At 64.5% G+C, this 115,343-nt stretch carries 96 protein-coding genes and 2 pseudogenes (2 of these 98 only partly in view); 56 read left to right on the top strand and 42 right to left on the bottom strand.

Annotated features, from left to right (window positions below; translation table 11 throughout):
* From FAZ21_RS01835 to FAZ21_RS01825, 3 genes are all read left to right on the top strand, one after another.
* Positions 1-443 carry the 3' portion of a lysophospholipid acyltransferase family protein gene (locus tag FAZ21_RS01835; RefSeq protein ID WP_136771563.1) on the top strand. Its footprint begins 292 nt before the window's first position, so 443 of the gene's 735 nt are visible here — the last part of the coding sequence; its start codon lies off the left edge, out of view; its stop codon occupies positions 441-443.
* Between the two features lie 4 nt (positions 444-447).
* Positions 448-1,137, top strand: a complete 690-nt coding sequence (locus FAZ21_RS01830) for a M48 family metallopeptidase (RefSeq protein WP_136771562.1) — start codon at positions 448-450, stop codon at positions 1,135-1,137.
* 88 nt (positions 1,138-1,225) lie between these two features.
* On the top strand, positions 1,226-1,954 hold the full coding sequence (locus FAZ21_RS01825; RefSeq protein WP_136771561.1) for a pseudouridine synthase: 729 nt from the start codon (positions 1,226-1,228) through the stop codon (positions 1,952-1,954).
* A 300-nt stretch (positions 1,955-2,254) separates the two neighbouring features.
* Here the strand turns inward: FAZ21_RS01825 and FAZ21_RS01820 are convergent, their stop codons facing one another.
* Positions 2,255-2,590: a hypothetical protein gene (locus FAZ21_RS01820; RefSeq protein ID WP_136771560.1), complete on the bottom strand. Its 336-nt coding sequence runs from the start codon at positions 2,588-2,590 to the stop codon at positions 2,255-2,257.
* A gap of 41 nt (positions 2,591-2,631) precedes the next feature.
* Positions 2,632-3,954: a deoxyguanosinetriphosphate triphosphohydrolase gene (locus tag FAZ21_RS01815; protein ID WP_136771559.1), complete on the bottom strand. Its 1,323-nt coding sequence runs from the start codon at positions 3,952-3,954 to the stop codon at positions 2,632-2,634.
* Positions 3,955-4,076: 122 nt separating this feature from the next.
* On the opposite strand from FAZ21_RS01815, the gene FAZ21_RS01810 reads away from it, so the two are divergent.
* The 7 genes from FAZ21_RS01810 to FAZ21_RS01780 all read left to right on the top strand — a co-directional run bounded on the left by FAZ21_RS01810 (position 4,077) and on the right by FAZ21_RS01780 (position 12,197).
* On the top strand, positions 4,077-5,483 hold the full coding sequence (locus FAZ21_RS01810) for a hypothetical protein (protein ID WP_136771558.1): 1,407 nt from the start codon (positions 4,077-4,079) through the stop codon (positions 5,481-5,483).
* A gap of 225 nt (positions 5,484-5,708) precedes the next feature.
* Positions 5,709-6,797, top strand: a complete 1,089-nt coding sequence (locus tag FAZ21_RS01805) for an ABC transporter ATP-binding protein (protein WP_136771557.1) — start codon at positions 5,709-5,711, stop codon at positions 6,795-6,797.
* 13 nt (positions 6,798-6,810) lie between these two features.
* Positions 6,811-7,734, top strand: coding sequence for an ABC transporter permease (locus FAZ21_RS01800; protein WP_136771556.1), 924 nt, complete (start codon positions 6,811-6,813; stop codon positions 7,732-7,734).
* Positions 7,731-8,510 carry an ABC transporter permease gene (locus tag FAZ21_RS01795; RefSeq protein WP_136771555.1) on the top strand — a complete coding sequence of 260 codons (780 nt, stop codon included), beginning with the start codon at positions 7,731-7,733 and terminating at the stop codon, positions 8,508-8,510. Before FAZ21_RS01800 ends, FAZ21_RS01795 begins: the two co-directional genes overlap by 4 nt.
* A 187-nt stretch (positions 8,511-8,697) precedes the next feature.
* The gene (locus FAZ21_RS01790; protein ID WP_136771554.1) at positions 8,698-9,756 is read left to right on the top strand and encodes a polyamine ABC transporter substrate-binding protein; all 1,059 of its coding nucleotides are present in this window, start codon (positions 8,698-8,700) and stop codon (positions 9,754-9,756) included.
* Positions 9,757-9,927: 171 nt separating this feature from the next.
* A complete protein-coding gene (locus FAZ21_RS01785) occupies positions 9,928-10,986 on the top strand; it encodes an ABC transporter substrate-binding protein (protein WP_136771553.1) in 1,059 nt (352 codons plus the stop codon).
* A gap of 113 nt (positions 10,987-11,099) precedes the next feature.
* The gene (locus FAZ21_RS01780; protein ID WP_136771552.1) at positions 11,100-12,197 is read left to right on the top strand and encodes a VanZ family protein; all 1,098 of its coding nucleotides are present in this window, start codon (positions 11,100-11,102) and stop codon (positions 12,195-12,197) included.
* Positions 12,198-12,228: 31 nt separating this feature from the next.
* Here FAZ21_RS01780 and FAZ21_RS01775 read toward each other — a convergent pair whose 3' ends face one another.
* Positions 12,229-12,846 (bottom strand): 6-pyruvoyl trahydropterin synthase family protein, encoded by a 618-nt coding sequence (locus FAZ21_RS01775; RefSeq protein ID WP_136771551.1) that lies wholly within the window; start codon positions 12,844-12,846, stop codon positions 12,229-12,231.
* A 655-nt stretch (positions 12,847-13,501) separates the two neighbouring features.
* Here FAZ21_RS01775 and FAZ21_RS01760 point away from each other — a divergent pair.
* From FAZ21_RS01760 to FAZ21_RS01755, 3 genes and pseudogenes are all read left to right on the top strand, one after another.
* Positions 13,502-15,670: pseudogene (locus FAZ21_RS01760) on the top strand (glycosyl hydrolase family 18 protein); the annotation flags it as partial.
* Positions 15,659-16,246, top strand: coding sequence for a chitinase C-terminal domain-containing protein (locus tag FAZ21_RS21195; protein ID WP_373279515.1), 588 nt, complete (start codon positions 15,659-15,661; stop codon positions 16,244-16,246). The pseudogene FAZ21_RS01760 and the gene FAZ21_RS21195, both read left to right, overlap by 12 nt.
* Positions 16,247-16,550: 304 nt before the next feature.
* Entirely contained in the window at positions 16,551-17,057 is a 507-nt protein-coding gene (locus FAZ21_RS01755) for a carbohydrate-binding protein (RefSeq protein WP_136771550.1), read from the top strand.
* A gap of 87 nt (positions 17,058-17,144) precedes the next feature.
* Here the strand turns inward: FAZ21_RS01755 and FAZ21_RS01750 are convergent, their stop codons facing one another.
* Complete coding sequence (locus tag FAZ21_RS01750; protein ID WP_136771549.1) at positions 17,145-19,922, bottom strand: valine--tRNA ligase; 2,778 nt, start codon at positions 19,920-19,922, stop codon at positions 17,145-17,147.
* A gap of 226 nt (positions 19,923-20,148) precedes the next feature.
* Between FAZ21_RS01750 and FAZ21_RS01745 the strand changes: the two genes are divergently transcribed.
* The 3 genes from FAZ21_RS01745 (at position 20,149) to FAZ21_RS01735 (ending at position 21,350) form a co-directional block, all read left to right on the top strand.
* On the top strand, positions 20,149-20,460 hold the full coding sequence (locus tag FAZ21_RS01745) for an ElaB/YgaM/YqjD family protein (RefSeq protein ID WP_136771548.1): 312 nt from the start codon (positions 20,149-20,151) through the stop codon (positions 20,458-20,460).
* Positions 20,461-20,670: 210 nt separating this feature from the next.
* The gene (locus FAZ21_RS01740) at positions 20,671-21,042 is read left to right on the top strand and encodes a phage holin family protein (RefSeq protein WP_136771547.1); all 372 of its coding nucleotides are present in this window, start codon (positions 20,671-20,673) and stop codon (positions 21,040-21,042) included.
* The gene (locus tag FAZ21_RS01735) at positions 21,039-21,350 is read left to right on the top strand and encodes a hypothetical protein (RefSeq protein WP_136771546.1); all 312 of its coding nucleotides are present in this window, start codon (positions 21,039-21,041) and stop codon (positions 21,348-21,350) included. Before FAZ21_RS01740 ends, FAZ21_RS01735 begins: the two co-directional genes overlap by 4 nt.
* A 53-nt stretch (positions 21,351-21,403) precedes the next feature.
* Here FAZ21_RS01735 and FAZ21_RS01730 read toward each other — a convergent pair whose 3' ends face one another.
* The 3 genes from FAZ21_RS01730 to FAZ21_RS01720 are packed head-to-tail and all read right to left on the bottom strand — an operon-like array spanning position 21,404 to position 24,596.
* The gene (locus FAZ21_RS01730; protein ID WP_136771545.1) at positions 21,404-22,657 is read right to left on the bottom strand and encodes a hypothetical protein; all 1,254 of its coding nucleotides are present in this window, start codon (positions 22,655-22,657) and stop codon (positions 21,404-21,406) included.
* Positions 22,654-23,097, bottom strand: a complete 444-nt coding sequence (locus FAZ21_RS01725; protein WP_136771544.1) for a DNA polymerase III subunit chi — start codon at positions 23,095-23,097, stop codon at positions 22,654-22,656. The genes FAZ21_RS01730 and FAZ21_RS01725 overlap by 4 nt, the downstream gene beginning before the upstream one ends.
* 5 nt (positions 23,098-23,102) lie before the next feature.
* The gene (locus tag FAZ21_RS01720) at positions 23,103-24,596 is read right to left on the bottom strand and encodes a leucyl aminopeptidase (RefSeq protein WP_136771543.1); all 1,494 of its coding nucleotides are present in this window, start codon (positions 24,594-24,596) and stop codon (positions 23,103-23,105) included.
* Between the two features lie 57 nt (positions 24,597-24,653).
* Here FAZ21_RS01720 and FAZ21_RS01715 point away from each other — a divergent pair, with 57 nt between their 5' ends.
* From FAZ21_RS01715 to FAZ21_RS01670, 10 genes and pseudogenes are all read left to right on the top strand, one after another.
* Positions 24,654-24,839, top strand: a complete 186-nt coding sequence (locus FAZ21_RS01715) for a hypothetical protein (protein WP_136771542.1) — start codon at positions 24,654-24,656, stop codon at positions 24,837-24,839.
* Positions 24,840-24,898: 59 nt separating this feature from the next.
* Positions 24,899-25,963, top strand: coding sequence for an LPS export ABC transporter permease LptF (gene lptF / locus FAZ21_RS01710; protein ID WP_136771541.1), 1,065 nt, complete (start codon positions 24,899-24,901; stop codon positions 25,961-25,963).
* Positions 25,960-27,039, top strand: a complete 1,080-nt coding sequence (gene lptG / locus FAZ21_RS01705; protein ID WP_136771540.1) for an LPS export ABC transporter permease LptG — start codon at positions 25,960-25,962, stop codon at positions 27,037-27,039. Before lptF ends, lptG begins: the two co-directional genes overlap by 4 nt.
* Before the next feature lie 45 nt (positions 27,040-27,084).
* A complete protein-coding gene (gene galE / locus FAZ21_RS01700) occupies positions 27,085-28,104 on the top strand; it encodes a UDP-glucose 4-epimerase GalE (RefSeq protein ID WP_136771539.1) in 1,020 nt (339 codons plus the stop codon).
* A gap of 94 nt (positions 28,105-28,198) precedes the next feature.
* On the top strand, positions 28,199-29,515 hold the full coding sequence (gene argA, locus FAZ21_RS01695; RefSeq protein WP_136771538.1) for an amino-acid N-acetyltransferase: 1,317 nt from the start codon (positions 28,199-28,201) through the stop codon (positions 29,513-29,515).
* A gap of 124 nt (positions 29,516-29,639) precedes the next feature.
* Positions 29,640-32,459, top strand: a complete 2,820-nt coding sequence (locus tag FAZ21_RS01690) for an EAL domain-containing protein (protein ID WP_136771537.1) — start codon at positions 29,640-29,642, stop codon at positions 32,457-32,459.
* 1 nt (position 32,460) lies between these two features.
* A complete protein-coding gene (locus tag FAZ21_RS01685; protein ID WP_136771536.1) occupies positions 32,461-32,874 on the top strand; it encodes a CoA-binding protein in 414 nt (137 codons plus the stop codon).
* 235 nt (positions 32,875-33,109) lie between these two features.
* Positions 33,110-33,940 carry a diaminopimelate epimerase gene (gene dapF, locus FAZ21_RS01680; RefSeq protein ID WP_136771535.1) on the top strand — a complete coding sequence of 277 codons (831 nt, stop codon included), beginning with the start codon at positions 33,110-33,112 and terminating at the stop codon, positions 33,938-33,940.
* Between the two features lie 43 nt (positions 33,941-33,983).
* Positions 33,984-34,559 (top strand): annotated as a pseudogene (locus FAZ21_RS01675) (DUF484 family protein); the annotation flags it as partial.
* A 149-nt stretch (positions 34,560-34,708) separates the two neighbouring features.
* Positions 34,709-35,593, top strand: coding sequence for a tyrosine recombinase XerC (locus FAZ21_RS01670; protein WP_211243334.1), 885 nt, complete (start codon positions 34,709-34,711; stop codon positions 35,591-35,593).
* Between the two features lie 418 nt (positions 35,594-36,011).
* Here FAZ21_RS01670 and FAZ21_RS01665 read toward each other — a convergent pair whose 3' ends face one another.
* From FAZ21_RS01665 to FAZ21_RS01630, 8 genes are all read right to left on the bottom strand, one after another.
* A complete protein-coding gene (locus tag FAZ21_RS01665; RefSeq protein ID WP_169307205.1) occupies positions 36,012-36,569 on the bottom strand; it encodes a PAAR domain-containing protein in 558 nt (185 codons plus the stop codon).
* Positions 36,570-36,681: 112 nt separating this feature from the next.
* Positions 36,682-37,893: an MFS transporter gene (locus tag FAZ21_RS01660; RefSeq protein ID WP_136771532.1), complete on the bottom strand. Its 1,212-nt coding sequence runs from the start codon at positions 37,891-37,893 to the stop codon at positions 36,682-36,684.
* Between the two features lie 60 nt (positions 37,894-37,953).
* Positions 37,954-39,030: a bifunctional DNA-binding transcriptional regulator/O6-methylguanine-DNA methyltransferase Ada gene (gene ada, locus FAZ21_RS01655; protein WP_136771531.1), complete on the bottom strand. Its 1,077-nt coding sequence runs from the start codon at positions 39,028-39,030 to the stop codon at positions 37,954-37,956.
* 129 nt (positions 39,031-39,159) lie between these two features.
* Positions 39,160-39,939, bottom strand: coding sequence for a transporter substrate-binding domain-containing protein (locus tag FAZ21_RS01650; protein WP_136771530.1), 780 nt, complete (start codon positions 39,937-39,939; stop codon positions 39,160-39,162).
* Between the two features lie 409 nt (positions 39,940-40,348).
* Positions 40,349-41,470 carry an ABC transporter ATP-binding protein gene (locus FAZ21_RS01645; protein ID WP_136771529.1) on the bottom strand — a complete coding sequence of 374 codons (1,122 nt, stop codon included), beginning with the start codon at positions 41,468-41,470 and terminating at the stop codon, positions 40,349-40,351.
* A 153-nt stretch (positions 41,471-41,623) separates the two neighbouring features.
* A complete protein-coding gene (locus FAZ21_RS01640; protein WP_136771528.1) occupies positions 41,624-42,463 on the bottom strand; it encodes a carbohydrate ABC transporter permease in 840 nt (279 codons plus the stop codon).
* A 466-nt stretch (positions 42,464-42,929) separates the two neighbouring features.
* Positions 42,930-43,844, bottom strand: coding sequence for a carbohydrate ABC transporter permease (locus FAZ21_RS01635; protein ID WP_136771527.1), 915 nt, complete (start codon positions 43,842-43,844; stop codon positions 42,930-42,932).
* 411 nt (positions 43,845-44,255) lie between these two features.
* Positions 44,256-45,500, bottom strand: a complete 1,245-nt coding sequence (locus FAZ21_RS01630; RefSeq protein WP_136771526.1) for an ABC transporter substrate-binding protein — start codon at positions 45,498-45,500, stop codon at positions 44,256-44,258.
* Positions 45,501-45,927: 427 nt separating this feature from the next.
* Here FAZ21_RS01630 and FAZ21_RS01625 point away from each other — a divergent pair, with 427 nt between their 5' ends.
* The 15 genes from FAZ21_RS01625 to FAZ21_RS01555 all read left to right on the top strand — a co-directional run bounded on the left by FAZ21_RS01625 (position 45,928) and on the right by FAZ21_RS01555 (position 63,017).
* Entirely contained in the window at positions 45,928-47,151 is a 1,224-nt protein-coding gene (locus FAZ21_RS01625) for an ABC transporter substrate-binding protein (RefSeq protein ID WP_136771525.1), read from the top strand.
* 130 nt (positions 47,152-47,281) lie between these two features.
* Entirely contained in the window at positions 47,282-47,998 is a 717-nt protein-coding gene (locus FAZ21_RS01620; protein ID WP_136771524.1) for a response regulator, read from the top strand.
* A 39-nt stretch (positions 47,999-48,037) separates the two neighbouring features.
* On the top strand, positions 48,038-49,486 hold the full coding sequence (locus tag FAZ21_RS01615) for an ATP-binding protein (protein WP_136771523.1): 1,449 nt from the start codon (positions 48,038-48,040) through the stop codon (positions 49,484-49,486).
* A 339-nt stretch (positions 49,487-49,825) separates the two neighbouring features.
* On the top strand, positions 49,826-50,926 hold the full coding sequence (locus FAZ21_RS20995; protein WP_136771522.1) for a methyl-accepting chemotaxis protein: 1,101 nt from the start codon (positions 49,826-49,828) through the stop codon (positions 50,924-50,926).
* Between the two features lie 167 nt (positions 50,927-51,093).
* Positions 51,094-51,462 carry a response regulator gene (locus FAZ21_RS01605; protein ID WP_018748185.1) on the top strand — a complete coding sequence of 123 codons (369 nt, stop codon included), beginning with the start codon at positions 51,094-51,096 and terminating at the stop codon, positions 51,460-51,462.
* Positions 51,463-51,800: 338 nt separating this feature from the next.
* Positions 51,801-52,118, top strand: coding sequence for an STAS domain-containing protein (locus FAZ21_RS01600; protein WP_136771521.1), 318 nt, complete (start codon positions 51,801-51,803; stop codon positions 52,116-52,118).
* Positions 52,119-52,350: 232 nt separating this feature from the next.
* Positions 52,351-54,540, top strand: a complete 2,190-nt coding sequence (locus FAZ21_RS01595) for a chemotaxis protein CheA (RefSeq protein ID WP_136771722.1) — start codon at positions 52,351-52,353, stop codon at positions 54,538-54,540.
* Between the two features lie 2 nt (positions 54,541-54,542).
* A complete protein-coding gene (locus FAZ21_RS01590) occupies positions 54,543-56,177 on the top strand; it encodes a methyl-accepting chemotaxis protein (RefSeq protein ID WP_136771520.1) in 1,635 nt (544 codons plus the stop codon).
* Positions 56,178-56,187: 10 nt separating this feature from the next.
* Positions 56,188-56,727: a chemotaxis protein CheW gene (locus tag FAZ21_RS01585; RefSeq protein WP_136771519.1), complete on the top strand. Its 540-nt coding sequence runs from the start codon at positions 56,188-56,190 to the stop codon at positions 56,725-56,727.
* A gap of 197 nt (positions 56,728-56,924) precedes the next feature.
* Positions 56,925-58,676, top strand: a complete 1,752-nt coding sequence (locus FAZ21_RS01580) for a methyl-accepting chemotaxis protein (RefSeq protein WP_136771518.1) — start codon at positions 56,925-56,927, stop codon at positions 58,674-58,676.
* Between the two features lie 112 nt (positions 58,677-58,788).
* A complete protein-coding gene (locus tag FAZ21_RS01575) occupies positions 58,789-59,304 on the top strand; it encodes a chemotaxis protein CheW (protein ID WP_136771517.1) in 516 nt (171 codons plus the stop codon).
* The gene (locus FAZ21_RS01570; RefSeq protein ID WP_136771516.1) at positions 59,301-60,122 is read left to right on the top strand and encodes a CheR family methyltransferase; all 822 of its coding nucleotides are present in this window, start codon (positions 59,301-59,303) and stop codon (positions 60,120-60,122) included. The genes FAZ21_RS01575 and FAZ21_RS01570 overlap by 4 nt, the downstream gene beginning before the upstream one ends.
* Positions 60,122-60,637: a chemotaxis protein CheD gene (locus FAZ21_RS01565; protein WP_136771515.1), complete on the top strand. Its 516-nt coding sequence runs from the start codon at positions 60,122-60,124 to the stop codon at positions 60,635-60,637. Before FAZ21_RS01570 ends, FAZ21_RS01565 begins: the two co-directional genes overlap by 1 nt.
* A gap of 5 nt (positions 60,638-60,642) precedes the next feature.
* Positions 60,643-61,770, top strand: coding sequence for a protein-glutamate methylesterase/protein-glutamine glutaminase (locus tag FAZ21_RS01560; protein ID WP_444542042.1), 1,128 nt, complete (start codon positions 60,643-60,645; stop codon positions 61,768-61,770).
* Positions 61,767-63,017, top strand: a complete 1,251-nt coding sequence (locus tag FAZ21_RS01555; protein ID WP_136771513.1) for an EAL domain-containing response regulator — start codon at positions 61,767-61,769, stop codon at positions 63,015-63,017. Before FAZ21_RS01560 ends, FAZ21_RS01555 begins: the two co-directional genes overlap by 4 nt.
* A 53-nt stretch (positions 63,018-63,070) precedes the next feature.
* Here the strand turns inward: FAZ21_RS01555 and FAZ21_RS01550 are convergent, their stop codons facing one another.
* From FAZ21_RS01550 to FAZ21_RS01520, 7 genes are all read right to left on the bottom strand, one after another.
* Positions 63,071-63,967, bottom strand: a complete 897-nt coding sequence (locus tag FAZ21_RS01550; RefSeq protein ID WP_136771512.1) for a carbohydrate kinase family protein — start codon at positions 63,965-63,967, stop codon at positions 63,071-63,073.
* 158 nt (positions 63,968-64,125) lie between these two features.
* Positions 64,126-65,991, bottom strand: a complete 1,866-nt coding sequence (locus FAZ21_RS01545; protein ID WP_169307204.1) for a M60 family metallopeptidase — start codon at positions 65,989-65,991, stop codon at positions 64,126-64,128.
* 232 nt (positions 65,992-66,223) lie between these two features.
* On the bottom strand, positions 66,224-66,607 hold the full coding sequence (gene panD, locus FAZ21_RS01540; RefSeq protein WP_136771510.1) for an aspartate 1-decarboxylase: 384 nt from the start codon (positions 66,605-66,607) through the stop codon (positions 66,224-66,226).
* Between the two features lie 129 nt (positions 66,608-66,736).
* Complete coding sequence (locus FAZ21_RS01535; protein ID WP_136771509.1) at positions 66,737-67,318, bottom strand: hypothetical protein; 582 nt, start codon at positions 67,316-67,318, stop codon at positions 66,737-66,739.
* Positions 67,319-67,322: 4 nt separating this feature from the next.
* Positions 67,323-69,176, bottom strand: a complete 1,854-nt coding sequence (locus tag FAZ21_RS01530) for a ribonuclease catalytic domain-containing protein (RefSeq protein WP_136771508.1) — start codon at positions 69,174-69,176, stop codon at positions 67,323-67,325.
* 218 nt (positions 69,177-69,394) lie between these two features.
* Positions 69,395-70,408 carry a zinc-binding alcohol dehydrogenase family protein gene (locus FAZ21_RS01525; RefSeq protein ID WP_136771507.1) on the bottom strand — a complete coding sequence of 338 codons (1,014 nt, stop codon included), beginning with the start codon at positions 70,406-70,408 and terminating at the stop codon, positions 69,395-69,397.
* Positions 70,405-71,508, bottom strand: coding sequence for an alkene reductase (locus FAZ21_RS01520; RefSeq protein ID WP_136771506.1), 1,104 nt, complete (start codon positions 71,506-71,508; stop codon positions 70,405-70,407). The genes FAZ21_RS01525 and FAZ21_RS01520 overlap by 4 nt, the downstream gene beginning before the upstream one ends.
* Before the next feature lie 93 nt (positions 71,509-71,601).
* On the opposite strand from FAZ21_RS01520, the gene FAZ21_RS01515 reads away from it, so the two are divergent.
* Complete coding sequence (locus FAZ21_RS01515) at positions 71,602-72,504, top strand: LysR family transcriptional regulator (RefSeq protein WP_136771505.1); 903 nt, start codon at positions 71,602-71,604, stop codon at positions 72,502-72,504.
* Between the two features lie 48 nt (positions 72,505-72,552).
* Here FAZ21_RS01515 and FAZ21_RS01510 read toward each other — a convergent pair whose 3' ends face one another.
* The 16 genes from FAZ21_RS01510 to gatC all read right to left on the bottom strand — a co-directional run bounded on the left by FAZ21_RS01510 (position 72,553) and on the right by gatC (position 89,580).
* Positions 72,553-72,897 (bottom strand): YgiW/YdeI family stress tolerance OB fold protein, encoded by a 345-nt coding sequence (locus FAZ21_RS01510; RefSeq protein WP_136771504.1) that lies wholly within the window; start codon positions 72,895-72,897, stop codon positions 72,553-72,555.
* A 117-nt stretch (positions 72,898-73,014) separates the two neighbouring features.
* Positions 73,015-74,082 (bottom strand): type II asparaginase, encoded by a 1,068-nt coding sequence (locus FAZ21_RS01505; RefSeq protein WP_136771503.1) that lies wholly within the window; start codon positions 74,080-74,082, stop codon positions 73,015-73,017.
* Between the two features lie 321 nt (positions 74,083-74,403).
* Entirely contained in the window at positions 74,404-76,158 is a 1,755-nt protein-coding gene (locus tag FAZ21_RS01500; RefSeq protein WP_136771502.1) for a GGDEF domain-containing protein, read from the bottom strand.
* 260 nt (positions 76,159-76,418) lie between these two features.
* On the bottom strand, positions 76,419-77,495 hold the full coding sequence (gene prfA / locus FAZ21_RS01495; RefSeq protein ID WP_136771501.1) for a peptide chain release factor 1: 1,077 nt from the start codon (positions 77,493-77,495) through the stop codon (positions 76,419-76,421).
* Between the two features lie 70 nt (positions 77,496-77,565).
* Positions 77,566-78,813, bottom strand: a complete 1,248-nt coding sequence (gene hemA, locus FAZ21_RS01490; protein ID WP_136771500.1) for a glutamyl-tRNA reductase — start codon at positions 78,811-78,813, stop codon at positions 77,566-77,568.
* A gap of 163 nt (positions 78,814-78,976) precedes the next feature.
* Positions 78,977-80,251 carry a phosphoribosylamine--glycine ligase gene (gene purD / locus FAZ21_RS01485; protein ID WP_136771499.1) on the bottom strand — a complete coding sequence of 425 codons (1,275 nt, stop codon included), beginning with the start codon at positions 80,249-80,251 and terminating at the stop codon, positions 78,977-78,979.
* Positions 80,252-80,271: 20 nt separating this feature from the next.
* Positions 80,272-80,847 (bottom strand): peptide ABC transporter permease, encoded by a 576-nt coding sequence (locus FAZ21_RS01480; protein WP_169307203.1) that lies wholly within the window; start codon positions 80,845-80,847, stop codon positions 80,272-80,274.
* Between the two features lie 13 nt (positions 80,848-80,860).
* A complete protein-coding gene (gene purH, locus FAZ21_RS01475) occupies positions 80,861-82,423 on the bottom strand; it encodes a bifunctional phosphoribosylaminoimidazolecarboxamide formyltransferase/IMP cyclohydrolase (protein WP_136771497.1) in 1,563 nt (520 codons plus the stop codon).
* 305 nt (positions 82,424-82,728) lie between these two features.
* Complete coding sequence (locus FAZ21_RS01470) at positions 82,729-82,992, bottom strand: helix-turn-helix domain-containing protein (RefSeq protein WP_211243333.1); 264 nt, start codon at positions 82,990-82,992, stop codon at positions 82,729-82,731.
* Positions 82,989-84,026 carry a tRNA dihydrouridine synthase DusB gene (gene dusB / locus FAZ21_RS01465; RefSeq protein ID WP_136771720.1) on the bottom strand — a complete coding sequence of 346 codons (1,038 nt, stop codon included), beginning with the start codon at positions 84,024-84,026 and terminating at the stop codon, positions 82,989-82,991. The genes FAZ21_RS01470 and dusB overlap by 4 nt, the downstream gene beginning before the upstream one ends.
* A gap of 138 nt (positions 84,027-84,164) precedes the next feature.
* Positions 84,165-84,794, bottom strand: coding sequence for a glutathione S-transferase family protein (locus FAZ21_RS01460; RefSeq protein WP_136771496.1), 630 nt, complete (start codon positions 84,792-84,794; stop codon positions 84,165-84,167).
* A 256-nt stretch (positions 84,795-85,050) separates the two neighbouring features.
* Positions 85,051-86,478: an Asp-tRNA(Asn)/Glu-tRNA(Gln) amidotransferase subunit GatB gene (gene gatB / locus FAZ21_RS01455; protein WP_136771495.1), complete on the bottom strand. Its 1,428-nt coding sequence runs from the start codon at positions 86,476-86,478 to the stop codon at positions 85,051-85,053.
* Between the two features lie 24 nt (positions 86,479-86,502).
* Complete coding sequence (locus tag FAZ21_RS01450; protein ID WP_136771494.1) at positions 86,503-87,240, bottom strand: GNAT family N-acetyltransferase; 738 nt, start codon at positions 87,238-87,240, stop codon at positions 86,503-86,505.
* Positions 87,241-88,692: an Asp-tRNA(Asn)/Glu-tRNA(Gln) amidotransferase subunit GatA gene (gene gatA, locus FAZ21_RS01445; RefSeq protein ID WP_136771493.1), complete on the bottom strand. Its 1,452-nt coding sequence runs from the start codon at positions 88,690-88,692 to the stop codon at positions 87,241-87,243. It lies immediately after the preceding gene.
* Positions 88,693-88,705: 13 nt separating this feature from the next.
* Positions 88,706-89,296 (bottom strand): D-sedoheptulose 7-phosphate isomerase, encoded by a 591-nt coding sequence (lpcA, locus tag FAZ21_RS01440; protein ID WP_136771492.1) that lies wholly within the window; start codon positions 89,294-89,296, stop codon positions 88,706-88,708.
* Entirely contained in the window at positions 89,293-89,580 is a 288-nt protein-coding gene (gene gatC, locus FAZ21_RS01435; RefSeq protein ID WP_136771491.1) for an Asp-tRNA(Asn)/Glu-tRNA(Gln) amidotransferase subunit GatC, read from the bottom strand. Before gatC ends, lpcA begins: the two co-directional genes overlap by 4 nt.
* A 252-nt stretch (positions 89,581-89,832) precedes the next feature.
* Here gatC and FAZ21_RS01430 point away from each other — a divergent pair, with 252 nt between their 5' ends.
* From FAZ21_RS01430 to FAZ21_RS01400, 7 genes are all read left to right on the top strand, one after another.
* Positions 89,833-90,879: a rod shape-determining protein gene (locus tag FAZ21_RS01430; RefSeq protein ID WP_136771490.1), complete on the top strand. Its 1,047-nt coding sequence runs from the start codon at positions 89,833-89,835 to the stop codon at positions 90,877-90,879.
* A gap of 79 nt (positions 90,880-90,958) precedes the next feature.
* The gene (gene mreC, locus FAZ21_RS01425; RefSeq protein ID WP_136771489.1) at positions 90,959-91,843 is read left to right on the top strand and encodes a rod shape-determining protein MreC; all 885 of its coding nucleotides are present in this window, start codon (positions 90,959-90,961) and stop codon (positions 91,841-91,843) included.
* Positions 91,843-92,349, top strand: coding sequence for a rod shape-determining protein MreD (gene mreD, locus FAZ21_RS01420; protein WP_136771488.1), 507 nt, complete (start codon positions 91,843-91,845; stop codon positions 92,347-92,349). The genes mreC and mreD overlap by 1 nt, the downstream gene beginning before the upstream one ends.
* Positions 92,346-94,313: a penicillin-binding protein 2 gene (gene mrdA / locus FAZ21_RS01415; protein ID WP_136771487.1), complete on the top strand. Its 1,968-nt coding sequence runs from the start codon at positions 92,346-92,348 to the stop codon at positions 94,311-94,313. The genes mreD and mrdA overlap by 4 nt, the downstream gene beginning before the upstream one ends.
* Positions 94,306-95,418 (top strand): rod shape-determining protein RodA, encoded by a 1,113-nt coding sequence (gene rodA, locus FAZ21_RS01410; RefSeq protein WP_136771486.1) that lies wholly within the window; start codon positions 94,306-94,308, stop codon positions 95,416-95,418. The genes mrdA and rodA overlap by 8 nt, the downstream gene beginning before the upstream one ends.
* 114 nt (positions 95,419-95,532) lie before the next feature.
* Positions 95,533-96,504, top strand: coding sequence for a septal ring lytic transglycosylase RlpA family protein (locus FAZ21_RS20990; protein ID WP_211243332.1), 972 nt, complete (start codon positions 95,533-95,535; stop codon positions 96,502-96,504).
* A gap of 136 nt (positions 96,505-96,640) precedes the next feature.
* Positions 96,641-99,706 (top strand): bifunctional diguanylate cyclase/phosphodiesterase, encoded by a 3,066-nt coding sequence (locus tag FAZ21_RS01400; protein WP_136771485.1) that lies wholly within the window; start codon positions 96,641-96,643, stop codon positions 99,704-99,706.
* A 282-nt stretch (positions 99,707-99,988) separates the two neighbouring features.
* Here FAZ21_RS01400 and FAZ21_RS01395 read toward each other — a convergent pair whose 3' ends face one another.
* Entirely contained in the window at positions 99,989-101,572 is a 1,584-nt protein-coding gene (locus tag FAZ21_RS01395) for a phospholipase D family protein (protein ID WP_169307202.1), read from the bottom strand.
* 103 nt (positions 101,573-101,675) lie between these two features.
* Here FAZ21_RS01395 and FAZ21_RS01390 point away from each other — a divergent pair, with 103 nt between their 5' ends.
* The 3 genes from FAZ21_RS01390 (at position 101,676) to hemF (ending at position 103,514) form a co-directional block, all read left to right on the top strand.
* Positions 101,676-102,029 carry a hypothetical protein gene (locus tag FAZ21_RS01390; RefSeq protein ID WP_136771483.1) on the top strand — a complete coding sequence of 118 codons (354 nt, stop codon included), beginning with the start codon at positions 101,676-101,678 and terminating at the stop codon, positions 102,027-102,029.
* Positions 102,030-102,061: 32 nt separating this feature from the next.
* Entirely contained in the window at positions 102,062-102,526 is a 465-nt protein-coding gene (locus tag FAZ21_RS01385; protein WP_136771482.1) for a copper chaperone PCu(A)C, read from the top strand.
* 82 nt (positions 102,527-102,608) lie between these two features.
* A complete protein-coding gene (hemF, locus tag FAZ21_RS01380) occupies positions 102,609-103,514 on the top strand; it encodes an oxygen-dependent coproporphyrinogen oxidase (RefSeq protein WP_136771481.1) in 906 nt (301 codons plus the stop codon).
* Between the two features lie 61 nt (positions 103,515-103,575).
* On the opposite strand, the gene FAZ21_RS01375 is transcribed toward hemF, so the two are convergent.
* Positions 103,576-104,340, bottom strand: a complete 765-nt coding sequence (locus FAZ21_RS01375) for a C13 family peptidase (protein ID WP_169307201.1) — start codon at positions 104,338-104,340, stop codon at positions 103,576-103,578.
* Positions 104,341-104,580: 240 nt separating this feature from the next.
* Between FAZ21_RS01375 and FAZ21_RS01370 the strand changes: the two genes are divergently transcribed.
* Positions 104,581-105,549, top strand: coding sequence for a hypothetical protein (locus FAZ21_RS01370; RefSeq protein ID WP_136771479.1), 969 nt, complete (start codon positions 104,581-104,583; stop codon positions 105,547-105,549).
* 57 nt (positions 105,550-105,606) lie between these two features.
* Here FAZ21_RS01370 and FAZ21_RS01365 read toward each other — a convergent pair whose 3' ends face one another.
* Entirely contained in the window at positions 105,607-106,293 is a 687-nt protein-coding gene (locus tag FAZ21_RS01365; protein ID WP_136771478.1) for a helix-turn-helix transcriptional regulator, read from the bottom strand.
* Positions 106,294-106,509: 216 nt separating this feature from the next.
* Positions 106,510-106,875: a VOC family protein gene (locus FAZ21_RS01360; RefSeq protein ID WP_136771477.1), complete on the bottom strand. Its 366-nt coding sequence runs from the start codon at positions 106,873-106,875 to the stop codon at positions 106,510-106,512.
* A 330-nt stretch (positions 106,876-107,205) separates the two neighbouring features.
* On the opposite strand from FAZ21_RS01360, the gene FAZ21_RS01355 reads away from it, so the two are divergent.
* The 3 genes from FAZ21_RS01355 to gltB all read left to right on the top strand — a co-directional run.
* Positions 107,206-111,846 (top strand): glutamate synthase-related protein, encoded by a 4,641-nt coding sequence (locus FAZ21_RS01355; protein WP_136771476.1) that lies wholly within the window; start codon positions 107,206-107,208, stop codon positions 111,844-111,846.
* Positions 111,847-113,310, top strand: coding sequence for a glutamate synthase subunit beta (locus tag FAZ21_RS01350; protein ID WP_136771475.1), 1,464 nt, complete (start codon positions 111,847-111,849; stop codon positions 113,308-113,310).
* Positions 113,311-113,785: 475 nt separating this feature from the next.
* Positions 113,786-115,343 carry the start of a glutamate synthase large subunit gene (gene gltB / locus FAZ21_RS01345; protein ID WP_136771474.1) on the top strand. 2,891 nt of this gene lie beyond the right edge of the window, so the window shows 1,558 of its 4,449 coding nt (coding positions 1-1,558); its start codon is at positions 113,786-113,788; the stop codon falls past the right edge of the window.

Below are 115,343 nucleotides of genomic sequence, written 5' to 3'. Positions count from 1 at the left end.
AGCGCGAACTGTTCAAGATTCCGTTCTTCGGCTGGGGATTGAAAGCGTCGTCGCCGATCGGCATCGACCGCAGCAACCGCTCGGAATCGCAACGCCTGGTGATGAGCCAGGGGCGCGACCGGTTGGCCAAGGGCTTCTGGATCTGTATCTTTCCCGAGGGCACCCGCGTGCCGGCCGGGAAACGCATCAAGTACAAGCAGGGCGGCGCGCGGCTGGCGCTGGCGCTGGGTATCCCGGTGGTGCCGGTGGCGCTGAACGCGGGCGAATTCTGGCCGCGTAATTCGTTTCTCAAGCATCCGGGCACCATCACCGTGCGGATCGGGCCGGTGATCCCGGCCGAGGGCACGCCCACCGAACTGGGCGACAAGGTGGAAACCTGGATCGAGAACGAGATGGAACTGATTTCGGGCCAGGGGCCATGCCACCCGGCCAACCAGCGGTAAGGCGATGAGCGCGGCCACGCATCGTCTGGAGCTGGCCGAGCGCACGCTGGAATACACCATCACCCGCTCCAGCCGTCGCTCCATCGGCCTGCGCATCGATGCGCGCGGGTTGGTGGTGCAACTGCCCACCCGGGCGCCGCTGGCGGAAGCCGAGCGCGTACTGCGGCTGAAGCTCGACTGGGTGCTCAAGCACCTGCAAGCTCGTCCTTCCGTAGCGTTGGCCCCGGCGCTGGCCGAGGGGGATTGCGTGTCGTGGCTGGGTGCGCCGCGCATGCTGCAGCTGGGCGCCACGCGCGCCCGCCTGACCGACGACAGCCTCTGGCTGTCCACGCCGGACGCCGCGCGGCTGCCGGTGGCGCTGACGCAGTTCCTGCAACGCAGCGCGCGGGGCTACTTTGCGGAAAGAGTGCAGACCTGGTCCGGGCGGATGGGGCTGACGCCGCGCAGGCTGCTGCTCACTTCCGCGCGCGGGCGCTGGGGCAGTTGCTCGGCAACGGGCGATATCCGCCTGAACTGGCGGCTGATGCAGGCGCCGGCCGAGGTGATCGACTACGTGGTGATCCACGAACTGGCGCACCTGGCGGAACTGAACCATTCGCCGCGCTTCTGGGCGCTGGTCGAGCGCGTCTGCCCCGACTGGCGCCGCCAGCGCGGCTGGCTCAAGGCGCACGGCGGCGAGCTGTTCCGGTTCTAGCCGGGTCCGCTTTCTCTATTTTGCCGCTCACCGCGCTATCGCCGGGGTGGCTACCTTTTTGATTCTGTCTTGATCTGGCGAGGAAACCATGACGCAAGAAACCCTGAGATTGTCCAAGCGTATGGTGGAGCTGGGTCTGTGCTCGCGCCGCGAGGCCGACGAACTGATCGAGCAGGGGCGGGTCCAGGTCGATGGCCGCACTGTCGATCTGCTGGGCAGCCGCGTAACGCCGACCCAGCACATCGCTGTCCTGCCCGCCACGGCCAGTGCCGCACCCGAGCGCGTCACGCTGCTGCTGAACAAGCCGGCGGGGGTTCGCGGCTGGAATGCCGACGACATGCTGGGCTTGTCCGCGCTATTGCGACCGGAGCAATTGCACGCGGGTGGCTCCGATATCCGCTTCCTGAAAAAGCATGTGCAACGGCAGCAGGTGGAGGTGCCGCTGGACCCCAACGCCAGCGGCCTGCTGGTGCTGACACAGGATGGGCGGTTGGCACAGCGCCTGGCCCAGGCGCAGGATTTCGAGCAGGAATTCCTGGTGTGGGTGACCGCAGACCTAGGCGCCGACACAGCCAGCCTGCTGGGGCATACGCGGGAAGTCGGCGAGCAGACGATCCGGCCGCTGAAGGTGACGCGGCAGAGCGATCGGCAACTGCGGGTGCTGCTGCGCGAATATCGGCCGGGATTGATTCCCGCGCTATGCGCCAGCGTGGGCCTGGGCGTGGCGAGCTACAAGCGTATCCGCGTCGGCCGGCTGGCGCTGGGGGATCTGCCGGAGGGGGGCTGGCGCTACCTGGGCCAGTACGAGCGCTTCTAGGGCGAGTCAGCCAATGCATCGCGGCAGCGCTGGGCCGACAAAGCACCAGGCACCAGGCGCCCGACGCAGCCAATACCCGGTTATTGGCAAGGAGTGCAACACAGTGAATGGTGTTTTCTCGGCCTAGCCCTACGGGTTCGGCGCATTTCGGGCGCGGCTCGGTGTCGCCGGCCGCTTACGGTATTCATACCGCGACGCGTCCAGCGCCTTGCGCCGCATCCCGCACTGCGCCGAACGCTGTCGCGATGCATTGGCTGACTCGCCCTAGGTCGATTGCCCTGGGAATCAGGCTGGGGCGTTTTATTCGCCCGAGAACGGTTCCACGATCACTTCGCTTTCCCGCTGCGCCGGGGCGGCCGGTGGCAGCGGTTGGATGGCGGCCTGCGCGGTGGCCGGGCCTGTGGCGGTTGCGGGTGGTGGCGCGGACTTTGCCGCGTCCACTGCCCAGCCTGCGGCGGTGGCCCCGCCTTGTACCGTGGCCTTGCCCACGTCCCAGGCCACGCCGGCGGTGGTGGTCGCGACATTGACCGCCGTGCTGGCCACGCTCACCGTGGCGGCGCCGACGCTGACCACGGTTCCTACCGTACCGCAGCCGGTCAGCGCGATCAGGGCGGAAATCCAGAACAGATGCTTCAAACCGCGAGGCTCCTTCGCGTGGCGAACGGCGACATAACGCATCATCGCCCCATCCCGCCGACCTGCTGCGCCAGATAGGTGGCGTAGTTGTCGGTCATGCCGCCGATGAAATCGAGCACGCGGCGGTAGGTTTCGTAGAGCGGCCAATCGCGGCGCGGCGCGTTGTATTCCATCAGGTCCAGCACCCGCTGCATGCGGAACGGCATCTGCGGGCTGACCTTCAACTGGTAGGTGGCGTTGCAGAACGCGTCGAGCAGGATGTCCAGGCAGGTGAACGAGCCGACCTCGATTTCGATCTTGCGGCGTTCGTTGAAGATGCGGTCGCGTGCCAGTTGCTTGGCGTCGCTGATGCCATGCCGCATGCTTTCCGGGCAGTCATTGAGCAGGTCGCCCTGGTAGCTGCCTTCCATCAGGCGGGGATATTGCTGGATGAAGGTGCTGGCCACATCGCGCACGCAGCGATCGATGGCCTTGCCGCGCAGCACCGAGATCTTGCGTCGCACCGAGGGCGCCGCCGCCACCTCCAGCGCCAGCAGTTCACGCTCGCCGCCACAGATCTTCATCAGCACCGGCTCCACCGCTTCGAACGGCAATGTGCCGATCTCGATACCGTCCTCCAGATCGAGGATGGCGTAGCAGATGTCGTCGGCCGCTTCCATCAGATAGGACAACGGGTGCCGTGCCCAGCGTCCCGGCGCCAGTTGTGGCAGCCCCAGCTCGCGAGCCACTTCCTCCAGCAGTTTTTTTTCCGACTGGTAGCAACTGAACTTGCCTTTGCTGGCCGCGTGCTCGCTGGTCCACGGGTATTTGAGCGTGGCGCCCAGCGTGGCGTAGGTCAGGCGCAGGCCCCCTTCGAAGCGATGGTTCTCCAGTTGCGTGATCACGCGAAAGCCCTGTGCATTGCCTTCGTAGGTGGTCAGATCGCGGCGCTCGTCGGCGGTCAGGTTCTGCATCAGGTAGGCATGCTCGGGGCGGCGGAACCAGTCGCGGATCGCGTATTCGCCGGCATGGCCGAACGGTGGGTTGCCAATATCGTGCGCCAGGCACGCCGCCTGGACGATGGCACCCAGGTCGTAGGGCTCGATATGCGCGGGCAACTGGTCGCGCAGGCGCTCGCCGATCAGCACCCCCAGGCTGCGGCCGACGCAGGCCACTTCGATCGAATGTGTCAACCGCGTGTGGACATGATCGTTTTCCGTCATCGGGTGGACTTGTGTCTTGCGGCCCATGCGTCGAAACGGTGAGCAGAACACGATACGGTCGTGATCCTTGTGAAAGTGGCTGCGACCCGATTCGGGCGAGGCATCGGGGGCGCGCTGCGCGCCGAGTCGGTCAGCGGCGAGCAGCCGGTTCCAGTCCATCATGCGGAGTATTCCAATGGTTTTTGATCGGGCGGGTGGACGCCCGATGGTGAGGCAAGGATTATACGGCGCGCCTTTCGGCACGGCGCGGCCCCTTTGTCGCGTGTTTTTTCAAGGTGAATCGAATGTTGACCAGATGTTTGCGGTTCCGCGGTTTTGTCCTGGCCCTGTGCGCGCTGTGGCTGCTTGTCGGCTGTGCTGTCCAGCAGGCCACCCTCGCGTACTCCGAAGGACGGTACCTCGACAGCGTGCGCAAGACCGTGAGCTACCTCGACCAACGCGGCACGCTGCCGGATGCCTCGGATAGCGAAAAGCTGTTCGGGATCGTGCGCAACGTGGTGGCCCACTACGAAGCGGAGCTGGCGCAGACGGTATCGACCGATCGGGCCGGCCGGATCGCCGCGCTGGATGCGCTATGGCAGTTGCGCGTGTTGCTCGATGGCAAGTTCTACGACGAACAGGTGGCGTTCTTTACCGGCAAGTACACCGTCGAAGGGCTGGCGCTGCAAGTGGCGGAGCAGTTCTACCTGAGCGCGCAGGAAATCCCCATCCACAGCAAGGAGGATTTCCTTGCCCGGGCGCAGGCCTATGGCAACGCGCTCAAATACCACGCCTACAAGGATGCGGCCGAACAGCGCGATACCAATACGCGACTGTACTGGCAGGGGGTTGCCGAGGAACACTACCTGCGTGGCAAGGACGCCATCGCCGCCAAGAACTACCGCCTGGCGAGCGAGGAGCTGGGAGAGGCCCTCTCTGCCTATGCCGCCTACGGCAGCTACAAGGACAGTCAGGTGCTGTACGACAAGTACGACCGCATCTATCGCAGCGATGAATCGCGTCGGCTGTACCAGCAGGCGAAAGAGGTACTGAAAACCGCGCGGCTCAAGAGCGACTATCGTATGGTGGCGGCCGATTTCCAGCGTGCGTACGACATCCATGCCAAGTACGGTGAACTGAACGATGCGCGGGCGCAGGCCGAAACCTGGCGCGCCCGGGGCGTGGTGACGGTGGCGCTGCGCAGCGACGATGTGGGGCTGGAGTACGACGTGAAGAACTGGCTGGGCCAGTCCTATGTGCGCTGGGTGAACGATGGCGCCGCCGATGTGAAGCTGAACCTGCGCTGGCAGGATCGCTACGATGAACGTCGTAACGACCGTTCCGTGACGGCGATGAGCGAAAACGTGAAATCGCGGGCGCAGCGTACCAAGCCGGATGGAACCGTCGAGTGGTATGACGCGTATACGCTGTATCGCTTCAACAAGGTGCGCGAGATTTCGGAAAACTGGCTGGAGCTGCGGCTGGACATCGATGCCACCGGGCAATATCGCTACCGCAATACGCTGACGGAAACGGAAGGCTCGCGTCGGGTGGAGGAGTACTACACCGGTGAAGTACCGTCCAACTATCGCCGCCGCAGCGAGGGCAACTGGGATCGCCGCGAGGAATTGATCGACCGCGCGCGAGCCCACATCTGGGAGCGGCTACATGGGGACATCGACGAGATCGGCGCGGGGCTGGCACGGCTTTGAGCCGATCCGGCGGGGGCAGGCCGCGTGGCGCGAGGGCTGCACAGGGCAGGTACGATGCCGGTGCCGTGGCGCGGGCGCCGCATGGGCCGTCGCGCTGGTGCGCAACCCCTTGGCGACATTGAAGGAAACGCCCGCCCCCCGGGTCGCTTTTTGGGGCTAGAATAGCGCCCATTTTTTGGACCATTTCCAGGTGCGCGGCATGGCCTGCCACCCCGGGGGAAAACTATGGCGCTGCTCGAGATCCGCGACGTCGTCAAAACCTTTGGCGACTTCACCGCAGTGAACCACGTGAGTCTGGCGGTGGAGGCGGGCGAATTCTTCACTCTGCTCGGGCCGTCGGGCTGCGGTAAGACCACGTTGCTGCGGATGCTGGCCGGCTTCGAGCAGCCCGATTCGGGCGAGATCCTGCTCGACGGCAAGAATATGGCCGGGGTGCCGCCGGAAAAGCGCCCGGTGCATACCGTTTTCCAGAGCTATGCGCTGTTTCCGCACATGACGGTGGCGCAGAACATTGCCTTTCCACTGAAGATGGCCGGTGTCGCCGCCGCCGAGGTGCCCAAGCGCGTCGATGAAGTGCTGGAGGATGTGCGCCTGCAACAGTTCGCGCGTCGCTATCCGCACGAGTTGTCCGGCGGCCAACGTCAGCGCGTGGCCATCGCCCGCGCGCTGGTGAACCGCCCGCGCCTGCTGCTGCTGGACGAACCGCTGTCGGCACTGGACGCCAAGCTGCGCGAGCAGATGCAGATCGAACTGATCAATCTGCAAAAGGAAGTGGGCATCACCTTTGTCTATGTCACCCACGATCAGGGCGAGGCGCTGGCGCTGTCGCACCGCATCGCGGTGATGAGCCAGGGGCAGGTGGAGCAACTGGATGCGCCGGAAACCATCTACAGCTATCCCAAGAGCCGCTTCGTCGCGGACTTCATCGGCCAGTGCAACCTGCTGGACGCCACCATTACCGACGTGCAGCCCGGCCGGATGAAGGTGGAGATCGAGGGGGTCGGTACCGCCGAGGCGCTGCCGGTGCCCGGCGCGCAGGTGGGTGGCAAGGGCACGCTGACGCTGCGCCCGGAGAAGATCAAGCTCGGCGCCAGCCTGCCGCAGGGCGGCGTGGACGAAGTGCACTTCAAGGGCCGGGTGCACGACTGCCTGTACCTGGGCGATGTGACGATCTACATCGTCGAACTGGACAACGGCACGCTGGTCGAGACCATGTTGCCCAACTCCGGTTCGGGCAAGGCCAAGTTCTTCGACGACAACGATCTGGTGGAACTGGCCTGGCGCTTCGACGCCGGCCATTTCGTCCTCGCTTGAGAGGTCTTTGCGCATGAAATCGAAAAGCCTGGCCAAGTGGCTGATCTCCGGGCCGCCGCTGCTTTACCTGGTGCTGTTTTTCGCCATTCCGTCGCTGATCATGGCGTTCGCGGCGTTTCGTTTTCCCGGCGATTATGGTGGCCTGCTGCCGCTGACGGCCGCCAATCCGGATACCGGCGCCACCGAGTTGCTGATCAACTTCGGCAACTGGCGCGATTTCCTCACGCTGGAGAACTTCCAGCGCTTTTTCGAAGAGCCGATCTACTTCGAGCTGTTCGTGAAGTCGTTCTGGTACGCCGGCCTGACCACGGTGATCTGCATCGTGCTGGCGTACCCGCTGGCGTGGCTGATCGCGCGCAGCCCGAAGAAAACGCGCGATCTGCTGGTGTTGCTGGTGATCCTGCCGTTCTGGAGCAACTTCCTGATCCGTGTCTATGCCTGGATGATCATCCTCGGGCCGCAAAGCTATTTCAGCCGTTCACTGAACTACCTGCTGGGGCTGGTCGGCATCGAGCCGGTGTCGTTGTTGTTCTCGCAATTTGCCGTGATCGTCGGGCTGGTCTACGTGCACCTGCCATTCATGGTGCTGCCGCTGTACGCCAACCTGGAAAAGCACGATATGGCGCTGCTGGATGCTGCGCAGGATCTGGGTGCCAATGCGTGGCAGCGTTTCTGGAAGGTGACATGGCCGCTGTCGCTACCGGGCGTCTGGGCCGGCACCGCGCTGGTGTTCATTCCCGCGCTCGGCATGTTTGCCATCCCGGATTTGCTGGGGGGCACCAACAGCATGATGATCGGCAACCTGATCAAGCAGCAGTACCTGGATAGCCGCGACTGGCCGTTCGGCTCGGTGCTGTCGATCATGCTGACGTTGACGGTGTTGCTGCTGGCCGCGCTGGCGGGCTGGGCGGGCAGTCGGGGCAAGGACAAGCGATGAAAAAAGTGTCTTCCTGGGTATGGGGTGCGGCCAGCCTAGTCTATGCCTTCCTTTACCTGCCGCTGGCGATCGTGGTGGTGTTCTCGTTCAACGATTCGGCGCTGAACGCCGAGTGGGTGGGCTTCACCTTCAAGTGGTACCAGATGCTGCTGCACGACGACGTAATGCTCGAAGCCGCGCTGCACACGCTGCTGATCGGGCTGGTCACCTGTGTCGTGTCCACCGTGCTGGGCACGCTGGCCGGCTTCGCCATGTACAAGTGGCGGTTGCGGCTATTGCCGGCGCTGGTGCTCACGCCGATCGCCATTCCCGAAATCCTGATGGGCGTGTCGCTGCTGATCTTCTTCGTGATGCTGAACATGACGCTGGGGCTGGTATCGATCACGCTGTCGCATATCGCGTTCTGCATCGGCTTTGTGGCCATCGTGGTGCGCTCGCGCCTGCAAGGCATGGACGAATCGCTGGTCGAGGCCGCGCGCGATCTGGGGGCGGGGCCGGTCACCGCCTTCCGCGCGATCACGCTGCCGCTGATCATGCCCGGCATCATCGCCGGTGCATTGATGGCGTTCACGCTGTCGATCGACGACTTCGTGATTTCGTTCTTCACTGCCGGCGTCGGCTCCAACACCCTGCCGCTGGAGATCTACTCCCGCGTGAAGGTGCCGATGAAGCTCAATCCCGAGGTCAACGCGATCTCCAGCCTGCTGATGTTGCTGACATTGAGCTTGATCCTGATTGTGAGCAAGGTAGCCCCCTCCGCCCTACGCTCAGAATGAGCGCTCGTCCGGGGCTCCCTGATGTTGTTCCGCGATCAAGTACTGTCTGCGGTCGCGGGCCTGGCCAGGAGGCCCCGGACGAGCGCTCGCTTATTGAGTAGGACGAAAGCAATTCGTTGCGAGTGAATTTCGATCCAACCGGCCGGCGCCTTTCCGCTGGCCGTTGTTTTTGATGGAGCCCCCCGCCATGAAGAAACTGTTGCTGCTGCTCGCGTTGGTCGCGAGCCCCGCCTTTGCCGACGATGTGTTGCATCTGTTCAACTGGAACAACGCTGTCTCGCCGGAAACCATCAAGCGCTTCGAAGCACGCTGCAAGTGCACGGTGAAGGAGAGCTACTTCGGTTCGATGGAGGAGGCGCTGGCCAAGCTGACCGGCGGTGCGCAGGGCTTTGACGTGATCGGGCCGTCCAACTACGGCATCCCGCCGCTGGCCAAGCAGGGGCTGCTGCAACCGCTGGACAAGAAAAAGCTGCCCAACTTCAAGCACCTGGACCCCGCCTTTACCGATACCGCGCTCGATCGCGGCAATACCTATTCGGTGCCGTACGACTTTACCGTCACGCTGGTGGGCTACAACGCCAACCGGCTGAAGGCGCTGGGCATCAACGCCGCCAGTTGGGCGGTGGTGTTCGATCCCAAGGTGCTGGCCAAGATCAAGGGCAAGGTCACGGTGCTGGACGATCCCCGCGAGGTGATCGCGGCGGCGTTACGTTACAACGGGCACTCGGCCAACTCCACCGATCCGGCGCACCTGAGCCAGGCGGTAGCCACCATCCGCGCCGCGCGCCCGTACTGGGCCGCGTTCAACAGCCAGAGCTATATCAAGGAACTCACACTGGGCAATATATGGGTGGCGCTCGGGTATTCCAACGATCTGTACCAGGCCAAGCTGGACGCCGAGGCCGCCAAGCGGCCATTCACCATCGGCTATTCATTGCAGCGCGAGGGTAACGGCATGACGGCCGACAGCTTCGTCATCCACAAGCGCGCCCCGCGTCCCGATCTGGCGCATCGCTTCATCGACTTCATGCTGGAGGGCAAGAATGCGGCCGAGATCACCAATAATATCGGCGCCGGTAACCCCAACGTCGCGGCGCGCCCATTCATCGCCAAATCGCTGCTGGCGATTCCCGTCATCAACCCCGATCATGTCACTGCGTCGCGGCTGGAGCAGTTGTCCGATCTGGACGCGGCCACTCGCCGGGCCTGGAATCGCGCCTGGACCGAGATCAAGATGGGGCGCTAGCCACGAACATGCCCCGCCGCGGTGCGCGTGGCGGGGCATTGCGAAAGGCTATGACGCGGGTGCGACAGCGCATGCAGACCGTGGACTGACACCCGGAAAAACCGTGGCATAATCGCGCGGATTCGCGGCACGAGCCGTGCCTTTCATTCGCTTTCCGGGGATACCACAGAGATGAAGAAGCTGCTTCTGGCGCTGTCGTTGTTCGCCGGCCTGGCCCAGGCCGAGGATGTGCTGCACGTTTACAACTGGAACAACTATATCGCGCCGGAAACGGTGAAGCGCTTCGAGAAGGAGTGCAAGTGCCGCGTGGTGCAGGACTACTACGGCGCGATGGAAGAAATGCTGGCCAAGCTGTCGGCCGGCGCCAAGGGTTACGACATCGTGGTGCCCACCGGTTTTGCGATTCCGCCGCTGGTGAAGCAGGGCATGGTGGCGCCGCTGGATAAATCCAAGCTGCCCAATTTCAAGAACGTCAACACGGCATTCCTGAATACCCAGTTCGACAAGGGCAACCAGTATTCGGTCCCTTATGCCTTCACCACCACCCTGGTGGGATACAACGACAAGAAGATCAAGGAACTGGGCCTGGACCCGACGTCCTGGGCGATCCTGTTCGATCCCAAGGTGCTGGCCAAGGTGAAGGGCAAGGTCACCGTACTGGACGATAGCCGCGAGCTGTTCGCCGCCGCGCTGATGTACAACGGCTTCTCCGCCAATTCGACCAACCCGGCCGAGTGGAAGAAGGCTGCCGAGACCATCAAGCAGGCCAAGCCGTACTGGGCTGCTTTCAATACCCAGAGCTATATCAAGGAACTCACCGTCGGCAACATCTGGGTGGCACATGGCTACTCCAACGACATGTTCCAGGCCAACCAGGACGCCAAGGCAGCCAAGCGCCCGTTCGGCATCGCCTACGGTTTGCAGAAGGAAGGCAATACGCTGTCGCTGGACAACATGATGGTGCTGAAGGGCGCGCCGCGTGCCGATCTGGCCCACCGCTTCATCAACTTCATGCTCGACGGCAAGAATTCGTCCGAGCTGACCAACATGATCGGCTCGGGTAACCCGAACGCGGCTGCCGCGCAGTTCGTGCAACCGGACATCAAGAAGATCAGCGCCGTGTTCCCGGATGCCCAGGCCATGAAGAAGCTGCCGCAGCTCAACGCACTGGAAGGCAAGCAACTGCGTGACCTGAACCGCCTCTGGACCGAGGTGAAGACTGCCAAGTAAGCGCCGCATCGCGCGACGGCCACGCTGGCGGTCGCGCGATTGCCGCACCGCCGGGGTGGCGCCCGGTATCGCAGACAGGCCGGGCCAGCCCGGCCGGTTTCATTGTTTGGGCCATGCGCTCCTTTCCTCCAGTCAGCTATCTTGCCGGCCATACTCCCCAGTCGCGGGTTTCCCGCTACTTCCTGGTCTGCTACCTGCTGATCATCCTGTTGCTCAGTTTTTATCCGTTCTCCGGCTGGCGTTACAACGGCGAACCCATCTTCGCTTTTTACAGCTACCCGCGGCCGTACTACTTCACCTTCTTCGATAACTTCGCCAACGTGATGGCCTACGTGCCGCTCGGCCTGGTGCTGGTGCAATGGATGCGTCGGCGCTGGTTCGCCTGGCCGCTGTCGGTGGCCGGAGGCGTGGGGCTTTCGGCGAGCGTGGAGTTCATCCAGCAGTTCCTGCCTGATCGGGTCGCCTCCAACCTCGACATCCTGGCCAATGGCGCGGGCGCGGTCATCGGCGCCACGCTCGCGTTGTTCATCGGCAGCCGGAGCTGGCAGCGGCGCTGGCTGGTGTTCCGCCACAACTATCTGGTACCCAGCGCCATCTCCGAGTGGGGGTTGGTCTGGGTCGGCTTGTGGTACGTCACGCAGTGCGATCCTTCGGTGCCTTTCCTGGGGGTGGTGGTGGAGGCGGTGGCCTTGCCACAGCCCTTCGTGTCGCCAATGGCCAATGCGCGCCTGTTCCTCGACCTGCTGGAAAGTAGCGGCGTGGCGCTGCACCTGCTTGGGCTGGCGATGTTCGTCGCGATCCTGGTGCGGCACCAGCGGCACGTGGTGCCGGCGATGTTCGGCACGCTGGCGGTGGGGCTGCTGCTGAAGCTGCTCTTCGCCGGCATGATGCTCAAGCGCGCGGAGTTCTTTGCCTGGATCAACGAAAACGTGGTGATCGGCGCCCTGGCAGGGCTGTTGCTGGTGGCGGTGTGCGCGCGACTGAACCGGCGCTTGCGCGCGTTGCTGGGTGCGTTGTCGCTGGGTGCGGCACTGGGCGTGAGCTGGGCATGGCCCCTGGCGCCGCAGTTATCCGCCACACTGAGCCTGTTCCGCTGGCAATACGGCCATTTGCAGCATTTCAGCGGCATGGCGGCACTGGTCGGGGATATCTGGCCGTATGGCGCGATCGCGATGATGCTGGCGACGGTTTTCCGGCTGTGGGAAGAGTAGGCGGCGTTAGGAAGGGCGCCGCCGATGCGCGCTAGCGCGACTCGCCGCCGGGCACGGGTACCTGCAACAGCACTTCCGGATTGACGAAACACTCGCCCGCCAGCAGTTTTTCCATCATGCGCGGATCATGCCACTCCGCCTTCACCTGCTCGGAAAACACGATCTCGGCAAGGCGGATCTCGCCCATGCGGGGGTTGTAGGCATCCTCGCGGAATGCCTGCGCATAGCCGGTATCGGTTTCGTGGGCGATCACCGAGTGCAGGCGCACGTCATCGCTCTCGCCATTGCGCATCTGCGTCTGCTTCAACAGCGCGTCGATCGTGACGAAGAACAGCCGGGCGAACTGCTCGGCCGACGGCGATACCGGCAAGGCGATCCAGCGGGCCGAAAACTGCTGGCACAGCCGGATGTACTCGGGGTCATCCTTATCCCAGAAGCAGACCGCGTGATCGAACGCATCGATCACGTCGCGGATGCTGCCTTTCATCAAGCCGAAGTCGTACACCATCTGCCCGTGATCGAGCGCGTGCGCCTCCAGCAGCACCTCCACCTTATAGCTATGGCCATGGATGGAGCGGCGGCAGCGGTCGCTGGAACAGTTGCGCACGATATGCGCGTTTTCGAACTTGAACAGCTTGCGGATCAGCATGGGAATTTCCGAGTAGAACGCTCGGGTTTTATCAGATCGCACCCCGCCCGGCAAGGTGCGAAACCCGCATTGGCCATGTTGCTGTCCAGGCTGGCAGCGGGCCGATCCGTATCTATTAAATTACTAATAAACAATTATTGCGAAAGATATTTGAAAAAATATAAGACGGAATGTTGGTAGTGGCATGGTCAGGGCTACACGGTGATGCATCCCGGTCATCGCAGACGAATGGTGGTGGTGTCACAGGTAACTACTTCCCGCAGCACCATTTCGGTACATCAGCAGGCGCTGATTCTGGCGGATTTGCTGTATTCATCGGAAATTTCCCTTTTGTTTTCAATCTGGTTGCAAGGTGCTGTTGCGGTGCATGAAGCGGGGGGTGGGGGTTTTTCGTAGTGCATCGATGGTATGGCTACTACATGAGGGATCAGACCACCCATCCCGCCGCCAAGGGGGTGTTGACAAGGTTGAACCTGTCGTCGGTAATCGGAGGCATCGCCGAAATCCGGCTTCCGGATTCAACGCGATTCAGGGCGTTTCAGTCTGTTTCTTACTTGAATATAACGCCCTCGCGCGTAGCCCAGCACTTCCAAGAAGAGCGCGCGAATAAAGTTACTTAACGAGGATGGAGAACCCCCTTATGTCGTCGACTCGAATGTCACTCGCGCTGCTTCCGGCTGCGCTGTTTGCGGCGTATGCCGTGGCAGCCTCGCCGGCTTGGCAGGAAGGCACCACCTATAGTGCCGGCACCACGGTCAGCTATAGCGGCCACGAGTATCAAGCGCTGGTCACCCACACCGCCTATGTTGGCGCGAACTGGAACCCGGCTTCCACTCCCACGCTGTGGAAAGACCTGGGCGCATCCGGTGGTACTCCCACCCCGACGCCCACTCCGGTCGTGACCCCGACTCCGACGCCCGTCGTCACGCCCACTCCGACCCCGACTTCGGTGGTCACCCCGACCCCGACGCCCGTGGTCACCCCGACCCCGGCCGGTACCTGCTATCAGGCCTGGAATGCCAGCGGCGTTTACACCGGTGGTTCCCGTGTGACCCTCAATGGCGTGAACTACGAAGCCAAGTGGTGGACGCAAGGCGACAACCCGGCTCAGTCCGGTGACTGGGGCGTGTGGAAGAACCTGGGCAACTGTGGTGGCACCACCCCGACGCCGACCCCGGTTGTGACGCCGACCCCGACGCCTGTCGTGACCCCGACGCCGACCCCGGTCGTGACGCCGACTCCGACGCCTGTCGTGACCCCGACGCCGACTCCGGTTGTGACGCCGACCCCGACTCCGGTCGTGACCCCGACTCCGACGCCGGTCGTCACCCCGACCCCGACGCCGGTTGTCCCGACGCCGACCCCGATCCCGGGCACCGATTGCCGCCCCGATGGTCTGGAGCCCTCCGGTGTTGCCAACGTGCCGTACTGCCAGGCCTACGACCAGGACGGTCGCGAGAAGCTGGCCAACGGCCTGAAGCGCCGCATCATCGGCTACTTCACCAACTGGCGTACCGGCAGGAATGGCCTGCCGTCCTATCTGGCCAATGACATTCCCTGGAATGACATTTCCCACATCAACTACGCGTTCGCCCACGTCGATGGCAACAACAAGATCTCTGTGAACGAAACCGTTCCGGGGAACGAATCCACCGATATGGAATGGCCGGGCGTAGCCGGCGCTGAAATGGACCCGACGCTGCCGTACAAGGGCCACTTCAACCTGCTGAACAAGTACAAGAAGCTGCACCCCGGCGTGAAGACGCTGGTGTCGGTGGGCGGCTGGGCTGAAACCGGTGGCTACTTCGGTGCCGATGGCAATCGCGTGGCTTCGGGTGGCTTCTACAGCATGACCACCAACGCCAACGGCTCGATCAACACCGCCGGCATCAACGCATTTGCCGATTCCTCGGTGGCGTTCCTGCGCAAGTACGGCTTCGATGGCGTGGATATCGATTACGAATATCCGACCACCATGGCCAACGCCGGCAACCCGAAGGATTGGGCTGTTTCCGGTCCGCGCCTGGCTGGCCTGCAAGCGTCCTACCGCGAACTGATGAAGGTGCTGCGTGCCAAGCTGGATGCCGCCTCCGCACAGGACGGCCGCTACTACATGCTGACCATCGCAGCGCCGTCGTCGGGCTACCTGCTGCGCGGCATGGAAACCTACCAGACCGTGAAGTACCTGGATTACGTCAACATGATGACGTATGACCTGCATGGCGCCTGGAACGAGTTCGTCGGCCCGAACGCCGCCCTGTTCGACGACGGCAAGGATGCCGAGCTGGCCAAGTGGTCGGTGTACTCCACCTCGCAATACGGTGGCATCGGCTACCTGAACACCGACTGGGCCTATCGCTACTTCCGTGGCGCTGTGCCGGCCGGCCGTATCAACGCGGGTCTGCCGTTCTACACCCGTGGCTGGAAGAACGTGACCGGTGGCAACAACGGTCTGTGGGGCACCGCGCCGTCGCAAACCTGCGACGTGGGCCTGACCCCGCCTTGCGGCAACGGTGCTTCCGGCATCGACAACATCTGGCATGACCTGAACGACGCCGGCAGTGAACTGGGCGCAGGTTCCAACCCGATGTGGCACGCCAAGAACCTGGAGAAGGGTATCGCCGGTGACTACCTGCCGCTGTTCGGTCTGGCTGCTGCCGACCTGACCGGTACGTACGCCCGCAACTACGACGCGACCCTGGTGGCGCCGTGGCTGTGGAACGCCAGCAAGAAGGTGTTCATCTCGACGGAAGACGAGACCTCCATCCAGCGCAAGGCCGAGTGGATCAACTCCAACGGCATCGGCGGTGCGATGTTCTGGGAAATGGCTGGTGACTACGACTGGGATGCCAACAAGACCAACCTGAACGGTACCAAGGGCCAATACGTGCCTGGCGCCACGATGACCCGTCTGCTGGCACAGAACTTCCGCGCCACCACCCCGTACGGTAACAAGCGTGCCAAGCGCGTGATGCCGGGCGAAGTGGTTCAGCTCCAGTTCGATGTGACCGACTTCAAGCTGGGCGATCAGAACTATCCGATCAACCCCAAGCTGAAGATCACCAACAAGGGCACCGTTGCGATTCCGGGCGGCACCAAGATCGAGTTCAACTACCCGGTCTCCGCACCGAACAACATGAGCGATCAGTCCGGTACCGGCCTGAAGGTCACTGCTTCCGAGCATACCGGCGCGAACGTTGGCGGCTTCAAGGGTGACTTCCATACGGCTGGCTTCACGCTGCCGAGCTGGCAAGCCATTGCCCCGGGTGCAACCATCGACGTAGCCCTGAACTACTACCTGCCGATTACCGGCCCGTCCAACTACGTTGTGACGGTGGGTGGCAAGGAGTACGCGGTACAGCAGGAATATCCGAACCTGCCGGTTGCCAAGCTCCAGTAATTCCGAGCCGACGTAACTGAACGGGCAAGCCTTCGGGCTTGCCCGTTTTTCATTGGGGCCACGGTAGGGGTTGTGACCTATTCACGCCGTGGCTGTGAGCCGGCTCCGCGTGTGCCGGCGCTCACTGCCCAGTAGCTGTGGAAGCGGGGCATCCTTCCCTCGAGGCAATGCGCCACGACGCGCGGAATGGATGTGGTTCCGTTCACATCCGCCGGATATGAATCGCGCAATGGTCAACGCAGCAAGCGTTCCAGCCATTGAAAGCCATGGGCGATGTGTTCGCCGATCGAAAGGAGACCTGACAATGAAAAGACTTCACGCCCTTGCCGCGCTTGGCCTTGCCACGCTGTTGCTGGCTGGCCCATCTTCCGCGGCGCCACAATGGCGCGAAGGCCGCGAGTACCGGACCGGCGAAGTGGTGGTGTTCCATGGCAAGCCGTACCGGGTGCTGCAAAGCCATACCGCGTGGCGTGGTGCGGGCTGGACACCGCAGGCGGCGCCGTCGCTGTGGGAGCCGGTCGGCCGTGGGCGTGGGGATCGGGGCGACTGGAACGATGACCACCGTCGCGATGGCGATCGCAGGGATGACAGGGATCGCTGGGACGACGATCGCGACAACGACCGCCCCTGGATGCGTGATCCCCGCTGGCGCCCCAGCGCCTGGGAGCGTGGCCAGCATTACCGCAAGGGTGAATGGGTGTGGTACGAAGGGCAGGCCTACCAGGCGCGGCGCGACGTGTCGTCGGGTGTTGCGCTGAACTGGAAGCCCCATGCCGCGCCGGATCTGTGGCTGCGCGTTTCGCTGCCTTGAGCCGCGTGATCGTCGCGGACGGCATGGTGCATCGGTAATGAAAAACGGGCTGCGCAGGCAGCCCGTTCTGCTTCAACTACCGCTTGCTCAGCGCAGTTTCTGCAACTGGCCTTGCAGCTTGCCGAGGCGATCCTCCAGTTCCGCCACCTGGGCACGATCCTTTTCCACCAGGTGGGCGGGGGCCTTGTCGATGTAGCCGGGCTTTTCCAGCTTGGCGCGCATCTTGGACAAACCCTCCTCGGTCCTGGCGATGTCCTTGGACAGGCGAGCAGCTTCCGCCGCCTTGTCCACTTCCACCTTCAGCATCAGGCGGATGCTGCCGGCCATGGCGACCGGGGCATCGTCGTCTTCGGGCAGGCGTTCCACCACATGCACCTCGGACAGCTTGGCCAGCGGCAGCAGGTAGGCGCTGAACTGCGCCAGCGATGCCGGCCCTTCCAGGAACAGCGGCACTTTCTGTGCCGGCGACAGGCCCATCTCGCCGCGCAGGTTGCGCGCGGCGAAGGCCAGTGCCTTCAATGCGTCCACCGTCGCGGTCGCAGCCGGATCGATCTTGCTCTCGTCGGCTTGCGGCCAGCGTGCCACCATCAGCGAATCGACCTCCTTCTTGCCTGCCAGCGGGGCGACCACCTGCCACAGCTCCTCGGTGATGAAGGGCATGATCGGATGGGTCAGGCGCAGGATGGTTTCCAGTACGCGGATCAGGGTGCGGCGGGTGGCGCGTTGCTGCGCCTCGCTGCCGTGTTGCGTGGAAACCTTGGCCAGTTCGATGTACCAGTCGCAGTACTCGTTCCAGACAAATTCGTAGATGGCCTGCGCGGCCAGGTCGAAACGGAAGGTGTCGAGCGCCAGCGTGACGGCTTTTTCGGCCTCCTGAAGGCGACCGATGATCCAGCGGTCAGCAAAGCCGTAATCCAGCTCGGCGCCAGCCTCCAGCCCGCAATCGCGGCCTTCCACGTTCATCAGCACGAAGCGCGTGGCGTTCCACAGCTTGTTGCAGAAGTTGCGATAGCCTTCGCAGCGTTTCTGGTCGAAGTTGATCGAGCGGCCCAGCGATGCCAGCGATGCGAAGGTGAAGCGCACCGCATCGACGCCGTAGGCCGGAATACCTTCGGGGAACTCCTTCTGCGTTTTGGCCGCGACCTGAGGCGCCTTTTCCGGGCGGCGCAGGCCGGTCGTGCGTTTTTCCAGCAAGGGTTCCAGCGCGATGCCGTCGATCAGGTCCACCGGATCGAGCACGTTGCCCTCGGACTTGGACATCTTCTTGCCTTCGCCGTCCCGCACCAGCCCATGCACGTAGACATGCTTGAACGGTACCTTGCCGGTGAAGTGCGTGGTCATCATGATCATCCGGGCGACCCAGAAGAAGATGATGTCGTAGCCGGTAACCAGTACCGAGGATGGCAGGAACGCCTTGAGTTCCGGCGTTTCCTGCGGCCAGCCCAGCGAGGAGAACGGCACCAGTGCCGATGAGAACCAGGTATCGAGCACGTCATCGTCGCGCTTGAGGGCGCGGCCGCCGGCCTTGGCACTGGCCTCGGCTTCGTCGCGGGCGACGTAGACGTTGCCTTCGTCGTCGTACCACGCCGGAATCTGGTGGCCCCACCACAATTGACGGCTGATGCACCAGTCCTGGATGTTCTTCAGCCACGCGTAATAGGTGTTCACCCAGTCTCCGGGCACGAACTGCACTTCGCCGTTTTCCACGACTTCCAGCGCTTTCTGCGTGATGCTCTTGCCGGTTTCGTCGGTCTTGCTCATCGCGACGAACCATTGATCGGTGAGCATCGGCTCGATCACCTGGCCGGTGCGTTCGCAGCGCGGCACCATCAGCTTGTGTTTCTTGATCTCGGCGAGGAAACCGCCAGCCTCCAGGTCAGCGACGATCTGCTTGCGGGCGGCGAAGCGGTCCATGCCGCGATAGGCGGCCGGGGCGTTATCGTTGATCTTGGCATCCAGCGTGAGGATGGCGATCTGCGGCAGGTCATGGCGCTGACCGACCGCGTAGTCGTTGAAATCGTGCGCCGGGGTGACCTTCACCACGCCAGTACCGAACTCGCGATCGACGTAATCGTCGGCGATGATCGGAATCTCCCGGTCGCATAGCGGCAGCTTCACCGATTGGCCGATCAGGTGTGCATAGCGTTCGTCTTCCGGATGGACCATCACGGCCACGTCGCCCAGCATGGTTTCCGGACGGGTGGTGGCCACGGTCAGGTGACCCTCGCCTTGCGCCAGCGGGTAGTGGATATGCCAGAGATGGCCGTCTTCCTCTTCGCTGTTCACTTCCAGATCGGAAACAGCGGTACCCAGCAAGGGGTCCCAGTTGACCAGGCGCTTGCCGCGATAGATCAGGCCTTGTTCATACAGGCGGACAAACACCTCGGTCACGGTGCCCGACATCTTGTCGTCCATCGTGAAGTATTCGCGGCCCCAGTCGACCGACGCGCCCATGCGTCGCATCTGGCTGGTGATGGTATCGCCCGATTGCTGCTTCCATTCCCATACTTTCTCGATGAAGGCGGGCCGCCCCATGTCGTGGCGAGAGATGCCCTGGCCGGCCAACTGGCGTTCCACCACGATCTGGGTGGCGATCCCGGCGTGATCGGTACCGGGCAACCACAGCGTGTTGTCGCCGCGCATGCGGTGATAACGCGTCAGACCGTCCATGATGGTCTGATTGAAGGCATGACCCATGTGCAGCGTGCCGGTCACATTGGGCGGCGGTAGCTGGATGGCGAACGACGGTGCGCTCGCGTCCATGCTGGGGCTGAAGTAATGCGCGGATTCCCAGCGCGGATACCAGGCGGCTTCGATCGCGGCGGGTTCGAAACTCTTGGCGAGTTGTTCCAGGGCAGTGGTCATGGGGGAAGGGTTCGGAAATTCGGTGAAAAACAGCAAATTATACCGGCAAGCCAGCCAATCCGGGGTGCTAGCCTCAGACAGCTTCTATCGCACCAGCCGTGTTGTCGGATGCACTATTTACTTTGCCTGGGCTTTGGAGGTTTTTTTTCCGAAGATGTAAGAGGTGCGCCTCACGGCGCGATCGTTCAGATTTGTTTCACGACATCCACAACCAAGGAGAAAGGCCATGAGCGAAAAACTGAAAGCCGACCAGGACGAACTGCTCGACGATCTGCGTACCGTGATTTCCGATACCGAAACCATGCTCAAGGATGTGACCCAGGCGGGCGGTGCAGAGGCCCAGGCGCTGCGCGACAAGATCGTCGCCAACCTGTCCGCTGCCAAGACCAAGCTGATCGAAGCCGAGAAGCTGGTCGCCGACAAGGCACGCGTCGCGGCCAAGGCCACCGACGAATACGTTCATGAAAACCCCTGGACCTCGGTGGGTGTGGCGGCAGGCGTTGGCTTCCTGCTGGGCCTGCTGGTGTCGCGTCGGTGATCCTCCCGCTGGACACCGGTGTGCGCGAGTCGGTAACGGCTTCGCCCGGCGATTGCCGGAGATCATCGAGAGTGAACGCGGTGTTCAGCAGAACGGGCGGCGCAAGCCGCCTGTTTTATCGTTCCGTGCCGGGGCACGCGGCGTTCCGTCCGGAACGGCGCCCCCGATGCGGGGATCGGAGTCGATTCTCAGAGCCGCGAGCGGGTTTTCATGAGTGAATATAAAGATACCTTTCGGCCTTTCCATCGGCTGGCTGCCAGCCTGATCGGGCTGCTGCATGCCCACCTCGGCATCTTTGCCATCGAGCTGGAAGAAGCGCGGGAACGCGTGCTGCGAACGCTCGTGCTGGGTTTTGTCGGCGCGGGACTGCTGGTGATGTGCCTGGTGGCGCTGGCCAGCGCGCTGGTGCTGGCCCTGCCCGCCGAATGGCGCATTGCCGTGCTGGCCGGTGCAGGCGTGGTGTTCCTGGCATTGGGCGCGGGATTGATCTGGATGGCCTGGGCCGGGTTTGCCCGGGGGCCGACGCCATTTGCCGTCACCATGGAAGAGTTGCGTCGAGATCGGGAGCGCCTGCTGTCATGAGCCAAGCCGCGAGAAGTAACCGTGAGGCGCGCAAGCGTCTGCTGCAACTGGAAGCGGAACTGCACCGTGTCGAGCTGTCCGCCAGCCTGTACGACATTCGGGCGCCATTCCGTCGGGGCGGACGCGACGGTTTTCTGGGGCTGTTCCAGCCTGCCAAGTTGCTCACCCTGGTGGCCGGGCTGGTTGCCGGTAACAAGCTGAACCTGCTTTCCCGGCTGATTCCCATCGGCATTGGCGCGTGGAAGGCGGCAACGTTGATCCGGCAGTTCTTCGCCCGCCGCCGCGCGGCACGCGCCGCAGGCGCGTGAGTCACTTCCACCCACCAAAAAAAAGCCGGCGAATGCCGGCTTTTTCAATGCGATCAATCGAGCAACTGGCGCCGCCGCAACTCGTCACGTACCAACTCCGCGACGCGCGGTGCCAGTCGTGCTTCCAGTTCATGACCGATTTGCGTGGCCAGGGTATGGGCGGCTTCGGCGTACAGGGTGCTCATCAATGTCTTGAAATGCTGGCGCGACAGGCGATCCACTTCCATGGCGATATCCACGGCTAGGTGCGCGGCGACGCCGGCAGTCAGTTCCTCGATGGTCGCCACGTCCAGCTTGGGTGGGGGCGGCGGCTCCGTGGGTTGTGGTGGCTCGATCGCCGGCTGGGCTTGCGGGGGGGCCATGACTGGTGCGGGGGCGGCGATGAAAGCATTGAGATCGAACTCGATGGCGGGTTCGGCGGCCAGTTCCACCCGCAGGTCGGCGGCGGACGCCCAGTGATCCTCGGCCGGCGTTTCGGCCGGCGCCGGTACTGTCCAGGTGGTGGGGGCCGTCGCCTGCGGCACCGGTTCGGCTTCGATGGCCCGGCTATCCGGCACAGGAGCGATGTACGGTGCTTCCCGATCCGCCGGGGGAATGGAGGCGGTCTGGAACTCGCGCTGCGATGGCGCGAGGTTCGCGGGCGCGGGAACCTGTTCCGGCTCGGTGTGCTCCGCTTCGGCCTGAGCAGCAACTTCCGGAAAATCAAACGCGTATTCGTCGCCGTGCTCAATGACTTCGAATCCGGCGACGGAAGGCGAGGCGGTGATTTCCTCATCCACTTCGAACGATTCGATCGGGGCGGCAGCGATCGAGGGTTCTGGTGCGGGCGTGGCGTCGTCCTCCCACACCAGGGTCGGGTAATCGACGGTTTCGGCGGTTTCCGCTGGGGCGACGTCCGCCTCCAGTGCGGCCCCTTGCGGCATCGCGGTTTCCTCAGCCGGCCCGAAGGGGGCCGGGTCGGTCAGCAAGGCATCGAGGTCGAGCAAGGGCAGGTCGAGGAACACGGCCGGCGCGGCGGTGGCTGGGGCGGGCGTGACGACCGGTGGTGGAACAGGTGCGCGAGGCGGAGGCAGGAAGTCGTCCGGGTGGAACATCAGCCCGGAATTATCCGCCGCCGGGGCTGGCTGGGGAGCGGGCGCCGCCGCCGCAACCACTTCGGTCAGGACCGGAATATCGTCATCCAGGATATCGGTCAGCACGGGGATGTGTTCGTCCTGCGGCCCGCTGGCGCTCGATCCGCGATGGCGCGCCATGAGGGCATCCATCTTGTTGAATAGCGGGCTGACGCTGTCGTCCAGGTCCGTCATGCCGAGGCCTGCCGTTGTGCTGCGAGTTCGAGCATGTCCACGGCCTTGGGCGTGATGCCGGCCGCGACATAGCCCCGCCAGCGCAGGCGCGCCTGCTCGCGCGCCTCGTCGCTGCGATCGACGATTTCCACGATACGCTCATAGCGGGCGTGGCCTTCTGGCACACCGTCGGTCCAGTTGAACAGGGTGGGGCGTTGCGGCAGCAGGGCCGCGCGATGATCGACGACGATGGGGGTGACCGCGACGAGGGGGTCATCCGCCGCGCAATGGGGCAAGAAGCCGGTTTGCGGTACCTCCCACAACAGCCGGTCCAGCCCGTGCGCGTCCCGCTCGCTGGCGGCGAGCACATTGACACTCAGGCGCTGGGCCAGCGCCTTGCCGACCAGTTGGCAGAGTGCCTGCTCGCGGTGTTTTACGTTGAAGTAGAAGGTAACGTCCATCCTGTTTATTTCGTTTTCTTGGCGCTGCCCTGTCGGGCGCGCCCGGACAGGAACTCGACCAGCAGCGGCACCGGTCGTCCCGTGGCGCCCTTGGCAGCGCCGGATTTCCAGGCGGTGCCCGCGATATCCAGGTGCGCCCAGCGGTAGTCCTTGGTGAAGCGTGCCAGGAAGCAGGCCGCAGTGACCGACCCGGCTGGCCGGCCGCCGATATTGGCCAGATCGGCGAAGTTGGATTTCAACTGCTCCTGGTAATCGTCCCACAACGGCAGACGCCACGCCTTGTCGCCGGTGTGATCGGCGGCCTGCAACAGCTCGTCGGCGAGGGTTTCGTCGTTCGCATAGAGGCCGGTGGCCACATGGCCCAGCGCGATGATGCAGGCGCCGGTCAGCGTGGCGATATCGATCACCGTTTCCGGCTCGAAACGCGCGGCGTAGGTCAGCGCATCGCACAGGATCAGGCGGCCTTCGGCGTCGGTATTCAGGACTTCGATGCTCAATCCGGCCATGCTCTTGATGATGTCGCCCGGTTTGTTGGCATTACCGGCCGGCATGTTCTCGCAGGTGGCGATCACGCCGACCAGGTTGATCGGCAAGGCCAGTTGCGCGGCGGCCTGCATCGTGCCCAGTACGGTGGCGGCACCGCACATGTCGTATTTCATTTCGTCCATGCCTTCGCCCGGCTTGAGCGAGATGCCGCCCGAGTCGAAGGTGATGCCCTTGCCGACCAGTACCACGGGCTTGGCGCCCTTCTTGCCGTTGCGGTATTCCAGCACGATCAGCTTCGGCGGCTCCACCGAGCCCTTGGCGACCGCGAGGAAGGAACCCATGCCCAGCTTTTCCAGCTCCGGCTGATCGAGTACCTGCACTTTCAGGCCTTGTTGCTTGCCCAGGCGCAGCGCCTCCTCGGCGAGGTAGGTCGGCGTGCAGACATTGGCCGGCAGATTGCCGAGCTGGCGCGTCAGATTCATGCCGTGTCCGACCGCTTCGCCGCGCGCCAGGCCCGCCTCGGCCAGGGCGACGTCGGATTTGCGGGCAACCGCAAAATTCACATGGGTGAGCGCGGGGCGGGGATCGGGGTTGGATTTGAAGTCGTCGAAACGGTATTGCTCGACCACGACGGCCTGCGCCAGCGCGGCGATGACTTCGGATGAATCGATGCCCTTGGGCAGGGCCAGCAACACATCGGCATCGGTGGATTTGCCGGCCAGCAGCGCGCGTGCGCCGGCCGCGGCGGCCGTGCGCAGATCCGCGGCTTGCGGTTGTTCGCCCCATTGCAGCAGGGTCACCCGTACCAGCCTGCCGGCCAGGGGCACGTGCGAGGTCAGCACGCTTCCGGCCTTGGCCGCCAGTTCACCCCCGGCCAGCAGTGCGCTCAGCGCGCCCGCGGTGGCCTGATCCAGCTTTTCCAGCCCACTGGACAGCTTGTCCCCGAACACCGGCACCAGCAGGCTGTTGGCGGTGGCTTTGTCGGGGCTGACTGGATTTATGCTAAATTCCACGGCGAATCTCCTGGGGCTTGTTCCGGGTGTCGCAGCAAAGCCCGGGAGTGCCTGGGCATGCTGCGCGCAAAGGGCTACGCCGATGCGGTTTTGGGTGTGCCTGCTTGTCTGGATGCCGGTTCAGGTCTGGGCGAACTGGATGCCCGGCAAGAAAACGGAAGCAAGGCCGTCGTCGCTTGGCGTGAACGAGCGTTTTTTGCATCCGATCCCACTGCGGGACAACCACCGCTCAGCGCGGTTTGAACAGGTTCTTACAGGGTTCGCCCGATTATTTCCCAGCCCCCTGCATAAGTCAAAAACGCATGCTTTTTCGAAAAAGCCTGATCCATGAGATGTCATGGGTGGCGCTCGCCGTGTTCATCGTGGTGCTGCTGCTGGTCATGACGACCCAGATTGTCCGCTTCCTCGGCCAGGCCGCCGTCGGCTCGCTCGCGTCCGGCGCGGTGTGGGCGATGATGGGGTTTACCTCCATCCGCTACCTGCCGACGCTGCTGTCGCTGATGCTGTTCGCCGCTGTGTTGTCGGTGATGATGCGGATGTGGCGCGACAATGAAATGGTCATCTGGTTTGCCAGCGGTCGTTCGGTGCGCAGCTTCATCGCGCCGGTGCTGGAGTTCGCCGTCCCCATCATGATCCTGATCGCGCTGCTGTCGTTGTTCGTCTCGCCATGGGCGATGAAGAAGGGCGATGAGTTCCGCAAGGAATCGCTGTCGCGCCAGGAGGTGACGCAGGTGGCCCCCGGCGTGTTTCGCGAATCCGCCGGTTCGGATCGGGTCTATTTCGTCGAGAACTTCGGCGAGGGCGCCACTGGCAGCAATGTGTTCGTACAGATTCGTCGCGAGGACAAGACCTCGGTGATTCTGGCGCAGCGAGGCGGGCTGACGCTCGGCGCCGATGGCGAACGCTGGCTGTGGCTGGGCGATGGCCGTGCCTATTCGGGGGCACCTGGCAGTGAGGAATACGAAATCCTCAACTTTCAGAAGGCCACGCTGCTGGTCGAGCAGGATACGCGCAGCGCCACCAGCACCTCCACCCGTTCGATGCAGAGTACCGAGCTGTGGGCCAGCCCCACGCTGGAGCATCAGGCCGAGCTGGCCTGGCGGATGGGCCTGCCGATTTCGGCACTGATCCTGTCGCTGGCCGCGGTGCCGATGGCGTTCTTCAATCCGCGCGGTGGGCGGGCCTTCAATCTGTTGTTCGCCGCCTTCCTGTATTTCTTTTATTACAACTGCATCAACCTGGGCCAGGTCTGGATCGCAACCGGCAAGGTGCCGGTGTGGCTGGGCATGTGGCCGTTGCATGGGGTGGCACTCGGCATCACGGTGTGGATGTATCGCTGGCGTAGCCGGCTGAGGTCCGCCAAATGAGCCTGCTGGCACGCTATCTGTTCAAGGAACTGACACTCTTCGTGGCGTTCACGCTGCTGGGGTTGCTCGGGCTGTATACCTTTTTCGACTTCATCGCCGAACTGTCCAACCTGGGTGAAGGCGGTTATCGGCTGGCCGATGCGGTGATCTTCGTGCTGCTGCGCACGCCGGGCAATGCGTATGACCTGATGCCGATCGCGGTGCTGATCGGCGCCATCTTTGCGCTGGCCAATCTGGCCGGGCATTCCGAGCTGACCGTGATGCGCTCCTCCGGCGTGTCGGTGCTGCGCCTGCTGGTCTGGCTGCTGCTGGCCGGCATCGCCTATGCCATGGCCACGGTGGCGCTGGGCGAGTTCATCGTGCCGCAGGCCGAGCGCATGGCCAATCAGCATCGGCTATCGGCCACCAAGAAGATGCTGGTAGGTGAGTTCCGCTCCGGCGTATGGGTGAAGGATGACCGGCAGATCGTCAATATCGGGGAGATGCTGCCCGACCTGACCGTACTGGGCGTGCGCATCTATGAACTGGGCGAGGGGATGACGCTGAACCGCATCATCGAGGGTCTGGAAGGGCATTACGTGGGCAATGGTCGCTGGGAACTGACCGGCCCGCGCGAAACCCGCTTCGCCAAGGACATGCAGGCCGTGCAGGTGGTCGTACCGGCCAAGCTGGAATGGAAGACCTCGATCACGCCGGAAATGCTGGCGGTGCTGCTGGTGGAGCCGGGCCAGATGTCGGCACAGTCGCTGTACCGCTATATCGACCACCTCAAGCGCAACAAGCAGCAGACCAGCCGTTACGAACTCGCGCTGTGGGGCAAGTTGTTCTATCCGCTCGCCTGTCTGTCGATGATGGTGATCGCCCTGCCGTTCGCTCAATCGCAACGTCGCTCCGCCAATGTGGGTGCTCACCTGTTTGTCGGCATCCTGGCCGGCCTGGCATTCCACTTCCTCAACCGGGTGGTGGTCTACCTGGGGCAGCTCAACAACTGGCCGCCACCGCTGGTCGTGTCTATTCCAACGCTGCTGTTCATGGTGGTTGCGTTGCTGCTGTTGTGGCGGCAAGAGAGACGGTAATCCCGGCAAGCGCGCGGGATGGAACCATCGAGGAAGACCCAATTCATGCATATCCTGTTGACTGGCGGTGCGGGCTATATCGGCTCCCATACCTACGTCGAGCTGATCCAGGCCGGCTTCACGCCGGTGATCTTCGATAATTTCTCCAATGCCAAGCCCGAGGTCGTGGCGCGGCTGGAACGCATCACCGGCCGCACCGTGCCGTGCATCCAGGGCGATATCCGCGATCGAGCCGCGCTGGATGCGGTGTTCGCCCGCTGGCCCATCGGTGCCGTGGTGCACTTCGCCGGCCTGAAGGCGGTGGGAGAATCGGTCGAGCAGCCGCTGGCCTACTACGACAACAACTTCGTCGGCACCGTGCGCCTCCTGGAAGCGATGCGTGCCGCCGGCGTGCGCAAACTGGTGTTCTCCTCCTCCGCCACCGTCTACGGCGACCCGCACACCGTGCCGATCCGCGAGGATTTTCCGCTGTCCGCCACCAATCCGTATGGCCGCTCCAAGTTGATGATCGAGGACATGCTGCGCGATCTGTATCGCTCGGATGCCGGCTGGGACCTGGCCATCCTGCGCTACTTCAACCCGGTTGGCGCGCACGAATCCGGCCTGATCGGCGAAGACCCGTGCGGTATTCCCAATAACCTGCTGCCGTATGTGGCGCAGGTGGCGGTGGGCAAGCGCGAGAAGCTGTCGGTATTCGGCGGCGATTACCCGACGCCGGACGGTACCGGGGTGCGCGATTACATCCATGTGGTGGATCTGGCACGCGGCCATGTGAGGGCGTTGGAAGCTCTGCGCCAATCGACCGGTTGCTTCGCTGTCAACCTGGGTACTGGCCAGGGCTATTCGGTGCTGGACATGGTGCGCGCCTTCGAACGCGCCAGCGGCCGGCCCGTGCCATTCCAGATCGTGGCGCGCCGTGCCGGCGACATTGCCAGTTGCTATGCCGACCCCGCCCAGGCGGAGCGTGTGCTGGACTGGCGCGCGGAAAAGACGCTGGACGATATGTGCCGCGACGCCTGGTGCTGGCAATCGGGCAACCCCGACGGCTACCCCGACCAGACCTGAGCCGTGGCGTTGACCCATTCCCACGCTGCGCATCCGTAGTCGTCACGTTTCCAAGCATCCGGTGGCCCGTTATTCTTACGGCCAAGGAGAACACATGCACGCCGCCGATTTCGTCCAATGGTTTCGCCAGGCCGCCCCGTACATCCACGCCTTTCGGGGGCGTACCTTCGTCATTGCGCTGGGAGGCGAAGTGGTGCGCGATGGCCGCTTTGTCACGCTGACCCATGACATCAACCTGCTGACCAGCCTGGGTGTTCGATTGGTGGTGGTGCATGGCGCGCGGCCGCAGATCGAGGCGCGCATGGCCGAGCGCGGGCTGGAAGTGCGTTACCACCACGGCTTGCGTGTCACCGATGGGGAAACACTGGAATGTGTGATCCAGGCATCGGGCCAGGTGCGGGTGGAGATCGAATCGCTGCTGTCGATCGGCCTGGCGAACTCGCCGATGGCCAATGCCGATATTCGCGTTTCCGCCGGCAACTTCATCACCGCGCAGCCCATGGGCGTGCGCGACGGTATCGACCTGCTGTACACCGGCGAAGTGCGCAAGGTGGATACCACTGCGATCAACTACCGGCTGGAGGACGGCGAACTGGTGCTGCTCTCCACCCTGGGCTATTCGCCCACCGGCGAGGTGTTCAACCTGCCGCTGGAGGATGTCGCCACCAGCGTTGCCGTCGCGCTCAAGGCCGACAAGCTGCTGTTCCTGTTCGGCCATGACGGCGTGATCGACGCGGAAGGCGAACTCCAGCCCGAGCTGACGGCCCTGGAAGCCGAGCAGTTCCTTACCGCGCATCCCGAATCCAACGAAGACATCCGCCTTTATCTGCCCTGCGCCATCCGCGCGGTGCGGCGCGGCGTGAACCGTGCTCACCTGATCAGCCACCACGTGGATGGCGGCCTGCTGATGGAGCTGTTCACCCACGATGGGATCGGCACCATGATCTCGCGCGAACCGCTGGAGGCGCTGCGGCAGGCCGATATCGACGATGTGGGCGGCATGCTGGCGCTGATGGAGCCGCTGGAAGACCAGGGTGTGCTGGTCAAGCGTGGGCGCGAACTGATCGAGCGCGAAATTCACCGCTATTCGGTGCTGGAGCATGACGGCAAGATTATCGGATGTGTGGCCATCCATCCCTTTCCCGACAGCAGGATGGCCGAACTGGCCTGCCTGGTGATCGATCCCGACTATCGCGACGAGGACCGGGGGGCCGAGCTATTGCGGCATGTCGAGCAGCAGGCGCGCAGCCTGGGCATGACCCAGTTGTTTGCCCTGACCACCCGTACCAGCCACTGGTTCGTCGAGCGCGGGTTCGCGCAGGCGTCGGTGGAGGAACTGCCGATGGAGAAAAAGCGCCTATACAATTACCAGAGGCGATCCAAGGTATTCATCAAGGCGCTGAAGCGCTAACGTATCGTCAGTGCCAGCTTGTCCCAGGTTGTGGTCGAGGCAACCTGCGGAGCGCGCACCGCGCGGGGCCATTGCAGCCCCCCATAACAACAGGAGTCGGCCTCGAGCCGGATTATCCCCACCGATGCGCTCCCTTACCGCTCTAGGCTCGCTTCGCGCCAGGTTGATCATTGCCAGCGTATTGGTGCAGTGCATCATCCTGGCCTTCCTGCTGTTCAATACCTCCCGCATCTGGTCGGAGGCCACCAGCGAAACCACCGCCGTGCGTGTGCAGGAGCTGGCGCGCCTGCTCAATGCCGCGTTTGCCGGCCCGCTTTCCAACAACGACTTTGCCCGTGCCACGGACCTGATCGACACCATCCGCGCGCCCGAGGGCATCGACTACCTGGTATTGCTCGATGCACAGAAGCACGTGATCGGTGCCCGGGGCTGGGATATCGCCCAACCCTTGCCGCCGCCGACCCGGCTTGCCGGTGGCGGCGACATCCCGGTACTGATCCACGCCGAAACCACCATTGAATATGGCGGCGAAACGCTGGGGCAACTGCGTTTCGGTATCACCACCGGCATCATGCGCGAGGCCATCGAACGGTTGACGTTGCAGAACGCCATGACCATGATCGCCGGCATCGTCGCCTCCGCCGTACTGATGGCGCTGCTCGGGCTATGGCTGACGCACCGGCTCTACAAACTGATCGGTGCGGCCGAAGTGGCTGCGTCGGGCGGCAACGTCGATCTGCCCGAGCCGTCGGGCCAGGACGAAGTGGCGCAACTGACCCGGCGCTTCAACGAAATGTCGCGCGCCATCCGCGAGCGCATCGTCGCGCTGCGCCACAACGAAGAAAAATTCCACGCCATCGCCGACTACACCTACTCCACCGAGCTATGGCTCGACCCGGAAGGGCGGCTGGTGTGGGTGAATGGTTCGGTGTCGCGACTGGCGGGCTATTCGGTCAGCGAATGCATGCGTCTGGGCGACTTTCCCTTGTCGCTCGCCAGCCCGGACGAGCGTGTCCGTCTGAACGAAGCGCTGGATCTGGCGCTGGCCGATCGCTCGTCGGTACAGGATTTCGAGTTCCGTGCGGTACGGCGCGATGGCAGCCTGTTCTGGGCCGCCGCCTCCTGGCAACCGCTGTACGACAGCCGCGGCGATTACCTCGGCCTGCGCGCCAGTATCCGCGACAACTCCGAGTTGAAGGACGACCGACTGGCACTGCGCAAGGCCGTGATCGAGTTGCGACAGATCCAGGCGCTGGGGCAGAGCTACCTGCAACGCGCCGAAGCGGAACGCGCGCGCCTGACCGCGCTGCTGTCGGCGATGCGCTTCGGCGTCCTGTTCGTCGATCAGGATAACCGCGTGGTCTTCCACAACCCGGCGTTCTGCGACCTGTGGGGCGTGCCCGACAGCGCGCCCATCGTCGAAAAGCCGATCGGGCAGGTATTGCAGCAGGCCGAGAACCGTCCGGCGATCGGCGACATCGTCGCGCACTATCTCAAGGAGTCGGCCCAGGTCGACGATCGGATCGATTACGGTGAGCTGACGATGAACGATGGCCGCGTGCTCACCCAGCAATGCTATCGCGTCGGCAGCGGCCAGCATGACAGCGGTCGGATGTGGATTTACGAAGACGTCACCCAGGATCGGCAACTGGCTGAGCGCATGATCAACCTGGCCGAGCGCGATGCGCTTACCGGGCTCTATAACCGCCACCGCTTCCAGCAGGAACTGGAACGCATGGTGTCGGAAGCCGATCGGCGACAGGCATCGATGGCGTTGCTGTTCTTCGACCTGGACGAATTCAAATACGTGAACGATACCTTCGGCCACGGCATCGGCGACGAACTGCTCAAGGCCATCGCGCGCGAGATCGGCGCCCAGGTGCGGCGCCACGAAGTACTGTCCCGCCTGGGGGGCGACGAATTCGCCATCCTGGTGCCCGATTGCTCCGAATTCGAAGTCAGTAAACTGGCCGAGCGCATCGTCAATTGCGTCACGCAGATTCAGTTCAAGGTGGACGGCCACGTCTTGCGGCCATCGTCGTCGGTGGGCGTGGCGCTGTTCCCTCAGCACGCGGCCAGCCCTGGCGAGTTGGTGGCGCACGCCGATTCGGCGATGTACCAGGCCAAGTCCGCTGGCAAGTCCACCTGGCGCATGTACCGGCAGGATGCCGACCAGTCGCGCAACGCCTTCACGCGCTTGTCGTGGAAGGATCGCATCGTCGAGGCGCTGGAAAACGACGGCCTGGAACTGCACTACCAGGGCATCTATGGCGCCAAGGAGCGCGATCTGGTCCACCTGGAGGCGCTGGTGCGGATGCGCGATGCGCAGAATCCTGGTGGCCTGATCCTGCCCGGGCACTTCATCCCGCATGCGGAAAAGACTGGCAAGATCGTTGATATCGACCGCTGGGTGATCAAGCGCACCATCGAGCTGCTTGCCACCAAGCCCAATATGCCGTCGGTGGCGATCAATATCTCTGGCCGCTCGTTCGATGAGCCGGAGCTGCCCGAATTCATCAGCAACATGCTGCGGGTGCACTGTGTGGACCCGCGCCGCCTGCTGGTGGAACTGACCGAAACAGCGGCGGTTTCCGATCTGCGCGATGCGCAGCGCTTCATCGACGCATTGCGCGCCACCGGCTGCACCGTCTGCCTGGACGATTTCGGCAACGGCTTCGCCTCATTCGCCTATCTCAAGCAATTGAAGGCCGACATTCTCAAGATCGATGGCTTCTTCGTACGCGATCTGCCCAATGACCGCGACAGCCAGGTCTTCGTACGCGGCATGGTGGACATGGCCCACGCCATGGACAAGACCACCATCGCCGAATTCGTCGAGAACGAAACCATCTACACCATGCTGGTGGAGTTCGGCGTGGACCTGGTCCAGGGCTACTACCTGGACAAACCCCAGCGCAACCACCCCGGCATCATGGAGAACTGACATGTTCCAGAACCCCAGCGACGACGAGATTCGCGCATTGCTCCACCGGGTGAAACGCATCGCCGTGGTGGGCCTGTCGCCCAACCCGGATCGTCCCAGCTACGGTGTTTCCGCCTTCATGCAGCGGGCTGGCTACACCATTGTCCCCGTGCGCCCCAAGGTGGTGGACGTGCTGGGCGAGACGGCCTATGCCACGCTGGCCGATGTGCCGGGCGCCATCGACCTGGTGGACGTCTTTCGCCGCGCCGAAGAGATCGACGTCGTGGTGGACGAAGCGATTCGCCTCGAACTGCCGGCGATCTGGATTCAGCTTGGCATCGTCAACGATGCCGCCGCCGAGCGCGCCCGTGCCGCCGGCATCTTTGTGGTGATGGATCGCTGCATCAAGATCGAGTACGCGCGCCTGTGCCTGTGAGCGCAGGGGCGCGTCGGCCAGTCGCTTGCGGCTGGCTGAGCGTCGGGCCACCGGCAAAAGCCGGGTGGACGTCATGATCCGCCGGTGTCGCCGTTCGCCTGTTTCAAATGCTTTCGCCGCGGCAAGGTGCTCACCGTGCTCGGAAGGTGTCGCGCCGTATGTCGATCGATTTGCCAGCATCCGCGCCGCCGATTAGCCTAGCGATATTCCCCAACTCACTCGCGATTCATCATCCATGAAGCTGCGTTTCACCAAGATGCACGGCCTGGGCAACGATTTCGTCGTGCTCGACGGCGTGCGCCAGTCCGTCCAGCTCGATGCCGAACTGCTGCGGCGGCTGGGGCACCGCAATTTCGGCATCGGCTTTGATCAATTGCTGCTGGTCGAACCCAGCGACACCGCTGGCGTCGATTTCCGCTACCGCATCTTCAATGCCGACGGCAGCGAGGTGGGGCAATGCGGCAATGGCGCGCGCTGCTTTGCGCGCTTTGTCCACGAGCAGGGCCTCACCGACAAGACCGAAATTGCCGTGCAGACCGCGCGCGGCGTGATCTATCCGCGGCTGGAACAGGGTGGCAATGTCACCGTGGACATGGGCGTGCCGCGCGTGGCACCCGCCGAAATCCCCTTCGTCGCGGCAGAAGAACAATTGAATTACCCGCTCGACGTGGCGGGCCATCTCTACGACATCAGCGTGGTGTCGATGGGCAACCCGCACGCGGTGCAGGTGGTGGACGACGTCGAAAGCTATCCGGTCGGCAAGCTGGGTCCGCTGATCGAACATCACCCGCGCTTCCCTGAGCGCGTCAATGCCGGCTTCATGCAGATTGTTGGCCGCGATGAAATCCGCCTGCGTGTATTCGAGCGCGGCGCGGGTGAAACGCTGGCCTGCGGCACCGGCGCCTGCGCCGCCGTGGTCGTCGGTATCCGTCGCGGCCTGCTCGATCCGGGCGTGCTGGTCCATACCCATGGTGGTGATCTCACCATCCGTTGGGCGGGCGAGGGCCAGCCGGTGCTGATGACAGGCCCGACCGCCACCGTGTTCGAAGGCACCATCGAGCTTTAAGCCGACGGCGCGTCGTAGCAACAGTTACCGAGGAGTAGGCAGCATGCAGTCGCAGGATATCCTGGCGTGGTTGAAGAGCAATCCGGCTTTCTTCGACGAATACGCCGACGATGTGGCGGAAATCTATGTACCGCACAACCATCGCGGGCAGGCCGTCTCGCTGGCCGAGCGGCAACTGATCACCCTGCGGGAAAAGGCGCGTGCGCTGGAGGTCCGCCTTTCCGAACTGCTGCAATTCGGTGAGGACAACGATCTGATCTCCGACCGGCTGCACAAGCTGACCGTCGACCTGATCCAGGCCGAGGATCTGTCCGGCGTGGTCGGCACGCTGGAATACCACCTGCGCGAACGCTTCCATGTGCCCTTCGTCGCCGTGCGGCTGTGGTTGCCCACCGATTCCACGCTGCGTGAGTTCCAGCCGGTGGGCGAGGCGGTGCAGCGACTGGCGCAGAACCTGGTGTCGCCCTATTGCGGACCCTACGTCACCGATGAAGTGCTGGCGTGGTTCGATCAGGATGCCGCCGATCTCAAGTCGTTTGCCCAGTTCGCGCTGCGCACTGGCGAAGAGCCATTCGGCATTCTGGTGCTGGCCAGTGGCGACGAGGATCGCTTCTATCCCGACATGGGCACGCTCTACCTGCAACGCTTGTCCGAACTGGTGTCCGCCACGGTGCGCCGCCTGGTTCCCACCACTGCGCAGATGGAAGTCGAAGAGCTGCCGCACGACGAGGCGGCAGCCGGCATCGGCGCCAGCCAGGACGACTGACCGTGGATTTGCCGCTCGCCCACTTCGACCGCTACCTCGCGGGTGAACGGCAGGCGAGCGAACACACACGGCGCGCCTACGGCGAAGACCTGGCGCGGCTGAGCGAGCTGGCGCGCGGCCGTGACCTGGATACCCTCACGCCGACCGACATCCGGGGCTTCGTGCGCCGGATGGCGACCAAGGGCCTCTCACCGTCCAGCATCGGCCGCATCCTGTCAGCCTGGCGTGCCTTCTACAAGATCATGAAGCGCGACCTGGGCTGGGGCGCCAGCCCTGTCACCGGCATCCGCCCGCCCAAGCGTGTGCCGCGTCTGCCCGCCGCGCTGACCGTGGATAGCGCCGAAGGCCTGCTCAACGCGCTGCCCGACGACGAGCCGTTGGCCTGCCGCGACAAGGCAATCTTCGAGCTGGCATATTCCTCCGGGCTACGGGTGTCGGAGCTGGCCAGCCTGCACCTGCTGGAACTCGACCTCGCCCATGCCCTGGCACGCGTGACCGGCAAGGGCGGCAAGACGCGAGTGGTGCCTGTGGGCGGTGCAGCGGTCGAAGCGCTACGGCGCTGGCTGCTGTTGCGCCCGCAATACGCACGCGATACCAGCGCCACCGTATTCGTCGGGCGGGGCGGCCGGCCGCTCACCACCCGTGCCATCCACGCGCGGCTGGCGGACTGGCGCAAACGGCTCGGCATCGCCGAGCCGCTCTATCCCCACAAACTGCGGCATAGCTGCGCCAGCCATCTGCTGCAAAGCTCGCATGACCTGCGCGCGGTGCAGGAGCTGCTGGGACACGCCCACCTGGCGACCACCCAGGTCTACACCCACCTGGATTACCAGGCGCTGGCCAAGGCGTATGACGAGTTCCATCCTCGCGCGCGGCGCAAGGAGTAGGGGTTTGCGGTGAGGGATGTTCCGGGGGAAGCAAGGCCCACGGCGGAGCCGGGAGCCTACCCGTTGCGTGATGCCGGAAGCTTGCGCTCCCTGATTGACTCCACTCCCCCCGCCCGCGCCGCAGGAGCCTTGATGATTGGCATGTGTGGATGCAGGGTGAGTGGCACCTAACCCCCGGCAAAGCCGGGCTCCCAAAAGTAGTGGTTCATCAACTCCGGCTCCCCTCGGTTGATTCCACTCCCCCCGCCCTCGCCGCCGCGAGGGGGCCTCGCTTTGCTCGCGCCGGTTACCTTTTTGGAGCGTCTGTAAAGGCGCTGGTTGCCTGTGGAGGTGATCAGGTGAAACGGTGGAATGCTTCCGGCTCCCTATTGATCCCTCATCATTCCATTGACGGCTGCGCGTGCCATTTGCGCGGCGGTCAGTCGGCCATATCGGTGGGGGCGTCCGATGCCATGCCCACGTTTTCCATATCGTCCACCAGGTGGATGTCGATCGGCAGCGGTGATGCGGTGGTCACGGCGCTGGTACGGCCCAGGTGATCGGTGATGCCGCTGACGGCACCGTTGTCGGTGGTGACGATGCGGTAGCGCAAGCCCGGCAATGGCGTTCCGCTGCGGCTGTTGCGCAGGACGAAGTGTGAATGGAACAGCGGTAGCGGACGGTCGATCATCTGCTGCGGAGGTGGCAGCAGGTCCGCCTCCGAGGCACCGTCCCAGCCGCATTGGTCGTTGTAGCGCGAATACAGCACCGCGCCGCATTCGAGCATGTCCAGGTGGTAGGCCGGCGGGTTGCCTTCGTCTGGCGTGGGATATCGGGATGAGACGATATGCGTCAGCCGGCCGCAGCGCGGGCACGTGGCGAGATCGCCCAGCCGTGCCACGGGCCGGCCATCCACGGTGTGCTGCGGATCGCCGCTGATGACTACCCCGCCGTGCGAGGTGCGGTCTCCCAACACGATGAAACCTGCGATTGCCATTGCGCTTACTCCCCTATGTTTACGCATTTGGGGCCATACGTTCCATTCGATGCACGAATGACGGTTTGCCCTGCGTCAAAAATAGGGGGATAAGCGCGTTCGACGGAGATGATCAGCCGGGCATGGTACGCAGGCGCGAGAGCGGCGAAGCCAGCACCAGCGCGGCCTGGAGCATGAAACAGGCCACTGCGGCGCCCAGGCAGGCTTTTTCGCCCCCCAGGAAGCCCACGCCGGCTGCCAGCGCCGCGCCCAGCGGCCGGGCGCCGTAGGTGGCCAGCGTGTTGATCGATGAGACACGCCCCAGCATCGCGTGTGGTGTCACCGCCTGGCGCAGCGTGGTGGTGGCCACGGTCCAGATCACCGACCCGGCGCCAATCAGGAAAAAGCAGGCTCCCGCCAGCCACGGCGATGGCCACCACAGCGTGGCCAGCATTGCCAATGCCGCCGCCACTGCGCCCAGCGGTGCCACGCGCATCTGCGCGCCGGGCGACAGGCTGCGGCTGGTGTGCGATACCAGTAGCGCGGACAGCACCATCCCGCCACCATAGGCAGCCAGCGTCACCCCCACGCCAGTGCCGGACAGGCCCAGGTGCCGCACCGCATACGGTACGTAAACCGTCTGCAATACGAAGTAGGCGATGTTGAAGATCGACGCGGTCAGCAGCATCGCCCGCAGCAACGGCTGGCGTAGCGCGAAGCCCGCGCCTTCGCGCAACTCATGCGAGAAGTTGCGGCGGGGCTGGTCGGATGGCGGCGCACCATCGGGCAGGCCGCTCAAGGCCCCAGCCGCGCATAGCGACAATGCCGCCGCCATCGCGAAGGCGGGGCTGGCGCCGGTCCAGCCGACCAGCACCCCGCCCAGCGCCGGGCCGGCCGTCAGCGCCAGGCTGCGCACCAGTTCGATCCGGCCGTTGGCTTGTGCCAGCGCCCCGCGCGGCACCACGGCCGGGATCAGCGCGGGCGTGGCAACGCTATACGCCACCGCACCGACGGTGGCGATAAAGGACAGCAGTGCCAGCAGCCACAGATTCAGCCCCCCAAACCAGGCCAGCAGCACAATGGCGACGAACGACGATGCGCGCGTCAGCTCGCCCAGCGCCATCATGCCGCGCCGCGAGGTGCGATCGGCGACCACGCCCAGCGGCACGGCCAGCAACAGGAATGGCAGCGTCTGCGCCACCTGTAGCAGGCCGGTGCCGGTCACGTCGCTGCCCAGCGCCAGCACCGCCACCAGCGGGGCCGCCGCCAGACCAATCTGCTGGGCGGACTGGGACGCGAGATTGGAGCCGGCAAGGCGGCGAAAGGCATGGGGAAGTGGCGTCATGAAGGCGTAACGGAAAGAGAGGACGAAAGCGTACCGCCAAAATGGGGTGGATGACCTTTCTCAGTGGCCCGGTTCGGTGATTTCCGCTTCGCGCGCCAGCAACGCCCGTTTGCGCGCCACGCCCCAGCGATAGCCGGACAACGCGCCATCGTTGCGGACCACGCGATGGCACGGAATCGCCACTGCCAGCGTGTTGCCGGCGCAGGCGCGCGCCACGGCGCGGGCGGCGGTGGGCGCACCGATGCGCTGGGCGATCTCGGCATAACTGGCGGTGCAGCCGGGCGGGATTTGCCGCAGCGCCTGCCAGACCCGCTGCTGGAAAGCGGTGCCGCGCACGTCCAGCGGCAATGCCACCGGTGTGGCAGGCGCTTCGATCAGCCCGATCACCGTTGCCATCCAGCCTTCGAAGGCGGGGTCGCCGCCGACCAGCTCAGCCTTGGGAAAGCGATCCTGGAGGCCGCGCACCAGCGCTTCCGGTTCGTCGCCCAGTTCGATGCTGCACACGCCACGCGGCGTGGCGGCCACCAGGATGGCCCCCAGCGAGCACTGGCCGACACCGAAACGGATGGTTTCACCCGCGCCACCGGCACGGTAGTCGCCGGGCTTCATCCCCAGCAGCTCGCCGGCCTGCTCGTAGAAGCGCCCGGAGGAACCGAAGCCCGCGTCGTAAAAGGCGTCGGTGACGCTGTCGGCGCGTTGCAGCCCATCGCGCACCCGGGCCGCGCGGTGGGCGGCGGCATAGTCGCGCGGCGTCACGCCGGTCAGTTGCTTGAACACGCGATGGAAGTGATAGCGGCTGAGCCCGGCGATGGTGGCGAGTTGTTCCAGCGTTGGCGGCGTGGGGGCGGCCTCGATGGCGCGGCAGGCGCGCTCGATGGCCGCACCATGCAAGGGCGTGGCGTTGTCCTGATCGGGACGGCAGCGCTTGCAGGCGCGGAACCCGGCCGCTTCGGCCGCTGCCGGGCTGTCGAAGAAGGCGACGTTGTCCCGCCGCGTCGGGCGCGAGGGGCACGATGGCCTGCAATAGATGCCGGTGCTATGCACGCCATACCAGAAAGCGCCGTCCGCCTGCGCGTCGCGCGTTGCGACCGCGTGCCAGCGCGCATCGTCATCGGGGAAAGGGGAGGGGTGGCTCATCGCATCGCTCCAGGGATATGGGGCCATGATGCAGGCTGTGGCGCCGATGCGCACTCCGGTCCTTGCGCTGCAATCGGCGGCGCATCCGGCGATGGCGGCCGTTACCCATGCATCCCCCGAAACGACGATCTACTTCGGCGGGTTGAGCAAGGTCCAGTCGTTGACGCGGGCATTGAAGAAGCCGCCGGCCTCGTACGCGCGGCGGATGCGGCCCTCGGCGCGCAGCTTTGCCAGGCCGATGTTCGCGGCACGCATCGCCTGATCACCTTCTGGCGTCGGTGCGAAGAGGAAATGGCGACTGCCCGGCATCGCCACTTTCACGCCCTGTAGCGGCACCAGCCTGATGCCTTCCAGCGTCAGCGACAGGTCCGGTGTCGGCTTGAAGGACATCAGCGTGACCTGCGCCCGTCCGGCTTTGAGCATGCGGGCGATCATCGGAAAGGTGGGGGCGCTTTCGATGTGCTTGAAGCCCAGGCGCTGCAACACGTTGTAGTCGTTGACCCAGGCGCGGTTGGTGACGGCGGTCTGCCGCACCACGCTGGCGATCGGCATGCCGAGCACCGCGGTATTGGTGGCCACGGTATACAGCCCCACCACGTACTCGCCTTCCTGGATCAGCGCGCTGGAAAGCTGCACCTTGCGATCCACCGCGTCGGCAGCCCAGGCCGAGGTGCCGGAGGCGGCCACGCGGCCGCTTTCCACCTCGTGGAAAGTGCGCGCGTAGCTGTTCAGCGGGCTGAAGCGCACCACTTCGGTGGAGCCGCCCAGATGCAGGGCCTGTTGCAGCAGGATCATTTCCACTGTGTCGCGACGCGCGCCCGGGCCGGAATAATCGACGATGGCCTGCACATCACGGTTCCCTACCAGACGCTGATAATCCGTCAGTACATCTTCGGGAACGGCGATCATCAGCTCTGCATGGGCAAACAGGCTTACAAAGAGGCACAGCAGGGCAAGGAAACGCGGCATGATCCGAAGGTAACTCAGGTAAACACCTTATTATTCTAGCGGTTATGTCGCGCCCGATGTTGATCCAGTCCCGCCTAGGGCGTGTCATCCAATGTTTCACGACAGCGTTCGGTGCAGTTCGGGATGCCGTGCCAGGAGCTGGACGCGCTGCGGTATGGATACCGCAAGCGGCCGGCGACGCCGCGCGGCGCCCGAAATGTACCGAACCCGTAGGGCTGGGCCGAAAAAACACCATCCACCGCGTTGCACTCCTTGCCAATAACCGGTTATTGCCTGCGTCGTGCGCCTGGTGCCTGGTGCCTGGTGCTTTTTCGGCCCGGCGCTGCCGCGAAACATTGGATGACACGCCCTAGCCTTTGGATGAGCGAAGATTTCCGGGTTTCAGCCGGGTAAACGCCACGCCGTCGCGATCGAACACGTGGAATGCCGCTGATGGCGCCGACATGCGGATGGCGTCGCCCAACCCGACTTCGCGGTCGCCGTGGCCGCGCACGACGACATCGTGGCCGGTGGTCAGGGTGACGTAAAGATAATTGGCTTCTCCCAGATGCTCGACCAGATTGACCGTGCCGGCAAAGCGTTCGCTGCCGTCCTGGTTTTCCCACAGGTGTTCGGCGCGGATGCCCACCGTGACGCGGTCGCCAGCGGCGGCGCGCGTACCGTCCACTTCGGTGGACAACACCTGGCCGCCCGCCAGGGTCACCGTCATGCCGCTGGCGCTGGCATTGGTGACCACGCCTTCGAGCAGGTTCATCTTGGGCGAGCCGATGAAGGTGGCGACGAACAGATTGGCCGGGCGCTGGTACAGCTCCAGCGGCGTGCCGGCCTGCTGGATATGGCCGTCGTGCATCACCACGATCTTGTCGCCCAGCGTCATGGCTTCCACCTGATCGTGGGTCACGTAGACGATGGTGGCGTTCAGGTCACGGTGCAGCTTGGCGATCTCCAGCCGGGTCTGCACCCGCAGCGCGGCGTCCAGATTGGATAGCGGCTCGTCGAACAGGAACAGCTTGGGCTCGCGCACGATGGCGCGGCCGATGGCCACGCGCTGGCGCTGGCCGCCGGACAGCTCGCGCGGCAGGCGGGTCAGCAGGTGGTCGATCTTGAGGATGCCGGCGGCGTGGCGGATGCGACGGTCGATCTCGTCCTTGCCAGCGCCCTGGATTTTCAGCCCGAACGCCATGTTCTTGTATACGTTCATGTGCGGATATAACGCGTAGCTCTGGAACACCATGGCAATGCCACGCTGCGCCGGCGGCAGCTCGTTGACGCGTGCATGGTCGATTTCCAGATCGCCGCCGCTGATCTCCTCCAGGCCGGACAGCATGCGCAGCAGCGTGGACTTACCGCAGCCGGATGGCCCGACCAGAACGACAAACTCGCCGTCCTCGATCTCCAGGTTGATGCCGGCCAGCACGTCGGTCTTGCCGTCGTAGCTCTTCTTCAGGTTCTTCAGCGATACGTGGGACATGGGAAGCTCCGTGAGGGGTGAGGCGTGAGGGGCGAGGTGTAAAAGCCCGTCACGCCGTCCTGAGTGTTCGAATCGTTGGGTTGCGGAGTGCGAAGGGGGCGGGTTTGCACCTCACGCCTTACCCCTCACTCCTCACTGGCGACGTGCCGTCGCCTACTTGACCGCGCCTGCGGTGATGCCGCGGATCAACTGGCGCGAGAAGAACATGTACAGCACCAGCACTGGCAGCACCGCCAGCGAAAGCGAGGCCAGCACGGCGTTCCAGTCGGTGGCGTATTGCCCGATGAACTGCTGCACGCCCAGCGTGATGGTCTGCGTTTCCTCGCCCGGCGCCAGGATCAGCGGGAACCACAGGTCGTTCCAGATCGGCACCATGGTGAACACTGCCACCGTGGCCACGGCCGGGCGGATCAGCGGCAGGATCACCTGGAAGAAGATCTTGAATTCGCCCACGCCATCGCAACGCGCGGCCTCCTTCAGCTCCTTTGGAATCTGTTGCATGAATTCGCTGAGGATCATGATCGCCAGCGGCAGGCCCTGGGCCACGTAGACCAGCACCAGCGCCGTCAGCGTGTTTACCAGGTCCAGCGACACCATGATCTTCAGGATCGAGACGGTGCCCAGGCGGATCGGCACCATGATGCCGAAGGCGAAGAACGCCATCAGCCAGCGGCTGCCGCGGAACTTGTATTCCGACAATGCCCACGCGGCCATTGCGCCGAAGAACAGGATCAGTGCCAGCGACGTCACGGTGACGATGGCGCTGTTGCCGAAGAAGCTGAAGAAATGCGCGTTCTTCATCGCCTTCTCGAAGCCGATCAGCGACCACGATTCGCTGTTGGGCAACGCCAGCGGTGAATCGAAGATCGCGGCACGGTTTTTGAAGGCGTTGATCACGATCAGCACGATCGGGAACAGCGCCAGCACGGTGTAGCCGGCCAGGATCACCTGGGTGAACGTGGCGCCAGCGTAACGGGTGACCTTTTGTTGCATGGTGGGCAACCCCTTGGTTAACGGTTGAACGGCTGGTTGCCGGCTTCGCTTTCGAACGAAGGCAGGCCGCATGCCACAGTGGCGGCGGGGAGAGCGGAGTCGGCCTGGAAACGCGGATTCACGGCGGACCTCAAAAGCTGAAGCGCTGCAATCGCGAGCGAAGCGAGGCCCCTCGCGGCGGCGAGGGCGGGGGGTATGGAATCGATCAGGGAGCGCGGCCCAGCTGGCATTCCATTCGCTGTGAGCACCCGGCTTGGCCGGGGGCATGCGAACGTTGAGAGTGATTTCACGGCAGACCTCAAAAGCTGAAGCGCTGCAATCGCGAGCGAAGCGAGGCCCCTCGCGGCGGCGAGGGCGGGGGGTGTGGAATCGATCAGGGAGCGCGGCCCGGCTGGCATTCCATTCGCTGTGAGCGCCCGGCTTGGCCGGGGGCATGCGAACGTTGAGAGTGATTTCACGGCGGACCTCAAAAGCTGAAGCGCTGCAACTTGCGCTGCACGAAGAAGAAATACAGGCCCACCCCGATCAGGATCACCAGGAACATCATCGTTGCCACGGCGGCGCCCAGTGTGGGGCTGCCCAACTGGCTCTGGTAGCCGAAGAAGGCGCGATAGAAATAGGTGCCCAGAATGTCGGTGCTGTAGCCAGGCCCGGCCAGCGCACCTTTCACCGAGTAAATCAGGTCGAAGGCATTGAAGTTGCCGACGAAGGTGAGGATGGTGGTCAGCCCCAGCGTGGGCAGGATCAGCGGCACGCGGATGGTCCAGAAGATGCGCCAGGCGGAGGCGCCCTCGACCACGGCGGCTTCGATGATCTCGTCGGGGATGGCAATCAGCGCGGCGTAGATCAGCATCATCGGGATACCGACGAACTGCCACACCGACATCAGCGACAACGTGAACAGGGCGGTGGATTCGTCGCCCAGCCACGGCTGGAAGTGCTCGGCCAGGCCCACGTAGCCCAGCAGCGTCTCGGCCACGCCCCACAGCGGCGAGAGGATCAGTTGCCAGACGAAGCCGATGATCACCACCGACAGCAGCGTCGGCAGGAAGATCAGCGTCTGGTAGGCCTTGGCGCCGCGCACGCCGCGCATGCTCAGCAACGCCGCCAGCAACAGGCCGATCGGGTTCTGAATCAGCATGTGCACCAGGAAGAACTTCACGTTGTTGCGCATCGCGTTCCAGAAACCTTCGGACCAGTGCGGGTCCACCATCAGCGTGTAGTAGTTCGCCAGCCCGGCGAAGTGTTGCTGGTTGGTGTCGCTGGTGACATAGAAGCCCAGGCGCAGCGTATCGAGCAGCGGAAACGCGCTGAACAGGGCATAGATCAGGAAGGCAGGGGCCAGGAAAACCACGATGTGCCAGGGAAACGGCTTCTTCATGGCGGGGGTACTCCAGGAATCCGTGGCGCCGTGGCGCCGGGCAAAAAAAGGGCCGGCGGCGGGCCGCCGGCCTCCAACAAATAAGAATGGAGAGGAAGATCCATTCATGCGCCTTGACGATCGTGCTCCAGCACACGATCGCAGCGGGCCGAGGATGGCCGTCCCGCAGGTGCTTGGACGGCATGGGGGAGGGCACAGCGCAGGGATGAATGCCCCACCGTCGGGGGGCGGAATCGAGGCCCCTGGCAAAGCCAGGCGCCGCACTGCTTGATTCCTGCTCCCCCGCCCTCGCTGCCGCGAGAGGGCCTCGCGTTGCTCGGTGGTTTCATCCCCGGTGCCGGTGGCGCCCGATGAAGCGGCCCCATGCCAGCCGGGGTGATCGGTGCGCCGGTCAGGCCGGCGCCGTGCCGATCACTTGCCCGGCTTGTACCACTTGGAAAGACCGTTCTGGATACGCTCGGCGGCGGCCTTCGGGGCCATCTTGCCGTTGAGCACCGCGCTGTTCACGGTCCAGAGTTCGGTTTCCATGTTCGGCTCGCCGCGGTTCAGGATCTGCGCGTTCAGGCGGATCGTGGAGCCGCAGGTCTTGCGCCAGTCGATCATCGACTTGGCGACCGGGTCCTTCACGGCGATCAGATGGTTCGACAGCGAGAAGAAGCCGGTGACCTTGTTGGTGTACAGATCGGCGAATTCCTGGCTGCCCACCCATTGCAGGAACTTGTAGGCGTCGCCCTTGTTCTTGGATTTCGGGTTTACGCCGATGCCCAGGTCGGTGTGGTCCGAGATGTAGCACTTGTCGCCAGCCTTCTGCACCGGCGGCGGGAAGGCGCCGAAGTCCACGCCTTGCTGGTTGTAGTAACCGATGTCCCACGAACCGGCCGGCACCATGGCGGCGCGGCCGCTGGCAAACAGGTTCTGCGTGTCGCCATAGGTTTGCGAGCTGTAGCCCTTGGCCAGGTACGGCGCCCACTTGGCCATTTCTTCCCACACGGCCACATATTGCGGATCGGTGAACTTGGCTTTGCCCGAGATCAGCGCCTTGCGGCCTTCCTCACCCTTCCAGTAGTTGGGGCCGATGCCAGTGAACACGATCTGGCTGGATTCCCACTGGTCGGCGGTACCCAGCGCGATCGGGGTCTTGCCGGCCTTCTTCACCGCTTCGGCCACTTTCTGGAAGTCGGCCACGGTCTTGGGTGGTTGCAGGTTCAGATCCTTGAAAATCTTCTTGTTGTAGAAGAAGCCATGGATCACCGAGGCCATCGGCATGCAGAACGTATCCTTGCCGTCGTCGGTCTGCCATGCCACTTTGGCCGAAGCCGGGAAATTCTGCATGCCGGCCTTGCCGTCCAGTTTTTCCAGGTAGTTCTTCTTGTACAGGTCGAGCGACTTGTCGAACGGGCGGCAGGTGATCAGATCGCCGGCGCTGCCGCCGGTGAGGCGTGCTTGCAGGGCGGAATCGTATTCGGTCGGCGCGGTCGGGGAGAACTTGATCTGCACGCCGGGGTTCGATTTCTGGAACGCCGGGATCAGCACGTCTTCCCACAGCGCCTTGTCGTCCACGCGCCAGGATTCGATGGTCAGGGTGCCGGCATGGGCGGCGCCAGCGGCCAGCATGGCGGCGATCAGCGCGCCGTGGGTCAAGCGGATGTTCTTCATGTAGCGATCTCCTCAGATCCTGATAAGTGCCGGGTACGCGATACAGCCCCTGACCCGGCCACCCCGGACAGCGCTCCAGACGCCGTCTTCTTCGGGACGCTCGCACCGTACCACCCACTTTTTCGTGACACCAACGCAGCATGTGTCACGCCTCGATATTTCTAATTAAATGATTTAAAAGGAATATTTTTGTGTGGTGAGGCCGGGCCGATTGCAGTTCTTTACAATCCGGCACCGTCCTCGGGCCAGCGCGCCGCGCCGCGCCGGCGTTTCACGCGCGTTGCGCGTGCATCGGCGATTCAAGACTGGGCAAGAAAATGCAAGGCTTTGTTACAAATGTGGGGGAGCGGTTACGCTATGCTCGCCCCGATTCGCGGGGGCGCAGATGAGAATGATTCGAGGGCGGGGCGGCAGGGGATGGCACCGCATGGTAGCGGGCGCGCTGCTGTGGGTGGCGGCAAGCGCCCATGCGGCGCAGACGCTGGACGTACTGCACTGGTGGACATCCATCAGCGAACGCCAGGCGGCCAACAGCCTGGCAACGGCGCTGGCCGGGGAGCAGATCACCTGGCGTGATGCGGCGATTCCCGGCGGCGCGGGCGTCGGCGCCTTCAAGGTGCTCAAGAGCCGGGTGCTGTCCGGCCATGCGCCCGACGTGGCGCAACTGATTGGCCCCACCATCGGCGACTGGGCACAGCTCGGATTACTGCTGGAGCTGGACGACGTGGCCACCGACGAGGATTGGCAGACCGCGTTCTTTCCCACCGTCTGGAAGCTGTCGCGCTTCCAGCGCCATGTGGTGGCGGTGCCGGTTGGTATCCATCGCATCAACAACCTGTATTACCGCCCCGAAGTCTTCGCCGAATTCGGCCTGCTGCCGCCCCGCAACTGGGCCGAGTTCGAGCGTGTTGCCGCGCACCTGCAACGCGCCGGCATCACCCCACTGGCGCAGAGCAGCGAACCATGGCAGGTCGCCACGCTGTTCGAAACCCTGCTGCTGGCCGAAACCGGGCCGGCGTTCTATCGCCAGTTGCTGCGCCAGCGCGATCCCAACGACTGGCTGGATGCGCGCGTGCGGCGTGCGCTGGAGCGTCTGCGCAGCCTGAAGCGCTGGATGCCGCAGCCGCTGGCGCAGCGAAGCTGGGACGAAATGGCGCGCGGCTTTGCCCGGGGCGACGCTGCCATGTGGGTAATGGGCGACTGGGCGCGCGGCGAACTGAACAGTTTTGGCCTGGAGGTGGATCGCCACTTCGGCTGTGCCGCCGTGCCCGGCACCGCCGGGATGCACCTGTACAGCGTCGATACCTTCGCCATGCTGTCCGACGACTACGGCAAGCAACGCCAGCAGGAAGCCTTCGCCCGCCTGGCTGCCAGCGTGCCGGTGCAACTGACCTACAACCGTATCAAAGGCTCGGTGCCGGTGCGCCGCGACATCGACCCCGCGCAGCTTGACCCCTGTTCGCGCCAGAGCTGGCAGACCTTCGGCCAGGGCGAAGCGGTGCAGGCCCCCAGCATCGTTCATCGCATGGCGACGGACGAAGGGATGAAGGATGCGATCATCGCCCAGGTTCATCGCTACTTCAGCGAAGACCAGATTCCCGCCACCGAAGTACAGCGTCGCCTGGCCGCGATCAGCAAGGCGCTGAAGTGACTATGAAAACCGGGAAGGGGGAAAAGGGAAGGGGGAAGAGTAAAGGCCACAGCATCCTCATCCCAACCACACAGGCACTTCGGCTTTTTCCCTTCCCTCTTCTCTTTTCTCCCTTCCCGTCAAAAATCCCATGACTCTCCGCAAAATCCTCATCGTCGACGATGACCAGAAGACCCGGGCGCTGTTGAAGGCGTATCTGGAGAAAAACCAGTTCGAAGTGCGGCTGGCGCAGGATGGGGCCAGCTTCATGCAGGCGTTCGAGCGCTACCGTGACGAGCTGTCGCTGGTGATTCTCGACGTGATGCTGCCCGACACCGATGGATTCGCGCTGTGCGCGCACGTGCGCAAGCAATCGAGCGTGCCCATCATCATGCTCACCGCCAGCGCCGACGACACCGACAAGATCGTCGGCCTGGAGCTGGGCGCGGACGACTACCTGGGCAAGCCATACAACCCACGCGAACTGCTGGCGCGGATCAAGGCGATCCAGCGCCGCACTGGCCAGGATAGTGCCGCACCACCGCGCTTTTACCGCTTCCAGGGCTTCGTGCTGGACGTGGTGGGTCGCACGCTGACCGACCCGGCAGGCGAAGAGGTCAAGCTCACCGGGCTGGATTTCCAGTTGCTGAAGTACTTCCTCGAACATCCTGGCGCCGTGCTCGACCGCAACGTGCTTGCCGAGGAAACGCGCGGTCGCGACCTGGGCCCGCTCGACCGCTCGCTCGACGTCCAGGTCAGCCGTCTGCGCCAGCGCCTGAACGACGACGGTCGCCAGGCCGCACTGATCAAGACCGTACGCGGCAGTGGCTATGTCTTTTCCGCTGACGTGGTGGTTGGCCATGTTTGAATCTGCCTTTGACTTCGCCTACGCCGCCACGGACTCCTCATGCTGATCGCGCGTCTGATGCCGCGTTCGCTGTTGGGGCGGCTGACCATCGTCATGGTGCTGGGCGTGCTGGTGGCGCAATTGATCGCCAACCTGATCTGGGCGCAGCAGATTCGCCAGCAATCGGAGCGCGAAGCCACCGAGGCGGCGCATCATCTGGGCGGTAGCGCCGCATCGGCGATCCGTTTCTTCAAGAGCTTGCCCACCAACTATCGTCCGCTGCTGATCGAGCAACTGCGCGAAATGGGCGGCACGCGCTTTTACGTCAACGTCAACGGTGGGCCCGTGCCGGTCACACCGATTGCGGAGACCGAGCTGTCGCGCGCCGTGCTCGACACCGTGCGTGCCACGCTGCGCGAGGAACTGCCCCGGCTGGTCGATTATCGCGTCGCCTTTGCCTGGCCCGACGGCCTGCCGGTGAGCGACGACGGCGTCACCCTGCAGGACCTGCCGGACGACTGGGTGCAGCACACGCTGATCGTCCGCCCACGCCCGGCGCCGGTGCTGGTGATCCAGGCCGAGCTGGAATCGGCCGGCTGGGTCTACCTGGCGGCGCTGATGCCCGACCCATACTTCCTGGACAACGCCGATCCGATCACGCTGGACCGCATCGGCTTGCAACTGGTTACGCTGCTGGCGGTGCTGCTGCTGTCGCTGGCGGTGGTGGGCTGGCTGACGCGACCGCTGGCCGAACTGGCGGCGGCCGCCAAGAGTTTCGGCCAGGGGGCGCGCACCGAGCCGGTGCCCGAATCGGGTAGCCGCGAGTTTGTTCAGACCGCGCGTGCCTTCAACGCCATGCAGGCGCGCATCCAGCGCTACATCGATGATCGAGAGCGGCTGTTTTCGTCGATCTCGCACGACCTGCGCACCCCGATCACCCGGCTCAAGCTGCGCACGGAACTGCTGGACGACGATGCCACCCGGGCCGACTTCCACGAGGATCTGGACGAACTGGAGCTGATGGTCAAGGGCGCGCTGCAGAGCGTGAAGGATGCGGACATCCACGAAAACCGCACCGCCGTGCGGCTGGATCTGCTGATCGAACGGCTGGCGGCCGACGCCAAGCTGGCCGGTAAGGAAGTGGCATTCGCTGGCGGCGCGGTCACGGTGGTAGCCAAGCCCCTGGCGCTCAAACGTGCTATCAGCAACCTGATCGACAACGCCATCAAATACGGCGGCCGTGCCGAAGTGCTGCTGTCCGAACACGGCGATACCGTCGAACTCACCATCCGCGACTATGGCCCCGGCGTGCCGGACGAAGCGTTGGATACGCTGTTCGACCCGTATGTGCGGCTTGAGCATGGCCGCCAGAGCAACCAGGGTGGCATGGGCCTTGGCCTGGGCATTGCCCGCAACATCATCCACGCGCACGGCGGTGACCTGCTACTGGCCAACCATCCTGACGGCGGTTTCGTCGCCCGGGTGCTTTTGATCGGCGAGGCATTGTAAAACTGACAAAATTGCGTCGCGATTACAACGATTTCCGCTGAATGTCCAGCGTATCCAACAGCCGGTTTTCCACCGGCTTTTCTTTTGCCCGGCATTCCCGCCGCTGGTCTTTTTTCCCGTCCGACTGATAACCAGCACTTGTCAACTGAATCAGAATTTGATGATATTGACATGGCATTGATGCGCGTTACTCCAGCATCTGTCGAATTGCCCAGCAGACAATTCGGAATAAAAGTTTTTGAGATAACCAAAAATTATTACTACGCTAGGAATCCACTGCTGTTTCAAACGCAGCGGAAAAACCAAAAACAAGTCGTTTCGAAAGGGTGAGTCGTAAGCATGACGTTCCCACGCGCATCCCTCCTATTGCTCGCCTTCTTGCAGGGCACTGCTTTCACTCTGCTGTCAGATTCCTGGGTTGCTGGCCTGGCGGCAGGCGTTGTCAACGCGGGGGTGCTGATCGCCCTTGGCTGGGGGCTGACCGCCGCGCCACCTCCGCTGATCGAAACCAGGATCGAACCCGAAACCCCGCCCGAAGCGCCATTGGCCGAACTGGTGCGCGACGTGCTGCCGCTATGGCATCGCCATGTCGATCTGGCGCGCGGTCAGACCCGCGAAGCCATCGACGCGCTCGCCATGCGCTTTGCCGGTATCAGCCAGCGTCTGTCCGGCACGCTGGGCGGCGGCGGTGGCGGCCAGAACTCGCAGATGCTGGGCGTGATCCAGCAATCGGGCGAGATGCTGGACCGCATCGTGGTCTCGCTGGAACAGGTGCTCTCCGCCCGCGAAATGCTGCTGCGCGAGATCGAGGGCCTGGGCCAGTTCAACGATGAACTCAAGCGCATGGCCAGTGACGTCGGCGAGATCGCCGGCCAGACCAACCTGCTGGCGTTGAACGCCGCGATCGAAGCGGCGCGCGCCGGCGAGTCGGGCAGGGGCTTTGCCGTGGTGGCCGACGAGGTGCGCAAGCTCTCCAACCTGTCGGGCGAAACCGGCAAGCGCATCCGCGGCAAGGTCGATTCGATCAACGTCACCATCGCCGGCGCGCTGGCGTCGGCCCAGCGCCTGTCGGCCGACGAAGCCGAGATGATCGGCGAATCCAAGGCCGTGATCGGGCAAGTGATGCAGCACTTCAGCACCGCTGCCGACGGCCTGTCGCAAACCGTGTCGCAACTGGAAAGCGAAAGTCGCGCGGTGGAGCAGGAAGTGCAGGACGTACTGGTGAATCTGCAATTCCAGGATCGGGTGAGCCAGATCCTGGAACACGTTGAAAAGGACATGGACAAGCTGGCCGGCGTGCTGTCGTCCGGCGCGGCGTTGCCGGCCCGTCAGCAATGGCTGGCCGAACTGGAACGCACCTACACCACGATGGAACAACGCCAGGTGCACGTCGGCAAGGCCCGGGCCAAGGTGGCCAGTTCGCAGGTCGAGTTTTTCTGAGCGTCGCCACAAAACGGCGACTTGCGGTGGCGCGATAACGACCCCCGTTTTCCCGCCAGGCTGAGCGCCCTTGCCATAGCGGGCTGGCGGGAAGAGAAACCGGTTTTTCCGGAAACCAGACCGCCTGATGAAGTGCTTTCGAGTCAGGGTGAAAAGAGGAAGAAACGATGGGCAAGACCATTCTGGTGGTGGACGACTCGTTCAGTCTGCGGCAGACGGTGGGCATCGCGCTCAAGGGCGCTGGCTACGACGTGGTGGAGGCCAGCGATGGCCGCGACGCGCTCGGCAAGCTGGATGGCCGCAAGTACAACCTGATCATCTCCGACGTGAACATGCCGAACATGGACGGCATCAGCTTCGTGAAGGCTGCCAAGCAACTGCCGAGCTACAAGTTCACGCCGATCATCATGCTGACCACCGAAGGCGACGAGACCAAAAAACAGGAAGGCAAGGCTGCCGGCGTGCGTGCCTGGGTGCTCAAGCCGTTCCAGCCCCCGATTCTGCTGGATGCGGTGGCGAAGTTAGTGATGCCGTAGCTTCCATGAATGTGCCTGCTGCGGGGCGGAATGGCTGCAAACCCCGGCGGGGCCGGGCGCGTCCGGGCGGTGGTGTACCGGCAGCGGCATTTGTTGATTGATTCCACTCCCCCGCCGCGAGGGCGCCTCGTGGTGCTCGTGCGGTGGTTTCGGTGAGCGTGGTTGGGAACCGGATGCGCCGCACAGTGGGTTTGCGGGATGGCGCGCCGATCTGATCGAAGTCGTAAGTACCGCTTGATCCGCACGCCTGTTGGCGCCGGTGTGCGAGGGTTTCGCGCCAGCGGCGCGGGTCGGTTCGCCGCGAGAAGCATGGTGATGTGGAGAGGAGAGGGGACGAGATGCCTTTGACGCCGCATGAAAACGAAGCCGGGGCCTTTCGGCTGCACGGCGAGCTGACGGTGATGCATGCCGCGGCACTGAAGGACGAGCTGCTGGCGGCGTTGGCGCATGCCGACACGCTGGCGCTGGATCTGGGCGAGGTGGAGGACATCGACACCGCCGGGGTGCAGTTGCTGTTGCTGCTCAAGCGCGAAGCGGCGCGACTGGGGCGCAGTGTCAGCTACGGCGGGCATAGCGGCGCGGTACTGGCCGCGCTGGAGTTGCTGGACCTCACCGGCGCCCTGGGCGATCCGGTGCTGATGCCCAAGGGCGCCTGACGCGCCTGCTGGGGGGCGCCGAGCGGCGCCCGGCACAACACGAGACGCCCGCAGGGCGCAGCAGGAATCAAGAGCGGTTGATGAAACCCCGCGTGGCGGCCCGGCAAGGAGCGCGAAACGCAGGTAGTCGAGGCGTACGGCACGCGAAGCTTGGTGCCCGCGTGCGATGCCGTCAGCAGGGTTTTGTTCGCCGCCACAAACCGGAATCGGGCCGAGGAGACAGACCGTGGATATGGACATGGCGCGCGATGCGCTGGTGCAGGAAGCCCGCGAACTGCTGGCGGCAATGGAAAACGCGCTGCTCGAAATCGAAGCCGAAGGCGCCAGCCCGGAGGCGATCAATGCCATTTTCCGCGCGGCACACACCATCAAGGGCTCGGCCGGGCTGTTTGCCTTCGACCGCATCGTCAGTTTCACTCACATCGCCGAAAGCATGCTCGACCGTGTGCGCAACGGCACGCTGCCGCTGGACCAGCCGCTGATGGCGCTGCTGCTCGAATGCAGCGACTACATCGCCGAACTGGTGGATGCCATCGAGGCACGCCGCGAGGACATCGAGCCGGACCCCGAACGTCGCGCGCGGCTGGAGGATGCCCTCAACGCGTTGCTGGGCGAACCCAAGGCGCAGGTCGCCACTGTGCGCCAGGCCGCGCCGGAGCCCGCTGGCCAGGTGGAAGTGGAAAGCGGCGAATCGGTCAGCAGCGACAACTGGCATTTATCGTTGCGTTTTTCGCAGGATGTGCTGCGGCATGGCATGGACCCAATGTCGTTCCTGCGCTATCTGGGCACGCTGGGCCGCATCGTCCATATCGTGACGCTACCGGATGCAATGCCGGCCGCCGACGAGTTCGACGCCGAAAGCTGTTATCTCGGCTTCGAGATCGATTTCGCCAGCGAGGTGGATCGGCAGACCATCGAAGGCGTGTTCGAGTTCGTGCGCGAAGACAGCGATATTCGCATCCTGCCACCGCATGGCAAGGTGGCCGAGTACATCTCGTTGATCGGCGCCTTGCCCGAGCCGGCCGGCCGGCTGGGCGAAATCCTGGTCAAGGGTGGCGCGCTGACGTCGGGCGAGCTGGAAACCGTGCTGGCGCGGCAGGCCGCCGAGCCGGTGCCGGCCAAGCCCATCGGCACCTTGCTCGTCGAGCAGGAGATGGTGCCGCAGGCGGTGGTCGCCGCCGCGCTGACCAAGCAGAAGCAAGGCGAGGAAAAACGCGCCCAGGAACAGAAGTTCATCAAGGTCGAGGTCAACAAGCTCGATGCGCTGATCGATCTGGTGGGCGAACTGGTGATTGCCGGCGCCGCCACCAACCTGCTGGCGCGCAAGCAGAAGGACCCGCAGTTCGAAGAAGTGTCGCAGGCGCTGTCCACGCTGGTGGAGCAGATTCGCGATGCCGCGCTGACGCTGCGCATGGTGCCGATCGGCGAGGTGTTCCAGCGTTTTCCGCGCGTGGTGCGCGACATCTCGCGCGAACTGGGCAAGGAAATCCAGCTCGTCGTCACTGGCGCCGATACCGAGCTGGATAAATCGATGGTGGAAAAGCTGTCCGACCCGTTGATGCACATCGTGCGCAACGCGATGGACCACGGCATCGAATCGACCGCCGCGCGGGTGGATGCCGGCAAGCCGGCCGGTGGCACGCTGCGGCTGAATGCCTACCACGAGTCGGGCAGCATCGTGATCGAGGTATCGGACGACGGCAAGGGGCTGGATCGCGAGCGCATCCTGAAGAAAGGCATCGAACGCGGGCTGGTGCAGCCGGACCAGATCCTGAGCGATAGCGAAGTGTTCCGCCTGATCTTCGAGGCGGGCTTCTCCACCGCCGAAACCGTCACCAACCTGTCCGGGCGCGGCGTGGGCATGGACGTGGTGAAGAAGAACATCGAATCGTTGCGCGGCGAGGTGGAAATCCTATCGCGCGCCGGGCAGGGCACCACCGTGCGCATCCGTCTGCCGCTGACGCTGGCCATCATCGACGGCTTCCAGGTGATGGTGGGCGAATCCACCTTCGTCATCCCGCTGGAACTGGTGATCGAATGCGTCGATGTCGGCGGGCACGACACCCGGCACAACATCGTCAAGCTGCGCGGCGAGCCATTGCCGTTCCTACGGCTGCGCGAACTGTTCGACCTGCCGCCGGCCGACGGCGTGCGCGAAAGCCTGGTGGTGGTGCAGTACGGCCAGCACCGTGCCGGCGTGGTGGTCGATCGGCTGATGGGCGAGTTCCAGGCAGTGATCAAACCGCTGGGCCAGTTGTTCAACCAGGTCCGCGGCATCAGCGGTTCCACCATCCTGGGCGACGGTCGTGTCGCCCTGATCCTCGACGTCCCCAACCTCATCCAGCGCGCCTCCAGGGCACAGGCAGCGCTGGCCTGGCATGGCCAGGCCACTACAACGCCCGAACAGACAGGGGGTAATTGAACATGGGCTGGTTTTCCAACATGCGCCTCGGCGCCAAACTGCTGAGCGCATTCTTCCTGTGCGCGCTGCTGACGCTGTTGATCGGCGGCTGGGGGCTGATGAATGCCACCAAGATCGGCCATCGCGCCGAGGAGATCTACGGCATCAATCTGGTCGGCATCGCCAACCTGGACCGTGCCAATCTGGCGCAGGTGCTGCATTCGCGCACCATCGTCCGCGCGATGACCCAGCTTGACCAGCCGGACGAATACGCCGCCACCCTCAAGCGCGCTGATGGCTACCTGGCGGACAACAAGAAATTCTGGGACCTCTACATGGCCACCCGGCCCTCGGAGAACGAGGCCAAGCTGCGCATCCAGCTCGACGGGCTATTCGGCGAGTACCTGCGCCTGACCGACGATGTATTGCGGCTGGTGAAGGAAGGCCGCCATCCCGAGGCACTGACGCTGGCCAACGGCGACCTGCGCGCGCACATGCGCAAGATGGACGAAGTATTCGAGCTGATCGCCCAGGACAACGAACAGCAGGCGAAGGTCGCCAACGAGGAAAACCAGCGGATGGTGGACAACGTGCGCAACACCACCATTGCCGTGGTGCTGATCGCCTTTGCCGTGGCCGTGGCGCTGGGCGTGCTGCTGGCTCGGATGGTGACGCGCCAGGTGGGCGGCGAACCGGCCGACGCGGTGCGCATCCTGCAACGCCTGGCCGATGGCGACCTGCGGGTGGATGTGCGCCTGCGCGGCGGTGACGAGTCGAGCATGCTCTACAGCATGCAGCAGATGATCGTGCGGCTGACCAGCGTGATCGGCGACGTGCGTGGCGCGGCCAACTCGATCGCCTCCGCCAGCGAGGAAGTCTCGGCGTCGGCGCAGGCGCTGTCGCAGAACGCATCGGAACAGGCGGCCAACGTCGAAGAGACCAGCGCTTCGGTCGAGGAAATCTCCGCCACCGTGGCGCAGAACTCCGAAAACGCGCGCATCACCGACGGTATGGCCAGCAAGAGCTCCACCGATGCGGGCGAGGGCGGTGACGCGGTACGGCAGACGGTGGCCGCAATGCGCCAGATCGCCGACAAGATCGGCATCATCGACGACATCGCCTACCAGACCAACCTGCTGGCGTTGAATGCGGCCATCGAGGCGGCGCGCGCCGGTGAGCATGGCAAGGGCTTTGCCGTGGTGGCGGCCGAGGTGCGCAAGCTGGCCGAACGCAGCCAGGTGGCCGCGCAGGAGATCGGCGCCGTGGCCGGCAACAGTGTCACGCTGGCCGAACGTGCCGGTAACCTGCTCGACCAGATGGTGCCGTCGATCCGCAAGACCGCCGACCTGGTGCAGGAAATCAGCGCTGCTTCACGCGAGCAGACCTCGGGCCTCGACCAGATCAACACCGCGGTCAGCCAGTTGGCGCAGACCACGCAGATGAACGCATCCGCGTCCGAGGAACTGTCGTCCACTGCCGAGGAAATGAGTGCGCAGGCGATCCAGTTGCAGGAAATGATCCAGTTCTTCCGCATCGACGGCGCACCGTCCGGCGACGCGCCGGCCAGCCGCCGCGCGGCCCCGCGCCGCGCTTCGGCCGCACCGCGCATGCGGCGGGACGATGACAGCGTGGACGAAGCGTCGTTCACCCGATTCTGAGGTTGCAGTCATGTCGAACTATCCCACTCCGGCCGGCAGTTCCGCGCTGGCCGAACGCGGCGTGAGCCGCCAGTACCTGACGTTCACGCTGGGCGGCGAACTGTTCGCCATGCCGATCGAGCAGATCCGCGAAATCATCGAGTTTGCTGGCATGACCGAGATTCCGCTGATGCCCGCCTTCCTGCGCGGTGTGATCAACATGCGCGGCGCGGTGGTGCCGGTGATCGACCTCGCGGTGCGGTTCGGCCGCGAGCGCACCGAGATCGCGCGCCGCACCTGCATCGTCATCATCGAGGTGGAGCAGGAAGGCCAGATGCTGCTGCTGGGCGTGCTGGTGGATGCGGTGAACGAAGTGCTGACGGTGGAGCCGGGCCAGGTGGAGCAGCGTCCGGCGTTCGGCGCGCGCATCCGTGCCGAATTCATCGAAGGGATGATCAATCTGGACCAGCGCTTCGTCATTGCGCTGGACATCCGCCTGGTGCTGTCGGTGGAGGAACTGGCCACGCTGATCGGTGTGGCGGCCGAGGCGGGGGCCGTCACGGCCGAATAGAAATACGTCGATCGCGGTGGAACGCTTCCGGAGAGAACGCGGCAACGTCGGATCGTCAGGGAGAAGCCCGGACCAGGTGCAATGGCCTGTCCGGTTTGGGAGTCGGGAGACCGCGGGGGCGGAATGTGAGCCACCTGGACGGTGCGGCAGCGTAATGCTGGGCGCGGCGGCCGGTGGCGCTCGGTCAGGAGAATCCCATGGGCTGGTTCATGCGTTTAAAACTCGGTGTCAAATTGCTGTGCGCCTTCCTCATCGCCGCGATGCTCACGCTGGGCGTCGGCTGGTGGGGATTGAAGAACATGGACGAGGTGGGCGCCAACGCCCGCAACGTCTATCGCAACAATCTGCTGGGCATCAGTTATCTGGCGCAGGCCAATGTCTCCATCGTCGTCCACGGGCGCGCCACGGTGCGGCTGCTGTCGCAGATGGACAACCCGCAGCTTTTCAACGAGTCGGTCCAGCGCGGCGAACACTACCTGGCCGATTTTGAGAAGAACTGGGCGCTTTACCTGAATACGCGGGCCAACGAGCAGGAAGAGGCCATGCGGGATGAATTCAAGAGCCTGCTGCAACCGTATCTGCAACAGACGCAGCGCGCGATCGACCTGATGCGCGCCGGGCAGCGCGAGGAGGCCACTGTGCTGGTGAACGGCAGCCTGCGCGAAGCCATCGAGCGCGTGGACCGCACCCTGCGCGCGCTCAGCGCGCATAACCAGAAGCAGGCGGCACTGGCCAACCAGCACAGCGAAACGCAACTGGCCGAAGCGCGGCGCACCACGCTGATCACCATTGGTGGCGCATTGCTGCTGTCGCTGGTCATGGGGCTGGCGCTGACGCGGCTGATCACGCGCCAGGTCGGTGGCGAGCCGGATGAGGCAGTCAAGGTGATGGGCCGTGTAGCGGAAGGTGATCTTTCGCTGAACGTGAAGGTGCGCGAAGGCGACACCACCAGCATGCTTGCCAGCATCGCGCAGATGATCGAGCACCTGCGGCAGTCGGCCCAGGTGCTCCAGCAGGTGGCGCGCGGCGACCTCACGGTGCAGGTCCCGGTCAAGCCGGGCGATACCATCAGCATGCTGTATCACATCCGCGAAATGGTCGCGCGGCTCAACAGTGTGATCAGCGACGTGAACACCGCAGCCGGCTCGCTGGCATCGGCGTCCGAGGAAATCTCCGCGTCGGCGCAGGGCCTGTCGCAGAACGCATCGGAGCAGGCGGCCAATGTCGAGGAAACCAGCTCGGCGGTGGAGGAGATCACTTCCACCGTGGCGCAGAATTCCGAGAACGCGCGCGTTACCGACGGCATGGCCAGCCAGAGCGCGGGCGACGCCGGCCAGGGCGGCGAGGCGGTGCGGCAGACCGTGGCGGCGATGCGCCAGATCGCCAGCAAGATCGGCATCATCGATGACATCGCCTATCAGACCAACCTGCTGGCGCTGAACGCCGCCATCGAGGCGGCGCGTGCCGGCGAGCATGGCAAGGGTTTCGCCGTGGTGGCGGCCGAAGTGCGCAAGCTGGCCGAGCGCAGCCAGGTGGCGGCATCCGAGATCATCACGGTGGCCGACGAGAGCGTCAGCCTGTCCGAGCGCGCCGGCCACCTGCTGGACCAGATGGTGCCGTCGATCCGCAAGACCGCCGACCTGGTGCAGGAAATCAGCGCCGCTTCGCGCGAGCAGGCGGGCGGGCTGGAGCAGATCAATGCCGCTATCGGCCAACTGGCGCAGACCACGCAGATCAACGCGTCCGCCGCTGAAGAGCTGTCATCCACCGCCGAGGAAATGAGCGCGCAGGCCGCGCAATTGCAGGAGCTGATCGGCTTCTTCCGCGTACCGGTGAGTGGGCGCGCGCAAAAGCGGCGCAGCCCGGCCAAGAGCGTGGCACCGATGGCGCGCGCCGCGCAGCAGGACGACGAAGGTGAAATCGATGACCTGGCTTTCGGCCACTTCTGAGGATCACGCCATGTGCCAGCCAGCCATCCTCGCCCCGATCCCGGGCACCCGGCCGGGCCGGGTGCCCTGTCGCCAGCCGATCCATCGTCAGATTCGCTAACGGGCCTCGACCATGACCTATGCCAGCCTCGACCAATCGGCCACCACCCGGCAGTACCTGAGCTTCTCCCTCACCGGCGAGCAGTTCGCACTGCCGGTGGCGCAGGTGCGCGAGATCATCGAGTTCACCGGGCTGACCGAAATCCCTTTGCTGCCGGAGTTCCTGCGCGGCGTGCTCAACCTGCGCGGCGCGGTGGTGCCGGTGGTGGATCTGGCGGTGCGCTTTGGTCGGGGGCGCACCGGCATCGCACGGCGTACCTGTGTGGTGATCGTGGAGCTGGCCGATTCGGAGGACATGCCGCCGCTGGGCGTGCTGGTCGATGCAGTGAATGAAGTATTGACGGTGGAGCCGAGCGAGATCGAACCGGCGCCGGCGCTGGTCGGCGGCATCCGCGCCGAGTTCGTCGAAGGGTTGATCCGCGCCGAAACGCGCTTCGTGATCGCGCTCGACCTGCGGCAGACGCTGTCGCTGGACGACCTCGCCGCGCTGGCTGGCCTGGCGTCGGCGCCCCGGGAGACGCAGCCGTGATCGTCGCCCAGCCCCCCGTCACGCTTACCGCCGAGGAACTGAAGCTGTTCCAGGCGCTGTTCAAGCAGCACATCGGCCTGCATCTGTCCGAGGGCAAGAAAGCGCTGGTGGCGGCGCGGCTGGCCAAGCGCATTGCCGAACTGGAGCTGGCCAGCTTTCGCGACTACCACCGGCTGATCGCGGGGCCGGGTGGCGAGCGCGAGCGCCAGTACGCCATCGATCTCGTCACCACCAACGAAACCTACTTCTTCCGCGAAACCAAGCATTTCGACTTCCTGCGCCAGCGCATCCTGGCGCAGTGGCCGTCCAGCCAGCCGTTCCGCGTGTGGAGTGCTGCGAGTTCCAGCGGCGAGGAGGCCTACAGCCTGGCCATGTTGCTGCACGACCAATTGGGCGAACGCGACTGGAGCATCTTCGGCTCCGACATCAGCCAGCGCGTGCTGGCGCGTGCGCGGCGGGGGCTGTATCCGATGGCGCGCGGCGAAAAGATTCCACCCGATTACCTCAAGCGCTACTGCCTGCGCGGCCAGGGCGAGTACACCGGGCAGTTCCTGGTGAGCAAGCCGCTGCGCGAGCGCATCACCTTCTCGCAACTGAACCTGACGGCGCTGCCGCAGCGGCTGGGGCCGTTCGACCTGGTGCTGTTGAGGAACGTGATCATCTATTTCGATTTGCAGACCAAGATCAACGTAGTGAACAACGTGGTGCGTCACCTGAGACCTGGCGGTTATCTCTTTGTCGGCCACTCCGAATCATTGCATGGCATGCCGGTGGCGCTGGAAACCGTGGTGCCGTCGGTCTATCGGAAGCCGCTGTGATGCGCAGGATCTATCTGAATCCCGGTGAACTGTATTTCGGCGAGGGCCAGGTCATGGTCGAAACGCTGTTGGGATCGTGCGTTGCCATCGTGCTGCGTCACCGTGCGCGCGCGCTGGGCGGTGTGTGTCATTTCCTGCTGCCCGAGCGGATCACCCACGGCCGTGGCAGCAAGGCGCAGGACGGCCGCTATGGTGCGGAGGCGTTCGGGCTGCTGCTGGCACAGGCGCGACGGCGCGGCTGCGCGATCGGCGATTTCGACGCCAAGCTGTTCGGCGGCGCGCGCGTATTCGAATCGAGCAAGGTCGTGGAGGGCGTGGGCGAATCGAATGCGCGCTACGCCGAGCAACTGCTGCACGACGCCGAGATTCCGTTGCTCAGCAGCGATCTGGGCGGCGTGGGCTATCGCTACCTGCGGGTGGATCTGGGCCAGGGCGACGTCTGGGTGCGGCGCGGTTATCCGCTGCTGGGCACTCCGCCGCGCTTTTCATCGGCCAATGGCGGAGGCAACCCTTGATCAAAGTGATGATCGTGGACGATTCGTCCGTCGTGCGGCAAGTGATGCAGGAAGTGCTGGGCAGGCACCGCGATATCGAAGTGATCGCCACCGCGTCGGACCCCATCTTCGCCATGCAGAAGATGAAGACCAACTGGCCGGACGTGATCGTGCTCGATATCGAGATGCCGCGCATGGACGGCATCACCTTCCTCAAGCAACTGATGGCGATCCGGCCGACGCCGGTGGTGATCTGCTCCACGCTGACCCAGCGCGGCGCCGAGGTGACCATGGACGCGCTGGCGGCCGGGGCGCTGGGCATCATCACCAAACCCAGCATCGGCCTGAAGGATTTTCTCCAGGACAGCTCGGCCGATCTGGTGACGGCGATCCGTGGCGCCTCGCAGGCGCGGCTGGGCCGGTTTCGCGGCACGGCCACCGCCAGCACGGCGGCCACGCCGCCGCCACGCGCCGAGGCGCGCCGCCCGGTCGATCCGGCCATGCAGGATCGCTTTGCCGCGCCCAAGCTGAGCGCCGATGCGATCCTGGAGGCTCCCACTGCCCGGCACGGCAATCATCTGCCGACCACCGATAAGATCATGGCGTTGGGGACGTCCACCGGCGGTACGCAGGCGCTGGAGGTGGTGCTGACCGCGCTGCCGCCCAACAGCCCCGGCCTGGTGGTGGTGCAGCACATGCCCGAGCAATTCACCCGGACTTTCGCGGCACGGCTCAACGGCCTGTCGCGGATCGAGGTGCGCGAGGCCGCGCATAACGATCGCATCGTCGCCGGTACCGCGCTGATCGCGCCCGGCGGCAGACATCTGGTGGTCAAGCGCAGCGGTGCGCAGTACTTCGTCGAAGTGGTGGAAGGCCCGCTGGTCAGCCGGCACCGCCCCTCGGTGGATGTGCTGTTCCGCTCGGTGGCCAAGGCGGCAGGACGCAACGCAGTGGGGTTCATCATGACGGGCATGGGCGACGATGGCGCGCATGGAATGCGGGAAATGTACGACAGCGGGGCGACCACCTACGCGCAGGACGAGGCGAGCTGCGTGGTGTTCGGCATGCCCAAGGAGGCGATCCAGATGGGCGGCGTGACCGAGGTGGTGCCGCTGGACCGGATCGCCGGCCTGATCGAGCGGCACGCCCGATGAGCCCCGATCTGCACATGGCCAGTTGGGGCGTCCATTCGGTGCTGGTGGTGGATGACAGCCGCGTGCAGCGCGACCACGCGGTGCACTTGCTGCGCGAGCTGGGCCTGGGGCGCATCCACGAGGCCGGCAACGGCGTGGAGGCGCTGGAACTGCTGGCGCACCTGCCCGAACAACCCAGCGTGCTGCTGATCGACCTGGAAATGCCGGGGATGGACGGTGTGGAGCTGATCCAGCAACTGCAACGCCGCGACGTGACGATTCCGCTGGTGGTGGCGTCCAGCCGCGAAAGCGCGCTGATCAACTCGGTGGAAACGATGTCGCAGGCTCTGGGCCTGCACGTGCTGGCCGCGCTGCAAAAGCCGCTCAACCTGGCGCAACTGGCGGCCGCTTTGCAGCGCCACGGTATCAAGGCCCCGGCGCGCCCCGCCAACGAGCGGCCGGCGGTGGGCCTTCCGGAGCTGAGCGACGCGCTGGCGGCGAACCAGATCCGACCCTACTTCCAGCCCAAGGTGGATGTGCGCACCGGCGTGGTCAAAGGGGTGGAGGCGCTGGCGCGCTGGCTGCATCCCGACCTGGGCATGATCGCGCCGGATCACTTCATCCCGATGGCGGAGCAGGGCGGGCTGATCCACGCGCTGACGCTATCCATCGCCGAGCAATCCTGTGCCCAGGCCGCACGCTGGAACCGCAGCGGCCTGCGTCTGGGGGTGGCGATCAACCTGTCGCCGCTGTTGCTCGACTCCGAATCCTTCGTCGGCGAGGCTTCCACCCTGCTGGAACACCACGCATTATCAGCCGAGCAGGTGGTGTGGGAAATCACCGAAAGCTCAGTGGTGGCCAATCTCGGCGCCGCGCTGGGCACGCTGGCCAGACTGCGATTGAAAGGCTTCGGTCTGTCGATCGACGACTACGGCACCGGCTTTTCGTCGATGCAGCAACTGGCGCGCATCCCATTCACCGAACTGAAGATCGACCGCTCCTTCGTCAGTGGCGCCGCCGACCGCCATCACCTGCGCGTGATTCTGCAATCCGCGCTGGACATGGCCAACCGTCTGAATCTGGTGACGGTGGCCGAAGGGGTGGAAACGGTGGAGGACTGGCGGCTGTTGCAGGATTTCGGCTGTGCGCTGGGCCAGGGCTACCTGATCGCCAAGCCGATGCCCGGTGACGACCTGCCATCGTGGCTGCGCGCGCATACCCAGCATCTGCGGGCGCTGCGCGAGGGGCGGGTGCATCGGCGGGAGTAGGGTTTGGAAAGCCAGCTCCCTGACGCTATCGGCGTGAATGCCGGCAAAGGCTTTCAGCCGAGCAGGCGTTCCACTTCCTCCCGTGTCGGCGCATACGCCCCGTGGTGCATGCATGCCAGTGCCGCGGCGGCGGCGGCGAAATCCAGGTGCGCGGCGGGTGGGGCGTCGGGGCGGGTGAGCTGCGAGGTCATCCAGCCGCCCATGCTGGCATCGCCAGCGCCCACGGTGTCGGCCACGGTTACTGGAAATACCGGGCGGCTGTAGGCGCCGTCGGCGGTCAGCAAGGTCATGCCGTCGCCGCCGCGCGTGAACAGGATCTGTGCGCCCGGCGCCCAGCCGCGCAGCGTGGCCAGGGCCTGGGCGGCGTCCTGCCCGGGGAACAGCTTGGCGAGGTCTTCATCCGAAATCTTGATGTAGTCGGCGAGGCCGGCCATGGTTTTCAGCGTGGACGTATAGTGCTCGTCCATCAGGTCGCGGTGGTTGGGGTCGAAGCAGATGGCGCGGCCGGCCGCCTTTACCTGCCGGGCCAGCGTCAGCAGTTGCCCCGCCAGCGGCTGGCGCACCAGGCTGATCGAGCCGAAATGTACCGTTTGCGCATCGTCCAGCCAGCCCTCTGGCAGCCGCGCGGGGTCGAAGTGCAGGTCGGCGCTGTCGTCGCCGATGAAGAAGTAGCTGGGCGGGTGCCTGGACGGCACGATGGCGAGGAAGGGTGATTTGGCCACCTGTTGCAGGAAGAGCAGGTCCAGCCCGGCCTCGGCGCTCAATCGCGCCAGTTCGTCGCCGAACACGTCGCGGCTGACGGCGCCGGCGAAGCCGGTGCCTACGCCCAGCCGCGCGCCCACCCGCGCCACGTTCCAGCATGAGCCGCCTGCTACCGCGCGCCATTGCGCGCCTTCCTCGCGGATGAAGTCGGTGAGGGCTTCGCCGAAGACGACAAATCGCGTACTCATGATGATCCTTTCTGCCTGACAAGCTGTGATCGTGAAGTATGCGCTGGCCGCCAGCCATCGGGCCATCGCCCGACTTGCGCCGTTGCCGGGTCTGGTGCTGCGGCGGGCAGCAAAAAACCGGGCCGACCACGCCCGGGTTTTTGCTTGCTACGGCTCGATCAATAGAGCTTGTAGGCGACGTTGGTGTCGCGGTTGAGCCAGATCGGCTGGGTGAGCGGCTTGAGCGCCATGCCCTGCAACGTGGTCGTGGTGTTGACCGAGGGCGGCATGCCCCATTGGCGGAAGAACGGCGTCAGGTCGTAGCCGGCGGCGCGGCTGGCCTCGACGATGAAGGTCTGCTTCTTCTGATCATCGATCTTCGGGCGTTGCGCCACGGGCATGTTGCGGTAGTTGGTGCCGACCTTGGCATAGAAATCGGGGCCGAAGGTCAGGTCCAGTTGCCAGAACATGGAAGCCCGGATGAACACGTTGTCCTGTTGGGCCAGGTCTCTCGTCGGCTGAGCCAGCCAGGCAAAGGCCTTGGTCCAGACACCGTCCGTTTCGAAGCGCGAGGCATTGCCCAGCGCACGCTGCACATAGGCCGACGACAGGTTCACCGTGACCTCGGTATCGGAGTCCCAGGTGAAGCTGGATATCTGGTACTGGTGGCCCAGTTCGTGCCACGGGCCCCAGCCGCCGGTGCGCAATACTTCGCTGTTGAGCACGGTGCTGATCGCGGCATCGGCCGAGTCGGCTGCCATGCGGTATTGCCAGGAATAGAGCCAGATGTTCTGGCCAGGCAGCTCCACGAAGTGGAAGCGGTGCGGCGTGCTATTGTGCGGCCACGGCTTGTCGGGTGTGATGCCGTATTGTTCGTCTTCCAGGCGCACGACTTCATCCCACAGCGTCATCAGCTTCACCGGGTCGTCCACGTGCTTGCGGGCCTTGGCGAGGGTTGCGGTCACCATCATGCGGCGCCCGACCAGTTCGGCGTAGGGGGCGTTGCCGTAATTGGCCAGCATCTGCTGCCATTGCGTGGCGTTGTGCTGGCCGAGCACGAAGCGCGGCATCACGCGGCCACCGGACACCAGTTCCACTTTCATCTCGCCACCGGTGGGATTGTTGAACACCGCCACATACACCGCGCCGGTCTTGCTGGCGGTGATGGTGGTGCTGCCGACATTGAGTTTCACCTTCTGCGCGGTGCTGTAGGCCCAGGTGTTGTCGTCGATGCTGTGCAGCCAGATTTCGGGCACGCGGCTGGGCGCGGTGCCGGTGTAGTGGTAGCTGACCACGAGCACATCGCCGGCCTGCACCCAGTAGCCGGTGGACTGAAGCGGCGTGTGATCAAAGCTGCGCAACTGCGCCGCAGGCAGCGTGGCGGGATCGCCCGGTTGCTCCAGCGTGAGCTGGCGGCTGGGGACGATATCGGAAACCGGCGTCGGCACTTGCGTCGGCACCGGCGTGGGGTTCTGCGTGGGGGTCGGAACGGGGGTCGGCTGCGGGGTTGGAACCGGCGTGGGGTTCGGGGTCGGTGCCGGGGTGGGAACAGGGGTAGGCGTGGTCGAGCCGACCAGGCGCCAGACACCCCAGGCGCCGGACTGCGCAGGGTTGTCGCCGCGCGTCCACCACTGATTCTGATAGACGCTGCCGTTGTAGCTCACCAGGTTGCCGGGCAGGTCGTAGATGTGGCTGGCATCCCAGGCCGGATACTGTGCGGCAGGAGCGGGTGCCGGCGCGGGGGGGGCTACCGTGGGTGTTGGCGCCGGCGCGGGGGTCGGCGTGGGAGTCGGTATAGGAGCAGTGGTCGGCGTGGGGGTCGGGCTGGTTGCGGCCTGCACGGCCCACGGGCCCCATTGTTCAGCACCGGGGATATTGTCGCGCGTCCACCACTTGGCCTTCCATTCCTTGCCCTGGTAGCTGACGGTATCACCCGCCACATAGATGCGCTGGTTGTCCCAGGCAGGGGCGAGGGCCCAGCCTGGCATGGCGAGTAGCAGCGAGCTGGCTGCTACCAAGACTTTCAATCGATTGATTTTTTTCATGGGGACCACTCTCCTCGGGGGGATGGCGCTCCATGGATCTCCGCGTCGCCTCCACAGTGTTTGTAAGTATTCCGGAGGCGGACGCTGCATGGTACCAGCGGTGATTGCGTTTGCAGGCGCCACATGTCATGCATCAGCAACCACTCATGCGGCTGGGCAAAATGTAACGCAGTGAGGCGCGGGCAATAAAAAAGGCCGCGCGAGGCGGCCTTTTCTGACGGGCAGACAGGGATCAGGCGGCCTGCTGCACCGGAATGGCGTTCTTGGTATTGGCGATGCGGTTGGCTTTGTCCACGTAGACCAGCGAGGGTGCGTGGTTGGCCAGTTCGGCTTCGTTGTAGTCGGCGAAGGTGGCGATGATCAGCAGATCGCCAACCTGGGCGCGGCGGGCGGCGGAGCCATTCACCGAAATGATGCCCGAGCCGCGCGCGGCCTTGATCGCATAGGTGGAAAAGCGCTCGCCGTTGTCGATGTTCCAGATGTGGATCTGTTCGTACTCGCGGATATTGGCGGCTTCGAGCAGGTTTTCATCGATCGCGCACGAACCTTCGTAATGCAGTTCGGAGTGCGTAGTCGTCACACGGTGGATCTTGGATTTGAGCATCGAGCGTTGCATGGCGAGAGCCTCCGCCGGAAAAAGTCGTGAGTATAAGGCGTTGACCCGAAAAGCCAAGTGCCGGATTACGGCAATGCAGCATGCCTTGCGGTCAAAGCACCAATGATGTGCGTTCGATCAAGCGTTTATTCAATGGCCCGCGCGATAGATCAGACAGTCGTCCAGCAGGAACTCGCCGGCGCGTGGCTGGCCGCCGGGGGCCACCCGTTCGAAGGTAAAGGTCTGGCCGTCCACCTTGACCCATGCGGGGATAGGCTGACCCTGGTAGCGGCCGACTGCCTCATGGGCGCGTTCCACATCACGTTGCGGCGGTGCCGGGGGTGGTGCCACCGCTTGCCGTTGCTGCGGTTCGGGCAGGTCGGCCGTCGCATCGTCGGGCTGCTCGTCGGCATGCATCCGCCTGTCCTCGTCGCGCTGTGGCGGCAGGCTGCGCAGATACCAGCCGAACAGCAATGCGGGCACCAGTACCCGGCGCACGCGTTTCTGGTTATCCACGATGCAGGCCACGCCGAACGATTCGCCGCATTGCGGGCAACGCGCGTTGACGGAGATGGCCAGATGGTCGTCGATCAGCCGTGCGGCGCCGCGCATGTCGCGCGCGTTGAGCATGTGGCCGCAGCGCACGCAGGGCTTGGAGAACTGGCGGATCTGCTCGCCGTTGCGAAAACGGATGGGCAGTAATTGGTTCAGCGGTTTCTTGGGCAGCATCATCGCGTCACATCGTGGCCAGTCGGCTATCGAGGGTCAATTCAAGATAGTCCGTCGCCAGCCGGTTCAGTTTGACCGTGGCGCCAGCCGGTAATTCCGGCAGGCCGGGCACGCGGATCACCAACGGCGTGCCGCCCACGCGGACCAGGTTTTCCTTGATCACGGCGCAGGTCATTTCGTTGATGTTCTCTTGGTCCAGGTAGCGCAGGCACCAGTAGCGCTCCATCTTGTCCTGGAAATCGGCATAGGCGGCGTAGGCGGTGTCGAAGGCGCCGATGGCCGCGTACAGCTCGGCATCGTTCTTGGCGAAGCGCGGTTTTTCGTTGCGCAGCAGCGATAGCAGTTGCTGCTGGTTGATGAAGTCGATGGCACGGCGCAGCGGCGACGAACTCCAGGCATAGCATTCCACGCCCAGGCTCAGGTGGGGGCCGGGTTGCGTGGTCAGGCGTACGCGGCCGTTGCCCTGCGAGCGATAGACGGCGGCGACTTCGGCGTCGGCCAGATCCTTGCCCCAGGTGCTGTTCACCAGGATGGCCAGTTCGGCCACCAGTTTGTCCATTGGCGAGCCGCGCTTGCGCGGCACGATGCGTACCTTGCGCGTGCCATCGTCCAGCGTGTCGATATAGAAGCTGTAATCCAGCCGCACCGGAGCGTTGGGGTCGGCCTTGCCACGCCGGCCTTCCAGCTCGCCGGCGAAGCGCCACAGGTAGTTGAGTTCGGCCTTCCACGGGTAGTCGTCGCCTTCGGTTTCGAAGCCTGCGGTGGCTTCGTTGAAGTGCGGCTCGATTTCGTCGTGCCGCAGGTTGGCGGCGACAGGCACCATTTCGATGCGGCTTTCGTGCGAGATCACGTCGAAGCCGGGCGACAGTTCCAGGTACAGGCTCATCGCCGGGCGGGCGGCGCCTTCCTTCAGCGTGTACTGCTCCACCAGCGTGTTGGGCAGCATGGTGATCTTGTCGCCGGGAAAATAGACGGTGGAGAGCCGGTCGAATACCAGTGCGTCCATGGGCGTACCTGGCGCGACACCCAGTGTTGGCGCGGCGATATGGATGCCGACGCGGGTGTTGCCGTTTTTCAGCGGTACGATGCTGAAGGCGTCGTCGATCTCGGTGGTGGTCGAGTCGTCGATGGAGAATGCCTGTACATCGGCCAGCGGCAGGTCGGCCGGTGGCGGGTAATCGCCCTCGGCCTGCGCTTCGCGGCCGTGGGGGAAGAACTCCAGCAGGAAACCGTCGAGGAAGTACTGTGCCACGTCGGGAATCGCGCCGACATGGTCGAGCAGCCGCAGCGGCGAGGTGTGCGCGGCATCGGCGGCGGCGGCCAGCGCCTTCCATTCGATGCCGTTTTTGTCGGGGCGGTGCAGCAGGCGCGGCAGCAGCGGCACGAAGGCTTCCGGCAGCTTGCCGGCGGCCAGCTCGGCCTGCCACGCGGCCATCTGCTCGGCCTCGCGCTGCTTGCGCGCCATGGCGGCCAGCGCGGCCTTCACGTTTTCGGCGGGCGCCGGCTTGTAGCGGCCACGCCCCTTCTTGTAGAAGTACATCGGCGCGCCGGCGATGCGCATCAGTACGGCCGCCTGCTGCGGCGCGCCGGGGTTGGCGCCGTAGTATTCGGCAGCGATGTCCTCGAAGGCGAATTCCTCGCCACCGCAGACCTCCCAGAGGAAGTCGAGATCGATCTCGGCGGCCAGCGCTTCGGCTTCGCTCCACAGCGTGGCGGGGTCGGGGCGCTCGAACTTCAGCAGCACGTTGGCGGCCTTCACCTTGCTGCGCTTGCCGCGCACGTCTTCGACCATCAGGCTCGCCGGTTGCGATTCCTTCACCGTGGCAACCTTGAAGCCGTCTTCCTCGTACAGAACGTGCATGCCCAGCCCTTGCGCAAAAACGGCGGATTATACATCAGCCCCGTTTACGCTGGCAGGCTAAGGCGTTGATAAACAAGGCACGCCGAGCAACGGCTGCACCCCGCCGCACATCGCCCCGCACCGATCGACTGTGATTCATCCGCTGTGCGCAGCGTCGCGAGTGTCAGCAATGCACGCGGGTCAGCCGCGAGCATAGTTTATTCATGACACCCAGGCGCCTAAAACCCCGCCAGCACGATTTTGCCGATGGTGTCTCCCGCCTCCAGTGCGGCATGGGCGCGACGCAGATTGGCGGCGTTGATCACGCCGAAGTGCGCGCCGACGGTGCTTTGCAGCGTGCCGGCATCGACCAGTGCGGCCACTTCATCCAGCAGGCGGTGCTGTTCGATCATGTCGGTGGTGCGGTACATCGAACGGGTGAACATGAACTCCCAGACGAAGGTGGCGCTCTTGCTCTTGAAGAGGTTCAGATCCAGCGGCGTGGCGTTCTCGACGATGCTGCACACCTTGCCCTGCGGCGCGATCACCTGCGCCATCGCGGTGAAGTGCTGGTCGGTGTCGTTGAAGCACAGCACGTAATCGACGGTGGCGTGACCCAGCGCAGCCAGTTGTGCCGCCAGGTCGCTGCGGTGATCGACCGTGGCGCTGGCGCCCAGCCGGGTCACCCATTCGCGCGAGGCGGGCCGCGACGCGGTGGCGATCACGCTCAGCCCTGCCAGGCGCGCAAGCTGGATGCCGATCGAGCCGACGCCACCGGCGCCGCCAATGATCAGTACCGTCTTGCCGGCATCCTCGCCGCTACGCCGTACACCCAGGCGATCGAACAGTGCTTCCCATGCGGTGATGGCGGTGAGCGGCAGCGCGGCGGCGTCGGCGAAGTTCAGCGTGGCCGGCTTGTGGCCCACGATGCGCTCGTCCACCAACTGGAATTCGGCGTTGCTGCCGGGGCGGGTGATATCGCCGGCGTAGTACACCGCGTCGCCGGGTCGGAACAGCGTGACTTCCGGCCCGGCTGCGACCACGGTGCCGGCGGCGTCCCAGCCCAGCACGCGCGGCATGGCCTCGATCCCGGCCTTGGGTGCACGTACCTTGGTATCCACCGGGTTGACGGCGATGGCTTCGATCTTCACCAGCAGATCGTGCCCTGTCGGTTGCAGCGTGGGCAACTCCACGTCCAATAGCGCTTCGGGATGCTCGATGGGCAGGTAGCGGGTGAGGGCGACGGCTTTCATGGCTGAGCTTCCGGGGCAGTGGGATAACTGGTGTAGCCGTTGGCATCGCCACCGAACAATGTGGCGGGGTCGAGTTCGGCCAGTGGCCAGCCGTGGCGCAGCCGCGCCGGCAGATTGGGGTTGGCGACAAAGGGACGGCCGAAGGCGACCAGGTCGGCCCACCCGGCTTCCAGGATGGCCTCAGCGCGTAGTTCGTCGTAACGTCCGGCGACGATCAGCGTGCCGGCAAAACGCTGGCGCAGGGCGACGCGGAACGTATCCGGCACCTGCGGTGCATCGCTCCAGTCGGCTTCGGACAAATGCAGGTAGCCGACGCGACCGGACAGCCATGTGGCGGCAGTCAGGATGGTATCGATGATCCCGGGGTCGGCCATGTCCTTGAACGTGATGTACGGGGCCAGGCGGATGCCGGTGCGCTCGGCGCCGATCTCGCCGGTGACCGCCTCGATCACTTCTTGCAGAAAGCGCAGCCGGTTGGCGGTGCTGCTGCCGTACTGGTCGGTGCGCTGGTTGGACGTGGTGCGCAGGAACTGATCGATCAGATAGCCGTTGGCGCCATGAATTTCCACGCCGTCGAAGCCTGCGTCGATGGCGCTGCGCGCGGCCTGGCGGAAGTCATCGACGATGCCGGCGATCTCCGCCACGCTCAGCGCGCGCGGTGTCGGGCAGTCGAGCATGCGACCGATGCCATCCTTGCCCGCCACCCACACCTGGGTGTCGCGCGGCTGGATCGCCGACGGTGCCACCGGCTGGCCGCCGCCGTGGAACACCGGGTGCGATACGCGGCCAACGTGCCAGATTTGCAGATAGATGCGGCCGCCCGCAGCATGCACGGCGTCGGTGACGCCACGCCAGCCGGCGACCTGTTCCGGGGTGTGCACGCCAGGTGTGAACGAATAGCCCTGCGCACCCGTGCTGACCTGCGTGGCCTCGGTGACGATCAGCCCGGCGCCAGCGCGCTGGGCGTAGTACTCGGCCATCAGCGCATTCGGCACGTTGCCGGGCTGATCGGTGCGCGCGCGCGTCATCGGCGCCATCACGATGCGGTTGTTCAGCTCGATGTCGCCGAGGCGGTAAGCGGTGAAAAGGCGGCGGCTCATGAGGAAAGTCCTGAGTGGGGATGGACGCATCTTGCCGTGCCATTTCATTAAGAAAAAGCCAATAATCGATAAAACATTTTCAAGGAAAAATTAATGATTGGTCCGGGCTTTGCCGATTGGCAATGGTTCCTGCGCATCGTCGAGCGCAGCTCGCTGTCGGCCGCCGCGCGTGACCTGGGCCAGACACCGGCAGCGTTGTCGCTGGCGCTCAAGCGCCTGGAAACGCAATTGGGCGCGCGCTTGTTCCAGCGCAGCACGCGGCGCCTGACGCTCACGCCCGAGGGTGAGATCTGGTACCGCAGCGCGCAGGCGGCGCAGGATGCGCTGACCAGCGGACTGGATGAGCTGGCGGGGCAGCGTGGTGAGTTGTCCGGTCCATTGCGGTTGTCGATGCCATCTGATTTCGGGCGGCAGTTCGTGCTCGACTGGGTGGAGGAGTTCGTTGCAGGTCACCCAGCCGTGGTGCCGATGCTGACGCTGAGTGACCGGGTGGACGATCTGGTGGCGGAATCGCTGGATATCGCGCTGCGCTATGGCCCAATGCGCGAGGCTGGCCTGATCGCGGTGCCGCTGGTGGCTGGCAATTGCCGGGTAGCGGTTGCCAGCCCCGATTACTGGGCACGGCACGGCCTGCCGCAGACGCCACAGCAACTGGCGGGCCATGCCTGTCTGGCGTTCGCGCTGCGCGATGCGGTGCACGTGAGCTGGCGCTTTCAGCGGGGCGACGATGTCGTGGCGTTGTCGCTGCGCCCCAGCCGCTATGCGGCGGATGGCGCAGTGGTCAGCGACTGGGCGCGGCGCGGTTGCGGCGTGGCGTATAAATCCCGGTTGGATGTGGCGCGCGATCTGGCCACGGGCCGGCTGGTGGCGGCGCTGCCGGACTGGCGGGGTGAGGCGGCGCCGCTGTTCCTGGTGCGCAGCGGCGGGCGGTTGTTGTCTCCACGGGTACGCGCCTTCTGGGACTTCTGCCTGGACAAGGCCGCTGCGCTGCAATGAAAGAACCCGCCGGACCGGCGGGTTCTGTGATGGACGTGGCCGGCGGGCTCACGGCAGGATTTCGATCTGCTTCACATCGACTTCGGTGCTGATCAGCCCTTTGTCCACTTCGCCGGTCAGCCGCACGCGGGTCTTGGCATCCACATCCTGCGCCGGCCATTTGTCGTGGTCGATATCCACCTTGATGGTGCCGCTGGCGTCGCGGAACTCATAGTGGTCCTTGTCCAGCTTGCGCACGATATTGCCTTCGAGCACCACCGGGGTATCGTCCGCTGCCTTGGCGGCATCGGCGGCGGTCGTCACCTTTGCCGCATGGTCCGGCCCGACATAAGCCGCCATCGCCACGCCGGAAACCAGCGCGAGGATGCCCGCGATTGCCTTGATCGATTTCATGTCGCCTCCTGTGAAGAATAAACCGGTTTCAAGTGTAGCTAGCGATTCGTGGCAAGTCGGGCGGACGATTTCACAATCGGAAATGTTTGGGTCGCACGGCAGGGCCGGCGCGGGCGATCAGTAGGTCTGGAACATCCGCTGGATTTCCCCCGTGTCGTGGGTTCTGGTCAGTGCCAGCATCAGCAGGATGCGGGCCTTTTGCGGGTTCAGGTTGTCGGCTGCGACGAAATCCAGCTCATCGTCGTTGGCCTCGCCGTTGCGCGCGGTAATGCCGCTGCCGGTGCGCGAGCTGCGCACGATCACCACGCCCTTGGCGCGTGCTTCCTTCAGCGCCTCTTTCACTGGGTTGGCCAGGCTGCCATTGCCGGTGCCGGCGTGGACCAGGCCGGCATCGCCAGCGGCGACGAAGGCATCCACCGGCAGGCGCTTGGCGTTGGCGTAGCCGTAGACGATGTCCACTTCCGGCAGCTTGTCCAGCCTCGAGATGTCGAACTCGGTCGCGGTGGTGTGTTTGCGCGTACTGGCGCGGTAGAACATCGGCTGGCCGCGTACCACGTAGCCCAGGTTGCCCAGTTCCGGCGCACGGAAGGTGTTGGCCAGCATGGTGCTGGTCTTGGTCACTTCGCGCGCACCCTGGATTTCGTCGTTCAGCGCTACCAGCACGCCGCGACCCTTTGCGTCTTTGCTGCCGGCCACGCCCACGGCGTTGAACAGATTGATCGGGCCATCCGCGCTGATGGCCGTGGCCGGGCGCATCGCGCCGACGATCACCACCGGCTTGTCGCTCTTGACCACCAGATTGAGGAAGTACGCCGTTTCCTCGATGGTGTCGGTGCCGTGGGTGATGACAATGCCGTCCACATCCGATTGCCTGAGCAAGGTGTTCACCCGCTTGGCCAGCGTCAGCCAGTAATCGTTGGTCATGTTCTCGCTGGCGATCTGGAACACCTGCTCGCCCTTGACGTTGGCGATGGTCTTCAGTTCGGGCACGGCTTCGATCAGTTTTTCCACGCCGATCTTGGCGGCGGTATAGCCCACTGTGGTGGTGCTGGTGGCGCCGGTCCCCGCGATGGTGCCGCCGGTGGCCAGGATGGTGACATTGGGCAGGTCGGCCGCGAAGGCGAAACCGGCGCCACACAGTACGGCAGCGGCAAAGCCGCGCCGGGCAAGTTGTGCAAGGTGCATGCTGTTCTCCTGTGGAGGCCATCGCGCGCGGTAGCACGTCGGGCCTGCTCGATCTGGTGGACCGCGTGTGGCGGCCTGGAGCGATCATGCGCGTGCCCTGTATGACACGGGTATTGCCAGAAATCCGAATAGGGAAATTATTTATGCCACCGGCAGCCTGGAAACAGTGTGGCGCAAAGAAACATCGCCACTAGGCGACTTGCAGCCAACACCCTTGGCAATTGGCCGCGATTTCTCCCGGCGAAGACCAATCGGTGGTGGCGGTGCACGGCATGGCTGACCGCTGCTCGAACCAAAGGCAGCCCCGCCGGGGCTGGTCCGTCACGCGCTGCGTTCCGGGTCCGCTTCGGGAGCGCACTCCACCCGGTTTCGTCCGTTGCGCTTGGCGGCATACAGCGCCTGGTCGGCCGCCGTGATCAGGTCGGCCCAGTTGCTATCGGCGTTGCTCAGCGCGACGCCGAAGCTGGCAGTCACGAACAATGCCTTGCCATCGGCCAGGACGATGGGCGTGTCGGCGATCAGTTGTCGCAGCTTTTCGGCCAGCAGGCGTGCGGCGTTGGTGTCGGTGCGTGCCACCAGGACGGTGAACTCTTCGCCACCGAAGCGCCCCACGTTGTCTTCGCTGCGGCATGCACTGCGCACCCGTTGCGCCACGCCGCGCAACACTTCGTCGCCGGCCGGGTGGCCGTGCAGGTCATTCACCAGCTTGAAGTGGTCGATGTCGAGCAGCGGCAGGCCGACCTGCCAGCCATCCGGCATTGCGTTGAGCAGCAGGTGTTCGCCCATTTCGTCCAGCGCGCGCCGATTACTCACACCGGTGAGCGGATCGGTCGCGGCCTGTTGCTTGAACTGGCGGGTCAGCAGGGTCAGGCGTTTTTCCAGCAGGTCACGCTGTTGCTGGTGGGTGCGCAGGACATCGATGGCGTCGAACAGCTTACGGGCCTCCTGGCCGCTAGGTGGGCGCTGGAGCGTTTCGTAATTGCCATTGGCCAGGGCGATGATCTCCTGCCGTGCGCGCAGGAGCGGTGATAGCAATCGATGGCGCGCAAGGTGAAGTAAAGTGCCGACGACAGCGGCAATACCACAGGCCAGGACGGCGGCAAGCAGCATGCCCTTTCGGGCGGTTTTCAGATCGGCGATAGCCTGGTTGGTGCCACTATCGACGATGCGATCACGCAGTTGCTCGATGGCGCGCATGGTCGGTACGTATCGCTCGGTGAAACTGGCGGCGGTATCGGCATAGCGTCCGTTGTTCCGGTTGCTCAGTACGGTCTGGATCACGGTGCTGCCGGTGCCGAAATACTGTTGCGTCACCTGTTCGCGCGCTTCATGCATGCCGGGGCGGTCCCAGTAATCGCCGATCTGGTGGTTGAGCTGCTCGTTCATTTCGTCCAGCCGACCGAGCAGGTTGGCAATGTTGCGGCGTCGGTCCAGGGCGAGCGGGCGTTGCTGGATCAGCGGCACCATGAGCAGGGAGCCGACGCGGCCCGCGTATTCGCGCATGTTGCCGACCACCTGCGCCATGAGGATGGCGTCGGACAGGCTCCGGTCGGCCTTGGCTGCGTGATTCCCGATAACGGTGACGACCAGGTTGATTTGGTCCACGACTCGAAACATGCCGTTGATGGCCTGATCGATGTGCTCGCCGGAGCGCTCGGTGAGCGGGAGCGCGGCTAGCCGATCCACCCGGCTTCGCGCATCCCGCAGCAGTTGATGGATATCCACCAGTTGGTGTTGCGGCAGAAAAGGGAGTGGACGATGTTGCGCCGCCAGTTGGCCCAGCGCCATCAGCGCGTTATCACTGGCGGCGCGCGCCGTTGCGAGCTGGAGAATCTGCGCTTCGGTGTTGTTGCCGGGGGACATGCCCATCAGGCTGTTGCTCGGGCCGCGCTCGGCCGAGAGCTGGTTGGCCGCGTGCAGGGCCGCGTGATAAAGCCTCAGGTTGGTGAGATTGTCCAGATTGCGCAGGTAGTCGCGCGCGTTGGACCAGACCAGTTCCCCGGCCAGGATGCAGGCAATGGTCAGGATGAGCAGCGAGCCAGCTTTGAATTTCTGGTCGGTGGAAAGCGCGTTCATGGCATATCCCGTGGCCGCGGCATGCCGCGTGGGCGAGGGAGCACATCCTAAGGCGGCGGTTGGCGCGGTGTCCTGCTCGTCCCAGGTGGCATACGGGTAGCCCTACCTACCCACCGGTAGGCGCTTCGGTCCCATGGGTATGGAAGGGGGCTGCGGATGCTCGACACACCTGGCGTGGCGAGCAAAAACCGGGGCGGGTGCAAGTGTGGGACAGCGCAAGGCACGCATCCCGCTACTGGAACGGCTTCACCAGTGGCGCTTTATTCCGCCAGTTGCGCCAGCAACTCCGCTTGGTGCTCATTGATCAGCGCCTGGGTCAGTTCTTCCAGGTCGCCGTCCATGATGGCGTCGAGCTTGTACAGGGTGAGGTTGATGCGGTGGTCGGTCATCCGTCCCTGCGGGAAGTTATAGGTGCGAATGCGCTCGGAGCGATCGCCCGAGCCGATCAGGCTCTTGCGGGTGGCGGCTTCGCGGGCCTGGATTTCGGAGCGCTGTTTGTCGTTGATGCGCGCCGCCAGCACTGCCATCGCGCGGGCCTTGTTCTTGTGCTGGCTGCGGTCGTCCTGGCACTCGACGACGATGCCGGTGGGCAGGTGGGTGATGCGCACGGCGGAGTCGGTCTTGTTGATGTGCTGGCCGCCGGCGCCACTGGCGCGGAAGGTATCGATGCGGATCTCGGCCGGGTTGATGTTCACTTCCTCCAGCTCATCTGCTTCGGGCAATACGGCTACGGTGCAGGCGCTGGTATGGATGCGGCCCTGGGTTTCGGTGGCTGGCACGCGCTGCACGCGGTGGCCGCCCGATTCGAACTTCAGCCGCGAGTACGCGCCGTAGCCGGCGATGCGTGCGATCACTTCCTTGTAGCCGTTCAGATCCGATTCGCTGGCGGAGACGATCTCCACCTGCCAGCGGTTGCGCTCGGCGAAGCGGCTGTACATGCGGAACAGGTCGGCGGCGAACAGCGTGGATTCGTCCCCGCCGGTGCCGGCGCGGATTTCCAGGAAGATGTTGCGCTCGTCATTGGGATCGCGCGGCAGCAGCGCCTTTTGCAGATCGAGTTCCAGTTCGGCCAGTGTGGCGTTGGCGCTTTCGATTTCTTCCTGCGCCATATCCTTCATGTCCGGGTCGTCCAGCAGCTCCTGGGCGGTGGCGAGGTCGGCCTGGGTCTGTTCGAAGCGGTGGTAGAGCGCGACCACTGGCTCCAGTTCGGCATGCTCGCGGGTGAGCTTGCGGTACTGATCCATGTCGCGCGTGGCACCTTCGGCGGCGAGCAGGGCGCCCACTTCCTCCAGGCGGTCGGCAAGCTGGGCCAGTTTCTGAACGATCGATGGTTTCATGCTGTGGTGTGATCCGTGATCCACATCCGCTGCGGGCTGTGGTGAGTGTCGGGTGGGGGCCGGGTGGTGCCTAGTCGTGGAGCCGGAAGATACGCCGGGTGGTGCGCAACAGGCTTTCCTGTTCCTCTGGGGCGGCGGCATTCAGTGTGGCCAGCGGCGCATGCAGCAGCTTGGCGGCCAGTTGCTCGCTCAATCGCTCCAGCACGTCGTTTGCGTCATCGCCCGCCGCCAGCCGCTTGCGCGCGCGCGCAAGCTCGTTGCGCGCGATGCGGTCGGCATGATCCTTCAATTCGCGGATGGTGGGTACCAGTGCGCGTCCCGCCAGCCACTGGCGGAATTCGTGCACGCCGGCTTCGATGATCAGCCCGGCGGCCTCGGCTTCGCTCTGGCGGGCGGCATGGCCGTTGCGCACCACTTCGGCCAGATCGTCCACGGTGTAGAGGTAGGCGTCCGGCAGGTCGGCCACTTCCGGTTCCACGTCGCGCGGCACGGCCAGATCGACGATGAACATGGGACGATGCCTGCGCCGCTTGAGCGCCCGTTCCACTGTGCCCTTGCCGACGATGGCCAAGGGCGCGGCCGTACAGGAGACGACGATGTCGAACTCGGCAATGCGCTCCGACAGGTCGGACAGCAGCATGGCGCTGCCGCCATATTGCTCGGCCAGCCGCGCGCCACGTTCCAGTGTGCGGTTGGCCACGGCCATGCCGCGGGGATGCTGCGCACAGAAATGCGCCGCGCACAGTTCGATCATTTCGCCGGCGCCGATGAAGAGCACCGAGCATTCCGAGACCGACGGGTAAAGGCGCTCGGCCAGTTTGACCGCTGCCGCTGCCATCGACACCGACGCGGCGCCGATGCGGGTCTCGGAGCGTACTTCCTTGGCTACCTGGAAGGCACGCTGGAACAGGCCGTTGAGCAGCACGCCCAGGCTGCCGGCTTCGCGCGCCACGCGCTCCGCGTCTTTCAACTGCCCCAGGATCTGGGTTTCGCCGAGCACCATCGAATCCAGGCCCGCCGCGACACGGAAGGCATGCCGCGCCGCGTCTTCGTCGATCAGCCGGTAAAGATGTGGCGCCAGCTCAAGTGGATTGCGACCGCGACTGGCAGCGAACCACTCCAGCACTGCGTCCACTTCATGCGCATTGACGTACAGCTCGGTGCGATTGCAGGTGGAGACGATGGCAGCCTCGGCCACGCCCGGCGCGCCGGCCAGCGCCGAAAGCGCGGGGGCCAGTTCGGCTTGGGAAAACGCCAGCCGCTCGCGCACGGCGAGGGGAGCGGTTTCGTGGTTGATGCCAAGGACAACGAGATTCATCGCGGGCGCGACAGAGCGAGGCGGAAAACCCAAGATTGTAACGCGAAAAGGCGGGGGGCTTTGTTTTGGCAGGAAAAGTTGGGGGGAGGAGCAAGCGCTACCGCTGCTGCGTGGCTGCTTTTGAAGCTACCCCTCACTCCTCACACCCAACTCCTCACACGCCTCACTTGCGCGCGATGGCGCGCCAGCCGATATCAGTGCGGTACTGCATGCGGTCGAAGTGGATCTGTTCGACCAGTTCGTAGGCGCGCTTTTGGGCCATCTTGAAGTTCTCGCCCAATGCGGTCACGCACAGTACGCGGCCGCCGGCAGTGACGGGGCGGCCTTCAGCATCCAGCGTGGTGCCGGCGTGGAACACATGGCCGTCTTCCAGCGTGCCGGGCAGGCCGGTGATGACGTCACCCTTCTTCGGTGTTTCGGGGTAATTGGCGGCGGCCAGCACCACGCCCAGCGCGGCGCGGCGATCCCATTCGGCTTCGACCTGATCCAGACGGCCATCGATGCCGGCTTCGATCAGTGCCACGAAGTCGCTCTTGAGCCGCATCATGATCGGCTGGGTTTCGGGATCGCCGAAACGGCAGTTGAATTCCAGCACCTTGATGCTGCCGTCTTCGCTGACCATCAGGCCGGCGTAGAGGAAGCCGGTGTATTCGATGCCATCCTTGGCCATGCCGGCTACGGTGGGCAGGATCACCTCGCGCATGGCGCGAGCGTGTACTTCGGGCGATACCACCGGTGCGGGCGAATAAGCGCCCATGCCGCCGGTATTGGGGCCTTCGTCACCATCGAGCAGGCGTTTATGATCCTGGCTGGAGGCCATCGGCAGCACGTGCTTGCCATCGACCATGACAATGAAGCTGGCTTCTTCGCCGGTGAGGAACTCCTCGATCACCACGCGGGCGCCGGCATCGCCCAGGCGATTGCCGGACAGCATGGCGTCGATGGCGTCGTGCGCTTCCGCCAGCGTCATCGCCACCACCACCCCCTTGCCGGCGGCCAGGCCGTCGGCCTTGATCACGATGGGTGCGCCCTGGGCATCCACGTAGGCATGTGCGTCGCGTGCCTTGGCAAAGGTGGCGTAGGCGGCGGTGGGAATGCCGTGGCGCTGCATGAACGCTTTGGCGTAGTCCTTGCTGGATTCGAGCTGCGCGGCGGCCTGGGTGGGGCCGAAGATCTTCAGTCCGGCGGCGCGGAACGCATCGACCACGCCTTGCGACAGCGGGGCCTCGGGGCCGACCACGGTCAGCGCCATCTGCTCCTTGCCGGCGAATTCCACCAGTTCGGGAATGCCGGTGATGGGGACGTTGACCAGGTGGTCGTCCAGCGCGGTGCCAGCGTTGCCGGGCGCGACGAAGACGCGCGACACGCGTTGCGAGTGAGCCAGCTTCCATGCCAGCGCATGCTCGCGGCCGCCGCCGCCGATGACGAGTATGTTCATGTTTTTTTCCAACCCCCGCTTTATTTGAATTCGTAGCGGCCGAACAGAAAGCCGACGTTGCCGCTGTTGAGACTGCTGTTGAGTGACGGAATGAAGGTACCCATCACCGAGACACGCCGATAGCGCAACGCCACCAGCGGCAGGATAAAGGGAAACGGTAACCCGCCGATGATGTCGTTCCGCGATGTGAGGCCCACTGTGTAACCCGCGCCGACCGACAACTGGCTGGCGGATGGCCACAGCCAGAGCTTGCCGTAGCCGAGCATCAGCTCGGGATGGTCGTGCGAATCGGCGAAGACCATGCCGTACAGGATGTCCTGGTTGCCTTGCTCATCGGTCAGGTGCTTGCCGAATCCGCCGCCCCAGGCATTGGCATTCAGTTCGGCCCGCTTCTCATCGGTCCAGGTGTGCGGGTCGTGCCAGGTATACCCGGTGAGGTACATGTCCCAGCTTCCTTCACTCGCGATCCTGCCGAAATGGGTACAGACGCTGGTTGCCCAGTCGCCGACGCCGCTGAAGCTGTCGCAGTCGGCCGCTTGCGCGGGGGCGACCAGGACAGGCAACAGGGCGGCGATGGCGAACCAGTGTCGTTTCATCGGATAGGCCGGATCAGTGGCGGAAATGACGTACGCCGGTGAACACCATGGCGATATCGTGTTCATCCGCCGCGGCGATCACTTCTTCGTCACGCACCGAGCCGCCCGGCTGGATGATGGCAGCGACGCCGTTCTCGGCGATCACGTCCACGCCATCGCGGAACGGGAAGAAGGCGTCCGAAGCGGCCACCGAGCCGCGCAGCTCCAGGCCGGCGCTGCGGGCCTTGATCGCGGCGATCTTGGTGGAATCCACGCGGCTCATCTGGCCGGCGCCGATACCCAGCGTCTGGCCCTGGCCGCAGAACACGATGGCGTTCGACTTGACGAACTTGGCCACGTTCCAGGCGAACAGCAGGTCTTTCAGTTGTTCCGGGCTGGGCTGCTTCTTGGTAACCACTTTCAGGTCGGCCAGCAACAGGGTGTGGCTGTCGGGGGTCTGCACCAGCAGGCCGCCACCCACACGCTTCAGGTCGTACTTGTTTTCGCCAGATTCCAGCGGTACTTCCAGCACGCGCACGTTCACCTTCTTGGCCAGCAACTCCAGCGCGGCCGGGGTGTAGGCGGGGGCGATCAGCACTTCCATGAACTGCTTGCTCACGGCTTCGACGGTATCGACGTCGATCGGCTTGTTGAAGGCGATGATGCCGCCGAAGGCGCTGGTGGTGTCGGTGGCGAACGCGAGGCGATAGGCGTTGTAGGTGTCGTTGGCCACGGCCACGCCGCACGGATTGGCGTGCTTGACGATGACGCAGGCCGGCTCGGCGAACTGCTTCACGGCCTCCCAGGCGGCGTCGGCGTCGGCGATGTTGTTGTAGCTCAGTTCCTTGCCCTGGTGCTGGACATAGGCGGACAGGCTGCCGGCGGCCGGGTGCAGGTCGCGGTAGAACGCCGCGCTCTGGTGCGGGTTTTCGCCATAGCGCATGTCCTGCACTTTCACGAATTGCAGGTTCAGACGGTTGGGGTAGGCGGCTTTTTCACCTTCGTCGGTCAGCGCGGTCAGGTAGTTGGAGATCGCGCCGTCGTAGGCGGCGGTGTGGCTGAACGCTTTCTTGGCCAGGTTCTTGCGCGTGGCCAGGCTGAGGGCGCCGCCATTGGCCTTCATTTCATCGACCAGCGTGGCGTAGTCGGCCGCGTCGGTGACGATGGCGACGTGGGCGTGGTTCTTGGCCGCGCTGCGCACCATGGCCGGGCCGCCGATGTCGATGTTCTCGATGGCGTCTTCGAAGGTGCAGTCGGGCTTGGCGATGGTGGCTTCGAACGGATACAGGTTCACACAGACCAGATCGATGTTGCCGATACCATGCTCGGCCATGGTAGCGACGTGGGCCTCCAGATCGCGCCGGCCCAGGATGCCGCCGTGAATCTTGGGGTGCAGCGTCTTGACGCGGCCATCCAGCATTTCCGGGAAGCCGGTGTAGTCACCCACTTCGATCACGGCCACTCCGCTGTCGGCCAGCAGCTTGGCGGTACCGCCGGTGGACAGGATCTCTACGCCTTGCGCGGCGAGCGCGCGCGCAAAGTCGAGTACGCCGGTCTTGTCGGATACGCTGATCAGCGCACGTTGGATTTTGCTCATTTCCTTCCTCGGTTTCAGGGCACCGCCCGGGGGCACGGGTGCGGGTCGATGGGGAAAGCGCGGAAGCGGTGGCGCGCTCCTTGCTCCTTCCCCTGGTCATTGGGTCGTGTTGCGCTATCCGTCTTGGCGGATATTCGAATCCGGATACGAGTGCGGCGAGGGTTCGACAAGCATCAACGTAGTCGGCAAATCTCGCCGGGCAAAGCACGACGCATTCGGCGCGGCGCGGGTGACCGGTTGGCGCCCGGTTTCGCCCGGAACTCGCGCCGGATGACGGCGTGCCGACGTTCGTTGATGCAGTTTCCTCACAGCAGATCGTATGTCTGCAATTTCTTGCGCAGCGTGTTGCGGTTGATGCCCAGCATTTCGGCCGCGCGCGTCTGGTTGCCGCTGACGCGCTCCAGCACCAGGGTCAGCAACGGCTTTTCCATGCGTGCGAGCACCATGTCGTAGACGGCGCAGGGCGCCTCGCCGTCCAGGTCGTGAAAGTATTGGTCCAGCGAGGCGACGATGGCCTCGGCGATGGGATCGCCTTCGCGTATGCATACGCGTTCGGCTGGTTGGTTCATGAGTCCCCCGATTGTTCTGTCTGCATGGTCTCCTCCATTGGGTCGACGTATTGCAGGTGTTCGCTCTCCAACGCCAGCCCATCGAAATAGGCCTGCGTTTCCCTCTTTTGCTCGGTAGTGGTTTCCAGCCGGTACATGGCCTGCCGGAATGTGTTGCTGCCTGCCAGTCCCTTGGTGTACCAGGCAATGTGTTTGCGGGCGATGCGGCAGCCCGAGTATTCGCCATAAAAACCGTACAGCGCGTCCAGGTGCTCCTGGAGCACGGCGCTGATTTCGCTCACGCGCGGCGCAGGCAGGTGTTCGCCGGTTTCCAGGTAGTGTGCGATCTCGCGGAACAGCCACGGGCGCCCCTGCGCGGCACGGCCGATCATGATGGCGTCGGCGCCGGTGGCCTCCAGCACTTCGCGCGCCTGCTCGGGTGTGCCGATGTCGCCATTGGCGATCACCGGGATGCCGAGCTGGCTTTTGACTTCGCGGATCAGCGCATAGCGCGCGCGGCCGGTGTACATGTCCTCGCGGGTACGGCCGTGGATGGCGATGGCGGCGATGCCGGCCGCTTCGGCGCGGCGCGCCACGCGCAGGATGTTTTCCTCGCCATTGCGAAACCCCAGCCGGGTCTTCAGCGTGACCGGCACGTCCACCGCGCCGACCACGGCGTCCAGGATTTCGCCGACCAGCGCTTCGTTCTGCAACAGCGCCGAGCCGGCCAGCTTGTTGCACACCTTCTTGGCCGGACAGCCCATGTTGATGTCGATGATCTGCGCGCCGAACTCCACGTTCAGCCGGGCCGCCTGCGCCAGTTGCTCCGGGTCGGAGCCGGCGATCTGCACGGCGATCGGTTCGGGCTCGCCGGTATGGTCCATGCGGCGCTGGGTCTTGGCGTTGCTCCACAGCGCATTGTTGGCGGTGATCATTTCCGACACCGCGTACCCCGCACCGAAGCGCCGGCACAACTGGCGGAACAGTCGGTCGGTCACGCCCGCCATCGGTGCGACGGCAAGGCGGTTGGGCAGCTGGTAGGGTCCGATGCGCATGGCGCGGGCGATGGATGGCGGTGGAAAAAAGGCGGGCATTCTAACGCCTGCCTATTTTTTGGGCAACCGCGCACGTGTACAAAACGGGGCCGCGACCCCGTTTTTTCACCGCCGCCCGTGGGCGGGCGGGCGCCGATGCTAGCCGATTTCCCATGGCTCGGCCTTGCCGGCGGCGATCCATTCCTGCATGGGGGGCAGTGCCAGTACCGTATCCATGTAGCGGCGGGCGTCGCCGGGAACGGCAATGCCATAGGTGACGAAGCGCGTCACCACCGGTGCGTAGAAGGCATCGGCCCATGAGAATTTGTCGAACAGGAAGGCGCCGCCATTGCCGAAGCGTGTGCGGCAATCGGTCCAGATTGCGACGATGCGGTCCACGTCGCTTTGCAGGTCGGGCGTCATTGTCACCGGCTTGCTGGCGCGGATATCCATGTTGCAGGTGCTGCGCAGCGTGGTGAAGCCGGAGTGCATCTCGGCGCAGACCGAGCGCGCGATGGCGCGCGCGGCCGGGTCCTGCGGCCACAGGTGGCGATCCGGAAACTTCTCGGCAAGATATTCGGCGATGGCCAGCGTATCCCACACCAGCAGATCGCCATCCTGAAGTGCCGGCACTTTGCCATTGGGCGAGTGACGCAGGATTTCGGCCTTGCTGCCGGACTGGTAGAGCGGAATCAGGATTTCCTCGAAGGCGATGCCCGCTACCTTCATGCCCAGCCAGGGGCGTAACGACCAGGACGAGTAATTCTTGTTGCCGATAACCAGTTGCATGAGAGGCCTCCGGATTGGTTTGGAGGACCATTCTAAACCTCTCGCCCCGGCGAAGCCGACGCTGGATTGTCAGCTTGGTTGGGCGGTGCGATGTACTACGGCAAGGCTGGCATCGCAGGGAGATCGACCGCTGGTGGGCTGATGGGCGGAGGCAATAACGTGCTGCCCCGCGAGACAGTCTGACGCTCGGCATGATTTCGCCATGCGCCAATGCAAATGCCCCGGCAGGCCGGGGCATCGCGTGGGGCGGGGCGGGTCAGTCCAGCTTTTGCTTGAGCAGCGCCAGCGCCAGCGCCGGATCGGCCTTGCCGCGGCTGGCCTTCATCACCTGGCCGACCAGCGAGTTCAGCGCCTTTTCCTTGCCGGCGCGATATTCCTCGACCGATCTGGCATTGGCGGCGATCACTTCCAGCACGATGGCTTCGATGGCGCCGGTGTCGGTTTCCTGCTTCAGGCCGTCGCGCTCGATGATGGTGTCGGCGCTGTCGCCCGAATCCCACATCTTCTTCAACACGTCCTTGGCCGTCTTGTTGTTGATGGTCTTGTCCGCGACGCGGGCGATCAGCGCAGCCAGGGCGGCGGCACTGACCGGGCAATCCTCGATGCCCTTTTCCTCGCGGTTCAGCGTGGCGGAGATGTCGCCCATGATCCAGTTACTGGCGAGCTTGGCATCGGCACCGGCGGCGACGGTGGCCTCGTAATAGCCGGCCAGCGCCTTGCTCGCGGTCAGCGTGACCGCGTCGTAGGCGGGAATGCCGTACTGTTGCTCGAAGCGCTGCTGCATGGCGTGCGGCAGTTCGGGCAGCGCGTCGCGCACGCGTTCGATCCAGTCTTCGTCGATCACCAGTGGCGGCAGGTCGGGATCGGGGAAGTAGCGGTAATCGTGCGCGTCTTCCTTGCTGCGCATCATCCGGGTCTCGCCGGTATCGGGGTCGAACAGCACCGTGGCCTGCTGGATCTTGCCGCCGTCCTCGATGGTTTCGATCTGCCATTGCACTTCGGAGCGGATCGCCTGTTCGATGAAGCGGAAGCTGTTCAGGTTCTTGATTTCGCGGCGGGTGCCGAATTCGGCCTGGCCTTCGGGGCGTACCGAGACGTTCACGTCGCAGCGGAAGCTGCCTTCCTGCATGTTGCCGTCGCAGATGCCGATCCAGGTCACCAGCGAATACAGCGCCTTGGCATAGGCCACTGCTTCAGCCGCCGAGCGCATTTCGGGCTCGGAGACGATCTCCAGCAGCGGCGTGCCGGCGCGGTTCAGGTCGATGCCGGTGGCACCGTGGTAGTCGCCATGCAGACTCTTGCCGGCGTCTTCTTCAAGGTGGGCGCGGGTCAGGTTGATCACCTTTTCCACACCGTCCACGTTGATGGCGATCTGCCCGCCCTCGACGATGGGCAGCTCGAACTGGCTGATCTGGTAGCCCTTGGGCAGGTCGGGGTAGAAGTAATTCTTGCGCGCGAACACCGATTTACGGTTCACGCGGGCACCGATGGCCAGGCCGAACTGGATCGCCTTTTCCACGACGGCTTTGTTCATCACCGGCAGCGCGCCGGGCAGGGCGATGTCCACCACCGCCGTCTGCGTGTTCGGCTCGGCGCCGAAGGCGGTGCTGGCGGGCGAAAAGATCTTCGAGCTGGTCGTGAGCTGGGTATGCACTTCCAGCCCGATGACGACTTCCCATTTCATCTTGATGTTCTCTCTTGTTGGCCGTCAGCCGGGCTGGCGGCGATACCAGTATCGATATTGTTCCGCGAAACCCAGGGCTGCATAGAGCGCCACCGCCGGGGCATTGTCGGCAACCACTTGCAGCAGCCCCTGCGACGCGCCCTGCTCGCGGCCCCAGGCCAGCAGCGTGCCGACCAGGCGCCGGCCATGCCCCTGCCGGCGCGCTTCGGGCGCGGTGACGATGTCGAACAGTGACACGCTATCCCACAGCATGACCGCATAGCCGCAGGCGATGAGACGGTCCGCGTCGCGGATCGCGGCGAAGGCGGTGGGGCAGGCATAGCCGGCGAGCATGCGTTGCGCGGTCTGTGCGTGGGCGGTGCTCAGGCGATTCAGCGCGATGAAGCCCCGTACCCAGGCATCGTCGGGCGTGGACGTCAGTGTCACCAACGGATCGGCCACGATAGCGGGCGTATCGAGCGATGCGGTGCGCACGCTGGTGGGGTCCACTACGGTGTAGCCCCGTCCGGCGAGCAAGGCGTCGAGCGCCGTCGATGCGTCGGTCAGCTTGAAGATCGCGGGCTGGCCGTGGGCGGCGTAGCGGCGTTCCACGTAGTCCACCTTGGCCTCGTCGGCCAGCACGCCCGGGTACAGTGGGCTGACCGAGTTGGCGCGCTTGGTGTAGCCCTGGGCGAAGCGCAACACCCAGCCATCCAGCAGCTCGGTGTTCAACGCCGGCCAGGCGCTGAGCGCCAGGCTTTCCAGGTGGGGGATCGGATGCATTTACAGCGCCGGTGCCCTGAGGTGCCAATCGGTCGCCTGCTGGAACCGGTGCGCCACATTCAGCAGGCGCGCTTCGTCGAAGTAATTGCCGATCAGTTGCAGGCCAACCGGGCGGCCGTTGGCGGCAAAGCCCACGGGTACGCTCATGCCGGGCAGGCCGGCGAGGTTGACGCCCAGCGTGTAGATGTCGGCCAGGTACATGGCGACCGGATCGTCGGCTTTCTCGGCCAGATTCCATGCCGTAGTTGGCGCCACCGGGCCGGCGATCACGTCGCAATCGCGGAACGCGGCCTGGAAATCGTTGGCAATGATGCGGCGGATCTTCTGCGCTTGCAGGTAATAGGCGTCGTAATAGCCATGCGACAACACATAGGTGCCGGTGAGGATGCGGCGCTTCACTTCCCAGCCGAAACCTTCGGCGCGGCTCTGTTCGTACATGCCGTTCAGGCCGTCGAAATCGGCGGCGCGATGGCCGTAACGCACGCCGTCGAAACGGCTGAGGTTGCTGGAAGCCTCGGCCGGCGCGATCACGTAATAGGACGGGATCGCCAGCCTGGTGTTGGGCAGGCTGATCTCGACGATCTGCGCGCCCAGCTTTTTGTATTCGGCGATGGCGGCGTCGATGGCGGCGGCCACGTCGCTGGCCAGGCCGTCGGCGAAATACTCACGCGGCAGGCCGACACGCAGGCCGGCCAGCGGGCGCTCCAGGTCACGGGTGTAATCCTCGCGCTCGCGTTGCAGGCTGGTGGCGTCGCGCGTGTCGAAGCCGGCCATCACGTTCAGCAGCAGCGCGCAATCCTCGGCGCTCTTGCCGAACGGGCCGCCCTGATCGAGCGAACTGGCATAGGCGATCATGCCGAAACGGCTGACCACGCCATAGGTGGGCTTGATGCCGGTGACGCCGCAGAACGCGGCGGGTTGGCGGATCGAGCCGCCGGTGTCGGTGCCGGTGGCGATGGGGGCCAGGCGCGCGGCGACGGCGACGGCCGAGCCGCCCGAACTGCCACCGGGCACGGCTTGTTTGTCCCACGGATTTTTCACCGGGCCGAAGAAGCTGTTCTCGTTGGACGAGCCCATGGCGAACTCGTCCATATTGGTGCGGCCCAGCGTGACGAGGCCGGCGGCGCGGCACTGTTCGATCACATGCGCGGAATATGGCGAGACGAAGTTGCCCAGCATCTTCGAGCCGCAGGTGGTCAGCCACCCTTCCTGGCAGAAGATGTCCTTGTGCGCGACGGGGATGCCGGTCAGCGGACCGGCGGTGCCGTCGGCGCGGCGCACGTCGGCGTCGTGTGCCTCGGCCAGCGTCTTCTGTTCATCCAGTGTGATGAAGGCGTTGAGTTCGCCGTTGTGCTGCCTGGCGCGCTGGAGGAATTCACCGGCCAGTTCCACGGCCGATACCTGCCGCGCGGCCAGCGCGGCGGACAATTGCTTGAGGGAGGATTCGATCATAGTGTGATGTGCGTCATTCCTGGTCGACATAGCCCATGCCGCGTTCGACCAGGTCGATCAGCGTGTGGATGACCTTGATGTGGATTTCCTGGATGCGGTCGGCATAGCCGAAGTGCGGCACGATGATTTCGACATCGGCCGCGCCCTTGAGTTTGCCGCCGTCCTTGCCCATCAGCAGGATCACCTGCATGTCGCGCTTGCGTGCCTCTTCGACCGCGCGGATCACGTTGGCCGAATTGCCGCTGGTGGTGATGCCGACCAGCACGTCGCCGGCCTGGCCGAACGCACACACCTGGCGGGCGAAGATTTCGTTGAAGCCGTAATCATTGCCGACGCAGGTGATGTGGGTCGGGTCCGAGACCGCCATTGCCGGCATGGCGGGGCGATCGCCGCGATAGCGGCCGGAAAGCTCCTCGGCGAAGTGCATGGCGTCGCAATGTGAGCCGCCATTGCCACAGGAGATCACCTTGCGCTGGTGCTGAAAGGCGTGGACGAGCACGGCGGCCGCGGCGTCCACGGCGGCGAGGAAGGCATCGTCGCCCCGCACGCGCTCCAGCACGGCGGCGGCTTCATCGAAATGCTGGCGGATGGCGGATAGGCTCATTCGATCACCTTGGGCACGAGATAGAGGCCGTCTTCGACGGCGGGAGCCACGGACTGGAAGGCCTCGCGGCGATTGGGGGCGGTGGCTTCGTCGTCGCGCAGGCGCAGGATCACGTCCTGGGCGTGCGACATCGGTTCGATGCCGGTGGTGTCCACCGCGCGCATTTCTTCGATCAGGCCGAAGATGCGGTTGAGCTGGGTCTGGGCCGCGGTCAGTTCGTCGTCGGTGACGGCGATGCGGGACAATTTGGCGATGCGTTTGACGTCGTCGTGGGACAGCGACATAGAGGGTTTCCTTGCTGCTTCGGGGCGCGCCGGAGGGGCCTGCGGGGCAGTGTAAACCATGCCCCAACCTGAGGCGCCTTAGGGTATCATACCGGGTTTGTTTCGCCCAAACGGGCATTGGGCCGCCCTTTCAGGGCATGGTGCGCTGCGGAACCAACGCGCCGCCATGCGCTCTGCGGCCTATACGAATCCTTCACCGGCGCGGTTTTGCCGTGTCGTTCTGCCCCACGAATTCTGAATTGCGAGAACACGATGCTAGGTATGCTTTCCGGCTATTTCGCCAACGATATCGCCATTGACCTGGGCACGGCCAATACCCTGATCTACATGCAGGGCAAGGGGATCGTGCTGGACGAACCGTCCGTCGTCGCCATCCAGCAGGAAGGCGGCCCGTCGGGCAAGAAGACCATCCTCGCCGTTGGCGCCGAAGCGAAGAAGATGCTGGGCCGCACGCCGGGCAGCATCACCGCGATCCGCCCGATGAAGGATGGCGTGATCGCCGACTTCACCATCACCGAGCAGATGCTCAAGCACTTCATCAAGAAGGTGAACCCGAGCCGCCTGTTCAGCTCGCCCCCCCGCATCGTGATCTGTGTGCCGTATGGCTCCACCCAGGTGGAAAAGCGCGCCATCCGCGAATCGGCCCTGGGCGCCGGCGCGCGCAAGGTGGAACTGATCGAGGAGCCGATGGCTGCCGCGATCGGCGCCGGCCTGCCGGTCGAGGAAGCCACCGGCTCGATGGTGGTGGATATCGGTGGTGGTACCACCGAGGTGGGCGTGATCTCGCTGGGCGGCGTGGTGTATGCGTCGTCGGTGCGCGTGGGTGGCGACAAGTTCGATGAATCCATCATCAACTATATCCGCCGCAACTACGGCATGCTGATCGGCGACACCACCGCCGAGGACATCAAGAAGCGTATCGGCTCCGCCTTCCCCGGCGCCGAAGTGCGTGAAATGGAAGTGAAGGGCCGCAACCTGGCCGAGGGCATCCCGCGTTCGTTCACCATCTCGTCCAACGAAATCCTGGAAGCGCTGACCGAGCCGCTGAACCAGATCGTGTCGGCGGTGAAGCAGTCGCTGGAACAGACCCCGCCGGAACTGGGCGCGGACATCGCCGAAAAGGGCATGGTGCTCACCGGCGGTGGCGCGCTGCTGCGTGACCTGGATCGCCTGCTGATGGAAGAAACCGGCCTGCCGGTGATCGTTGCCGACGATCCGCTGACCTGCGTGGTGCGCGGCTCCGGTCGGGCGCTGGACAAGCTGGACAAGGGTGGCGTGGCCATCTTCATCAACGACTGAACGCGGGTTCAGTCCAGCGGCTCAACCCAGAGGGGGCGCTGTTCGCCCCCGTGCCCGACTCCTGGCCCATCGATCGTTCATGCAAGCCACTCAACCCGCCTTCTTCAAGCAAGGTCCGAAGCCGCTGACGCGGCTTTTGATCTTTTCGACGCTCTCCGTCGCCCTGATGGTGGGCGATGTCCATTACCAGGTGCTGGGCCGGGTGCGCGAGCAGGTGTCGTTCGTGCTGTATCCGTTGCAGTGGCTGGCGACCGCGCCCTTCGCCGCGCTGCATGAGGCGCGCGATTTCTTTACCCGGCAGGCAGTGCTGATCGCCGAACACCGCAAGCTGAACGACCAGATCCTGGTGGCGCGCGCCAAGGCGATGCGTGTCGATGCGCTGACCGCCGAGAACGAACAGTTGCGTGGCCTGGCGCTGAGCCAGTCGCAACGCGCGCAGAGCAGCCGGCTGACCGAAATCCTCTACAGCGGGCGCGATCCGTTTTCCGCCAAGCTGATCGTCGACCTGGGCGAGAACGGCGGTATCACGCCGGGCAAAATCGTGGTCGATACCGAGGGCGTGGTCGGACAGGTGGTGCGCGTGCAGCCGATGACGTCCGAGGTGCGGCTGATCACCGATCGCAACCACGCGGTGCCGGTGATGGTGCAGCGCAGTCGCCTGCGCACGGTGGTCTACGGCATGGGCGCGGGCCAGCCGCTGGAGGTGCGCTACCTGCCGCCCAACGCCGATATCAAGGAAGGCGACCTGCTGGTCACTTCCGGGCTGGACGGTCTGTACGCACCGGGCCTGCCGGTGGCGACGATCACCCGGATCGAGCGCCCCAGCGGCTCGCCGTTTCCGCGCATCCAGAGCCGGCCGGTGGCCGGTATCGACAGCCATCGCTTTCTGCTGATCCTCGACAATCCTCCCGCGCCGCCGCCTTACCCGGCCGCATCGGGACCCGCCGCCGCCAAAGGTGCCTGATGCCCGTTTCCAGCCATCTGCCGCGCCCGGTACGCCCGAGCCTGATTTTCCTGACCCTGATCGGCGCGCTGCTGCTCAACCTGCTGCCGTGGCAACTGATCGGCAGTCATTTCGCACCCGATTTCGTTGCGCTGATGCTGCTGTACTGGACGCTCAACCAGCCGCGCCGTGTCGGCGTGGGCTGGGCCTTCGTGTTCGGCCTGGCCATGGACGTGGCCGACGGCAACATGCTGGGCCAGCACACGCTGGCGTATTCGGTGATCGTATATCTGGTGCTGTCGCGCTCTCGCCAGATCAATATCTTCCCGTTCTGGCAACAGGCGCTGGCGATGCTGGGGCTGCTGCTGCTGGCACAGGTGATCATGGCGGTGTTGCGGCTGACCACCGGCGCGGACATGGTGGGCATCAGCTACTTCGTCGGACCGTTCCTCTCGGCCTTCCTGTGGGTGCCGATTTCCAACCTGTTGCTGGTGCACCAGCGTAAGAACGTGCCCGATTCGTTATGAAACACCGCCCCATGTTCGGTGCCTCGTCGCGGGGCAAAACACGGCGCAACAGCAGTAACGAGCTGAAGAACGACCGCGAGGTGCGCGGCGCCTATGAGCTGCGCCTGCTGGCGGCGGCGGTGTTCGTGCTGCTGCTGTTCGGCGTGTTGCTGGCGCGGTTCTTCTGGTTGCAGGGCATCCAGCACGATAAATACATGACGCTGGCCGAGGCCAACCGCATCTCGCTGGTGCCGGTGCCGCCGTCGCGCGGCATCATCCGCGACCGCAATGGCGTGATCCTGGCGCACAATTTTTCCGCGTATACGCTGGAAATCACGCCGTCGCGCATCGACAACCTGGAAGCCACCATCGCCGCGCTCAATGCGCTGGTCGAGATCACGCCCAAGGATCGGCGGCGCTTCAAGAAGCTCCAGGACGAAAGCAAGGATTTCGAATCGCTGCCGATCAAGACGCGGCTCACCGATGAGGAGGTGGCGCGCTTTGCCGCCAACAGCTATCGCTTTCCCGGCGTCGAGATCAAGGCGCGGCTGTTTCGCCATTATCCGCACGGCGAGATTGCGTCGCACCTGATCGGCTACATCGGCCGCATCAACGACCGCGACCTGGCCGATCTGGAAGAAGAGGGCATGCTGGCCAACTACCGGGGCAGCGAGCATATCGGCAAGATCGGCATCGAATCCAGCTACGAGCGTTACCTGCACGGTACCACCGGTTTCGAGGAGGTCGAGATCGACGCCAATGGCCGCGCGGTGCGCACGCTGCGGCGGGTGCCGCCGCGCCCGGGGCACGATCTGCAATTGTCGGTGGACATCAAGTTGCAGGAGGTGGCCGAGCAGTTGATGGCAGGACGGCGTGGCGCGCTGGTCGCCATCGAGCCGGCCACCGGCGGCGTGCTGGCCTTCGTGTCGCAGCCGGGGTTCGACCCCAACCTGTTCGTGGACGGCATTGATCCGCAGACCTGGAAGGAATTGAACGAAAGCCCGGACAAACCACTGCTCAATCGCGCACTGCGCGGCGAGTATCCGCCCGGCTCCACCTTCAAGCCGTTCATGGCGATGGCCGCGCTGGAGGGCAATTTCCCGCTGGTGCACCAGACCATTGCCGATCCGGGGTATTTCATTTTCGGCGGCCACCGCTTTCGCGACTCCAAGGCAGGTGGCTATGGCAGCATGACTTTCGACCGCTCGCTCACCGTGTCGAGTGATACTTACTATTACCAGCTCGCGGTGCAGATGGGCATCGACTATATCGCCACCTTCATGAGCGGGCTGGATTTCGGTCAGCGTACCGGCATCGACCTGCCGGGCGAGCGTCCGGGCGTGCTGCCCAGCGCGGACTGGAAGCGCAAGCGCTTCAAGAACCCGGCGCAGCAGAAATGGTATGCCGGCGAGACGGTGTCGATCGGTATCGGCCAGGGCTACAACAGCTATACGCCGCTACAGATGGCGCACGCCACCGCCACGCTGGTCAATCACGGCGTTGCCTACCGGCCACACGTGGTCAATCGCATCGTCGATCCCAATACTGGCGAAACCACGTTGGTGGAGCCCAGCCCGGAGCGCACGCTGCCGTGGAAGCGCGAGAACTCCGAGCGGGTGATCCGTGGCCTGGCCAGCGTCATCACCAACGGCACCGGCGCCAATGCCTTTCGCAACGCCGGCTATGTCGCCGGCGGCAAGACCGGCACCGCGCAGGTGTTCTCGCTCAAGGGCGGCAAGTACAACGCGCGCAATGTCCACGAACGGTTGCGCGACCACTCCTGGTTCATCGCCTTCGCGCCGGTGGACAAGCCTCGCATCGCACTGGCGGTGATCGTGGAAAACGGTGGCTTCGGCGCCGCGGCCGCCGCGCCCATCGCGCGCAAGACCCTCGACTACTATCTGCTTGGCAAGTTGCCGGAAGCACCGGCGGCGCAGGCCGCCTCCGTCGCCGAGCAGCCCAGCGCGGAGCACACCGGTGATTAAACTGCTCTGGCAACGTTTCAAGCAGCCCATCGACCCCTGGCTGCTGCTGTTCACCCTGCTGGTGTTCGTGGTGTCGGCGGTGCTGCTGTATTCGGCGTCCAACCAGGATGTCGCGCGGGTGTCCGACAAGCTCACCTTCATGGGCATCTCACTGGTGCTGATGTGGTGTATCGCCAGCATCCGGCTCCAGACGCTGATGCGGCTGGCGTTGCCGGCGTATGTGGTCGGCGTGCTGCTGCTGCTGGCGGTGGAGTTCTTCGGCGTGACCAGCCATGGCGCCACGCGCTGGCTGAATATCGGCATCACGCGCATCCAGCCGTCGGAGCTGATGCGGATCGCGCTGCCGCTGATGCTGGCCTGGTATTTCCATCTGCACGAAGTGCATCTCAACTGGCGGCATTTCGTGGTCGGCGCGCTGCTGATCGTGCTGCCGGTGGGGCTGATCCTCAAGCAGCCGGACCTGGGCACCGGGCTGCTGATCACATCCAGCGGTTTCTACGTGCTGTTCTTCGCCGGGCTGTCGTGGCGGCTGATCGCGGCCGGCGCCGCGGCCTTCGGCGGGCTGGCCTACGTGGTCACGCACTGGAACCTGTGCATCAATATCCTGCACGAATACCAGTGCCGTCGCGTGGCGACCATGCTCGATCCCACCAGCGATCCGCTGGGCGCGGGCTATCACATCATCCAAGGCACCATCGCCATCGGCTCGGGCGGCTGGTTCGGCAAGGGCTGGCTGGCCGGCACGCAGACCCACCTGGACTTCATCCCCGAACGCACCACCGACTTCATCTTCGCGGTGTACGGCGAGGAGTTCGGCTTGGTGGGCAATGCGCTGCTGCTGTTGCTGTATCTGCTGGTGATCGCACGCGGGCTGATGATCTCGAATGGCGCATCCACCACGTTCGGTCGGCTGCTGGCGGGCTCGATCGCGCTCAATTTCTTTACCTATGTCTTCGTCAACATGGGCATGGTGTCCGGCATCCTGCCTGTGGTGGGCGTGCCGCTGCCGTTGATCTCGTATGGCGGCACGTCGATGGTGTCGATCCTGGCCAGCTTTGGCCTGCTGATGAGCGTGCAGCGCGATCGCAAGTTGATGAAGGGGTAGGTGGGTGAGGAGTGAAGTGTCGGGTGTGAGGTGCAGAAGTAACGAAACGGCGCGCCGTGGCTGTTGTTCTTGGAAGTTACTCCTCACCCTCACACTTGTTTCGGAGGTGACCGCTTGAAAACCAGCTTGAAACTCATCTGCCTGAGTGTGTGCACGGCGCTACTTGCCGCGTGCTCCAGCACGCCCAGCCGCACGACCACCCCGGCGCCCCAGCCCACGCCGCCCGCCACGACCAGCGCGCGGCCGCCGGTACTGGCGCAGCAGCCGAGCAACAATCCCTGCGTCTACGTGCGATCGAGCAATGGCGCGTTCTACAAGGACGATGGCCCCCTCGATCTGCCGCCGTGGATCGATCTGGTGCCCGAGGCCACGCCGCGCGCCGAGCCGCTGCACCGCTTCGCCAACAATCCCTACACCGTGTTGGGCCAGAGCTTCACGCCGATCAGGGATGCCGGCGACTATCGCGCCCAGGGCATCGGCTCGTGGTACGGCCGTAAGTTCCACGGCCAGAAGACCTCCAGTGGCGAGGTCTACGATATGTTCGCGATGACCGCCGCGTCGCCGGTGCTGCCGATTCCCAGCTACGCGCGCATCACCAATGTGAAGAACGGCCGCAGCGTGATCGTGCGGGTGAACGATCGCGGGCCGTTCCACAAGGGGCGGGTGATCGATCTGTCGTTCGTCGCCGCCTGCCGCCTGGGCTACGCCATGCAGGGCAGCAGCGAGGTGGTGGTGGAAAGCCTGACCGCGGGTGGCGCGCTGCCACCGCCCACGGTGGCGACGGTGGTCGAGACACCGGCGCCCGCGTCCGCACAGGCTTTGCCGCCGCCCGCCCCGGTTGCGCCGGTGGCGGAAACGCGCAACGGCGTTTATCTGCAACTGGGCGCGTTTTCGTCGCGCACCAACGCCGAAGCGTTCCTGACTCGTTTGTCCGGCGAACTGCCGCCCGGCTCGCCGCTGGTGATCCAGACTGCCGGTGCGATGCATCGGGTGCGGCTGGGGCCGTACCCGGATCGCCACGCCGCCGAGCTGGCGGCCCGGCAACTGGCGGACGCGCACGACCTGACCGCCGTCATCGGCAGATAGCGCGGCGCTCCCGCCAATCGGGGGGCACTGTTCCGTGGTGGCCACAGCCGCTTGCCACCGCCGCGCTTTGCCTCAAGAATGCGTGGAGCCGCGCCGCCGTGACGGGCGCCATTCCAGCAACCAGGAGACGAAATCCGTGAGCCCGCCGCCTGCCAGGGAGCAAGACGACGGTCATTCATTCGCACGCATCCGCGTACTGCTGGTGGTGCTGTCCGTCGTGGTGATGCTGTTCACGCTCGGGGCCCTGGGCTGGTCCAGCCTGCGCAGCTATCAGGAGACCCAGAACAAGGCCGAGCTGTACCTGCTCACGCTGGCGCGTACCACCGAGGAGCACGTGGGACGCACGATGGAGTCGTCCGTCAACGCGCTGTTCTCGATCCAGCAGGACACGCTGTTCCGCAAGTGCCTGGCAGCCCGGGACGACGAATGCCTCTACGCCTACCTGCAACGGGTGGCGGTGCGTTACCCGCAACTGGGTTCGCTGGCGGTGATCTACGAGGATGGCAGGCTCGCGGCCACCACGCGCACGTACCCCACGCCGAACGCCAACCTGGCGAACGAGCGCTACTACCGCACCATCCGCGCGCTGCCCGGCACGCCGCACTATATCGCCGAGCCGGGGCTGGATCCCGGTGGCGGTGGCGAGATCATTCCCATCGCCACCGGCCTGTCGGGCGCGGGTGGCGCGTTCGCCGGCGTACTGATGGCCGGCTTGTCGCCGGGCTACTTCGCCGATTTCTACCGCTCGCTGGAAACCCAGCGTGGCACCACCTTGCGCGTGTTCCGCGACGACGGCGCCACGCTGCTGTTCTACCCCGAATCCGCGCGGGAACGCGTGCGCAATATCGGCGCGCGCCAGTTCTTCGACGAAGCCTTCCTGCGCCAGGAAGCCGGCGTGTTCCACGAAACCGACGACGCCCCTGGCGGCCGGCGTCTCTACGGCTGGCGGCATGTCAGTGGCTGGCCGCTGGGCGTGGCCGTTGGTTCGGATCGCAGCGTGGTGCTGGCCACCTGGCAGCGCGAAAACCTGATCAACCTGGGCATTACCTGCCTGATGCTGCTGGCGAGCGGCAGCCTGTTGATCTACGTGTTGCAGCAACTGAAGCGGCTGGAACAGACCGAGGCCGACCTCTACCTGACCAAGGTGGCAGTGGAGCGAGGGGCGGACATGGCGGTGTGGCTGGACGACGGCGGCGTGATCCGTTACGTGAACGCCACCGCCTGCAACCGGCTGGGTTATAGCGAGGGCGAACTGCTGTCGATGCGGCTGAAGGACGTGAATCCCGGCTTCAAGCCGGAAAGCTGGCCCCGTTTCTGGATGCGCCTGCGCGAGCACAAGCACTTGTTCGACGAGGTGACGTTCAAGACCCGCACCGGTGAGGAGTTCCCCATCGAGGTGTACTCCAACTTCATCGTGTTCAAGGGGCGCGAATACAACTGCGCAGTGGTGCGCGACATCTCCGAGCGCCGCATGGCCGAGGAAGCCATCGTCAAGAGCGAGCAGCAGTTGCGGCTGGCGCTGGAGGCTTCCAATACCGGCCTCTTTGACATGCCGCTGGAGAGCCGCCGCACCGCCGTCACCAGCCCGGAATACGACCGGCTGCTGGGCTACGAGCCGGGTGAGCTGATTGAAACCTTCGAAAAGTGGAAGAGCCAGCTACATCCGTCCGACCGCGAGAACGTGATGCGCGCGGTGCGCGATTACTACACCGGCGCCGCGCACCAACTGGTGATCGAATACCGCCGCAAACGCAAGGACGGCGAGTTCCACTGGTACCAGACCCGTGGTCGTTTCATCGATTTCGACGAGCAGCAACGGCCCAACCGCCTGATCGGCACGGTGACCGATATCACCGAGCGCAAGGAAGCGCAGGATCGCATCACCGAACTGGCCAATTTCGATACGGTGACCGGGCTGGCCAACCGCAACCTGCTGCGCGACGAGCTGAAGCTGTCGGTGGCCGCGGCCGAACGCTACCACCGGCGCCTGGCGGTGCTGTTCCTCGACCTGGACCGCTTCAAGACCATCAACGATTCGCTCGGCCACGCCGCCGGCGATCAGGTGCTGATGCAGGTGGCCGAGCGGCTGCGGGGCATCGTCGGGCGTACCGATATCCTGGCGCGGCTGGGTGGCGACGAGTTCGTCGTGGTGCTGTCGGAAATCCAGGATGCGATGCAGGCGGGACAGATCGCCGAGCGCATCCTGGAATCGTTCTCCGAACCGTTTGAACTGGAGGCGGGCGGCTTTGCCAGCTCCACCTCCATCGGCATCGCGCTTTATCCGGACGACGGCGACGACTCCGAAACATTGATCCGCAATGCCGACGTGGCGATGTATCAGGCCAAAGCCAACGGCCGCAACAACTACCAGTATTTCACCGCCGACCTCAATGTTCTGGCCTCGGAGCGGCTGGTGCTGGAAACCAGCATGCGGCAGGCGCTGGTCAACAACGAATTCACGCTGTTCTACCAGCCACAGGCCGGCCTTGCCGACGGCGGCGTCATTGGGGCCGAGGCGCTGATCCGCTGGCGACATCCCGAGCATGGCCTGATCCCCCCGGGCAAATTCATTCCGGTGGCGGAGGAGTCGCGGTTGATCGTCCCCATCGGCAACTGGGTGCTGCGCGAGGCGTGTCGCCAGGCGGCGGAATGGCAGGCGGCAGGCCTGCCGCCGCTGACCATCGCGGTGAACCTGTCACCCCTGCAACTGCACCAGGCCAACCTGCTGGAAATCGTCGCCGACGCGCTGGCCGCTTCGGGGCTGGACGCGCAGTACCTGGAACTGGAGGTGACCGAATCGGTGGTGATGCAGGAGGTGGAGCACGTGATGGCGATGCTGCACGGCCTGAAGCGCCTGGGCGTAAAGCTATCCATCGACGACTTCGGAACGGGGTACTCCAGCCTGTCGTACCTCAAGCGCTTTGCGTTCGACAAGCTCAAGGTGGACCAGAGCTTCGTACGCGATCTGACCACCGATCCCAACGACGCCGCCATCGTGCTGGCCATTATCGGCCTGGGCAAGACACTGGGCATGTCCGTACTGGCCGAGGGGGTGGAAACGGCCGAACAACTGGCCTTCCTGCAAAGCGCCGACATCGACGCCATCCAGGGCTTCTTCTTCAGCCGCCCGATCCCGGCCGAAGAGTTCCGGCAACTGATGGAACGCATGCCCGTGCTGCCGCTGCCCGAGATGCCCGCATAGCGCGGCGGCGGCATCGCGCCATGGAAGAGGGAATGGTAACCGCGCGCGACCTCCCAAACCCTGAATCTTGAAACGCAGAGCGCGGGGAACGCGGAGACAACCGGAGGAAATGAAAGAGAGAAGCGTCATGGCGGGGCAACGCATTGCCCGGTGCGCCCGGCTTGCTTCTTCCTCCTGCTCTTTCTTTGGTTTTCTCCGTGAAACGCTGTGTTCTCCGTGTCCTCTGTGTTTCAGGATTTGGGGTTCAGGTCTGATCCTTCTCCCTTCTCAGGCGCGTAGCATCTAGAGCTGAGACTCGATTGGCAGCAGCGACATCAGCCACGCCGTGAATCGTCGCCAGCCGCTGGATTTGGGATCGGCGTCATATTCCTGGCCGTCGGCGCCATCGCGCCACACCACATTCCCCTGATCATCCAGCCGTAGCGCGTATGCATCGCGGGCGACCAGGCGGTCGAACTGCTCGGCCATCCGGCTGGCCAGCAGATCGCTTTCGAACAGCACGCCGATCTCGGTGTTCAGTTCGATCGAACGCGGGTCCATATTGAGCGAACCGATGAAGACATTGCGGCGGTCGAACACGAACGCCTTGCTGTGCAGGCTGGCGCGCGAGGAGCCGCGAAAGCCCGAGCCGCTGCCAAAGCCGCTGCCGCCCGAACGCTTGGCCGAGCGTGCCAGCCCGCTACCCTGGCCGGGCGGCGGATCGGGCTTCCATTCGAACACCTTCACACCTGCTTCCAGCAGCGGCTTGCGATAACGCGCGTAACCGGCGTGCACGGCGGCCACGTCGGTGGCGGCGAGCGAGTTGGTCAGCACCTTCACCTCGACGCCCGACTTCACCAGATTGGCCATCCAGGTGGTGCCATCGTCGCCTGGCACGAAGTAGGGTGAGACCACGGCCAGTTCACGGTGGGTTTTCTGTGCCACCGGCGCCAGGCGCTCGGCCAGCAGCGTTGCATCCTCGTCCGGGTCCATCTTCTTGGGATCGTCGTACAGCGCGCGGGCGCGGCCCCAGTAGAACGGTAGCTTCACCGCGCGCAGGCGCTCGGCCATGGCCTGCTGTTCCAGCGCGCGCAGGTAATCGCTGGCGCGATCCTCTTGCAATTGCTTGCCGTACTCGACGCGCAGCGCGTCCAGCATGCCGTCCAGCTTGCGCTCCGGGTAGAACAGCTTCACCGGGATCGCCAGCTTGTGATTCCAGAACAGATCGAACGAGCGCGCCACCTGTGGCACAACCGGGCCGATGCACAGCACGTCCAGATCGCTGAAATCGATCTCTTCATTGGCTTCGAAATACTCGTCGCCGATATTGCGCCCGCCGACGATGATGGCGCGGTGGTCCGCGATCAGCGCCTTGTTGTGCATGCGCTGGTTCATGCGGCTGAGATCCAGCAACGACGACATCGCACGCCAGTTGCGGTTGGCGGCCGGGTTGAACAGGCGGATCTCGATATTCGGGTGCGCTGACAACGCCAGCAGCAGGTCGTCGTCGGCGTTGGCGCCCACATCATCCAGCAGCAGTCGCACCCGAACACCCCGATCCGCGGCCTCCAGCAGCTTGGCCATCATCAGCCGGCCGGTCAGGTCGTCGTGCCAGATGTAGTACTGCACATCGAGCGTCTTTTGCGCCACCATCGCCAGCGCCAGTCGCGTGAGCAGCGCATCGCGGCCCCGGTCGAGCGGATACAGCCCGGTCAGCCTGGGATGCTGAGCGAGCAACGGCGCCACGGCATGCGCGAGCGGCGTATCGGCCGTATCGACCACCGAGGTGGATGCGACGCTCTCGGGTTTGGCGGGCAAGGCGCCACAGCCAGTGAGCAGAGTGCCCAGGGTCAGCAGGGCGGCGGGCAGCAGGGTGCGAGGGGCCATGGAGCGCGTGGAGGAAGACGATGCCCCGACTGTAGCAAAGTCCAAGCCCATTTCAGCGCGAACCTCTGGTTATAATCCCGCCACTCCCTATGTCGAGCGTGCCGTGCCGCGAGCATCCTCCCGCCTAGCCCTGATCCTGTGCCTGCTGATGGCTTGTGCCGCGGTCTGGCGTGGATTGCACGGCCCTGCTGGCGCCGCGCCGACCCTGAGCTGGTGCGTGAGCGGCAGCCTCGACACGACACGGCCAGTACCGCTATCCGGCATCGAACCTCCGTTGTGCCCGGATTGCCTGGCGGCGCAATGGGCCGGCGACAACGCCGTGCCACGCAACCCGCCGACGCTGTTCATTGCACCGCTGGCCAACCCGGCGCACATTGCGGCGGCTTTTGTCGCGTTACCGTATTTTCCGGTGCAAGCCTATGCGCGCGGTCCACCCGGTGATGTCGTCATCGCGTGAACCGACTCTTACAAACCACTGGAAAAATTTTCATGAAAAAACTGATCCTGGGCGCCTTGCTGGCGCTGGGCGCCACCTTGGCGCTGGCCCACGAATACCAGGCCGGCAATTTGCTGATCGGCCACCCCTGGACCCGTGCCACCGCGCCGGGCGCTACCGTGGGCGGCGTGTTCCTGACACTGGACAACACCGCCGGTGAGGCCGATAAACTGCTCTCTGCCGCCACCCCGGCCGCCGAACGTGCCGAACTGCACAGCATGAGCATGGAGAACGGCGTGATGAAGATGCGACAGGTTCCGGCCATCGACGTCCCGGCCAAGACCAAGCAGGCGCTGGCGCCGGGTGGGCTGCACATCATGCTTACCGGCCTGAAGCAGCCATTGAAGGAAGGCGCGAGCTTTCCGTTGACACTGACTTTCGAGCACGCGGGGGCCGTACAGGTGCACGTCAAGGTCGAGGCCTTGGGCGCCAGCGCGCCGGCGGGCCCCAAGCACTGATCCGCAGCCGGCGTGGAACGGGATGCCACTCGGCTTTCCGTTCCACGCCGGCGATCCGTTACCCTTTCTTTCCTGAGCCACCATGGACATCACCGCCGTCAAGGACTACCTGCTGACCCTGCAACAGAACATCGTCGCGTCCCTGGAAAACCTGGATGGTGGTGCGTTCATTCACGACGCCTGGCAACGCCCGCAGGGCGGTGGCGGCATCAGTCGTGTGATCGAGGATTCGGCCCTGCTGGAGCGCGGCGGCGTGCTGTTCTCGCACGTGATGGGCGATGCGATGCCCGCGTCCGCCACGGCGCACCGGCCAGAACTGGCCGGCCGAGCGTGGGAAGCGATGGGCGTGTCGCTGGTGCTGCACCCGCGCAACCCCTACGTGCCGACCGTGCACCTGAACGTGCGCTGCTTTCGCGCCTATCATGCCGACGGTTCCGGCGAAGACGTATTCTGGTTCGGCGGCGGCATGGATCTCACGCCCTACTACGGCGAGCTGGACGACGCCCGCCATTTCCACGCCACCTGCAAGGCCGCGCTGGACCCGCTCGGCCCCCAGTACTATCCGGCGTTCAAGGACTGGTGCGACCGATATTTCTTTCTCAAGCATCGCAACGAAGCGCGCGGTATCGGCGGCATCTTCTTCGACGATTTCGCCGAAGGGGGCTTCGACGGCGGCTTTGCCATGATGCGCGCCGTCGGCGATGCCTTTCTGCCCGCCTACCTGCCCGTTGTAGAAGCGCGCCGCGAGCAGCCCTACGGCGAACGCGAACGCGCCTGGCAGTCCTATCGTCGGGGGCGCTATGTGGAATTCAACCTGGTGTGGGATCGCGGCACGCTGTTTGGCCTGCAATCGGGCGGCCGCACCGAATCCATCCTCTGTTCCATGCCGCCGACCGCCAGTTGGCGCTACGACTGGCAGCCACCGCAGGGTAGCGCGGAGGAGCGGCTGCTGACCGAGTTCCTGCCGGTGAGGGATTGGCTGGCTTAGGCGGTTCAGTCTCGACAAGAACGGGAAGCCGGTGTGCTTCCCGTTTTGTTTTGCGGCGCATTCATTTGCCGGGGCGCAGGCCGGCCTGGAGCAGATGATCCTGTAGTGCGTTGCCGAAGTGGATTTGCGGTACCGAGCCGATTTTCTCGCCGATCTCCTTTTCCCGGGCGGCCACCTTGTCCGAAACGGTGAGGAACAGCGCCGGCCAATCCAGGTGGCGCGTGTCCTGATCGACCAGCAGCGCCTTGCCGAAAAAAGTGTAGTCGTCGCGTACCGAGCAGCCGAACGACACCCGATCCGACCGCGATGCGCTCAGCACCAGCGCATCCGGGTCGTAGAGGAACGCGTTGACGAAACTGCCGGAAAAGCAGGCCGACACTGCCAGCATCACGTACTTGATCCCCGCCTTGCCCAGGGTGGTCTTGAGCCAGGTCGGCGACAGCGCTTCTCCGGCTCGCCCGGGCTGCTTCAGCAGGACACTGCCGTCCTGCTGCCCGTGCGACACCATGTATAGCATCAGCACATCGCGTTGCGGGTCCATCCGGGCGCCGATGCCGCGCAGTGCGCGCTCCAGCGTATCCAGATTGGCCTGCGGATAGCGCTCGCGATCGCCCGGATCGTTGCTGAGCAGCACCTGGGCATCCTCGGCCCCATAGCGTGTCGCCAGGGTGGCCGAGGCATGGCGCGCCTCGTTGCCGAACACCTCGGGCCAGGCATAACCGGCGATGCTCAGCCCATAGACCTTGGGTTGCTCCGCTTTGGCGGGCATGGCGGAGAGTTGCGCCTCCAGCAACGCGGTTGCGGTGGCTGAGGGCTGCGGGGTCATGCTGGCGCATCCGGTGAGCCATAGCAGACACAGCAACCAGAATAAACAGGGGGCGCGGCGCATGATGGTCATCCAAAAAAAGGGAAGGGCCAGTCTATATGAGTGCTTTTCTCTGCCCGTTTGATCTGGGTTCAGATTGGACTCGATTAATTCTCCGAACATCGAGGGCGCCTAGTAAGGAAATTGTTCGGTTTTGTGCGGATTAAAACGGGCAATTCGAAAATATCAAAAGGATTGAAAATGACGAGTTTCGTATTGAAAGCCTCGGTATTGGCAGCGCTGGCGACGGGGATGGTGGGGTGCGGTGGTGGTAGTGGCGGCAACGAAGATCCGGTAGTGATCGACACCTTTGCGGGTTGCATGAGCGAATTGGCCCAGTTGCCGGATACGGTGACGGCGACGCCGGTGTCGCTTGCCGCCAGTGATCCGGTCGCCAGAGCGGATCTCTACGATTACCAGAGCACGTGGTACGACGGTGCGTTCTGGCGAGGCAACAAGGATCAGGGCGCTTCGCTGACCGAGTACCCGGCGCAGGCCGGTCAATGGCTGGACGAACACGGTGCTATTGCGGCGCAGGTGGTGGCCAGTGACTTCAATATTCCCAACCGGATGAGCTATCTGTCGGCGAGCTTCGATAGCCTGTTCAGTGGTCAGGGGACGCCCGACAGCGTCTCACTCAAGGTGGAGGAGTTCTACTCGTCCACCGGCATGTACCTGGGTTATCTGGAAACCGGGTCGAACTACACCTGGGGCTTTGGCTATGGCACTGATCTCCAGGGCATGAATGCCGCGCGTCGCGATGCGTTGGAAAAGGACGTTCCTTTCCACGTTGCGCCGCACAAACGCTATGCGCGAGGAAGCGCCAGTGGTGCGCGTCAGGGTCAGGCGACCGGACTGGTGGAGTATGACGTGACGTACCTGGGCAAGGGCACGGTACAGACTGGGCTTTCCGGCGAACTGACCGCCTGCAAGATGGCCAACACTGGCCAACTGACCTGGCTGGACGAGCAGGGAAATCCGATGGGCAATGTTACCCAGATCACCGAGGAATACTGGGTGCTGCCGACGCTGGGCGTGGTGCATCGTGTTGCCAGAGAGGTAGAGGTCAGCGGCCAGGGCTATATCGTGGCATCGTACGATCAGAAGCGTGACCTGGATTACCGCGTGGTCAATGGCATCAAGTACCAGATGCCCCGCGCCTACCATTGATCGAGGCTGTTTTGTTGAAAACCCACCGCGTCAGCGGTGGGTTTTTTGCTGGGTGTTTCAATCCACCAGTGCCGGGTCGACCCCCATCCGTCGCAGCATATCGTGCAGATTGCGGCCGGCGACCTGAGGGAAGCGCTGCGGTAACACCTGGCAGGCGCGAATGCGGTCGAGGCGGAAGTGGCGATAGTCGCCGCGCAGTTCGCACCATGCGGCCAGCGTCCAGTTGCCGTGCCAGAAGAACAGCCCCAGCGGATGCAGCTCGCGCTCGCTGGGTGTGCCGTCGGCGCGGGTGTAGGCGATATGGACGACGTTGAGCGCATGCACCGCCTGGCGCAGCCGGCCAAGCAGTGGACGCAGCGTGGCGTGCAGTTGTGGTATCGGTGCGTACAGCCGGGTGGGCAGGTCGATCTGGCGGCGCAGTGTGACTTCGATCTTGGCTTGCGCGCTACGCGCCGCGCTGGCGAGGTCGGCATCGCCGTAGCCCTGGACCATCCGCGCTCCCAATCGCAGCGCATCCAGTTCCTCGCGGGTGAAGCTGAGCGGCGGCAGGTCCAGGTTCTGCTTCAGCCGGTAACCGACGCCGGCTTCGCCATCGATGGGCAGACCCGTGCCGAGCAGATCGCTGACATCGCGGTAGATGGTGCGTTCCGACACCCCCAGTTGCTGCGCCAGCCAGCGCGCGGTGGTCAGCGGCCGGCTGCGCAGGAACAGGGTGATCTGATAAAGACGGTCGGCGCGGCGCATGGCTCGGTCTTTGGTGGTGGATGGAATGGATGGTGGCTGAACCCTGAATCTTGAACCACAGAGGACCGTGGTGAGAACACGGCGTTGCGCAGAGAAAATCAGAACAATCGAAGAGCGGATGCCATTCGCGTTGACTCGTTTTTGATTTTCTCTGTGACCCCCTGTGTTCTCACTGTCCTCGGTGATTCAAGGTGTCGGGGTGTCAGCCCACCTCAATCAAGGCGCTGCATGCAGCCCGATCAGGTTGCCTTCGGTGTCGCGGAAGGTGGCGATGTAGCCGATTTCCGCGTCGATCAGTGTCTTGGGGCGGACCACGCAGCCGCCGTGATCCTCTACCCGCCGCAGCCAGTCGTCGAGATCGCCAGGGGTGTTCAGGTAGGGCAGCACGCCGTCGGCGGCCGGTTTGATCGGGCCGGGTGACACCAGCGCGCCGCCGACGCCTTCGCCGGCATACGGCAGGATGGCCAGTTCAAAATCGCCGCAGGGATCGCGGCGCAGGTTCTGGCCGAACAGACGTTCGTAAAAGGCGGTGGCGCGGTCGAAGTCGAGGGTGGGAATCTCGAACCAGTTGATGGCATTCATGGGGGGCTCCAGGGTGGGGGAAAGACGTTGTCATGTTGCCGTACCCCTACTGACACCGTGATGTCAGCAGTGTTTTTTCGATTTAATGCCCTGTTTTGGTGCGCCATTCACCGTTTCGGTGCATTGCATGAATTGGGTGCGGAATGATCTGATCTGGATTAAGTTTCTTGGGGTTTCTGCCGGGCGTAAAAGTCAGTTCTGGCAAACTTTCGGGGTTTGCGCGGCGTTTTGCCGGGCAAGTCGTTCTCCATCCCCTCCCGCCGATCCCGGCTGGCCGCGCGCCAGCTTTTTTTGACCCTCGGCGGGCCGCCACCGCAAGAGGAACCACACATGCACCCGGCCTTGCCCGACCCGCAGGGATTGTACGACCCCACCCATGAACACGATGCCTGTGGCGTCGGCTTTGTCGCCCACGTCAAGGGCCATAAAAGCCACGCCATCGTCGAACAGGGTCTGCTGATCCTGAAGAATCTGGATCATCGCGGGGCGGTGGGAGCCGATCCGTTGCAGGGCGATGGCGCCGGCATCCTGTTGCAGATACCCGATGCGCTGTATCGCGAGGAAATGGCTGCCCAAGGCGTGGCACTGCCACCCGAAGGCGAATATGGCGTGGCGATGTGCTTCCTGCCGAAAGAGGCTGCGTCGCGTGCCGCCTGCCAGGAGGAACTGGAGCGCGCAGTGCGCGCGGAAGGGCAGGTGGTGCTGGGCTGGCGCGACGTACCGGTCGATGGCGCGATGCCGATGTCGCCCAAGTCCAAGGCGGCCGAGCCGGTGATTCGCCAGTTGTTCATCGGGCGCGGCCCGGACGTGCTGGTGACCGACGCGCTGGAGCGCAAGCTGTACGTACTGCGCAAGCGGGCCAGCCACGCCATCCTGGCGCTCAAGCTGGAATACGGCAACGAGTACTACATCCCGTCCTGCTCGGCACGTACCGTCAATTACAAGGGTCTGTTGCTGGCCGACCAAGTGGGCCTGTACTACCGCGATCTGGCCGATCCACGCTGTCTGTCCGCGCTGGCTCTGGTGCACCAGCGCTTCTCCACCAACACCTTCCCGACGTGGGATCTGGCACACCCGTTCCGCTTGATTGCGCACAACGGCGAAATCAACACCCTGCGGGGCAATGTCAACTGGATGCGTGCCCGCGAGCGCTCGATTTCCTCGCCGGTGCTGGGTAGCGATCTCGACAAGATCTGGCCGCTGATCTACCCCTGGCAATCCGACTCGGCGTCGTTCGACAACGCGCTGGAGCTGCTGGTGATGGGCGGCTACACGCTGGCGCAGGCGGTGATGATGATGATCCCCGAGGCGTGGGAGAAAAACGCCCAGATGAACGAACGCCGCCGCGCATTCTACGAATACCATGCGGCGATGATGGAGCCGTGGGACGGCCCGGCTGCCGTGGCATTCACTGACGGCCGCCAGATCGGCGCCACGCTGGACCGCAACGGCCTGCGCCCCGCACGCTATCTCGTCACCCATGACGACCTGGTGGTGATGGCGTCCGAATCGGGCGTGTTGCCGATCGCCGAGTCGCGCATCAAGCGCAAGTGGCGTTTGCAGCCGGGCAAGATGTTCCTGATCGACCTGGTCGAAGGCCGCATCATCGACGACGCCGAACTGAAGGACAGCCTGGCGCGCGCCAAGCCATACCGCGCCTGGATCGACAAGATCCGCCTGCGCCTGGACGAAGTGGCCGAGCCGGAAGAACCCGTCGTCGCGCCGACGTTGCCGCTGATGCAGCGTCAGCAGGCGTTCGGCTATACCGCCGAGGACCTCAAGTTCATCCTGGCGCCGATGGCGCAAAACGGCGAAGAGGCTACCGGCTCGATGGGCAACGACGCTGCGCTGGCGGTATTGTCCGGCCGCGCCAAGCCGCTCTATGCCTACTTCAAGCAACTGTTCGCCCAGGTGACCAACCCGCCGATCGATCCGATCCGCGAGGACATGGTGATGTCGCTGGTGTCGTATATCGGCCCCAAGCCCGACCTGCTGGATACCACCGCCATCAACCCGCCGGTGCGGCTGGAAGTGGCGCAGCCGGTGCTCACCTGTGGTGACATCGCCAAACTGCGCCGTATCGGCAAATACACCGGTGGCAAATTCCGCTCGCACGAACTGGATATCTGCTATCCGGCTGCCTGGGGCGCGCGCGGTATCGAAGCGCGATTGGCGTCGCTGGTGGCGCAGGCCGAGGATGCGGTGAAGTCCGGCGCCAACCTGCTGATCGTGTCCGATCGCCAGGTGGACGCCGCGCATGTGGCCATCCCCGCGTTGCTTGCCACCTCGGCGGTACACCAGCATCTGGTGAAGAAAGGCCTGCGCACCAGTACCGGCCTGGTGGTGGAAACTGGCTCCGCGCGGGAAGTGCATCACTTCGCACTGCTGGGTGGCTACGGCGCCGAAGCGGTCCACCCCTGGCTGACGCTGGAAACCCTGGCCGATCTCGCCAATGGCGACGACGCGCTGGTGACCAAGTACGAGCAGAACTTCATCAAGGCCATTGGCAAGGGCCTGTGCAAGGTGATGTCCAAGATGGGCATCTCCACCTACATGTCGTATACCGGCGCGCAGATCTTCGAAGCGGTGGGCCTGTCGCGCGCGCTGGTGGCCAAGTATTTCACCGGCACTCCGACCCAGGTGGAAGGCATCGGTCTGTTCGAAGTGGCCGAGGAGGCCGTGCGCCTGCACCGCGCAGCTTTTGCCGCGCAACGTCCGGCGGCGCTGCTGGAGGCCGGGGGCGAATATGCCTACCGCGTCAACGGCGAGGATCATCTGTGGACGCCGGAGGCCATTGCCAAACTGCAACATGCCACCCGTGCCAACCGCTACAGCACCTATAAGGAATACGCCAACGAGATCAACGACCAGAGCCGGCGGCAACTGACGCTGCGCGGCCTGTTCGAGCTACGCCCGGCGGGCAGTCCGGTGCCGCTGGACGAAGTGGAGCCGGCGAGCGCCATCGTCAAGCGCTTCGCCACCGGCGCGATGTCGCTGGGCTCGATCTCCACCGAGGCACACACCGCGCTGGCAGTGGCGATGAACCGCATCGGCGGCAAATCGAATACCGGCGAGGGCGGCGAGGATCGGCGCCGCTTCGTGCCGCTGAAGGCGGGGCAGACGTTGTCCGAAGTGATCGGCGCCGACCGCATCGAACGCGACTACACCTTCCGGGAAGGCGACAGCCTGCGCTCCGCGATCAAGCAGGTGGCGTCGGGCCGCTTCGGCGTCACCACCGAATACCTGGTCAACGCCGACCAGATCCAGATCAAGATGGCGCAGGGCGCCAAGCCGGGCGAAGGCGGGCAGTTGCCAGGGCACAAGGTGTCCGAGTACATCGGCATGCTGCGCCACTCGGTGCCGGGCGTTGGCCTGATCTCTCCACCGCCGCACCACGATATCTATTCGATCGAGGATCTGGCGCAACTGATCCACGACCTGAAGAACGTCAACCCGCAGGCGTCGATCTCGGTGAAGCTGGTGTCCGAAGTGGGCGTCGGCACCGTTGCGGCGGGGGTGTCCAAAGCCAAGGCCGACCACCTGGTGATCGCTGGTTACGACGGCGGCACGGGCGCCAGCCCGCTGTCGTCGATCAAGCACGCCGGCACGCCGTGGGAACTGGGCCTGGCCGAAACGCAGCAGACGCTGGTGCTCAACCGCCTGCGCGGCCGCATCCGCGTCCAGGTGGATGGCCAGTTGCGCACCGGGCGCGACGTGGTGATCGGCGCACTGCTGGGCGCCGATGAGTTTGGCTTCGCCACCGCGCCGCTGGTGGTGCAGGGCTGCATCATGATGCGCAAGTGTCACCTCAACACCTGCCCGGTGGGCGTGGCCACGCAGGATCCGGAACTGCGCCGGCGCTTCACCGGCCAGCCGGAGCACCTGGTCAACTATTTTTTCTTCGTCGCCGAGGAAGTGCGCGAACTGATGGCGCAACTGGGCGTGCGGCGCTTCGACGAACTGATCGGTCGCGCCGATCTGCTCGACCAGCGCGCCGGCATCACGCACTGGAAGAGCAAGGGGCTGGATTTCAGCAAGTTGTTCCATCGCCTGGAAGCCCCTGCCGATGTGGCCCGGCTGCATCAGGACTGCCAGGACCACGCGCTGGAAAACGTGCTGGATCACCAGATGGTCGCACAGGCGATGCCGGCGCTGGAACGCGCCGCGCCGGTACGTATCGCATTGCCGATCAAGAACATCAATCGCGTTACCGGCGCGCTGTTGTCGGGTGTGGTGGCCCGGCGCTACGGCCATGCCGGTCTGCCGGACGACACCATCCATGCCACCTTCACCGGCACCGCCGGCCAGAGCTTCGGCGCCTTCCTGGCGCGCGGCGTCACGCTGGAGCTGGTGGGCGAGGGCAACGATTACGTCGGCAAGGGCCTGTCGGGTGGCCGCATCGTGGTGCGTCCGCACGCCGACTTCAGTGGCCATGGCGCGGAGAACATCATTGTCGGCAACACCGTGCTCTACGGGGCTACCGAGGGCGAAGTGTTCTTCGCCGGTATCGGTGGCGAACGCTTTGCCGTGCGCAACTCGGGTGCCACTGCCGTGGTCGAGGGTGTGGGCGACCACGGTTGCGAATACATGACCGGCGGCACCGTGGTGGTGCTGGGCGAAACCGGGCGCAACTTCGCCGCCGGCATGTCGGGCGGCATTGCCTACGTGCTGGACGAGCACGACGACTTCGCCGAACGCTGCAATCCCACGCAGGTGGCGATGGAGCGCGTACTGCCCGAGGCCGAACAGGATGTTGCCGAGCCATGCCATCGCGGCCAGAGCGACGAAGCCCAGCTCAAGGCGCTGATCGAACGTCACGCCGCGCTCACCGGCAGTCTGCGTGCCGCCGCCATCCTGGCCGACTGGCCCGAATGGCGCGCCCGCTTCGTCAAGGTGTACCCGAACGAATATCGACGTGCGCTCAAGGAACTGGCCGTCCGTGAAGCCGCGCAACACAAGGAGGTGGCATAAATGGGCAAGGCAACAGGATTCCTCGAATACGAGCGGGTCGCCGAGCAGTACCAGCCGGTCAAGGAGCGCGTGGGCCATTACCGCGAGTTCGTTGCCGTGCTGGACGACACCCAGGCGGGACGACAGGCCGCGCGCTGCATGGATTGCGGCATCCCGTTCTGCAACACCGGTTGCCCGGTGCACAACGTCATCCCCGACTTCAACGACCTGGTATATCGCCAGGACTGGCGCTCGGCGCTGACGGTGCTGCACGGTACCAACAACTTCCCCGAGTTCACCGGGCGCGTGTGCCCTGCGCCATGCGAGGCGGCCTGCACCCTGGGTATCAACGCCGAGCCGGTTGGCATCAAATCGCTGGAACGCGCGATTGTCGAAAAAGGCTGGGCGGAAGGCTGGATCGGCCCGCAGCCGGCGGCGCGTACCACCGGCAAAAAGGTGGCGGTGATCGGCTCCGGCCCGGCCGGGCTGGCGGCGGCGCAGCAACTGGCGCGTGCCGGCCATGCGGTGAAGGTGTTCGAAAAGAACGAACAGCCAGGTGGCCTGCTGCGCTACGGCATCCCCGACTTCAAGCTGGAACAGCGGGTGATCGATCGCCGCCTGGGCCAACTGGCGGCTGAAGGCGTGGTGTTCCAGTGCGGTACGCTGGTGTCGGCGGAGCCGCTGGGCGCCGGCATAGCCAACGATGCGCGCAGCACGGTGCTGCCACAGACGCTGCTGGCGGATTTCGACGCGGTGATCCTGGCCGGTGGCGCCGAAGTGCCGCGTGATCTGCCGGTGCCGGGGCGTCAACTGGGTGGCATCCATTTCGCGCTGGAACTGCTGATCGCGCAGAACCGGCAGGTCGGCGGCGGCGCGGCCAATCCGATCGACGCCAGCGGCAAGCATGTGGTGGTGATCGGTGGCGGCGACACCGGCTCTGATTGCGTCGGCACGGCCAACCGCCATGGCGCCGCCAGCGTCGTGCAACTGGAACTGATGCCGATGCCGCCGGAACAGGAGGATAAACCGCTGACCTGGCCATACTGGCCGGCCAAGCTGCGTACCTCCAGTAGCCAGGAAGAAGGCTGTGAGCGCGATTTCGCGGTGATGACCAAGGCATTCATCGGCGAGGATGGCCGGATCAGCGCATTGCGCGCGGTGCGGCTGGACTGGCGCGATGGCCGTCCGGTGGAAGTGCCGGGCAGCGAGTTCGAATTGAAGGCCGACCTGGTATTCCTGGCGATGGGTTTCACCCATCCGGCGGGTGCTGTGCTGAGCGGCCTCGGCGTTACGCGCGATGCGCGTGGCAACGCCGAGGCAGTCTGCGAGGGTACGCGTGCCTATCGCACCAACGTGGACAAGGTGTTCGCGGCCGGCGACATGCGGCGCGGCCAATCGCTGGTGGTATGGGCGATCCGCGAAGGCAGGCAGTGCGCGCGCGAGGTCGATGCGTTCCTGATGGGGCACAGCGAACTACCGAGATAATCCGGCGGCATTGCATCACGGTGAAAGAAAGCGGGCTTCGGCCCGCTTTTTTTGTATCCGCATTTTGCAGCGTGTTGCACCGCTGAAAGCTTTGATTGGCGATATGCACCAGTTTGGTGAATTGACGAATTGTCGTGCACCGATTTGGTGAATTCCATGGGTTTTCACTTGCACGTTTTTTACTGCCTTTTGGCTAATGAACTCATTGCCCGATGGCCCGCAAATGGCCGTTTTTGCTGCAATGCAGGCTGATTGAAGGCGTGGGGGGAAACAGGTCGGTCGGCGAAGCGGCTGACATCGCCGAAAGCCAATCGTGGCGCGGGGTTCAGGGTTTTTCCCGATTGCCGGCCAAGCCCCGTCTTGGGTTGCGGGGTAGCACCCTTTATGGCTAGAATCAAGCCCTTTCGCTTGATTCCGATCAAGCCGACATCTTTGGATTTATTAGCTTTTATTGGCTTTTCGCAAGGTGCCTGTGATGGATAGACAAAGCTGGTTGGAGGGCACGCTATATAGCCCGCAGTTTGAACAGGATAGCTGCGGTTTCGGCCTGATTGCGCAAATGGATGACAAGCCGTCGCATTGGCTTGTTTCCACCGCGATCAGTTCGCTCGCCTGCCTGACCCACCGTGGTGCCGTGGCCGCCGATGGCAAGTCGGGCGACGGCTGTGGGTTGCTGTTCCGCAAGCCGGATGGCTTCCTGCGCGCAGTGGCTGCCGAGGCCGGTATCACCTTGGCCAAGCGCTACGCCGCGGGCCTGGTGTTCCACAGCACCAATGCCGCCGTGGGCGATGTATCCATCAAGAACCTGCAAGCCGCCATTGAGGCCCAGGGCTTGGAATTCGCCGGCCTGCGCGCCGTGCCCGTCAACCTGGATGCCTGTGGCGAATATGCCTTGCGGACGCTGCCGACCATCTCGCAGGTGTTCGTCAATGCGCCCGGCAGCCTGGACGACGATGCGTTCGACCGCAAGCTGTACCAGGCGCGTCGCCTGGCCGAGAAAGCCAATCACGCCGACACCTCGTTCTACCAGCCGACGCTCAATTCGCAGGTCCTCTCGTACAAGGGCCTGGTCACGCCGGACAACCTGCCGGTGTTCTACCTCGACCTGAAGGACGAGCGTTTCGCTTCGAGCCTGGCCGTCTACCACCAGCGTTTCTCGACCAACACCTGGCCGCAATGGAAGCTGGCGCAGCCATTCCGCTTTGTCGCGCACAATGGCGAGATCAACACCCTGCACGGCAACCGGCTGTGGGCCAAGGCGCGCGAGGCCGTGATGGACAGCCCGCTGCTCGACATGGATACCGTGCGCCCCATCGTGCAGACCAACGGCTCGGATTCGATGAGCCTGGACAACATGCTCGAAGGCCTGATGATGGGCGGGATCGATGTATTCCGCGCCTTCCGCATGCTGGTGCCGCCGGCCTGGCAGAACGTGGACAGCAACGACCGCGACCTGCGCGCCTTCTACGAATACAACTCGATGCACATGGAGCCGTGGGACGGCCCAGCCGGCCTGGTGTGGACCAACGGCCGCTACGCCGGCTGTGCGCTCGACCGTAACGGCCTGCGCCCGGCGCGCTATGTCATCACCCGCGATCGCCACCTGACCATCGCCTCCGAAGTCGGCACCTGGCCGTACAAGCCGGAGGATGTGGTGCAGAAGGGGCGCGTCAAGCCCGGCCAGATCGTCGCGGTGGACCTGAAGACCGGCGAGTTCCTCGATACCGAGACCATCGATAACCGCCTGAAGACCGCGCATCCGTATCGCGAATGGGTGAGAAGGCACGCCCAGCACCTGGAGATCGCCGAGGATGTCGGCGTGCTGCCGGCGATGGACAAGGCCGAGCGCCTGACCTACCAGAAGCAGTTCCAGCTCACTTTCGAAGAGCGTGACCAGGTGATCCGCGTGCTGGCCGAGGCCGGCCAGGAAGCCGTCGGCTCGATGGGTGACGACACCCCGATGGCGGTGCTGTCGGAAAAGGTGCGCTCGCCGTTCGATTACCTGCGCCAGCAGTTTGCCCAGGTGACCAACC

The organism is Chitiniphilus eburneus (genome assembly GCF_005048205.1).
Taxonomy (GTDB): domain Bacteria; phylum Pseudomonadota; class Gammaproteobacteria; order Burkholderiales; family Chitinibacteraceae; genus Chitiniphilus; species Chitiniphilus eburneus.
The sequence above is the reverse complement of the archived record's forward strand: the minus strand, read 5'-3'. Positions and strand labels throughout refer to the sequence as shown.

What these genes read in the sequence shown, in the direction of transcription:
- FAZ21_RS01830 (WP_136771562.1), top strand. Translation starts at nt 448, where the DNA reads ATGAGCGCGGCCACGCATCGTCTGGAGCTGGCCGAGCGCACGCTGGAA.
- FAZ21_RS01825 (WP_136771561.1), top strand. Translation starts at nt 1,226, where the DNA reads ATGACGCAAGAAACCCTGAGATTGTCCAAGCGTATGGTGGAGCTGGGT.
- FAZ21_RS01815 (WP_136771559.1), bottom strand. Translation starts at nt 3,954, where the DNA reads ATGATGGACTGGAACCGGCTGCTCGCCGCTGACCGACTCGGCGCGCAG.
- FAZ21_RS01810 (WP_136771558.1), top strand. Translation starts at nt 4,077, where the DNA reads ATGTTGACCAGATGTTTGCGGTTCCGCGGTTTTGTCCTGGCCCTGTGC.
- FAZ21_RS01805 (WP_136771557.1), top strand. Translation starts at nt 5,709, where the DNA reads ATGGCGCTGCTCGAGATCCGCGACGTCGTCAAAACCTTTGGCGACTTC.
- FAZ21_RS01800 (WP_136771556.1), top strand. Translation starts at nt 6,811, where the DNA reads ATGAAATCGAAAAGCCTGGCCAAGTGGCTGATCTCCGGGCCGCCGCTG.
- FAZ21_RS01795 (WP_136771555.1), top strand. Translation starts at nt 7,731, where the DNA reads ATGAAAAAAGTGTCTTCCTGGGTATGGGGTGCGGCCAGCCTAGTCTAT.
- FAZ21_RS01790 (WP_136771554.1), top strand. Translation starts at nt 8,698, where the DNA reads ATGAAGAAACTGTTGCTGCTGCTCGCGTTGGTCGCGAGCCCCGCCTTT.
- FAZ21_RS01785 (WP_136771553.1), top strand. Translation starts at nt 9,928, where the DNA reads ATGAAGAAGCTGCTTCTGGCGCTGTCGTTGTTCGCCGGCCTGGCCCAG.
- FAZ21_RS01780 (WP_136771552.1), top strand. Translation starts at nt 11,100, where the DNA reads ATGCGCTCCTTTCCTCCAGTCAGCTATCTTGCCGGCCATACTCCCCAG.
- FAZ21_RS01775 (WP_136771551.1), bottom strand. Translation starts at nt 12,846, where the DNA reads ATGCTGATCCGCAAGCTGTTCAAGTTCGAAAACGCGCATATCGTGCGC.
- FAZ21_RS21195 (WP_373279515.1), top strand. Translation starts at nt 15,659, where the DNA reads ATGTTCTGGGAAATGGCTGGTGACTACGACTGGGATGCCAACAAGACC.
- FAZ21_RS01755 (WP_136771550.1), top strand. Translation starts at nt 16,551, where the DNA reads ATGAAAAGACTTCACGCCCTTGCCGCGCTTGGCCTTGCCACGCTGTTG.
- FAZ21_RS01750 (WP_136771549.1), bottom strand. Translation starts at nt 19,922, where the DNA reads ATGACCACTGCCCTGGAACAACTCGCCAAGAGTTTCGAACCCGCCGCG.
- FAZ21_RS01745 (WP_136771548.1), top strand. Translation starts at nt 20,149, where the DNA reads ATGAGCGAAAAACTGAAAGCCGACCAGGACGAACTGCTCGACGATCTG.
- FAZ21_RS01740 (WP_136771547.1), top strand. Translation starts at nt 20,671, where the DNA reads ATGAGTGAATATAAAGATACCTTTCGGCCTTTCCATCGGCTGGCTGCC.
- FAZ21_RS01735 (WP_136771546.1), top strand. Translation starts at nt 21,039, where the DNA reads ATGAGCCAAGCCGCGAGAAGTAACCGTGAGGCGCGCAAGCGTCTGCTG.
- FAZ21_RS01730 (WP_136771545.1), bottom strand. Translation starts at nt 22,657, where the DNA reads ATGACGGACCTGGACGACAGCGTCAGCCCGCTATTCAACAAGATGGAT.
- FAZ21_RS01725 (WP_136771544.1), bottom strand. Translation starts at nt 23,097, where the DNA reads ATGGACGTTACCTTCTACTTCAACGTAAAACACCGCGAGCAGGCACTC.
- FAZ21_RS01715 (WP_136771542.1), top strand. Translation starts at nt 24,654, where the DNA reads ATGCTGCGCGCAAAGGGCTACGCCGATGCGGTTTTGGGTGTGCCTGCT.
- lptF (WP_136771541.1), top strand. Translation starts at nt 24,899, where the DNA reads ATGCTTTTTCGAAAAAGCCTGATCCATGAGATGTCATGGGTGGCGCTC.
- lptG (WP_136771540.1), top strand. Translation starts at nt 25,960, where the DNA reads ATGAGCCTGCTGGCACGCTATCTGTTCAAGGAACTGACACTCTTCGTG.
- galE (WP_136771539.1), top strand. Translation starts at nt 27,085, where the DNA reads ATGCATATCCTGTTGACTGGCGGTGCGGGCTATATCGGCTCCCATACC.
- argA (WP_136771538.1), top strand. Translation starts at nt 28,199, where the DNA reads ATGCACGCCGCCGATTTCGTCCAATGGTTTCGCCAGGCCGCCCCGTAC.
- FAZ21_RS01690 (WP_136771537.1), top strand. Translation starts at nt 29,640, where the DNA reads ATGCGCTCCCTTACCGCTCTAGGCTCGCTTCGCGCCAGGTTGATCATT.
- FAZ21_RS01685 (WP_136771536.1), top strand. Translation starts at nt 32,461, where the DNA reads ATGTTCCAGAACCCCAGCGACGACGAGATTCGCGCATTGCTCCACCGG.
- dapF (WP_136771535.1), top strand. Translation starts at nt 33,110, where the DNA reads ATGAAGCTGCGTTTCACCAAGATGCACGGCCTGGGCAACGATTTCGTC.
- FAZ21_RS01665 (WP_169307205.1), bottom strand. Translation starts at nt 36,569, where the DNA reads ATGGCAATCGCAGGTTTCATCGTGTTGGGAGACCGCACCTCGCACGGC.
- FAZ21_RS01660 (WP_136771532.1), bottom strand. Translation starts at nt 37,893, where the DNA reads ATGACGCCACTTCCCCATGCCTTTCGCCGCCTTGCCGGCTCCAATCTC.
- ada (WP_136771531.1), bottom strand. Translation starts at nt 39,030, where the DNA reads ATGAGCCACCCCTCCCCTTTCCCCGATGACGATGCGCGCTGGCACGCG.
- FAZ21_RS01650 (WP_136771530.1), bottom strand. Translation starts at nt 39,939, where the DNA reads ATGATCGCCGTTCCCGAAGATGTACTGACGGATTATCAGCGTCTGGTA.
- FAZ21_RS01645 (WP_136771529.1), bottom strand. Translation starts at nt 41,470, where the DNA reads ATGTCCCACGTATCGCTGAAGAACCTGAAGAAGAGCTACGACGGCAAG.
- FAZ21_RS01640 (WP_136771528.1), bottom strand. Translation starts at nt 42,463, where the DNA reads ATGCAACAAAAGGTCACCCGTTACGCTGGCGCCACGTTCACCCAGGTG.
- FAZ21_RS01635 (WP_136771527.1), bottom strand. Translation starts at nt 43,844, where the DNA reads ATGAAGAAGCCGTTTCCCTGGCACATCGTGGTTTTCCTGGCCCCTGCC.
- FAZ21_RS01630 (WP_136771526.1), bottom strand. Translation starts at nt 45,500, where the DNA reads ATGAAGAACATCCGCTTGACCCACGGCGCGCTGATCGCCGCCATGCTG.
- FAZ21_RS01625 (WP_136771525.1), top strand. Translation starts at nt 45,928, where the DNA reads ATGGTAGCGGGCGCGCTGCTGTGGGTGGCGGCAAGCGCCCATGCGGCG.
- FAZ21_RS01620 (WP_136771524.1), top strand. Translation starts at nt 47,282, where the DNA reads ATGACTCTCCGCAAAATCCTCATCGTCGACGATGACCAGAAGACCCGG.
- FAZ21_RS01615 (WP_136771523.1), top strand. Translation starts at nt 48,038, where the DNA reads ATGCTGATCGCGCGTCTGATGCCGCGTTCGCTGTTGGGGCGGCTGACC.
- FAZ21_RS20995 (WP_136771522.1), top strand. Translation starts at nt 49,826, where the DNA reads ATGACGTTCCCACGCGCATCCCTCCTATTGCTCGCCTTCTTGCAGGGC.
- FAZ21_RS01605 (WP_018748185.1), top strand. Translation starts at nt 51,094, where the DNA reads ATGGGCAAGACCATTCTGGTGGTGGACGACTCGTTCAGTCTGCGGCAG.
- FAZ21_RS01600 (WP_136771521.1), top strand. Translation starts at nt 51,801, where the DNA reads ATGCCTTTGACGCCGCATGAAAACGAAGCCGGGGCCTTTCGGCTGCAC.
- FAZ21_RS01595 (WP_136771722.1), top strand. Translation starts at nt 52,351, where the DNA reads ATGGACATGGCGCGCGATGCGCTGGTGCAGGAAGCCCGCGAACTGCTG.
- FAZ21_RS01590 (WP_136771520.1), top strand. Translation starts at nt 54,543, where the DNA reads ATGGGCTGGTTTTCCAACATGCGCCTCGGCGCCAAACTGCTGAGCGCA.
- FAZ21_RS01585 (WP_136771519.1), top strand. Translation starts at nt 56,188, where the DNA reads ATGTCGAACTATCCCACTCCGGCCGGCAGTTCCGCGCTGGCCGAACGC.
- FAZ21_RS01580 (WP_136771518.1), top strand. Translation starts at nt 56,925, where the DNA reads ATGGGCTGGTTCATGCGTTTAAAACTCGGTGTCAAATTGCTGTGCGCC.
- FAZ21_RS01575 (WP_136771517.1), top strand. Translation starts at nt 58,789, where the DNA reads ATGACCTATGCCAGCCTCGACCAATCGGCCACCACCCGGCAGTACCTG.
- FAZ21_RS01565 (WP_136771515.1), top strand. Translation starts at nt 60,122, where the DNA reads ATGCGCAGGATCTATCTGAATCCCGGTGAACTGTATTTCGGCGAGGGC.
- FAZ21_RS01555 (WP_136771513.1), top strand. Translation starts at nt 61,767, where the DNA reads ATGAGCCCCGATCTGCACATGGCCAGTTGGGGCGTCCATTCGGTGCTG.
- FAZ21_RS01550 (WP_136771512.1), bottom strand. Translation starts at nt 63,967, where the DNA reads ATGAGTACGCGATTTGTCGTCTTCGGCGAAGCCCTCACCGACTTCATC.
- FAZ21_RS01545 (WP_169307204.1), bottom strand. Translation starts at nt 65,991, where the DNA reads ATGAAAAAAATCAATCGATTGAAAGTCTTGGTAGCAGCCAGCTCGCTG.
- panD (WP_136771510.1), bottom strand. Translation starts at nt 66,607, where the DNA reads ATGCAACGCTCGATGCTCAAATCCAAGATCCACCGTGTGACGACTACG.
- FAZ21_RS01535 (WP_136771509.1), bottom strand. Translation starts at nt 67,318, where the DNA reads ATGATGCTGCCCAAGAAACCGCTGAACCAATTACTGCCCATCCGTTTT.
- FAZ21_RS01530 (WP_136771508.1), bottom strand. Translation starts at nt 69,176, where the DNA reads ATGCACGTTCTGTACGAGGAAGACGGCTTCAAGGTTGCCACGGTGAAG.
- FAZ21_RS01525 (WP_136771507.1), bottom strand. Translation starts at nt 70,408, where the DNA reads ATGAAAGCCGTCGCCCTCACCCGCTACCTGCCCATCGAGCATCCCGAA.
- FAZ21_RS01520 (WP_136771506.1), bottom strand. Translation starts at nt 71,508, where the DNA reads ATGAGCCGCCGCCTTTTCACCGCTTACCGCCTCGGCGACATCGAGCTG.
- FAZ21_RS01515 (WP_136771505.1), top strand. Translation starts at nt 71,602, where the DNA reads ATGATTGGTCCGGGCTTTGCCGATTGGCAATGGTTCCTGCGCATCGTC.
- FAZ21_RS01510 (WP_136771504.1), bottom strand. Translation starts at nt 72,897, where the DNA reads ATGAAATCGATCAAGGCAATCGCGGGCATCCTCGCGCTGGTTTCCGGC.
- FAZ21_RS01505 (WP_136771503.1), bottom strand. Translation starts at nt 74,082, where the DNA reads ATGCACCTTGCACAACTTGCCCGGCGCGGCTTTGCCGCTGCCGTACTG.
- FAZ21_RS01500 (WP_136771502.1), bottom strand. Translation starts at nt 76,158, where the DNA reads ATGAACGCGCTTTCCACCGACCAGAAATTCAAAGCTGGCTCGCTGCTC.
- prfA (WP_136771501.1), bottom strand. Translation starts at nt 77,495, where the DNA reads ATGAAACCATCGATCGTTCAGAAACTGGCCCAGCTTGCCGACCGCCTG.
- hemA (WP_136771500.1), bottom strand. Translation starts at nt 78,813, where the DNA reads ATGAATCTCGTTGTCCTTGGCATCAACCACGAAACCGCTCCCCTCGCC.
- purD (WP_136771499.1), bottom strand. Translation starts at nt 80,251, where the DNA reads ATGAACATACTCGTCATCGGCGGCGGCGGCCGCGAGCATGCGCTGGCA.
- FAZ21_RS01480 (WP_169307203.1), bottom strand. Translation starts at nt 80,847, where the DNA reads ATGAAACGACACTGGTTCGCCATCGCCGCCCTGTTGCCTGTCCTGGTC.
- purH (WP_136771497.1), bottom strand. Translation starts at nt 82,423, where the DNA reads ATGAGCAAAATCCAACGTGCGCTGATCAGCGTATCCGACAAGACCGGC.
- FAZ21_RS01470 (WP_211243333.1), bottom strand. Translation starts at nt 82,992, where the DNA reads ATGAACCAACCAGCCGAACGCGTATGCATACGCGAAGGCGATCCCATC.
- dusB (WP_136771720.1), bottom strand. Translation starts at nt 84,026, where the DNA reads ATGCGCATCGGACCCTACCAGCTGCCCAACCGCCTTGCCGTCGCACCG.
- FAZ21_RS01460 (WP_136771496.1), bottom strand. Translation starts at nt 84,794, where the DNA reads ATGCAACTGGTTATCGGCAACAAGAATTACTCGTCCTGGTCGTTACGC.
- gatB (WP_136771495.1), bottom strand. Translation starts at nt 86,478, where the DNA reads ATGAAATGGGAAGTCGTCATCGGGCTGGAAGTGCATACCCAGCTCACG.
- FAZ21_RS01450 (WP_136771494.1), bottom strand. Translation starts at nt 87,240, where the DNA reads ATGCATCCGATCCCCCACCTGGAAAGCCTGGCGCTCAGCGCCTGGCCG.
- gatA (WP_136771493.1), bottom strand. Translation starts at nt 88,692, where the DNA reads ATGATCGAATCCTCCCTCAAGCAATTGTCCGCCGCGCTGGCCGCGCGG.
- lpcA (WP_136771492.1), bottom strand. Translation starts at nt 89,296, where the DNA reads ATGAGCCTATCCGCCATCCGCCAGCATTTCGATGAAGCCGCCGCCGTG.
- gatC (WP_136771491.1), bottom strand. Translation starts at nt 89,580, where the DNA reads ATGTCGCTGTCCCACGACGACGTCAAACGCATCGCCAAATTGTCCCGC.
- FAZ21_RS01430 (WP_136771490.1), top strand. Translation starts at nt 89,833, where the DNA reads ATGCTAGGTATGCTTTCCGGCTATTTCGCCAACGATATCGCCATTGAC.
- mreC (WP_136771489.1), top strand. Translation starts at nt 90,959, where the DNA reads ATGCAAGCCACTCAACCCGCCTTCTTCAAGCAAGGTCCGAAGCCGCTG.
- mreD (WP_136771488.1), top strand. Translation starts at nt 91,843, where the DNA reads ATGCCCGTTTCCAGCCATCTGCCGCGCCCGGTACGCCCGAGCCTGATT.
- mrdA (WP_136771487.1), top strand. Translation starts at nt 92,346, where the DNA reads ATGAAACACCGCCCCATGTTCGGTGCCTCGTCGCGGGGCAAAACACGG.
- FAZ21_RS01395 (WP_169307202.1), bottom strand. Translation starts at nt 101,572, where the DNA reads ATGGCCCCTCGCACCCTGCTGCCCGCCGCCCTGCTGACCCTGGGCACT.
- FAZ21_RS01385 (WP_136771482.1), top strand. Translation starts at nt 102,062, where the DNA reads ATGAAAAAACTGATCCTGGGCGCCTTGCTGGCGCTGGGCGCCACCTTG.
- hemF (WP_136771481.1), top strand. Translation starts at nt 102,609, where the DNA reads ATGGACATCACCGCCGTCAAGGACTACCTGCTGACCCTGCAACAGAAC.
- FAZ21_RS01375 (WP_169307201.1), bottom strand. Translation starts at nt 104,340, where the DNA reads ATGACCCCGCAGCCCTCAGCCACCGCAACCGCGTTGCTGGAGGCGCAA.
- FAZ21_RS01370 (WP_136771479.1), top strand. Translation starts at nt 104,581, where the DNA reads ATGACGAGTTTCGTATTGAAAGCCTCGGTATTGGCAGCGCTGGCGACG.
- FAZ21_RS01365 (WP_136771478.1), bottom strand. Translation starts at nt 106,293, where the DNA reads ATGCGCCGCGCCGACCGTCTTTATCAGATCACCCTGTTCCTGCGCAGC.
- FAZ21_RS01360 (WP_136771477.1), bottom strand. Translation starts at nt 106,875, where the DNA reads ATGAATGCCATCAACTGGTTCGAGATTCCCACCCTCGACTTCGACCGC.
- FAZ21_RS01355 (WP_136771476.1), top strand. Translation starts at nt 107,206, where the DNA reads ATGCACCCGGCCTTGCCCGACCCGCAGGGATTGTACGACCCCACCCAT.
- FAZ21_RS01350 (WP_136771475.1), top strand. Translation starts at nt 111,847, where the DNA reads ATGGGCAAGGCAACAGGATTCCTCGAATACGAGCGGGTCGCCGAGCAG.